This is a genomic window from Dyella japonica DSM 16301 (genome assembly GCF_001010355.1).
GTDB classification, from domain to species: domain Bacteria; phylum Pseudomonadota; class Gammaproteobacteria; order Xanthomonadales; family Rhodanobacteraceae; genus Dyella; species Dyella japonica.
Window position 1 is genome coordinate 1 of the sequence record NZ_JPLA01000009.1, and the last position, 110867, is coordinate 110867.

Below are 110867 nucleotides of genomic sequence, written 5' to 3' on the forward strand. Positions count from 1 at the left end.
CCTCCACCCCAACCACCTCCACCATCGCCCCCGCCGGCAAATCCGGCCCGCTCACCAACCACAGACCGTCACCCACCTTCGCCTTGCCCCGCCCATGCACAATCGGCTCAACCAGCACATAACGCTGGCCGATTTTCTGCTCACCGCGACGATTGAGCAGCGCATCGCCGGGCTCGTCGCGCATCAGGCGCGGACGCAAGCCGTACCAGTACGCGGCGCATGACAGAAAGGCGAGCACCACGAACACCACCGCCTGCGCCAGCATCGACAAATCCGGCGCCACCAGCACCACCACGCCGGTGATGCCGGCGGCAATGCCGATCCACAACATGAAATAGCCGGGCAGGATCACCTCGATGGCGATCAGCACCAGCGCAAGAATCCACCACAGGTAATGAAGGGCAATCTGTTCCATCGTCGTCGCGCCCCCGGTCTCAGCTTATTGACGGCGGCGTGCGGCGGACCGTGGTGCTGGCCTGCTGCTGGCTGAGCGAATCCTTGGCCAGTTCGGCAATGCCGGCGAGCGAGCCGAGGATACCGGTGGATTCCATGGGCAACAGCAGCATCTTCTGGTTGGGCGAGTTGGCCATTTCCTTCAGCGCTTCGACGTACTTGGTGGCGACGAAGTAGTTCAGCGCGTTGACGTTGCCGTTGGCAATCGCCTCGGACACCATCGCAGTCGCCTTTGCTTCGGCTTCGGCGGAGCGCTCGCGGGCTTCGGCGGCGCGGAAAGCGGCTTCCTTCTCGCCTTCGGCGGCCAGGATCACCGACTGCTTCTCACCTTCGGCCTTGAGGATGGCCGCCTGGCGGAAACCTTCCGCATCGAGAATATTCGCGCGCTTCTCGCGCTCGGCCTTCATCTGGCGGGCCATCGAATCGACCAGGTCGCGCGGCGGCGCGATGTCCTTGATCTCGATGCGGTTGACCTTGACGCCCCAGGGATGGGTGGCTTCGTCAACCACCTTGAGCAGCTTGGCGTTGATGGCGTCGCGCTGGCTGAGCGATTCATCCAGATCCATTGAACCGAGCACGGTGCGGATATTGGTCATGATCAAGGCCAGTGCAGCCTGCTCCAGATTGGCCACTTCATAGGCGGCCTTGGACGCATCCAGCACCTGGTAGAACACCACGCCGTCCACGCGCACCACGGCGTTGTCCTTGGTGATGACGTCCTGCGAGGGTACGTCCAGCACCTGCTCCATCATGTTCATCTTGCGCCCGATGTTGTAGATGAAGGGCGCCAGGAAATGCAGGCCGGGGGAAAGCGTGCGGGTGTAGCGACCGAAGCGCTCCACCGTCCATTCGTAACCCTGCGGCACGATGCGCACCAGCTTGGCGAGCACGATGACCGCGACCACGATGATCACTAAAGCAAACAGCTGTCCCATTGCCACATCCCCGTTCCATGAAGGTTGCCCCCGAGTATAGGCGAGCGCACAGACCCGCGATGAGGGGTTCAGCGCGGCCCCAGCGGCAGGAGCAGGCTGACCCGCAGACCGCCCTCTTCCCGGTTGGCCAGCGCAATGCGGCCGCCATGGGCTTCGGCGATCTCACGTGCCAGGGCCAGGCCCAGGCCCGTGCCTGAACGCTTGGTCGAATAGAACGGCAACAACGCCTGCGCCAGCACCGTTTCGCTCATGCCGGGGCCGCGATCGGCCACTTCGATGCGCACGTCGCGGCCGATGATGCCTAGCGACAGCGTGACCTCGTCATCGGCGCTGCCGGACTCGTGCGCGTTCTTGACCAGGTTGATCAGCACCTGCTCGATCTGCGCGGCGTCAAACCAGCCGAGTTGTTCGGGCACCGAGCCTTTGAGCTGGAACTTGCAGTGCAGCGACAGGCCATCGAGGAACGGCTTCCAGTCGATCGCCACCGGCTGCGGCGCGGGCAGCTTGGCGAAGCTGGCGTAGCCTGCGATGAATCCGTGCAGATGCCGCGCGCGTTCGCCGATAGTGGCGAATACGCCCGGCAGACGCGCGGTGTCGCCGCGGCGCGCCAGTTCCGCACCCGAATGGGCCAGCGAGGAAATCGGCGCCAGCGAATTGTTGAGCTCGTGGCTGATCACGCGTATCACGCGCTTCCACGTCGCCACTTCCTGGCGCGACAACTCGCGCGTCATGCGGCGAAACAGCTGCAGGCGATGCGGCCGTCCATGCAGGCGGAAGCTCCGTTGCGACAGATGGAAGGTCTCTTCGCCGCCATCCATTTCGACCGTGAGCAGCGCATCCTCGCCGCCTTCCACGGCGCGCCGCAGCGCCTCGGGGCTGTCGCTGATCAGCTCGGCGAAGCTCAGGCCATGCAGGGTGCGGCCTTCGTTGAACAGATGACGCGCGGCGATATTGGCGTAGGTGACGCGGTTGCTCGCATCGGTGAGCACCAGCGCCACCGGCGTGTTTTGCACCACGGTATCGAGCAGCAATTCGCGCTGGGCGAGGTTCTGCCGCTGCTCGCGCAAGGTCTGGCCCAGCGCGTTGTGCATGCGGATGAGTTCGCCCAGCTCGTCGCGGCGCGTGGCGGCGATGGAAAAGCTGAAGTCGCCATCACGGTAGCTGGCCACGGCGCCTTCGAGCGCGCGCAGCAGCTTGGTGATCGGCGACATCACGCGATGGCCCAGCCACAGCGACAGCGGCAGCAGGAACGCGAGCGAGACGAGGATGCCGCCATAGAAACCAAAGCGCGCTGGTGCACCCAGGTCGATGCCCAGATCGTGCCGCATCCACACCAGGATCTGCGGCAGCGGCCATTGGGTGACGCCGGCATAGATGAGTGCGCCGGTCAGGCCCGCAAAGCCCAGCAGCACCACCATGCGCGACTCGAGCGAACGCAAGCCCAGCCGCATCAAAGGTCTCCTCCGTGAGCCATCGTCATCAGTGGCATCCCGCACCCGGCCCCATCGGCACGCAGTTTACGTGCGGCCCGTGGCCGTTGTTGATGATCACCCGGATCGGCGTCTGATCGGGCGGTGCCTTGTCCTTGGCGGGGTTGGCGCTGAAGTTGAAGCGTTGCGCGTCGTTGGCGGCGCTGCTCAAGGTGTCGCGATAGCCGTCTGCCGCCGTGCTTGCTGGCGCGGGAGGCATCGGGGGCAAGGTGAGATTGGGGGTTTTGGCGGGCGCGCTGCCCTGGGCCCAGGCCGCGGCGTTCAGGCAGCACAAGCCGATGACGAGTAGCAGGGTGCGGTGTCGCATGGCGGACTCCTTCTGCACGGGCCACATCATCCTCGGGCTTTGGCGCGTGGGCAATCGCGACTTCCCCACCGTCGTAGGAGCGCACCCTGTGCGCGACCGTCCCGTCACGGTTTGCCAGTTCGATACGGTGGTCGCGCACAGGGTGCGCTCCTACAAGTGAGTCGCCTGGGCCGGCGGGCATCACGCCTGGGCCAAGCCGTAACGTTCCATGCGGCGATACAACGCCTGCCGTGACAGACCCAGGGTCTGGGCCGCACGGCTGACCACGCCACCGGCCTTGTCGAGCGCCGCTTCCACCGACTCACGGCTGGGTTCGTCCAGGTTGCGCGCGCCGGCCACGGCCATCTGCGGCAGGTTGAGCTGTTCGGGGGTGATGCGGCCGTCGCTCACCAGCAGCGCGGCGCGTTCGATGGCGTTCTTCAGTTCACGCACGTTGCCCGGCCACGGATAGCTCAGCATCGAATCGCGCGCGGCGTCGGTCAGTTCGGCGCGGCCACCGAGGAAGAATTCGGCCAGCGGCAGGATGTCGTCGACGCGATCGGCCAGCGGCGGCAGGTTCACTTCGATCACGTTGAGGCGGTAGTACAGGTCTTCGCGGAACGTGCCCGCGCGGATCATCGCCTTGAGGTCGGCATTGGTGGCGCTCAAGACGCGCACCTTCACCTGGCGCGTGCGGCCCGAACCCAGGCGCTCGAACTGGCCGGTTTCCAGCACGCGCAGCAGCTTCACCTGGCCCGACAGCGGCAGGTTGCCGATTTCGTCGAGGAACAGCGTGCCGCCGTCGGCCATCTCGAAGCGGCCTTCGCGCGCCTTGTTGGCGCCGGTATAGGCACCCGCATCGGCACCGAACAATTCCGCTTCGATCAATTCACCCGGCAGCGCGCCGCAGTTGACCGCGATGAATTGGCCGCGCTTGACCGCCGAGTTGGCGTGCACGATGGCGGCGATGCGTTCCTTGCCGGCGCCGTTGGGGCCGGTGATGAGCACGGGTACGTCGGAGCGAGCCACCTGGCAGGCCAGGTCCAGCGTGCGTGCCATGGCTTCGGAGGCGAACACGATGCCGTCGAGGTCGTAGCGGCGCTGCAGGTCTTCACGGCGCTTGCGGCGCTCGTTGCGGGCGCGCGTGACTTCGCGGGTGGACTCGGACAGCTCCAGCAGGTTTTCCACCGTGGCGAGCAGCTTGGCGTCGTCCCACGGCTTGGCGAGATAGTCCGCCGCCCCGGCCTTGACCAGTTCCACCGCGGTTTCCAGGTGGGTCCAGGCGGTCAGCAGGATCACCGGCATATCGGTGTGGCGCTGGCGCAGCTCGCGGAACAGCGCGATGCCCTCCTCGCCCGAGGTGGTATCGGCGGTGAAATTCATGTCCTGGATCACCACGTCCACCCGCTCGGTCTCGAGCATGGCCAAGCCTTGCTCGGGCGTGAGCGCGATCAGCGGGCGGATCTCATGCAGGGAGAGCGCCAGGGACAGCGCCTCACCCACGGCCGGGTTGTCGTCGATGATCAGTACGGTTCGCATTCGTCGCTTGCACATGTAGACGTGGATGCATCTCCACGCCAAAAGGTTGACAGGTTCGGCCGAATTCGTCGCCGGTGAGTTCTTAAAATGACCGTCATCCCAGCGAAGGCTGGGATCCAGTGCCTGTCCAAGGCGCTGAAGGCGCTGGATTCCAGCTTTCGCTGGAATGACGGTTCCATAGGACTAACGACTTAGTTGTTGACCGGATGCACCGGCGCCTTGCCCGCCTTCACCGCGGCAATCCAGGCATCGGTACGCGCTTCGAGCACGTCCAGCGGCAGCGCGCCGCCGCCCAGCACCTCGTCGTGGAACGAGCGGATGTCGAACTTGTCGCCCAGCTCCTTCTTGGCGCGCGCACGCAGCTCGAGGATCTTCAGCTGGCCCATCTTGTATGCCAGCGCCTGACCCGGCCAGGTGATGTAGCGGTCGGTCTCGGCCTGCACATCCGGCTCATCCTCGCTGGAATGGGCATGGAAGAAGTCGACCATCTGCTGACGCGACCAGTGCTTGTAGTGCACGCCCGTGTCGAGCACTAGGCGGTCGGCGCGCAGCAGTTCATCGGAGAGATGGCCGTAGTAGGACAGCGGGTCCTTGTAGAAGCCCACTTCCTTGCCGAGCTGCTCGGCGTACAGTGCCCAGCCTTCGATATAGGCGGTATAGCCCGCCTGCTGGCGGAACGGCGGCAGCTTGGGCAGGGTCTGCGCGATCGAGATCTGCATGTGATGGCCCGGAATGCCTTCGTGATAGGCAGTGGACTCGATGCTCAGCACGCTGCGGTTCTGGTAGTCGCCGGTGTTGACGAAGATCTGGCCCGGACGCGAGCCATCCGGCGTGCCCTGGTGATATTCGGCCGCAGCGGCTTCCTTCTCGCGAAAGGCTTCCACCGGCACCACTTCCACCTTGGTCTTGGGCAGCAGGCCAAACAGCTTGGGCAGCTCCGGCTGCATGCCAGCCAGGTAGTTGCGGTAACGGTTGAGGATGTCCTCGCGCGAGGTCGCATGCACCTTCGGGTTGGTCTTGAGCGATTCGCGGAAGCTGGGCAGATCCTTGAAGCCCTGCTGCTTGGCGATCTCGGTCATCTCGCCTTCGATGCGCTTGACCTCGGACAGGCCGATCTCGTGGATGCGCTCCGGGCTTTCCTTGGTGGTGGTCATCTGCTCCACCTGGAACGCATAGATGGCCGCGCCATTGGGCAGCTGCCACACGCCCGGCTCGCTGCGGCCGTGCGGGGCGTAGTCATTCTTCACGAAGGCGCCAAGCTTCTGGTAAGCCGGGCGCACCTGCTGGTCGATCGCCGCCAGGATGGCATCGTGCAGGCGCTTCTGGTCAGCCGCGGAAACCGTCTTGGGGAAGTGCTTCAGCGGTTCGGCAAACACGCTGTCCATGCCGGCCGGCTTGCCGATGCTGTCAATCTGCGTGACGACTTTTTCGAGCAGGTATTTGGGCGGCATCATGCCGTCCTTCAGGCCCTGCTGCGCCACGGCGGTGACCTGGTCGAACAGGGCCGGCACGGCCTTCAGGCGCGCGAGGTAGTCGTCGTATTCCTTGGTGTTGTCGAACGGGATCGAGCTGATGAAGCCGGCCAGCTGCAGGTGCGCGCCGCTCATCTGGTCCAGCGGCATCTCGTCGAGCTTCAGCTGATGCGACTTGAGCGCATCCTGCAGCTGGCGAACCATCAGCTGCTGGTTGAGCTTGTCGTCGGCGGAGAAGCCGGTGGTGTCGATCGCCTGGAAGCGCTTGAGGAAGTCCTGGGCCTTGGCCACTTCGGCTTGCTGGTGCGCCAGCGAAACGTCGCTCCAGCGGTCGTTGTAGCGCAGGTCGCCGAGGATGGTGGCGAACTCCGGGGAGTTCTCCAGATTGTGCTGCCACTGCTCGGCCAGCAGATCGTTCAACGCCTTTTCGCGCGTGGAGACATCCGCCGGGGCGGCCTGCACGGTGGCGGCGCAGGCCGCAGACAGTGCCAGGCTGACCAGGAGCATGCGTGGTCCAATCTTCATGGGTACATCCTCGGGTTGAGATAAGGCCTATTCTGCACACCGCGGGCCGGGCTGCCCGTGCCGAACTGCACGGCAATCCGTTCAGATAGCCCGCGTGGCCACCACCGGGGGCACCTCGGCTGCCCGCCTGGCCGGCGCCAGCACGGCCAGTTGCCCCAGCAGCAGCACCGCCGCGCCGCCGATGGGCAGGTAATTCCACGGCAGGCGCGGCAGTTCGTAATAGTGCATCAGCAGCCCGTTGGCCACATAAGCCAGGGCCATGCCGACCAGCACGCCACCGCCGGCGATCAGCAGGTTCTCCAGCATGAAATAACGCAACACCTGCGAACGCCGCGCACCCAGCGCCCGCTGGATGCCGATCTGGCGCGTGCGCCGCTGCACCCAGAAGCCGGTGAGGCCCATGATGCCGATGGCGGTGACGAGGATCACGGCAATGGTGACGCCGGCAAACAGCCACAGGGCGGCGCGCTGACTCTTGAGCGCCTCGTGACGGGTCTGGGCATAGGTGGCAATGCGCACCTGCGCGTCTTCGCCCATTTCCGCCCCAAACTGGCGTTTGACGGTCTCGCTGATGCCGTGCATCGCCACGTCCCGCATGGCCGGATCGATGCGGACCGCATAGCTCAACAGCGCCGTGTCACCGATGCGCTTGGCGGCCAGCAGCGTATTGTCTCCGCGGCCATCAGTGGCCAGGGTCAGCTGATTGCGCAACAGGTGACGCACAACGCCCACCACGAAGTATCCATGTTCGGGATCGTCGGTGACCGAGAGGTTCTTACCCACCGCCGACTGCCCGTCGAACAACTGCCGTTCCAGCGACTGCGTGATGATCACCGGCTCGGGCGATGAAGGCTTGTCCACGTCGGAAGATTGCTGGGTGATCCCAAAATCACGGTATTCCGAGGGCAGGAAATCGCGACCTTCGACCAATTGCAGACCAAGGGTCTTCACCAGGCCTTCGCCGAAATAGCCGTTGACGCCGACGGTCACGCCCTTGGGCGATTTTAAGTTGTAGTCGACCATCACCATGCCGATCATGGGCAGACCCAGCGCGCTCGACGCGGAGCGCACGCCGGGCGTATGGGCCAGCGCCAGTTGTCCGGCGTGCGCCTCGGCGGCGCTGAAGGTATGCGTCCGCGAGAAGATCTGGTCCACCAGCACCAGTTCGTCTTCAGCTAGGCCGCTTGGCGCCACCATGGGTTGCACGCGCTGCCACACCAGGAACAGCACATTGCAGAGAATGGCGCAGGCCAACGCGACCTGCAGCATCACCAACGTCGGCATGAGTGCGTGACGCTGCAACATCTTGAACATGATCCGAAGTGACATGTCGCCCCCCTAGGCGCTCTTGACCTGCAGTCCCGGCTCGACGCGTGAAGCGCGCCACGCCGGCAGCCATCCGGTTAGCAGGCCCACCGCCAGTGCGAGCGCAAACAAGGCGCCAAACATGCTCGGATCGAGCCGCGCCAGATCGGTGAAGCCATTGTCTTGCAGACGCAGCGTCCACAGCCCAAACAAGGTCAGCGGCCACGCCAGCAGGCCACCGAGCAGACAGATCAACGACGCCTCGAACACGTGCTGCTGGAAGATGGCCACGCGAGGTGCGCCAAGTGCACGGCGTATGCCGATCTCCCCACCGCGACGCAGAAAGCGCGCCGCCAGCAGGCCGGCCACGTTCGCCATGCACAGCAGCAGGAACGATCCGGCAAGCCACGCATTCAAGCGCACGTTGTCAGGCACCACGTTCTGTTTGCTCAACCAGGCGCCCACGCCAGTGAGTTCCGAGCGCGGCGGCTTGCCGAAACCAGCCAGGGCCTTCTGGTTGGCAGCGTAGTGCTGCAGATAGTCGCCAAACGCATCGACCTGCGCTTTCGACGGCAGGTCGACCCAATAGCTCACCGCAGCACAATGCGCGGCGTCGGTGCCGAACATGGTCCGCTTCTTCGGCGCGTCTTCATCGCAACCGTCGTTGCCTGCCAGGTCCACACCGGCATCGAGCAACGCGCCCAGCGGCACAAACGCGAGGTCGCGCCGGCTGCCGCTGAAACTCATGGCTGACAAGTCATAGAAGTGTGGTTGTGGCGAGAACGGCGCGCTCACACCGATCACCTGGAACTCATGGCTGCCAATCTTCAGCTCACGTCCCACGGCCTGAATGCTGCCAAACAGTTCCTGGGCCAGGGCCTCGTCGATGACCACTACCGGCGCACGCGCCGCGTCTTCCGCCGCCGTCCAGCTGCGACCGCTGCGCAAGCCCACGCCGAGCATTGGCTGGAACTCGGCCGTCGTAGCCAACAGGTAAGCGTGCTTCACATGAGGATGCACCGCATCGTTGGCCGTCATCTCGGTATAGACGCTGGTCATCGCGGCCTGCCAAGTGGCCCGGTGCTCGTGCAGCATCTCCTGGGCATCGTCCAACTTGATGCGATGGTAGTTGCTGGGATTGATGCCATTGAGCGACTGAATGGCCAGGGGCTTGGCCCTCACCGTATCCACCCACGCCAGATACAGGTGCCCGCTGCGGCCAGGCAAAGGATCGGCCGTGAGCTGGTGCAGCAAGGCCAGTGTCGTCATCGTGGCAGCCAATCCCATGGCCACCGTGAGCACGGCAAGTATCGTGCTGCGTGGAAATCGCTTGAGTCCGTGCCACGCCAACATCAGGTTGTAACGCATCCGTTCCCGCCCTGTTGCTCGAGCCGCCGCCTTGTCGCAGCGTTCACGGCACGCTGCGCCCCTGTGACATCGGCCGGCGCGGCGCCGGCCATGTCGCCCCTGCACGACATCACACCGATCGCGCCGCCACCATCGGCGGTACCTGCGAAGCGCGCAGGGCCGGCGCCAATACGGCCAACTGCCCCAGTCCCCACAGCACCAACGCTCCCACCGGCAGGTAGTACACCGGCAGGCGCGGCACTTCGTAGAACTTCATCAACACCAGGTTGAGCGCGAAGGTCAGCACCATGCCAATGGCGATGCCCACCGTCACGATCAGGAAATTCTCTGCCTGGAAATAGTGCAGGATGTCGCCGCGCGTAGCGCCGATGGCGCGGCGTATGCCGATCTGCTTGCGGCGTTGCTGCACCCAGAAACTGGCCAGGCCCACGATGCCCAGCGCCGTCACCAGCAGCAGCGCGACGATGACGCCGGCGAGCGTGCCCACCATGATCCGGGTCTGGCGGAAGAAGTCCGTGCGCAGCTCAGGCACGGTGCGGCTTTGCTGCAAGTCGAGGACCGCCTCAGGGGCCGCCTTCTGCGCGGCGGCGCGCGCTTCACGCAGCACGCGCGCAAGATCGGCGGGATTAGCACGCAACGCATAGACACCATTGAGCGACCCGCCTGGGTTCACCGGCACGAACACGGACCACTCGCCCGCACTGTCGCCATGACCACCACCCGGATCGGGCGGCGCCAGGTGCGCCATCACGCCGACCACGCGGAAGTGGTACTGGTCCGAGAAGAACTCCTTGCCCAGCGGGTCCTGTCCCGGCCACAAGCGCTCGGCGAACGCGCGTGTGATCCACACCGAGGCGTTCTGCGGCAGCCACAGTTCGGCGGTCTGGAAGTCCTCCGGCTGAAACGCGCGTCCGGCGACCAGCTGCAGGCCCAGCGTCTCCACCGCGCCAGGACCGCCCGCGTAGAAATGCGGCACGGCGATGAAATGTTCGTGGTCGAGGTTGATGCCGGCATAGCCCGCGGGTTGCGCGAACGGCACGGCATTGACCACCGCCACCGACTGCACGCCAGGCACGGCGCGCAGCGCGGTGGTCACCCTGGCATTGAGGTCGGCGCCCTTGCATCCGTCGCAGCCGAGGTTGATCACCGCCAGCGAGGATTCGGTCACCCCGCTCTCGATATGCAGCGCCCGCAGCTGTCCCACGATAAGAAAGCAGGCATTGCACAGCACCGCGCAGGCGAGCGCGATTTCCAGCGCGATCAGCGCCGTGGCGAGGCGATGACGGCGCAAGGCAGAGAGGATGGGAGCAAATTGCGTCATGGCGGGCCTCACAATGACTTCAGTTGCCATGCCGGCACCACGCGGCATGCACGCACGGCAGGGAGAGCACCTGCCAGCAGGCTGGCGCCGATCGCGGCGACGAAGGTGAGCAGGAACATCGGCACATCCAGGCGCGCGAGATCTGCATAGGCCACCGGTTGTTGCCGGATAAACCACAGCCCCGCCATCGTCAGCAGCCAACCGCACACGCCGCCGATCAAACCAATCAGCCCCGACTCCACCATGTACTGCGCGAACACCGCGGCGCGGCTGGCGCCCAGTGCGCGCCGCAAACCGATTTCGCCGCTGCGGCGCAGGAATTTCGCCAGCAACAAGCCGATCATGTTGACCAGGCAGATGGCCAGAAATGCCACCGCCAGCCAGGCCTGCAGTCGCACATTGCTGGGCAACACGCCGTTGAAATCCAGCCAACCCATCAGGCTGCGCATACGCGTATTGCCCGAATGCGTAAAGCGACCAATCGCCTGCTGTTGCGCCGCGTAATCCGCCACGAAGCGCCGATACGCGGCGACCCGGTTGGCATCGTTGATTTGCACCCAAAACGCGACCCACACACAAGGAGAATCCTGCAGATGTCCCGGATGGGGCGGCATCTGCCAGCAGGTGAACTGCTGGAAATTGCCGTCGTTGACGTCCAGCCCGGTGAAGAATGGCGTGATCACATCTTCCGGCTTGGCGTAGAAGTCACTGGTATCGCCCGCGGCGAAGCGGCCACCGCGCACGGCGTAGAACTGGGGCGACGGCCGCCAGGGCTTGAGCACGCCAACGATGCGCACATCGCTATTGCGCAGGCGCAGGACGCGCCCCACGCTGTTCTCGCCGGCAAACAGCTTCTGGTTGAGGTCGTCGGTGATCACCGCCACTCGCGCGCGGGACGCATCGTCCTGCTCACTCCAGGGCCCGCCATAACGGAACGGCACGTTGAACATGCTGAAGAAGTCCGCCGTGGCCGACAGCATCGGCATCATCACGGCGGGCTTGCCGGCATCGGCCGTGTTCAGGCGCACCTGGCTCTGCACCAGCATCACCTGTCGATCGGCACGCTTGGCGCTCCACAGGTCGAGCGCCGACCGGTAGTCCAGCATGTCCAGCGGTTCGCTGCTGTCCTTGTTCTTCGGATCGGCATCCACCTGTGGATAGAAGATCGCCTGGCTGCGCCCCGGCAAGGGATCGCCGGACAGCAGATGCACCACCGTCAGCGTGGTCATGCTGGCGCCGATACCCACCGCGATGGCCAACACCATCAGCGCGGTGAGTACCTTGTTGCGGCCCAGGCTGCGCAGCGCAAGATCGAGGTAGTAGCCGAACATTCCCTTGTCCCTCCGTGGCTCAAACCGAACGTGTCGCCACCACCGGCGGCACGGCCGCTGCACGCATGGCGGGCCCCAGCACGGCCAGCTGCCCGATGGTCCACAGCAGCAAGGCGCCCACCGGGAAATAGATCGCCGGCAGTCGCGGCAGCTCGTAGTGGACCATCAACAGCAGGTTGATGCCGTAGGCCAGCACCATGCCCACGCCGATGCCGATGGTGGCCAGCAGGAAGTTCTCGGTCTGGAAGTAGTGCAGGATGTTTCTGCGCGTGGCACCCAGCGCACGCCGCACGCCGATCTGCCGGCGACGCTGCGCCACCCAGAAGCTGCCCAGGCCGACGATGCCCAGTGCGGTAACCACCAGCAGCGCCGTACACACCGCCACCAGCAGCCCCGTCATCGCGCGGTCGTTCTGGAAGAAATCCTCGCGCATGTTCGACAGCAGGTGCTGCTTGAGCACGATGCGGTGCGGGTTGATCTCTTTGAGCTTGGCCACCGCGGCCTTGAGCACGCGCTCGCGGTTCTTCGGATCATCCACGCGCACGATGTATTCGTTGTTGGCCACGCGTATCGGCAACACCATCGAGTAGCTTGCCGCCGAATCGTCCCAGATCGAGGGCCGGATCAGCTCCTTCACCACGCCCACCACGGTGAATCCGAAGTCGGACATGTAGACCTGCTTGCCCAGCGCCGACTGTCCCGGCCACAGGCGATGGGCCAGCTTTTCCGTGATCACCGTGACGTGCGGAATGCCCTTGGCATCCTTCGCTGCGGCCGCGCTGACCACCTGGTCCATGTCCATATAGTCATCGGCGTGCAGCTCGCGCCCTGCAATCAGCTGGGTGCCCAGCGTCTGGGTCACGTTCTCGCCGAAGTAATCCGTGGCATTGAGCGTGGCGAGGCGTTGCTTGGGATCGAGCTTAATGCTGCCGTTGGACGATGAATTGCCGAACGGCACCTGGTTGACCGAGGCCACCGACACCACACCAGGCACCTGTTGCAGCGCCGCCAGGTCTTCAGCGCGGCGCGCCTTGTCATCCTTGGTCACGCCGATATTGGTGAGCGCGATATGCAGCAGATGTTGCTCATCCACACCGCTCTGCATATGGATGCGATCGATGCGCTGGTTGATGATGAACACCGCATTGCAGACGATGGCGCAGGTCAGCGCGATCTCCACGATCACCAGGAAGGCGGTGGTCTTGTGACGGCGCAACGTGGAGAGAATCGGAAGAATGTCCATGGTCACTGGCTCTTCAGTTGCAGTGCGGGAGTGATCTGGCAGGCGCGCCATGCCGGCAGCAGGCCGGCAAGCAAGGTGGCGCCGACCGCCAGCAGGAACGTCACCAACAACATGCCCATGCTCATATGCGCGAGCGCCGCGTAGCTGGACGGCTGCTTGCGCACCAGCCACAGGCCAAAGAAGGCCAACAGCAGGCCGACCATGCCGCCGGCAAGGCCGATGACGCCGGACTCGATCAACAGCTGGGCGAACACTTCGCGCTTCGACGCGCCCAGCGCGCGGCGCACACCGAGCTCGCCGGACTTGCGCAGGAACTTCGCCAGCATCAGGCCCACCGTGTTGACCAGGCACACCAGCAGGAAGCCCAGCGCCAGCCAGGTCTGCAGGCGCACGTCGCCGGGCACCACTTTGTTGATGTCCAGCCATTCCATCAGGCTGGGCAGCTGCGCGTTCGGCGGACGCTGGAAGCGGCCGAGCGTCTTCTGCTCCTGCGAGTAGTGCACCAGATAGTCGCGATAGGCGGCGACCTTGTCCGTACCGTTGATCTGCACCCAGAACTGCAGCCATACGCAGGGCGAGGTCTCGGCGTGATCGTCGTCGCCGCCACCGGTGCCCCAGCAATCGGTGGAACCGCTGTGTTCGAAGTGGACGTCGCGCGCGGTGGTCAGCGGCACGAACACGTCTTCCACCGAGCCGTAACTCTCCATGTTCAGGTCATAGAAGCGCGGCGTCGGCCGCCAGCTGTCCAGCACGCCGATCACCTGGAACGCGCTGTCCTTCATGCGCAGCGTCTGGCCGACGCTGTTCTTGCCGCCGAACAGCTTCTCGTTGAGCGTGCGGCTGATCACCACCACACGCGCCTTGGCGTTGTCCTCGGACTCGCTCCACGGACGACCGTACAGGAACGGCAGCTTGAACATCGGGAAGAAGTCGCTGCTGGTATAGCGCGCGTCGCTGAAGAACGGGTCGATATTGGCCTGCGCCGGCTGCACCGGCACCGCACCGCCGGTCATCAGGGCCTGACGATCGGCGCGCTTGGCGTGCAGCAGGTTCATGCCGTCGGTCCAGGTCACCTGTTCCGGCGGACGCTTGCCTTCCTCGTAGCCGTCCATATCGCGCGGATCGACCTGCGGATAGAACAGCGTGGCGCTGGTGCCCGGCAGCGGATCGCCCGACAGCACATGCAGCACCGTGAGCGTGGTCATGCTTGCCCCGATGCCCAGGGCAATGGCCACCACCATCAGTGCGGTGAGAATCTTGTTGCGCCTGAGGCTGCGTAGCGCCAGGTCAAGGTAATAGCCGAACATGTGGTTTCCCCTCCTTAGCACCATCCACGCGATCACACCGATCGCGTGGCCTCCACCGGCGGCACGCGCGACGCGCGAAGCGCCGGCGCCAGCACCGCACCCTGCCCCAGCAACAGCAACATCGCCACGCCTGCCATCAGGTACACCATCGACAGGTGATGCATTTCAAAACGCGTGACCATCCACAGATTGATCGCAATGGCCAGCACTGCCCCGAACAGCACGCCGCCCACGCTGATCAGCAGGTTCTCGGTCATGAAGTAATTGAGGATGTCGCGCCGCGTCGCTCCCAGTGCGCGCCGCACGCCGATCTGCTTGCGGCGCTGGCCCACCCAGAAACTGGTGAGGCCCACGATGCCCGCCGCGGTCACAGCCAGCAGCACCGCGCAGATCACACCCATCAGGATGGCCATGCCGCGATCGCTCTCGTAGGCGCGCGAGCGCACGTCGCTGAAGCTGAGCACGCCATCGTCCTCGTTGATCACGCGGCGCGGGTTGTGCGCGAACAGCGCCTTGACCGCAGCCGGCATGGCCGTCTCCAGCTGCCCCGGCCGGGCGCGCACGATGTAGAACGCACCCAGCGACACATTCAGCCGCTCGGGGATGATCACCGAGCGATAGGCGAATTCGGAAGCCCAATGCTCCACGCTTTGCGCCTGCAGCAGTTCGACTTCGCCGATCACGGTCGCGGGACCGCCGATCAGGTAGATGGTCTTGCCGACCGCCGTCTCGCCCGGGAAGAGTTTTTCAGCCAGCGCCTTGGTGATGATGACCACCGGCGGCGCGAGCTTGTAGCGCAGATCCATGTGGCCAATTTCCTCGGCCCGGAAATTGCGCCCGGCGATCAGCTTGAGATCCAGCGTGTCGAGGAAGTTCTCGTCGGCGAAATAGATGGTGGCGCCGGAGCTGTCCTGCACCTGGTCGGGCTTGAGCCTGATGGCGTCATCCCAGCCGTCGCCGCGCAGCGGATAGGAGTTGCTGGGCGTCACGTTCTGCACGCCGGGCAGCTGGCGCAGCACCTGCAGATCCTCCCGCATCTGCGCGTCGGCCTGATCGGGGGCGGGCGCGCCCACCCACTCGCTCTTGATCACGAAGATATTGGCTTCGTCGATGCCGCTGGGTTCGGACAGATGCGCGACGCGCTGCTGGATGATGAACAGCGCATTGCACACGATCGCCAACGTGAGCGCGATCTGCGCCGCGATCAGGAAGGTGCCGGCCTTGTGTCGGCGCAGCGCGGAAAGGATCGGTTTGATCTGCATGGCTCGCCTCTCCCCTCAGTTGGACTTGAGCTGCCAGGCCGGCTGCACTTGCGCCGCCCGCCAGGTGGGATAGAACGCTGCAACCACGGTCGCCAGGATGGCCACCAGCAGGGTCAACAGCATCAGCGATACGTCCAGATGCGCCAGCCGCGCGATCTGCGGCTCGAACACCATACCCAAGCCCAGCATGCCGATCGCGGTGAACATCAAGCCCAACGCACCTCCCGCCAATCCAACCATCGCTGCCTCGGCCAGGAACTGGCGGTAGATGTCGCCGCGCGACGCACCCAATGCGCGACGCACACCGATCTCTGGTGCTCGGCGCATGAATTTGGCGAGCAGCAAACCAATCGTGTTGACCAGACAGATCAGCAGGAAGCCGAACGCCAGCGTCATCGAGATGCGGCTTTCCGGCGGCACCGCGCGCTGGTAGTCCAGCCATTCACGCACGTCGCGCAGCCGGTTGTTGGGCGCCCAGTTGAAACGCCCCGCTTCGCGCTGTTCACGCGCATAGCCGTCCAGGAACTGCCGATAGGCCTGCACCTGCGCGGCGTTGTCCAGTTCGACCCAGGGGTTGATCCACACGCATTCGCCCTGCAGCCAGCTATCCCAGGTATCGCCGCGCTTGCCGTCGCTGCCGCAGTTGTTGTTGCCGCGGGTATCGATGTGCTGCGCGATGGCGTAGGTGAAGGGGATATAGATCTGCGCGGGGTCAGCATAGGCGTTGCCGCTGAAGGTATCGAAGAAGCGCGGCTTGGGATCCCACTTGTTGGTGACGCCCACGATGCGGTACTGCTTGTCGTCCAGCACCAGCCGCTGGCCCACACTGTTGCTGCCGCCAAACAACTTCTGGTTGAGCTCGCGGCTGATCACGATGACCGGCTCGCGCGCTTCGTCCTCGGTGTCGCTCCAGCCGCTGCCGAACAGGAACGGTACGTCGAACATGCTGAAGAAGTCGCCGTAAGTCGCATAGCCGGGCGCCTTGAACGGCATGCGGTGCGGGTCATCCGGCATCACCGAAAGGCCGACCGGATAGAGCATGGTCTGACGCACCGCCTTGTGCGCCCGCATCAGGGCCACGGCGTCGACATAGTTGAGCGCCGAGGGCGGCTCGCCGTGGCGGTTGTACTGCGGCCCGCGGTTGTCGATCAGCGGCACGAACAACTGCGACGACTTCTGCGGGATCGGATCGCCCGATACCGCACGGAACACGGCAAAGGTCACCATCGACGCCGCCACGCCAAAGCCGATCGACATGATCATCAAAGTCGTCAGCAAGACGTTGCGCCGAAGGCTCGCCGCGCCCAGTCGCAAGTTGTGCACAAACATGCCGCTCATCGTTACCTCAAGTTTCCCAACAGGTCATGCCATCCTTGGTCTTGCTACACCACGCGCCGGTCAGACCGAGCGCGTGGCTTCCACCGGCGACACCCGCGAGGCGCGCATGGCCGGCGCCAGCGTGGCGCCCTGCCCCAGCAACAGCAGCGTCACCACGCCCACCACCACATAGACGATCGACAAGCGTGCCATCTCGAACTGCGTCACCAGCCACAGGTTCATGCCGACCGCGAGCAAGGCGCCAATCAGGACGCCGGCAATGCCGATCAGCAGGTTCTCGGTGAGGAAGTAGCTGAGGATGTCGTGCTTGGTCGCGCCCAGCGCGCGCCGTACGCCGATCTGTTTGCGACGCTGGCCGACCCAGAAGCTGGTCAGGCCGACGATGCCCGCCGCCGTGATACCCAGCAGCACCAGGCACACCACGCCCATCAGGATGGCCATGCCGCGGTCGCCCTTGTACGCATACTCACGCACCTGGGCGAAGCTGCGCACGCCACGCTCGGAAGGAATCACGCGCATGCGGTTGGTCTTCACCAGCGCCGCCGGCGCCGCCTTCAGCACATCGGCCAGCTGGCCGGGCTTGGTGCGGATCAGGTAGTTGGTGAATGCGCTGGTGAGCTGCACCGGCTGGATCAGCGAGTTCTCGTAGAACGAATCGGACCACGTGCCATTCCACGGCACCTGCAGGCGCTCCACGATGCCCACGATGGTGCTGGGCGACTTGGAGTCACCGATGTAGATCACCTTGCCCAGCGCCGAACCCTCCGGATACATCTTCTCGGCCAGCGCCTTGCTGACGATGATCACAGCCGGATCGGGCACGGCCTGCGGATCGGCTTCCACGATCTCGTCCGCGCGGAAGTTGCGCCCCGCGATGAGCTTGAGCGCCATGGTCGGCAAGGTGTGCTCGTCGCCGAAGTACTGCGTGGTGTGCCCCTTGGAGTTCTTTGCATCCGGATCGGTGCGCACGCCGGTAGACCAACCGCCGCCGCGCAGTGGATAGGAGTTCAAGGCCACGACGTCCTGCACGCCCGGAAGCTGGCGCAGCGCGACCAGGTCCGCCTTCACCAGAGGACCGGCCTTGGTTTCCTCGGTACCGACAAAGCGCGTCTGGATCGCCATCAGGTCGCTTTCCACCATGCCGGTGGGACGCTGCACGCGATCGAGTCGCTGGTGGATGATGAAGATCGCATTGCAGACGATCGCCAAAGTCAGGGCGATCTGCATGGCGATGAGGACGGTGCCTGCCTTGTGGCGCTTGAGCGCGGCGAGTATGGGCTTGATCTGCAGCATGGTCGTCGCCTCAGTTGGATTTCAGCTGCCACGCCGGCTGCACTTGCGCAGCACGCCACGTGGGATAGAAGGCCGCCAGCACCGTCGCCAGGATCGCCAGCAACATGGTGAGCAGGACCAGCGATGCGTCGAGCGTGGCCAACTTGGCGATGTCCGGTTCGAACACCAGCGAGATGCCCATCACGCCCAGCCCCGTGAGCACCAGGCCCACGACGCCACCGGCCAGGCCAATCGCGGCCGCTTCGATCAGGAATTGCAGGTAGATCTCTTTGCGCGTTGCACCCAGTGCACGGCGCACGCCGATTTCCGAGGCGCGCTTCATGAACTTGGCGAGCAGCAGACCAACCGTGTTCACCAGGCAGATCAGCAGGAAGCCCAGCGACACCAGCAGCGAGACCTTGGCCTCCTGCGGCACCACCTTCTGGTAGTCGAGCCATTCCGTCACATTGCGCAGGCGCGTATTGGGCGCCCAGTGGAAGCGGCCGGAACGCTGCTGCTCGGCGGCATAGCCGTTGAGGTACTGGCGATAGGCATCCGCCTGCGCCGTCGTCGGCAGTTCCGCCCAGAAGCCCAGCCACACACACTCGGACTTGATCCACGCATCCCAACCCTTGCCCGGATCCTTGCTGCAGTTGTTGTTGCCGTTGGTGGTCGTCTGCACTTCCACGGCACGCGTGAAAGGAATGAACACCTCGATCGGATCATCGAAGCCATTGGTGTTGATGACGTCGTAGAACACCGGCTCGGGGTTCCACTTGGCCGACACACCGACGATGCGGTAATCGCGACCGTTGAGGTTGATGTTCTTGCCTACGCTGTTGGCGCCGTCAAACAGCTTGTCGTTGAGCGCCTTGCCGATCACGGCCACTGCGGCATGCGAGGCATCTTCGTCGGCCGTCCAGCCATGGCCATAGAGGAAGGGAATGTCGAACATCGGGAACGCGTCGGCATACCAGGCGTAACTGGTTTCGCGGAACGGCAGCATGGACGGATCCGCCGGCACGATCGACATCGCTGCCGGGAACAAGGCCGTCTGCCGCGTCGCCCGCTTGTCGCGCATCAGGTTGATGGCGTCGGTATACGTGATCGCGTTGGGCGGCTCGCCCTTGTTGTCCTGCTGCGCTTCCGGGCCCCAGTTGTCGATCTGCGGCACATACAGCTGCGAAGACTTCTGCGGGATCGGGTTATTGGAGGTCGCGCGGAACACCGAGTAGGTGGTCATCGACGCGGCCACGCCGCAGCCGATCGCCAACACCATCAGCAGGGTCAACAGCGGGTTTTTGCGGAGGCTGCGCAAGCCAAGCTGGAGGTAGTAGGCGAACATGATCGTCCTTTACAAGGGCTTCAAGCCGCCTCCCGCCGAAGCGGGAGGCATCGGTGACCGGTTATCAGGCCGGAGCGTTGTTGCGCGCGGCGTGCACGGCGTGGTGGAAGCGCGGGTCTTCCGCCAGGTCGACCACCTGGCCGTCGATGATGTGCACGTTGCGCTGCGCGCGGGCAGCCAGCTCCGGATCGTGCGTCACCATCACGATCGTCGCGCCTTCGCGATGGATCTCTTCCAGCAGCTCCATCACGCCACGCGCCATCTGCGTGTCGAGGTTGCCGGTCGGTTCGTCCGCCAGCAGCAGTCGCGGCGAGCCGGCGAGCGCACGCGCAATGGCGACGCGCTGCTGCTGACCGCCGGAGAGTTCGGCCGGATAGTGCTTGGCACGCGAGGCAAGACCCACACGCTCGAGGGCATCCATGATGCGCTCCTTGCGTTCGGCCGCCTTCATGCCGCGATAGCGCAACGGCACTTCCACGTTGTCAAACACGTTGAGGTCGGGAATCAGGTTGAACGCCTGGAAGATGAAGCCGATCTTCTCGTTGCGGATGCGCGAGCGCTCGTTGTCGTTGAGGTTGCTCACTTCCACGCCGTCGAGGTGGTACTGGCCACCCGTGAAGGTCTCCAGCAGGCCGGCGATGGTGAGGAAGGTGGTCTTGCCCGAACCGGACGGACCGGTCACGGCCACGAACTCGCCTTCGTTCACGTTGATGTTGAAGTCGCGCAGCGCATAGGTCTCCACCACTTCGGTGCGGTAGACCTTGGACAGATGAGTCATCTTGAGCATGGTGTTGTCCTTCGAGTGGTGGTGATTAGTTGGAGGTTGCTTAATTAGAGATGGCGACACGCTGGGCGCCCTTGAAGCTGTCGGTACCGGAGATCACGATGTTGTCGCCTTCCTTGAGGCCATCGAGGATTTCCACCTTGTCGATGCTGCTGGCACCCACGCGGATGGGATGCTTTTCCGCCACGCCGTCGCGCACGAGGTAGGCATAGCTGCCACCCGATTCGTCGACGAAGGAACCGCGCTGCACGGTGAGCACGTTGTCGCGCTTGTCCAGCAGGATGCGCACGGACAGGCGCTGGTTCTGGCGCAGCTGCTTGGGCGTCTGGCCGTCGAAGCGCAGGCGGGCCGCAACTTCGCCGTTGACCACTTCCGGCGAAATGGCGCTGACCAGGCCCTTCCAGGTGGCGCCGTTGCCGCTGATCTCGCCGGTCATGCCGATGCCCAGGTCACGCGCGAAACTTTCCGGCACCTTCATTTCCACTTCGAGCGCGGACAGATCGATCACGCTGACCAGCTGGGCGTCCTTGGCCACCGTGGCGCGCTCGGCAATGAACAGCTGACCGACCTGGCCATCGACTGGCGACTTCACGTTGAGGTCGTCCACCTGGCGCTGCAGATCCTTCACCAGCAGCAGCTGGCGATCGTGCGCGAGCTTCTTGGACTGGATGTCGAAGTTGAGGCTGTCGGTATTGGTGGCCAGATCGGCCTTGGCATGCTCGAGCGTGATGCGCATCTTCTCGAGCGTGTCCTTGGACTTGTCCACGTCCATGCTGGGCACCGCGCCCAGCGTGAACGCCTTCTGATAGCGGGCGAGGTCGCGTTCGGCGCCCTGCTTGTCGATGCTGGCGTTGTCGAAAGCCTTCTGCAGTTCGCCACGCGTCTTGCGCGCGTCGATCTGCGCACGCAGGTAATCGACCTGCATGGCATCGGCGGCGCTCATTTCCTGTGCGAGCTTGTTGGTCAGTTCGGGGCTGTCGACGACGGCGAGCACCTGGCCCTTTTTCACCGCATCGCCCGCGTGCACCTTGAGCGTGACCGCACCGCCATAGGTGGCGTAGAGCGTGGGGCTGACTGCCGCCACCACCTTGCCCTCGGCGGCGATGTCGCGGACGAACGGACCGCGCTCGACCGTGGCGAACGCGAGGCGCGAGCTGCTGACCGAGGCATCGGCCGAGAACAGGCGGCCAATGCGCGGGCCGAACAAGGCGAGCAAGGCCAGCACGGCCACGCCGATGCCGATCAGCAGCATCCGGCGCTTGGGATTGGATTTGACCTCGACCAGTCGGTCTTGTGCGGAGGTATCGCGAATCATCGATGGGTCCCTGGCCGCTGACAATGCGGCCCCTGACCCTACTCAGCAATCCGCGTGCCAAGCCTCAAGCGTCGATTTATTCGCTATTTTTCAGTGGGTTGAGAACATGGACCGAGGGCGGACAGCTGTCCGCGGACACCTGCACGGACAAGCGGACAAGCGTCCGCGGACGGCATTCGCGGCGCGACCCTAGTCGAACGCCGGCGCCAGCGAGACCGCCGCCGCCCTCGCCACGTCGCGGGCGATGCCCCGCCCCAGCGAGGAAAGTTGCCCCAGCGGCAAGGTATCGAGCACGTCCAGCGAGGCCATCCGCGTGGTGCGGAAGCGCAGCAGCTGCGCGATCGCGGCCTTGCACGCCACCTCGCCCGGACAAACCGGCGCGGCCGGCAGCGGCGTACCGCCGGCAAGCAAGGCGTCCCAGGCGAGATAGTCGGTGTCCGGCAACAGATGCAGGCGGGCGCAGAACGCGCCGGACGCATCGAAGCAGTCGATCCATTCGCGCGGGCCGTCGGCGCCGATCATGCTCGACGCGCGCAGTTCTTCTGTCTGCAGCAACGGCGCCAGATCCAGCCGCGTCACCAGCCAGCCCGGGGCCAGCTCACGCGCGGGGCGCGAGGAGGCGCAGGCCGGCAGGTAGAGCACGCCGCCCAGCAGCGGCAGGCGCGCGGCGAGCGTGGTGCCGTCGATCCGCACCGAGCTGCGGCTGATGGTCCATGCCGCCGTATCGGCACTGGAGCGAACCGTCGCGAACGCATGTGCAAGCCAGCCAAACATCGTCAGTACTCCTTGGCAGGAAGGGACCTGGCTGGCGTCCGGGGAGAACCGCGTGGCTGGTGGTCTTGGGGAGGTGTCCCGGCCATGGCCGGTTGAAGGCGTCCTTGCCCATGAAGCTCCATCGGGGGACGGCATGCCCGCCTCGGCCCGCGCCGGAGCACGGGCCGAGGCGAACCTCACTTGGTAAGGATCAGCTTGTCGTTGCGGGTCAGGCGCAGGTGGTATTCGCTGCCCTGGTGCTGGATCACCAGTTCACGCTCGCCTTTGAGCAGCATCTGGCTGGAAACGCGACGGGTGGCGGCATCGGACGAGGGCGCCGAAGGCTTCAGGCTGAGCAGGCGGAACGGGCGCGCCAGGGCGTCGGCACCCTGGGGAAGGGACAAAACCGTCGTGGACATGGTGGAGCTCCGCAGGAGAGTGGTGACACCTTAGATGATAATAATTCTCATTTCAGTGTCAACACCCTGTTTTATCGGCGGTCTATTGCCCTACGCGCTCCTTGGCCAGCCGCTCGTCCAGGCTGCGGGTCCCCAGCTGCGCGTAGGCTCGGCAGGCGGCGGGGTCCACCAGCGGATCGGGCGTCCCGGGCTTGCGGCGCGCGACGCGTTCGAGGAAATCGATCTGGTCGGGGTGCGGCACCATCAGGATCTCGCAGGGCAAGCCGGCGATCACGGCCAGGCCGCGCCGGTAGTTGCTCACCCGTTCCGGATGGGCCGCATCGCTGTAACGGAAATTGCCTGCCGTGAGCGCGCTGATGCTGTCGGCATACACCATGTCGAGGCAGCGCTTGCCCTCGCACGACTGCCAGGTCCAGGTGGTGCTGCCGGGAGTGTGCCCAGGCGTGTAGTGGGCCGTCACGGTCACATCGCCCAGGCGGACGACGCCGTTGTCAGCAACGACACCCACCGAGCTCACCGGCGGATACGTCGGCGCATCGCCGTACTGCGGATCGTCGGGATAGTGGCCACCCAGCCGCAACTCCTTCGCACCCACCTCGCTTGCCATCACCTGCGCACCACTATCGTGCGCTATCGCGGCAATGCCGCCGGCGTGATCCGAATGCGCGTGCGAATTGAGGATGCGCTTCACATCGTGCAGCTGAAAACCCAGCGCCTTGATGTTGGCCTCCACCATCGGCGCGTTCTGCGGCAAGGTGCCATCGATCAGCACCAGGCCGTCCGACGATGCGATCAGGATGGCCGTGAGCCCGCGCGTGCCGACGTAATAGGTGTTGCCGTAGATGCGAAACGGCTGCTGCGGCTGCGTCCAGGCCGCCTTGTCGGCGTGCGCGACGGTGACTGCGGCGAACGCGAGGCAGCTGCCAATCGCGATGCGGGAGAGTTTCATGGGCCAACATCCGTGATGGAAAGTCGGGGCAGGATGTCGCGCTTTTGCGAATGCGCCGGGCGTTCGTCAGGCGACGCGAAGGCCAGTTGTGGCAATGCGCGGGCAATAGCTGTTCACTGTGGGAGCGCACCCTGTGCGCGACAAGCCTACGGAGCGTTACTCCCACGCGTGGCGTGTCGCGCACAGGGTGCGCTCCCACAAAATGAGGCCTCACATCACGCAACGGCCGCGGCAATGTGCTTCAACACATCCCCATCGAGCTTAGGCAACAAGGCGAGCGCACCAAGATTCTGCTCCAGCTGCTCCAGCTTGCTCGCCCCCAGCATCACCGTGGAGACATGCGGATTGGCCAGGCACCAGGCGATCGCCAGCTGCGCCATGGAGACGCCGAGCTCATCGGCGATCGGCGCCAGGCGTCGTACCTTGTCGAGCCGCGAGCCATCGTTCTCAAGCACCGCTTCACGCAGCCACTCATAGCCCGGCTGCGCCAGGCGCGATTCGGCAGGCACGCCATGGTTGTACTTGCCACTCAACAGACCCGAGGCCAACGGCGACCAGATGGTGGTACCCATGCCGTAGGTGTCGTATAGCGGCGCGTATTCCTGCTCCACGCGTTCGCGGTGCAGCAGGTTGTACTGCGGCTGCTCCATGGTCGGCGCAAACATGTGGTGATCACGCGCCACGCGATGGGCTTCGATGATGGCCTCTGCCGGCCATTCGCTGGTGCCCCAGTAGAGCACCTTGCCCTGGCGTATCAGCGTGTCCATCGCTGCCACGGTTTCGACGATCGGTGTGTCCGGATCGGGGCGATGGCAGAAGTAGAGATCCAGATGATCGACGCGCAAACGCTGCAACGCCTGATGGCAGGCTTCGATCACATGCTTGCGCGACAGGCCGCGCTGGGTCGGCAGCGGATTGTCGACCGCACCGAAATACACCTTGCTCGACACGCAATAACTGTCGCGGGGAAAGCGCAGATCGGCGAGCACATCGCCCATCAGCGTCTCGGCGACGCCATGGTTGTAGACCTCGGCGTTGTCGAAAAAATTGATGCCGTGATCGTGGGCCATCGCGAGCAGATCGCGCGCCAGCGAACGCCCCACCTGGGTGCCAAAGGTGACCCACGCGCCGAAGGAAAGCGCGGAAAGCTGCAGGCCGGATGTGCCAAGGCGACGGTATTGCATGGGAGCGCTCCGCTTGATGGGGATGGAACAGCATGCCAACAGCGCGCGTCATTCGTCCATCGCCGCGCTTTACACGTGGCACCGACACGGTGCTCCCTACACTGCCGGTTTCGCCACTCGCCACCCTTCCCGATCGGAGCGACGTCATGTCAACCATGCAAGGCTGGGCTGTCCAGGAAGCGGGCAAGCCGCTGGTGCTTGCCCAGTTCGATCTTGGCCCGCTCGGGCCCGAAGAAGTGGAAGTGGCAGTGGATTATTGCGGCGTGTGCCACTCGGATCTCTCCATGATCAGCAACGAGTGGGGCATGTCGCGCTTTCCCTTTGTGCCCGGCCACGAAGTGGTCGGACGCATCACCGCGCTTGGCGCGCAGGCCAAAGGCCTGAAGGTGGGACAGCGCGTGGGCATCGGTTGGACGGCAGGCAGCTGCATGCACTGCCACCAATGCCTGTCGGGGCACCAAAACCTGTTTCCCGAGTTGCAGCCGACCATCGGTGCTCATCACGGCGGCTTTGCCGATAAGGTGCGTGCCCACTGGGCCTGGACCATCCCCCTGCCCGACGGCATCGACCTGCCCAGCGCGGGCCCGCTGTTGTGCGGCGGCATCACGGTGCTCAAACCGTTTCTGTCCTACCGCATCAGCCCGACCGCGCGCGTCGGCGTGGTCGGCATCGGCGGCCTGGGCCATATGGCGGTGAAGTTCGCCCGCGCCTGGGGCTGCGAAGTCACGGCCTTCACCTCCAATCCCTCGAAGGCCGACGAGGCGCGCAGCTTCGGCGCGCACCATGTCGTGTCCAGCCGCGACGCCAATGCGATGGCAGGCATCGCCGGCTCGCTGGATCTGCTGCTGGTGACGGTGAACGTATCGCTGGACTGGGCAGCGCTGATTGCTACGCTGGCGCCGCGCGGCCGCATGCATGTGGTGGGCGCGGTGCTTGAGCCCATACCCGTCTCGGCGTTTGCGCTGATCATGACGGAGCGCGAGATTTCCGGTTCGCCCACCGGAGCACCGGTGGATATCGCCACCTTGCTCGATTACGCCACGCGCCACGACATACGTCCGCAGGTGGAGATGTTCCCCATGGCGGAGGTCAATGCCGCGCTCAAGCACCTCGAAGAGGGCAAGGCGCGCTACCGCATCGTGCTCCAGGCCTAGCTGCCTGTAGCCGCCTCGACGGCCGCCGGATCGGGCGACCGTCGATATGCATGCTCCGCTTACGGAAGCAAATGGACGTCTACACGGCTCTCGATGCCCTGGTCGGCCTCGGGACGCCACAGCGTGCTCTTGAGCGGATCGCCCAGGCCCCACGCCTTCAACTCGCTGATCAGCGCCTCGTTGTCGCCGTCCTTGCGGACGTAGAAGTCCAGGTGGCGGAAATCGTCGCAGGCGGTATCGCAGTGGTAGCTGGAAAAACCTAGCGCCTCAATCTGGCCGTACTCGTTGAGAATCACCGCGGCCGCACTGCCGCCGCATTCACGCGCCGGGCAGGCGGTGAACAGGAAACGCTTATCGGCCAGCACCTGCACCGACGGCGAGGAGCCTCCCAGCGCCGACAAGGCCTGCTCGCTCACCGAGCGGCTACCGCGGAAATAGTTGACCTTGCTGTCGCCGGCGAAATGACCCAGCGCCGTCACGAAGCCGCTTGCCCGCGAGAGCTGGTTGGCATTGGCGCAGGTGGACGGATCAATCGTTCGGCAAGGGCCCGCCGGTGCCGCGGTGGCGGCAAACACAGAACAAGGCACGACGGACAACAGCAGCATGAAACACACAATGCGCATGAGCTTGCACATGACACCCTCCCCTTAGAGTGAATCCCCTAACCCGTATCAGGCCGCATCCCTTCCGGCTCCGGCCATCATCCCGGAGGCGTGCGCCGCAGCCGGCGCCTGATGTAGAACCCGCGTCCGCAGTTTCAGGAATGGACGCTCCACCGAGTAGTGAAGCAACGCTCCAACCCCCAACACCGCTGACGCGTAAGCCGCAAAAGTCAGCAGGCCATGACCGTCCAGTTGCTCCCCCACCGCGGATTCCACCAGATGGAACACCGCCTTGTGCGACAGATACAGACTGTACGACACCGCCGCCAACCAGCCGGCACCCGGTACGCGAAGGCGCGCAAGCACGCCTGACGTTTGAGCGCCGGCCAACACCAGCAAGCCCAGTCCGAAGGAAAGCAACGGATATCCCACCACGGTGGGAATGAAGCCGGTCCGATCGCGGAACAGCATGATCGCACCGCCGACTACCGCTACCCCTGCGAGCAGAAAGCCGTTGGCATGTCGTCCCCATCGGGACCAGAGGACGGGCCGGTAGACCCTGGCCGTAGCCAGCATCACGCCCATCAAGAGGCCTTCCAGACGGGACCACGTGGGATAGTAAATGCGCTCCAGGAAGGTTTTTCCATAGGAATTTTGGTCAAGCCCGGCCAGCGGCGCCAGTTCCCGGACCCACATCACGCCACGCACTGCCATCCCCGCCAGCACTACCGCCGTGCATACCAGCACGAACCGACGCATGGACGGACGCCGCGCCAGCCACCATGCCAGTAGTGGAAACAGCAGGTAGAAATGCTCCTCCACGCACAGCGACCATACGTGCGAGAACGCCAGGTGGTCCTTGGCGTCGATCAGCAGGTTGACCGTAAAGGTGAGGAACTGCCACAGCGGCTGCAGCTCCCCCTGCTCGCGCACGGACGGCCAAATGAAGTACGCCGCCAGCACCACCAGGTAGGCCGGCAGGATGCGAAAGGCGCGGCGCTGGTAGAAGTCCGCGAACTCAAAACTCCGCCCCTCTGCCAGCGGCTTGAGCACCTGCGACCCGATCAGAAAGCCGCTGAGCACGAAGAACAGGTCCACGCCCATCCAGCCGTTCTGCTCGATCCCGCCGAAGTGTCCCCAGCCGCCGATGATGTAGGAGTGGAAAATCATCACCCACACGATCGCCATCGCGCGCAGCACATCCAGACCGGGCAATCGATTCACGTCATCCCCCTTGGCATCCATGCGGCATCCGACGCGAACGCATCGAACGGAGTCGCGGTCGCGAAATATATCGCGACGCCCGGGCGGGACGCTGTTGGGTTTGTGGCAAAAGCGGGGCTGGCCTCGCCACTGACCTTGCTCCCGCGGCGACCTGACCATGTAGGAGCGCACCCTGTGCGCGACCAGCCAACGGAGCGGTACATCCCAGCCCCGCGGTCGCGCACAAGTGCGCTCCTACAAGGGTGCGCAGGCGTTGGGTTGTGGATGAAAGCTTGCGAGATGCTATTTGTAGGAGCGCACTTGTGCGCGACCAGCCGACGGAGCGGTACACCCCAGCGTGGCGGTCGCGCACAGGGTGCGCTCCTACAGAGAGGGGGGCGCACGTTGTCGGTCACAGATATGAGGTTCGGGCCGCCATTTGTGGGAGCGCACCCTGTGCGCGACAAACCTACGGAGCGGAACATCCCAGCGTGGCGGTCGCGCACAGGGTGCGCTCCCACAGGCAAGCGCTAGATGCCAACCATCGCCCCAGCGACCCCATGAGCCACCTGCAACGCCCACCGCGGACTCCCGCACACCCGCCCATCCACCGCCATGCTAGCCTCCGATTTTCACCCCGCTGGCGACCTCCATGCTCACCGTCCACCATCTCAACAACTCCCGTTCCCAGCGCGTGCTCTGGCTGCTGGAGGAGCTGGATGTGCCGTATGAGCTGCGCAAATACCAGCGCGATCCCAAGACCATGCTGGCGCCGCCGGAATTGAGGGCGATTCATCCGTTGGGGAAATCGCCGGTGATCGAGGACGACGGGCAGATCGTGGCGGAGTCGGGGGCCATCATCGAATACCTGGTGGACCGCTACGACACCGGCCGACTGGCGCCGCTGCCCGATATGCCTGAGCGCCTGCGCTTTACCTATTGGCTGCACTATGCCGAAGGCTCGGCCATGCCGCCGCTGCTGCTGAAGCTGGTGGCGTCGCGTATTGCCACGGCGCCCATGCCGTTCTTTGCCAAGCCCATCGCGCGACAGATTGCCAACAAGCTGCAGTCCACCTTTGTCGATCCGCAGCTGGCGTTGCATTTGAATTACGTCAACAACGAGCTGGCGCAGACCGGCTGGTTTGTCGGCAGTGAGTTCAGCGCGGCGGACATCCAGATGAGCTTTCCGATGGAAGCGGCCATGGCGCGCAGCGGGCTTCGAGCCAAGCTTCCGCATATCGCCGCTTTTGTGAAACGCGTGCAGCAACGTCCGGCGTATCGACGTGCGCTGGAGCGCGGTGGTCCCTACACGCTGGGCTGATCGCGTGGTTCAAAGAGTGCGCTCTTGCGTGGGCCAGCCGGGGGTCTGCGTTCGGGCGGGTTGGTGATGGACCCTGCCCAGGCGCACGGCTGTGCCTGCAAGAGCGCATTCCTTGCGCCACGTCGTCGCCAGCGGTGCTGCGACGAAATCAGGAAGGTTTGCAACCGGTGCCGCAGGTGCATGGTTGCTGCCCGCTCACCCGACCTGCGGCCGCCCGGCTGCAAGCCTTCCTGATCTCATCGAGCTATCGGCACGCCGACGCGATGGTTGGTCGTATCGAGAACGTCGATGCCACCAATCCGCTTACATCGTGAGTTCCTACCAACGCAGTCGACGGTTGTCTCGCGTTCGCGCAGGGGCGAACAGGCGGCGCTGGCTCAGGCATATCAGCAGATAAAGCGACGACAGGGCGAGGCCACGCCATACGGCCGCGTCGTCGCCAGGCCGCAAGATCAGCTCAACGATGGATAGCGCGAACAACAGGGCCGACAGCACCATGCCGGTGGTTCGCCATCCGATAGCGCGGGAGCGGTTTGTGTGTGTCGCCATGCCGATATTGTCGTCAGGCGTTTCGTAAAGAATCGATATCGTGCGCCGGCCGACGGCATATAAATCGCGTAAAGAATGCGACCGCGCCATGCGTTGGTGATTCAACGCAGCGAGGCGCCGCTTTGCCTGCAGCGCACGATCTCTTGCGATGGGTTCTTGCGATTTGGACGTCCATCGTTTCGGCGCGCTCGGCGAGGGTTAGACAGCCGGGCTTCATGCTCGCGAAAGTCATCTGTCAGTTACAGGCGCATGCAGTTAAAACGCCGTGTAAGGCGACAAGTAGACGCAAGCAAGCGAAAGGTATTCGCAGCTCTCGCGGAGTAACAGGAACACAGCTCTCCCTGTTCCTGCATCCGAAGGCGCGTCGTGAAACTCCCCATCCTGATGTATCACAACATTGCGTCGGTGCCCGACGGCATCAACGTCTACCGCAGTCTGTACGTCTCGCCCACCAAGTTCTCGCGACAGATGGCCATGCTGCGAGCGCTGGGCTATCGCGGCCTATCGATGTCCGAGGCCATGCCTTACCTGCGCGGCGAGCGCACGGGCAGGGTGGCCGTGCTGACGCTCGACGATGGCTACGTCGACAATCTCGAATCCGCGCTGGACACGCTGCGTCGCTACGGTTTCACCGCGACGTGCTACGCGGTGAGCGGCTATATCGGCCGGTACAACGCCTGGGACGAGCACAAGCTAGGTGTCCGCAAGGCGTTGATGTCCGTCGACCAGCTGCGGGCCTGGCATGCGGGTGGCATGGAGGTGGGCGCGCACTCACGCACGCATGTGCGTCTGAGCCAGTGTACGGATCAACAACAGCGCGACGAAATCCACGGCAGCAAGGCCGAGCTGGAGGATCGCCTCGGCGTAGGCGTCACGCAGTTCTGCTACCCCTACGGCGACTACGACGAGCGAGCCGTCGACGCCACGCGCGACGCGGGTTACGCCGCGGCGACCACCACTGATCGCGGCCGCGCGAGCACCGGCGCCAGCACCGATCTGTGGCGGCTGCCGCGCATCCAGGTGGCGCGTCATCACCTGCTGCCCCAGGTGGCGGCCAAGGTCCTCACCGGCTATGAGGATCGTCGCGCATGAAGCTGCTCTTTGTGGGTACCAATCCCGAGAACACGGGAGCCGCCACGCATTTCGTGGCATTGGCGCGTGCGCTGTCGCAGGCCGGGCATTCGGTGGAAAGCATCGTGTCCCGTCATGGCCTGATCGGTGCGGGCATGCAATCGGCGCGTATTCCGACATTTCCAAGCACGTTTCGAAATGCGTTCGACCTGCGCGGCTATGCCACCGTGCTTCGTCGCATCGCGCAGTTCGCGCCGGACTGGCTGGTCGGCAACTTCGGCAAGGAATACTGGCCCTTGATTGCCTGCGGTCGCCTGACCGGTACGCCGGTGGCCTTGTTCCGCCATCGCAATCCGCGCATGAGCAAAGTCTCCGAGTATGGCGTACCTCGACTGGCGCAGCGCTTCATCGCGGTGTCGGATTACGCCAGGAATGCCTACCTCGCGCGCGGCGTGCCGCCGGAGCTCGTGCAGATTTCCTATAACCCGGTGGACACCAATCTCTACCGTCCCGACCCGCAACGGCAAGCGCAGGTGCGCCGCGAATTTGGCCTACCCGAAGAAGCCATCGTGATGGGTTATGCGGGGCGCATGCATGGCGGCAAGGGTGTTGCACAACTCATGCAGGCGGCCAATGCCGCGATGGCCAGCGAGCCACGCCTGCATGTGCTGTGGGTGGGCAATGGTCCGGAGGAGCACGTGCTGCACGGCATGGCCGAGCAGGGCGGGGCGGCGACGCGGCATCACTTCACTGGTTGGGTGGACGACACCGCGCGTTATTGCCCAGCGTTCTCTTTCCTCGCTTTTCCCTCGGTGGAACCAGAGACGTTTGGCCGCGTGGCCATCGAGGCAGAGTCATGCGGCGTGCCGGTGCTGGGCAGCCGCATCGGCGGCATACCGGAAACCATGGAGGATGGCGTCACCGGGTTGCTGATCGAGCCTGGCGATGTCGCTGCCTGGCGGGATGCGATCGTGACCATGTGCGATCCCGAGCTGTCTCGCCGCATGGGCGTCGCCGCGCGGGTCCATGTGATGGAATGTTTCAGCAATGTGGCGGTCGCACGAGATTTCGAATGGCTGCTGCGATTTGGTAGCGCACCGGTGCCGCATCTGCATCACATCACCACTTGAGCAGGCTCAAGAACTTACGTCCATGTGGTCATGGCAAATGCTCATAAACGAGGCTTGCTGCGCTGTCATCCCGCTGTCATAAACCGTCTACACTCTGAGGTGATAGCGCCGGCGGGGTGGCCGCGCGCGTCCGTCGTTTCCGAACGCTCAAGTGGGGAGAGACACATGCGCAGCAAGCTGGCAGTTGCCCTGGCCCTCGCCGTCTGCGCTACCGGCGCGCAGGCCGATGGCAACAGCAATAACAACAGCTTCAACGACATCTTCACCAACGGCCACGTCGACGGCGAGTTGCGCCTGTACGACTTCAATCGCCTGTACGACACACCGGCCACGCCCGATGCGCATGCGCTCTCGCTGGCTGCATTGATCAACGCGCAGACCGGCGCGTTCTGGGGCGGCTTCAGTGTCGGCGGTTCGTTCGTGACGGCCAATATGCTGGGCACCAAGGACGACAACCCCGCCAAGGTTGACACCTCGTTGATGGGCCCCAACAGCTCGCTGGGTGCCTGGAGCCAGGCCTATCTGCAATTCAAGCGCGACTGGTTTCTGTTCCGCGGCGGTTATCAGTATCTCAACACGCCGTGGATGGGCGGCAACGATTCGCGCGTGATTCCATCCTCGTACAACGCGGCGCTGGCGGAATTCACGCCGGTGAAAGACTGGAACATCTTCGCCATCCGCACCTTCAGCTGGAAGAGCCGCACCTCCAACGGCATGTACGACGACAACCTGTACTACCCGTCGAAGTACAACGGCGATTCCATGTACGGCAACAACGGCGCGTTGCCGCTCACTGCGCCTGAAGCCAATGGCACCTGGGCCGCGGGCACCAACTACACCAGCGGTGGATTCAAGGGGGAGGCCTGGTACTACAACTTCCTTCGCTTTGCTCGCATGGGCTATATCAACGGCAGCTATACGTTCACCACCGGCACGCCGTTCAATCCCTTCATCGCGGTGCAGGCGCTCGAAGAGAACAGCAGTAGCAGCGACAACATCTTCGTGCAGACCCACACCAAACTGGTCGGGGTGGCGGGTGATCGGGTGAAGGCCGAGTCGTGGGGCGCCGATATCGGTACGTCGATCTATGACGGCCGCATCGACTTCGCCTACAACAAACTCGAAAGCGAATCGGGTGCGGTCGGCAACGGCGCGCTCATCTCGCCGTATACGGTGAACTACGGCACCGATCCGCTATTCACCACCTCGATGATCCGCGGCCTGGTGGAAATCGGCCCGGGGCATGCGTGGAAGGGCCGTGCGCAATACAACTTCTTCGACAAGAAGCTGCAGCTGGTGGCGGCCTATGCGAAGTACGACTCGGTCGAGCGTGGCACCAGCCACGACTTGTACTTCGACATCATCTACAACATGGACAGCGTGCTCAAAGGTCTGCAATTGCGCGACCGCTGGGAGCGTTCGGTGGGCGGCACCGGGAACCTCAATCCAGGCAATGAGTCGTTCACGTACAACCGCGTGATGATCTCGTACAAGTTCTGATCGACCTGCGATGGCGGCGAGCGGCCGCCATCGCCATTCCATTCGGCATCGATCGCGCATTCACGCCGCCGCGACAAAAAAGTGCTTGACTGTCGATTAACCAAGTGGTTAATTGACGACCATGGCCAATACCCAAGACAGCTTGTCGCTCACCTTCAGCGCGTTGGCTGACCCGACGCGACGCGCCATCCTGACCCGCCTGGCCAGGAGCGACGCCACCGTCGGTGAGCTGGGCGAACCCTTCGACATGTCCGCGCCGGCCATATCCAAGCACCTGCGTGTGCTGGAGGGCGCTGGCCTGATCGCGCGGGAAGTGGATGCCCGCTGGCGTATCTGCCGTCTCCGGGCGGAGCCCATGCATGACGCGCACGATTGGCTGGAGGCCTATCGTCGTCATTGGGAAGACAACCTGGATCGACTGGTCGAGTTTGTCGAACAGACCCATCGCGCCGATGCGAAAAAGCCTGGCAAAGGCGCCCCACGTGTACCGAGGAAAAAGCCATGAGCACCCAAGCTGCAACGTTCGAGCTGGAAATGACCCGCTTCATCCGCGCGCCGCGGGAGAAAGTATTCGACGCTTTCACTGACGAGGCCGCGCTGGCGGCGTGGCATTGCCCCCGCGGCCTGCATGTGGGCGAAGTCGCGACCGATGCGCGGGTGGGCGGGCGCTACCGCGTCACCATGGTCAAGCGGGACGGCACCGTGCACGGCTCCAGCGGCACCTACCAGGCGATCGAGCGGCCCTCGTTCCTCGCCTATACCTGGGCCTGGGACGGCGAAGGCGACATCGCTGCGCGCACCACGCTGATCGAGGTCACGCTGACCGAGAAGGATGGCGGTACGCAGCTGCACATGCGCCACACCGGTTTCCCCGATGCAGCCATTCGCGACGACCACAATCAAGGTTGGACGTCCGTCTTCAACCGCCTGGTCGACTATCTCGATCCGGACGGTCCGGCAGGTTGCGTGGTGTTGGTGGGTAGTCCGATCAGCCCCTATGTGCGGGCCCTGCGCATGGCGCTGGCCGAGAAGGGTGTGGCGTACACGCTCAGGTCGGTCGCGCCGCATTCGCCCGAGGCCGATGCGATCCATCCGTTCGGCCGCATCCCGGCGATGTATGACGGCCCGCTGCAGTTCTACGAGACACGCGCCATCCTGCGCTACATCGACGAAGCCTTCGATGGACCGGATCTGCTGCCCACCAGCGGCGTCACCTCACGCGCCAGGGCGGAGCAGTGGTACAGCGTGCTGGATGACTACGGTTACGACGCCATCGTCACGCGCTACATCCTGCAGTACATGTTCCCGAAGGGCAGCGAGCCGGATCGCGCCATCATCGATGCCGCGCTACCCGATATCGACCGCGTCCTGGCCACGCTGGATGCAGGCTACGGCAAGCGCGACTTCCTGGTCGGCAACGCGCCGTGCATCGCGGACTATCTCGCTGCACCGCTGCTTTATTCGCTGGCGCAGACGCCGGAAGGTCCGGGCCTGTTGGCGAAGTACCACAACGTGCAACGGGCCATGCAGGTGATTCAGGCGCGGCCGAGCTTCGCCGCGGCGGAGGCTGCCGTCGAGAGCGATCGTGCCGCCGCCAACGTCACGCCGTTGCGCAAGGCCAGCGCGGCGTAACCAATGGTGAGTGAGAGGCCTGGAGCAGCGCTGCCGTGGCGTTGCTCCGGGCCGGTCTGCCTTCAGGCGTTGGATGGTGCGCCAACGGCTTCGCTCGCCGCCACCGCCAGCCCCGACACCACGCCCAGCGACGGATCGCCGTGCACCAGCGGCACCTCGGGGAAACACGCCTGTACACGCGCTTTCACTTGCGGCGAGCGCGACGTGCCGCCGGTAAGGAACACGCTGGCGGGCAGGGCAGCCAAATCATCGCGCACCGTCGTGAGCGTGCGTTCGAGCTGGATGAGGAAGGGTTCGATGGCCGCATCCAGATCGCTTCGCGTGGTGTCCACGGCGAGGCCGTGTTCGATGAAATCCAGTGGCGCGCGATACGTGATATCGCCGCTCAACATGATCTTGGTGCGTTCGGCCGTCTGGTTGAGGCGCGTGGTGGCGCCCAGTTCCTGCAGTGCGCGCAGACGAGGGCCGTAAGGCGCGGCGACCAGTCGATAGTTCTGTTTGCGGAACTCGCGCTGCTTGGGCAGGTTGTGCACGCTGGCTGCTTCCACGAACTGGTGCTGCGGGATGCGCACGATGTCCTTGCCCATCAGCGGCATGAAGCTGTGCAGACTCACGCCGACGTCCAGATCGGTGCCGCCCTTGGGCAGGCCCCAGTTGCGCGCGATGAAGGGCGACACGTTGCCGCCGAGCTCCGCATGCGTCACGTCGGTGGTGCCGCCGCCGATGTCCACGATCAGCGCGTGCTGCCGGTCGTCGAGGCTCTTGTGGTAATGCATCGCCGCCGCCGCGGGCTCTTCCAGGAAACTCACTTCGTCGAAGCCGGCTGCCGCCGCCGCTTCACGCAGGATCTCCATGGCTTGTTCCGAGCCGGCCGCGCCCATCGAGCTGCGGAATTCCACCGGACGTCCGATCACCGCACCGCGCACCGCTTCACCAAACTGGCGGCTGGCGGTGAGGCGAATGTGCTCGAGAATATGCGTGGCGATGTGCACGATCACCTTGCGCACCTGGGGATCCAGTCGATAGCCGAACATCGACTTGGGCGATTCGATCAGGTTGCCACCGCCGCTTTCCAGATAGCCTTCCACTGCATCTTCGCCGAACAGCGCGTGCTGGAAGCTGGCGACCGAGGCGGTGGCGGCGCGCGCCTGTTCTTCCATCCACTGGCGTCGCACCACGCGCAAGGCATCGCGGCGCAGGTCGGCATCCGAACGGGCGACCTCGTTGCCTGCTGCCGCCAGTCGGCGCAGATCGAGTCGGGCCGAGCGCATATGCGCGTCCATCTGCGCTTCCAGCTCGGGCGTGAGCTCGAAGTCGTTCGGATCCGGCACCAGTTCGGGGAAATAGACGGCCGTGCGGAACTGCTCGGCCTCGCCGAAGCGCACCAGCGTGAGTTCGCCGCCGATGATGGCCGCGGCTGCCGAATAGCTGGTGCCGAAGTCGATGCCGATGTGCATGAAAAAGCCGCGCGCGTTTGGGCAATCAACCATTATCTCAGGTCTGGCGTTCGCGTGCCGACGTGGTGAGTCTCATGCCAGCTGCGAGCGTGGCTGGATGGGGCGGTACCCCGGCAGCGCCGCGGCGATCGCACATGCCCAACCCCCGGGTATAAGCATGTGCGATGTCGCGGCCGGGCGTCAGTGCGCCTTGCGGCGTGCTGATCGTGGAACGGGCTCATGGGCTTGATCGTCGACTCGATCGGATCTTCGGCCTGAGCGGGCATCTGCTGAAGCGGGGTGCACAGTGCGCCCATCACGGCAAAGGCGCCATTCCCCATGTGGCACAGGGCGGGTGTCGTAGGGATGGGACTACCGGCGACTCATGATGGCTGAGCGCCGCCAGGCGGCCTGGGGCGAACCCATCGGGACGGGGCGTGGCCGGCGGCAGGCCCGCTTGAGAACGTCCGGGGCAAACACCACATTGGACGTCATGTGCGTAGGGGAGTTTTGGGCGCCCGCGCTGGGATCCGCCATCGCGAAATGGCGGGGGCGAGGAGAGGGCGATATGGGGTCTCTGAGTCGCCCACAGGCCGACCCCACCACGCACCACTGTCACCTATGGGAAGGACCAACACATGAGCACGAAAACCGAAACGGCGATCCTGGCTGGCGGCTGCTTCTGGGGTATGCAGGATTTGCTGCGGCGTTACCCGGGCGTGTTGTCCACGCGCGTGGGCTATTCCGGCGGCGATGTGCCCAACGCCACGTATCGCAATCACGGCACGCACGCCGAAGCGCTCGAGATCGTGTTTGATCCCAGTGTGATCACCTATCGCCAGATCCTGGAGTTCTTCTTCCAGATCCACGACCCCAGCACCAGGAACCGCCAGGGCAACGACGTGGGCATGAGCTATCGTTCGGCGATTTTCTATCTCAGCGATGAGCAGAAGAAAGTCGCGGAAGACACCATCGCCGATGTCGATGCCTCGGGTCTGTGGCCCGGCAAGGTGGTCACCGAAGTCACGCCGGCGGGCCCGTTCTGGGAAGCCGAGCCGGAGCACCAGGACTATCTGGAGCGCATTCCCAACGGCTACACCTGCCACTTCCCGCGAGCGGAGTGGACGCTGCCGAGGCGTGCGCAGTAATCGTTGAAGCTTGAAAAGGGCGGTCCATGTGACCGCCTTTTGTTTGCGAGGTGTACTCGCGACCCCATGTTGCGAAAGCCAAACCACGTGGCGGTGATGCAGCCTTCACGAGCCCGGTCGCATGCTGGTGCGAGCGGTCGGGCGCACGCGCCTCGCAGCGTAATCGCCAACCGGGGGCTGCCGCGACTGAGTGGGCTCGTCGTCTGGCGCATCGGCCAGGCGGCCCGGAGGTTTGCCATGAACACCATGCAGCATTCGATCAGGCGGACGTTGGCAGTGGCCTTGGCGGGCATCGTGGCCTGCAGTGCGAGTGCCCATGCCATGGCATCGCCCGAGGACACCACCAGCCCGGTGATCGCCATCAACAAGGCGGCCGAGACCACGCCGATCAAGACCAACGCCATCCGTGGTTCCATCAGCGAACTGGACGGCTCCGGCGGCAACATCGTCGTGCTTACGGGCAAAGATGGCGCCTTCATGGTGGACGCCGGCATCGCCCTTTCCAAAGACCGCTTGCTGCCTGCCTTGCATCAGCTGGGCGTGGACAAGGTCAAATACCTCGTCAATACCCATTGGCATTGGGATCACACGGACGGCAATCCCTGGGTGCATGAGTTGGGCGCCACGGTGATTTCGACGCCCAACACGGCGAAATACGTGTCGCAGACCACGCGCGTAGACGACTGGAACTACACGTTTCCCGCGCTGGCGGCGGGCGGTCGACCCACCGAGCTGCTCAGCAAGGAGCGCACTTACCAGATCGACGGCGAGACCGTGCTGGTCAAGCCGATCGCGCCGGCGCATACCGATGGCGACATCGTGGTGTACTTCAAGCAGGCGGATGTGCTGGTGCTGGGCGATACGTTCTGGAACGGCATCTATCCCTTCATCGACAATGCGCACGGCGGGAGCATCGATGGCGCGATAGCTGCCGCCAACGAGGCGTTGGCCATGTGCACGGATCACACCATCGTGGTGCCGGGGCACGGGCCCATCGGCAACCGCGCGCAACTGATGGCCTTCAGGGACATGCTGGTGGGCGTGCGCAACAACGTCGCTGCGCTCAAGCATCAGGGCAAATCGCTGGATCAGGTTTTGGCGGCCAAGCCAAGTGCGCAGTACGATCCACAGTGGGGCCAGTTCGTCATCGGTCCGGCGTTTTTCGATCGCCTGGTTTTCCAGGGACTGGATCGTCCGGGCGCTCACTCGCCGGGCCAATGATGGCCTGCCGCTAGCCCTGTCCGGGCCAGAGGATGGCCTGGGCAACCACCACGTGTTCGCCATTGAAGGTGGCCGCGGGCGATCCATACAACGCATAGCCCTGGGCCAGCGCTTCGGAAACTCGCTGGCAGAACGCGGCGTCATCCTTGCCGGTGAGCAGGCGGTAGCGCGGCAGGCCATCGGGTGGTGCTGTGGACATGCGAATCCTCCTCAAGGTTGAAAGCTTGCCGTTGCGAGTCGTCAGTGTACGCAGTGCCTGGATCAGTCTGCCCTGTCCACTTAAGTAAAAACTCGTAGGTACCAACCGTAGTTCTCCGCATGTACTTCTCGCAGGCCCCACAGGACAGTACCCGTCATGCGACGGAAGACGGAGAGCGCCTTGCGATATTCCATACTCTCGTTGGCGCTGGCACTGTTCTGCGTCACCGCCCATGCGCAATCGGCGCCCGACGAGGCGGCTGGCAATGATGCATCCGAGTTGGCCAAGAAATTGTCCAACCCGGTGGCCTCGCTGATCAGTGCGCCGTTCCAGTTCAACTACGACAGCAAGATCGGGCCCGATGAACGCGGTCATCGACTGACCATGAATATCCAGCCGGTGGTGCCGATCTCCATCAGCGACGACTGGAACCTGATCTCGCGCACGATCCTGCCGGTCACCAGCCAGGCGGATATTTCGCCGGGTTCGGGAAGCCAGTCGGGCATAGGCGATATCACGCAAAGCCTGTTCTTCTCGCCCAAGGCGCCCACGGCAGGCGGCATCATCTGGGGTGCCGGCCCGGCGTTTCTGTTGCCCACGGCCACGGATGATCTGCTGGGCGCGAAGAAGTGGGGGCTAGGGCCGACCTTGGTGGTGCTCAAGCAGTCCCACGGCCTCACCTATGGTTTTCTGACGAACCAGATCTGGTCGATTGCCAGCGTGAAAAACAATCGCGACCGCGCTCCATTGAGCAGCCTGTTCTTCCAACCGTTCCTGTCCTACACCACGCCCACGGCCTGGACCTATGGCGTGAATGCCGAATCCACTTATGACTGGCACGCGCACCAGGCCGCCGTGCCGCTGAATTTCACCGTGGCCAAGCTGACCAGACTGGGCAAGTTGCCGGTGAGCTTTACCGGCGGCGTGCGCTACTGGGCGGCCAGCAGCGCGACCAGTCCGCACGGCTGGGGCTATCGCGCGGTGGTGACCTTGCTGTTTCCCAAGTAACGCCGGGCAGCTCAGCGTCCGACGCCTGCGAGGTATTGCGCGTCGGTGACCGGTTCCATCCAGTCGACCACCTTGCCATCCAGCGCTTCCTGCACGGCGATATGCGTCATCGAGGTGGTGGCCGTGGCGCCATGCCAGTGACGGTGGCCCGGTGGGCAGACGATGATGTCGCCCGCGTTGATCTCCACGATCGGGCCGTCTTCGCACTGCGTCCAGCCTTTGCCTGCGGTGACGATCAGGATCTGCCCCAGCGGATGGGTGTGCCAGTTGCTGCGCGCGCCTGGCTCGAACGTGACGCAAGCGCCTGCCAGGCTGGCCTTGCCCGCACCCTTGAACGGCGAGTCGATGCGCACGTTGCCGGTGAAGTAATCCGCCGGCCCCTTGGCCGAGGGCTGCGAACCATTGCGAATGATATCCATGCTGAGATCCGGTTGACGAGTGGATGGTGAGGATTCAGTCCGCTGTGTTTTCGTTGATCACGCGCAGGGCGTTGAGGGTGCGCGGATAACCGATGAAGGGCAGCAGCTGGGTGATCGTGTCGATCAGGGTGCGGCGGTCATTGCCGGCGGCGAGATTGCCTGCGACATGACCGGCCAATTGCGGCTCGCAGCCCCCAAGTGCCGCCAGCATCGACAGGGTCAGCAGTTCGCGGGTGCCGATGTCCAGGCCGTTACGCGTCACGTGGTCGCCGAAGCAGTGGCCGGACAACAGATGCTGGAAATGCAGCTGGTCTTTTGGTGCGTTGGCGATCATCTGATCGATACGGCTGCCGAACAGCGCACGCTGGATGTCCAGCCCTTTCTCGACGCGGTTCTGAGTGGTCGTCGTGGCTTGTGCGGGCAGCGGCAGCGACACGCCGTGCTCTTCCAGAACCGCGTTGGTGACGTGCAGGAAGTCGAACACGCGTGCCATGCCCACATAGGGCACGGCTTGATAGACGATCTCCCTGGCCTCCACCGGTGACACGCCCACATTGAGCGCGCCGCTCAGCATGGCGCGGAATTCGCTGATGCCGTTGCAGGCAATGATGGCGGCAAGCTGCACCATCAGGCGTGTGCGCACATCCAGTTCGGAGTCGCGCAGTACCTCATCGAAGGCCCAGTTGTCGAAGATCTCGATCAGTTCGGGGTCCGTCACCTTCAAGGTGGAAATGTGCCGGGGAAACAGCGCGTCGTGGTTGCGCTGGGCGGTTGCGGAAATAGCCATGGGAGAAGTCCTGTGTGACGGAGACGGCTGCTCAGGCAGCATTACTTGCCGACACGTGCCGCCAGGTGTGCCGGGTAGCGGTCGCCTTGCACCTGGATCTGCGCGAGGGCATCGTTGATCTGCTGCAGATCGCCGTCGGTGAGCGTGATGGCAGCGGCGCCGAGGTTCTCCTTCAGGCGATGCAGCTTGGTGGTGCCCGGAATCGGCACGATCCACGGCTGCTGCTTGAGCAGCCAGGCCAGCGCGATCTGTGCCGGCGTGGCCTGCTTGCCGGCCGCGATCCGACCCAGCAAGTCCACCAAGGCCTGATTCGCCTGGCGTGCCTCGGGCGAGAAGCGCGGCACGATATTGCGGAAATCGTCCTTGGCGAAGGTGGTGCTCGCGTCGATCTTTCCGGTGAGAAAGCCTTTGCCCAGCGGACTGAACGGTACGAAGCCGATGCCCAGCGCTTCGCAGGTCGGCAACACGTCGGCCTCCGGCTCGCGCCACCACAGCGAGTACTCGCTTTGCAGCGCAGCCACCGGTTGCACGGCATGCGCGCGGCGGATCGATGCCACGCCGGCTTCGGACAGACCGAAATGCTTGACCTTGCCTTCGGCGATCAAGTCCTTGACGGTACCCGCCACATCTTCCATCGGCACCGACGGGTCCACGCGGTGCTGGTAGAACAGATCGATGCGGTCCGTCCTCAATCGCTTGAGCGACGCTTCGGCCACTTCGCGGATGCGCGCCGGACGGCTGTCCACGCCCTTGGTGGCATCGCCCTGCTGGAAGCCGAACTTGGTGGCGATCACCACCTGGTCGCGGAACGACGCCAGCGCCTCGCCGACCAGTGCTTCGTTGGTGAACGGGCCGTACGCCTCGGCGGTATCGAAGAAGGTCACGCCGCTCTCATAGGCCTGGCGGAGCAGGGCGATGGCGTCCTGCTTGGCCAGCGCCTCGCCGTAAGCGAAGTTCAGGCCCATGCAGCCAAAGCCCAATGCGGAAACCTTCAGGCCGCTGTGTCCCAGGGTGCGGGTTTGCATCTCGTCATCTCCAGCGCAATTCGAATGACCATGAGTGTGCGGGCTGCCGCAGCTGCTGATAAGCCGCCATAAAGTGAATGGACTTATGATTAGTGCTCATGAATGACGTCCGGAGCCCAGCATGCCTCGCGAGAACTACAACGACCTCACGGCGTTTCTGGCGGTAGCGCGCGAGGGCAGTTTCACCAAGGCCGCCGCGCAACTGGGCGTGACGCAGTCGGCGCTGAGCCACGGCATACGGGGTCTGGAAGCGAGGTTGGGCATACGCCTGTTTCATCGCACCACGCGCAGCGTGTCGACCACGGAAGCGGGCGAACGCTTGCGCGAACGGCTGGCGCCGCAGTTCGAGGAGATCGATCACGCGCTGGAGGCCCTGGGCGACTTGCGCGATCGGCCCAGCGGCACGGTGCGCATCACCTGTGGTGCGCATGGCATCGACACGGTGTTGTGGCCGCGGTTGTCGAAGCTGCTCGCAAACTATCCGGACATCCGTATCGAGCTGATTGCCGATAGCCGGCTGCGCGATATCGTGGCCGAGCGCTTCGATGCCGGGGTCCGCCTGGGCGAGCAGATCGCCAAGGACATGGTGGCGGTCCGCATCGGACCGGACATGCGCATGGCGGCGGTGGCCTCACCCGGATATCTCAGCCAGCGCAAGGCAATACGCACGCCCAAGGACCTGGCCGATCATCGCTGCATCAATCTGCGCTTCCTGACCCATGGTGGGCTGTATGCGTGGGAGTTTGAAAAGCGCGGCCGCGAAGTGCGTGTGCACGTGGATGGCCAGCTTGTCTTCAACGAGACCAGGCACGCGCTGCGGGCGGCACTGGATGGCTTCGGCCTGGCCTACATGCCCGAAGACCTGGTGTTGAATGACATCGCCAAGGGCCGGCTGGTGCGCGTGCTCGAGGATTGGTGCCCGCCGTTTCCCGGCTACCACCTTTATTACCCCAGTCGCCGTCGCGCGTCGCAGGCATTCCAGCTGGTGGTGGATGCGTTGCGCTACCGCTGAACGAGCGCGAATTCAGCGCAGCTCTTCGCCGAACACGATGCGGTGGCCATCAGGCGTGACGATGGCGAACTCGCGCATGCCCAGGGCTTGTCGTCCAGCGCATGCCAGATCGATACCTGCTTGGCGAGCAGCTCCCGATAGAGGGCCGCGGCATCGCTCACATGGAGATAAGCGAACCAGGAGTGATCCTGGCATTGCGAGATGGGCAGTGCGTCCGGGCAATCGCCGATGCGCAGCCGGCAGGCACCGCGTTGCAGGAAGGACCAGCCATCGACGCGCAGGCTTTCCTCAAAGCCAAGCTGGTCGATATAGAAACGTCGCGAGGTTTCCAGATCGTTCACGGCCAATACGAATGTCGATGCGATGATTTCCGGCATGGCACGCTCCTGCTTGCTGGATTGCGCGATGGCGCGATGTCTTCGCCGCGATGGCGTTGGACCGACGCCGTACAGCACGCAGCGAGCGTAGCGCGTGAGCACCTGTTCGTGGTGCTTCACGCGCTCCTTGGGGTGACTCAGAGATGGTCGGCGTCGATCACGGCCTTGGCGAATGCCTCGGGTGCTTCCTGCGGCAGGTTGTGGCCGATGCCACCGTTGACCAGGCGATATTCGTACTTGCCGGTGAACCGCTTGGCGTAAGCACTCGGGTCCGGATGCGGTGCTCCGTTGGCATCGCCTTCCAGCGTGATGGTGGGCACGCCAATGGAGGGCAGCGCGGCGAGCTTCTTTTCGATCGCGTCGTACTGCGGCTCGCCTTCGGCCAGGCCTAGGCGCCAGCGGTAGTTGTGGATGGCCACGGCCACCTGGTCGGGGTTGTCGAGCGCGCTGGCGGAGCGCGCGAACGTGGCGTCATCGAACGCCCATTGCGGCGAGGCCAGTTCCCAGATCAGCCGGGCGAAATCGTGCGTGTACTTGGCGTAGCCGGCTTCACCGCGTTCGGTGGCGAAGTAGTACTGATACCACCACTGCAGTTCGGCCTTGGGCGGCAGCGGCGCGCGATTGAGTTCCTGGCTGCCGATCAGATATCCGCTGACAGAAACCAGCGCCTTGCATCGTGCCGGCCACAGCGCGGCCAGGATGTCTGCAGTGCGTGCGCCCCAGTCAAAACCGGCGACGACGGCCTGGTCGATCTTGAGCGCATCCAGCAGCGCAATGGCATCGACGGCGAGCGCGGCCTGTTGGCCGTTGCGCTTGGTGTCCGCCGAAAGAAAATGCGTGTCGCCGTAGCCGCGCAGGTAGGGAATGATCACCCGGTAACCGGCAGCGGCGAGGATGGGCGCCACGTCGACGAAGCTGTAGATGTCATACGGCCAGCCATGCAGGAGCAGCACGGGCTTGCCGCTGGCCGGGCCATCTTCCGCATAAGCCACGTCCAGGACACCTGCCTTCACATGCTTGAGCGGCTTGAACGAGGTATGGCCGCCCGCGGTGCTGTGCTTGACGGTGGCGGCGGCCGGTTTGGCCGTCTGCGCGCTTGCCAGCGACGCCAGGCCGAACGGCGCGATCGCCAGGCCCATGGCCGCCGCTCCAAGGAAAGTCCGGCGCTGCTGGTTGATCTGATCCGACATGAAACATCTCCCTGCGGGTTGGTGTGCCGCTATAGAAGACCATGCCGCTGTGTCTGTTCTGTGTGGAGAAGCGGGGGAATTGAAAGTTCGTGTACCAGCCATGCCCGTCGATACATTCGGATACAAATCGTCGCGCTGGTGATCTATCGCGACCAGTCAAGCCCGATGACCCACGGGACGTCGTGACGCGGAGGGCGACTTCATTCGTCCGATGCGTGGGTGAAGCGCTGCCTGGCTCGTCTCGAGGTCGGGCAAACAATTACCGCTTGGATACGGCAGCGCTCCAGCCAACAGCGCGCACTGAATCGAGCAGGTTGGCTCGATCCAGCGCAGATGCCATTCACCGCATCTGATACGGATGGAAGATGTGATCCTTGGCGGACACCTTCACGTGACAGGTGTGGCCGCAATCGGAAACGCCGGTGGGATCGGCGGAGAAGGTGCTGGTGGTGGCGTCGAAATCGAACAGCGCGTAGCCCCAGCCGGCGCTCTTGGGGAATCGCTTGCTGTCTTTCTCGATCACGAAAGCCTGGGTGAACACGTCCGGTACGTCGACGGCGAATGGGGCTTCGGTGCTCTTCTTGAACTTCCATTGCAGCTTGGCGATCTTGGAACCCTCGGGGAAGGGTTTGCCATTGCCGGGGATGCCCGACTTGTAGGCCTGGATCATGATCGGGTTGGCGACGATCACCTTGAGTACTTCGTCGGTACGCGCGGAGGAGACCACGGACCAGTCTTCATAGCCCTTGAAATCAGCGAAGGCGACGCCGCTGGGCGACACCAGCGAGTATTTGTCCTTGATGCTGACGCCGGCTTTGGCCTTGTCCTGCGCATACAGGGCCGTTCCACCCAGCGCTACCAGCAGTACGGCGGTGGTCGCAATGGCGAGCTTGCTTGTGCGCTTCATGGCTACTCCTCGCATGGTTGTCGTGGACACGCGTGGCCTGCGGACGTGAGTCCATCGGTCCGATCACAAATCATCGCGTTGCGTAAATCCATCAGACGAAGGTGTCGATGCCGGGCCATCAAGGTCCCGGCATGTTTCATCATCGAGACGCCCCGGCGTCTGCTCGACGCCAACTTCACGTGAGCCCCGGCGACCCACGCTCGGTCATGGTGGGCGCGGCAGCGGAAGTCGGCGTGAAGACTGCCGCCAGGCGACGACGTGGTTGGAAGCGTTTTCTAAACTTCCGGGTAACCGCGCCGATAAGACGTGAGCGCGGAGTGATGGGCTCCGTATCCCGGAGCGAACATGTTGGTACTGGTCGGTGCAGTGGTGGTGCTTGTGTGCGTGCTTGGCGGCTTTGTGCTGTCGCACGGCCAGATCCTTGCTCTATGGCAGCCGTATGAGCTGTTGATCATCGGTGGCGGCGCGCTGGGTGCGTTTCTTTCGGCCAATCCGTCCAAGGTGGTCAAGGCGGCCTTGCGTGATATCGGCGGATTGCTGAAGGGGCCCAAGTACAACAAGCAGGATTATGTCGATCTGCTGTCGATGCTCTATGAGCTGTTCAGCCTGATCCGCAAGGAGGGCCTGCTTGGCGTGGAGGAGCATATCGAGGACCCGCAGGCCAGCTCGCTGTTCTCCGCCTATCCGCGCCTGCAGCGCGAGCATCATCTGATCGAGTTCACCACCGACTGCCTGCGCCTGATGGTGGGCGGCAGCATGAATCCGCATGAGCTGGAACAGTTGCTGGAAGTGGAGCTGGAAACCCATCATCACGAAGCGGTGGCGCCCGCGCTGGCGGTGACCAAGCTGGCCGATGCGCTGCCGGGCTTTGGCATCGTGGCGGCGGTGCTCGGCATTGTCACCACCATGGGCCAGCTCGATGGCGACACCTCGCGCATCGGCATGCATATCGCCGGTGCGCTGGTCGGCACCTTCCTCGGCATCCTGCTGTGCTACGGCTTCATCGGCCCGTTGGGCGCGGCAATGGAAAACCGGGTGCAGGAGGATGGCCGCGCGTTCGAGTGCGTGAAGATCGCGCTGCTGGCCAATCTGCGCGGCTACAACCCGAAGGTGGCGGTGGAGTTTGCGCGCAAGTCGCTGTCGACCAACACCCGCCCGCGCTTCCAGGATCTGGAGGATCACCTCAAGTCGCCGCGCGCCAAGGCGGCCACGTGAGCGAGCAGGGCGAAGCACCGCTGATCGTCATACGCCGCAAGAAGCGGCACGGGCACGGCCATCATGGCGGTGCCTGGAAAGTTGCCTATGCGGATTTTGTCACCGCGATGATGGCGTTCTTCCTGGTCATGTGGCTGATCGGCGCGGGTACGCGCGAGCAGCGCGCGGCCATCTCCGAATACTTCAAGAACCCCAGCATGATGCAGGGCACGGCCACCATGGCGCCGCCGGGCCAGATGGGTCCGGGCGGCGCCAGCACCAGCATGATCAAGGCCGGTGGTGCGCTGGATCTGCCGCATGGGCCCGGCAAGGATCGCCAGGGCGCGGCGGCCGCCAGCACCGATCCCAAGGAAATCGAAAAGGAAGCGCGCAGGCAGGAACGCGCGCGGCTGGAAGAGTTGATGCAGCAGCTGCAGGCGGCGATCGAGAAGAGCCAGGCGCTGGCGCCGTTCAAGGATCAGCTGCTGCTCGACATCACGCCCGAAGGCCTGCGCGTGCAGATCGTGGACAAGCAGAACCGCCCGATGTTCGACCTGGGCAGCGCGCAACTGCGGCCGTACACCACCACGATCCTGCAGGAGCTGGCCGGCTTCATCAATCGTGTGCCCAATCGCATCAGTCTCTCCGGCCACACTGATGACGCGCCGTACAGCAGCGATCATCAGTACAGCAACTGGGAGCTCTCCGCCGATCGCGCCAACGCGGCGCGACGCGCCTTGCTCTCCGGCGGACTCACCGAGGACAAGATTGCGCGAGTGGTCGGACTGGCTGCCTCGGTGCCGTTCGATCGCGTGAACCCGGGCGATCCGATCAACCGGCGCATCAGCATCATCGTGATGAACCGACAGGCCGAGGCCACGTCGCTCTCGCAGGAAAGCGCCAGCGCCGACCACGACGCGCCTGCGCTGCTGCCTGCGATCGCGTCGATCGTGCCGGCGAAACCGGCCATCGTCGTCGTATCGGGGGCGGGCGCCGCCGATGCCGCCGAGGTTCACGTCGACTCGCCGTAAGGCGCGAGGCGCCTAGTCGCTGGCCAATCGATCGATCACCAGATCGAGCAGGGCGCGCAGACGCGCGAGCCGACGCAGATCGCGGTGGTAGCCGATCCAGGTGTCGCGCGTGGGCGGCTCCTCCTTCATCGACAGGCGTTCGATGCCTGGCGTGGCGTCGCCCAGCGGTCGCGGCAACACGGCCACGCCGGCGCCGCTGGCGCACAGGCGCGCGTGCACGTCGCGCGCGTTGCTGCGGAAGGTGACGCTGGCGTTGGGAAATTGTGCGCGCAGCCAGCTGACGTCGGGCATCTCGCCGAATGCCTGGTCCATGGTGATCAAGGACGCGCCCCTGCCATCGCCGACTTTCGGTTTGCGCGCACCCTTGCGCTGGTAGACGCCGTAGTGCATGCGCAACAGTTTTCGCGAGACCACGTCGGGCTCGTCGAACGGCCGGATGCGAAAGGCGAGGTCCGCTTCGCGGCGGGCCAGGCTGAGCAGGCGGGTGTCGGTGAGCAGTTCCACCGTGACGCGCGGATGTTGCTGCGCGAACTCGGCGAGCACGGGGGCCAGCACCTGCGCGCCGAACCAGTCTGACGAGGTGATGCGCAGCAGGCCATCGAGTTCCTGCTGCTGCCCGGCCAGTTCGCGCTGGAAGCCGAGCACTTCCTGTTCCATGCGCTCGGCGTGCTGGCATACCAGCGAACCTTCTTCGGTAAGCACGAAACCATCGCGGGTGCGCTGGAACAGGGTCTGGCCGATCGCCGCTTCCAGGGCGCGCAGGCGCCGGCCCATGGTGGGCTGGGTTTGTCCCAGCGTTCGCGCCGCCGCGCCCAGGGTGCCTTCGCGGGCGATGGCGAGGAAAATGCGCAGATCGCTCCATTCCATCGTGGTGCTCCCCACTCGTTGTGGAAGTCATGCAGATTTGCATGAGCAGCATGCGATTTATTTGGTTTTCATGCAATTTGGACTGGCGTAGCTTGGTTTCATCCGAACTACGAGGCCTTGGCCATGAACGCGAATCCGTCAATGCAAGCCGCCGTGCTGGAGCAGTACGGCGATACCTTCCGCCGCACCGCCATCGCGCGGCCCAGCCCCGGCGAGGGGCAGGTGCTGGTGCGCATCCTCGCCAGCGCGGTCAATCCGCTGGATCTGAAGATCCGCACCGGCAAGGCCGAACATGCGCGGCACCCGCTGCCAGCCATCCTGGGTATCGACATGGCGGGCGTGGTGGAGAGTGTCGGGCCTGGCGTCAGCGCGTTTCGCGCCGGCGATGAGGTGTACGGCATGACGGGCGGTGTCGGCGGCGTGCAGGGTTCGCTCGCGGAGTACGCCGCGGTGGATGCGCGTCTGCTGGCACCCAAGCCATCCCACTTCAGCATGCGCGAGGCGGCGTCGCTGCCGTTGGCCTTCATCACCGCATGGGAGGGTCTGGTGGATCGCGCCCAGCTGAAGGCCGGGCAGCGTGTGCTGGTGCAGGGCGCCGGCGGCGTGGGCCACGCGGTCATCCAGTTGGCGCGCGCATTCGGTGCCAGCGTGGCCGCGGTCGACTCGGCGTCGAAAGCTGCGCAGATCCGTGCCTGGGGCGCGACCGCCATCGAGCGCGGCACGCCGGTGGAAGACTATGTGGCCGAGCATGCGCAGGGTCGCGGCTTCGATCTGGTCTACGACACCGTGGGCGGCGAGGGTCTGGATGCCTCGTTCCGCGCCGTCAAACGCTTTGGCCATGTGGTGAGCGCGCTCGGTTGGGGCACGCATGCGCTGGCGCCGCTGTCGTTCCGCCCCGGTACGTACTCGGGCGTGTTCACCCTGTTGCCGCTGCTGACCGGCGAAGGGCGCGAACATCACGGCGAGATCCTGCGCGAGATCACGCGACTGGCGGAGGCGGGGCAGATCGCGCCGTTCGTCGATGCGCGGCACTTCAACTTGGACGCGGTCGCCGACGCCCACGCACTGATCGAGCGACGCGAAGCGCGCGGCAAGGTGGTGATCGACGTCGCCGCCTGAAACAAAAACGGCCGGCGAGTGCCGGCCGTTCCTGGAAGGGCGGGAGGGGATTACTCCTCGCCGTCTTCCTCGTCTTCTTCTTCCTCGCCTTCGTCCTCGAAGGTTTCGAGTTCTTCGACGCGCAGGAAATTCGGCGCCGCGTCGGCAAAGCTCACCTGCTTGCCGTTGGCCAGCATCGGGCGAACATCACGCCGGGTGCTGCCGTTGCGCACCGACTCCACCAGCGCAAAGCACACCAGCGCCTCGGCGCTCTCGTCGCCGTCTTCGTCAAACACGGCAACCCAACCCGTGGCGGGCATGATCTGGAGGATGTTTTCTTGTGAGGACATGACACTTCCGGTTTGGGGAAACGCTGAAGCTTGCCGGGTGCCCGGCGGGACTGCAAGCGACGATTTCGTGACCGCTCAAGCGCCTGCTTCCGTGCCAGTGCGCCGATGGCAAAGCGCCCCATTCGCCTCGGTGCAGCGGCCTCCATGGCGCTGTCATACTGGCCGGCTACCGTACGGCCTGCGGCATCGGAGCGGCCGTGGCTGCGGCCTCGGCCATCTGGCGAAGGCAGTAGCAAGGGTGCCGTCGACGACGAAGACGCGACAGCTTTCCTTGCGAACAGCTGTCGGCTGGCTACGCGCGAACGGCCATGGGGAGCCGTTTTGCTGTAGCGTCCGGCGAGGGCCGGGACGTCGCTGGGGTGAGGCTCGACGACCGACGCCGGTGTGAGCCTTTTCTGTTTGTCATATGTCTCTTGGCGTGCGCAGCGTCACAGAATTGCCCTACTATCACGCGATGACAAATCCTGCGACTCAGCCCCCTATGGAAGGACAACGTGGCAGCCTGGCCTGCGTAGGCCTGGGCATGACCCTGGGCTCGCACCTGACACCCCTGGCGCGCAGTCATATCGCGCAGGCGGACGTGGTGTTCGCGGGACTTTCCGACGGCATCGTGGAAATGTGGCTGCAGCGCATGCATCCGGACGTGCGCAGCCTTCAGTCCTACTACCAGGAAGGCAAGTCGCGCCTGACCACCTACCGCCAGTGGGTCGACCTGATGATGGCCGAAGTGCGTGCCGGCAAGCGTGTCTGCGGCGTGTTCTACGGGCATCCCGGCATCTTTGCGTGGTCGCCGCACAAGGCCATCGAAGCGGCGCGCGCCGAAGGCTACGCGGCCCATATGGAGCCGGGCATTTCCGCCGAGGACTGCCTGTACGCCGATCTGGGCATCGACCCGGGCCGGTACGGTTGCCAGCATTACGAAGCCAGCCAGCTGCTGCTGTTCGAGCGCCGCATCGATCCGACCTGCTACCTGGTGCTGTGGCAGGTGGGCCTGGTGGGAGATCGTTCGCTGGCGCGCTTCCAGACCGGTTCGGCCTATCGCCAGGTGCTGGTGGAACTGCTCAGCGAGCACTATCCGCTGGACCATGAAGTGATCATCTATCGCGCAGCGACCTTGCCGATCCAGCAGCCGGGCATACGGCGCGTCGCCTTGCGTGAGCTGCCGCATATCGAATTACCGGCCGAGGAAACCGTGGTGCTGCCGCCCGCGGAAAAACTGAAGCCGAACCTGGCCATCCAGGCACGCCTGGCTGCGCTGGACGAATTGGAAAAGGCCGGCATGCCGGCCTGACGGGATAGAGTAGTCGCATGCCACGCGGGAAGGGCGCGGGGTGCGATGACAGGGTGCTGGCGGGTGCTGCGTGCCGTGGGACGCAGAATCCGACGGGAAGTTGCAAGACCATCATCGGAACAAAACCGGGGGAAACGTATGACAGACACGATGGATTGGCTGGAGGCCATTGGCCAGGACGCTACGCTGCGTCACGCCTCGGCCGACGCATTGAATAGCACGCTTGAGGCGGCGGACGCGTCCGAAGCGCTCATGGCCGCCGTGGCATCCGGCGACAGCGCCTGGCTGAGCCAGGAGTTCGGGCACCGCGACATGTTCGTGAACCAGGCCTCGCAAACCTTTCCCGAGGGCGACGAGCCCGAGCGCAAGGACGATGACGAGGAAGACCAGCAGGGCATCCCCAAACCGCAAAGCGTCCCCTCGCCCAAAGGCTAGGCGACCGGGATGCTGCACCGGCGGCGCAGAAGTTGGCCATGGCTCGCTTTAGCGGGCCTGGCCTTTTGCGCATTGATCGAGGTGGCGCATGCCTCGACGACGATTGCCGATCCGGGGGCATTCCTGGAGCAGACCGAGCGGGTGCGCACGACCGACCACCCGCGATTTGTCCTCATGCTGGCGCAGATGCGCAATGAGGCTCCGCAGATGTCCGCGGGGCAGCAGTGGTATCTGCGTTATCTGGAGGCCTGGCAGACGGCTTTCGAGGGCGACGCTGGCAAGGCCAACATGATGTTGCGCGACGTGATGGAACACTCCGGCGACATCACTCTGAAAGCCAAGGCCTCTGCCTTGCTCATGCACAACCTGGGTCTGAACAACCACTACGAAGAGGCCTTTACGCTGGCCAATCAGCTGGTCTCCGAGTTGCCCGATATCACCGACAAGCTGGCCCGTTTCACCGTGCTCGCCAACTTGTCGCAGCTGATGACGGCCGCAAAGCAGAGCGACCTGGGCTTCAAGTATGCGAGCCTGATGGAGGAGACGCTGCCCCCGGGCGAAAGCTTGTGCAATCCGCTAGCCCTGGAGATTGGCGCGCTTTACGAGAGCAAACAGCTCACCTCGTCCAGCCCGACCCTGCAGCAGGGGATAGACACCTGTCTTGCCGCCGGGCAACCGGTGTTTGCCAACACCTTGAGGCTGGTCAAGGGCGATCTCTACCTCAGCGAAGGGCAGTCCGCCAAGGTGCTCGATCTGGTCAATCGCATGTTGCCCAGCATCAATGCCAACCGCTATTACGCCCATGTACGGGCCGCACAGGTACAGCTGGCACTCGCATCCGAAAAATTGAATGACGACAACAGCGCGCGCAAAGCGGCGCTTACCGTGCTGAACATCAGCGGCCCGGATGAAATTAGCGATGCCCTGAAGGACGCCTATGGCGTGCTTTACCGCATCGAGCGCAAGCACGGCAATATCGCCTCCACGCTTTCCTACTATGAGCGCTTCGTGGCCCAGGACAAGGGCTACATCGACGGCATCAGCGCAAGGACCTTGGCCTATGCCGCCGTGCAGCAGCACACGCTGGCGCAAAAGCTGGAAACGGAACGGCTGAGCAAGCAGAACAGCATCCTGCGCCTGCAGCAGGCGCTGGACACCAAGGCGGTCGAGACCAGCCGGCTGTACATCACCCTGCTGCTGGTCGTGCTGGTGTCCATCGTGTTCTGGCTGCTGCGCATCAAGCGCTCGCAGCTGCGCTTCAAGATGCTTTCCTATCACGACGGCCTTACCGGCATCTTCAATCACCAGCATTTCGTCAGCGAAGCGGAGCGTGTGCTGCGTGTGCTGGACAAGCGTCATGGTGGCGCCTGCCTGATCTCGATCGACCTGGATCATTTCAAGCAGATCAACGACACCCACGGCCACGCGACCGGTGACGTGGTGCTCAAGCACACCGTCGCGCTATGCAAGCGCCAGCTGCGGCCGACCGATCTGTTTGGCCGTCTGGGCGGCGAAGAGTTCGGCATCCTGTTGCCCGACTGCTCGCAGGAGCAGGGCATGGCGATTGCTGACCGCATCCGCACGGCGATCGAGGCGACGCCGGTGTCCAGCGATGGCGGGCTGGTGGCCTTCTCCGCCAGCATCGGCCTGGCCTCCACCGACAGCTGCGGCTACGAGCTGCAACGCCTGCGCAAAGAGGCGGATGCAGCGCTCTATCGCGCCAAGCGCACGGGACGCAATCGCGTGATGACCGATACGGAAAGCGACGGCCTGGTCAGCGTCTGACCTCGTCTGCTAGCCGCTCGCCGCAGTGGCTGGCGTTGGCGCATTCTCGAGAAACGTCGCCGACGGCACGAAGAACAGCGAGCCGGTCACGGCCTTGCTGAAGTCGAGCAGGCGATCGTAGTTGCCCGGTGGCTGGCCCACGAACATATTGGTCAGCATCCGTTCGATGCGCGCAGGGGAGCGGGCATAGCCGATGAAATAGGTGCCGAACTCGCCCTTGCCGACCTCGCCGAAGGGCATGTTGTCCCGCACGATTTCCAGCGCCTCGCCGTTCTCCTCGATGCTGGTGAGCACGTTGTGCGCGTAGGGTGCTTTGGCCGTGTCGTCCAGTTCGATGTCCGAGAGCTTCCTGCGGCCGATGATGGTCTCCTGCCGCTCGACCGGCAGCGCGTTCCACGCCGTCATGTCATGCAGATACTTCTGCACGATCACATAGCTGCCACCGGTGAAGGCGGGGTCTTCGTCGCCGATGATGGTGGCGTCGATCGCGCCCTGGTCGACCGGGTTTTCCGTGCCGTCGACGAAGCCCAGCAGATCGCGCTCGTCGAAATACTTGAAGCCGTGCACTTCGTCCACGACGGTCGCCACCTCGCCGATGCGGCACAGGATCTGCGTGGCCAATTCGAAGCACAGATCCATATGGGTGGCGCGGATATGAAAAAGCATGTCGCCCGGCGTGGACACCGCATGGTGCACGCCCTTGATCTCCTGGAAGGGATGAAGGCTTGCCGGCCGCGGCTGGCCGAACAGCCGGTCCCAGGCGTCGGAGCCGAAACCCATCACGCAGGACAGACGTCGATCCGGCTTGCGAAAGCCGATGGCGCGCAGCAGCGAAGCCATATCGCCGCACAGCGCCCGCACGGCGTCGCCGCTGCGTGCGTCCGGCTGCAGCATCACCACGAGAAAGATGGCGGCATGCGTGAGCCGCGCGGTAACCGGTTGCGTCACGATGGAAGTCACCCTTCGCTCCTTGTCGTTGTGGTCTGGAGGCTAGCGCCTGGTCGGGCGATGGCGCCCATCCGAAGCAAACGCCATCGCTTCTTTCGCGTTGGCAGGAAGATGTTCGGCCATTTCGGCGTGCAGAAATTCGACCATGCGCCGCACCCGTGGCGGTTGAAACACGTTGGGATGATAGATCGCATGGATGGGCGCCGGCGCAGACCATGCCGGCGCATGCACGAGCTGCAGGCGGCCCGCGCGCACATCGGCGGTCACCGCCCATAGTTGCCGATAGGCGAAGCCATGGCCGAGCACGGCCCAGCGCCGGATCACTTCGCTATCCGTGCATTCGTGGTATCGGCGCACGCGGACGAGGTGTTCGCCAAGACGCCACTCATGGCGCGGACCGGCCTTGGTGGTGAGCACCAGGGTTGGCAGCTCGGCCAGGTCGTCCGGGTGGGCAGGCATGCCATGGCGTTCGATGCAGGCCGGGGCAGCGCATACCACGCGCCAGCTGTCGGCCAGATGGCGGGCCACCATGTCGCTGTTTTCCAGCGCGCCGACGCGGATGGCCACGTCGATATCGTCCGGCACGAAGCGCGACAGCGAATCGGACAGGGTCAGCACGATGCGCACGTCCGGGTGCAGGCGCATGAAGCGATCGAGCATGTCCACCAGCAGGTTGCGCCCCAGATCGGACGGCGCCGATATGCGCAGCGTCCCGCTGACGCGGTCAGTGCCGCTGCGCACCGCGCGTTCGGCGTCCTGCATGGTCTCGATGGCCATGCGGCAGGAGGCGATGTAGATGCGCCCCTCATCGGTGAGGCGCAATTGCCGCGTGGTGCGCTCGAACAGCCGCGCTCCCAGCATCGCCTCGACGCGTTGGACACAGGCGGAGGCGGCGGCGGGAGAAAGCCCCGCCCGGCGGCCGGCGGCGGACAGGCTATGGAGGTCGGCCGCGTCGACCAGCAGTTGCATGTCGCTCAGGCGGTTCATCCGATCCAGTCCTGCTGCAGGGACAGGATCGATCATCTTCAAATGTCCTTTGAAGGTCAATAAAGATACGGACCCATTATCAAAATCAGGCGGACGGGGGACGATCCGGGTCACCCCCATACCCCAGGTGCCGCCATGTCACACGCCAAACGCCCCCTGCTGATCGCCTGCCTCGCCCTGGCGATCGCCTCGCCGTTCGCGGCTGCCGCCCAGGAGGCCATGCCGCAGCACGCGGACACGATGGCCGTGCCCAAGCAACTGGTCGGCGCCTGGACGCTGGTACGTTGCGACAACGTCTACCCGGATGGCCATCGGGTGGAACTGTACGGGCCGCATCCGGAGGGCATGTGGCTGATCAATGCACAGGGCGACTACATGATGCAGATCGTGCGGGCCAAACGCATGCCGTTCGCGGCGAACGACAAATCCAAGGGCACGGCGGACGAGTACCGCGCCGCATCGATGGACAGCAACGCCCACTACGGCCACGTGAGCGGTGATGCCAACGCGATGCACAGCGTGATCGCGCATGCCTCATTCCCGAACTGGGACGGCCGGAGCGGCGACTCGAAATACACCATCAACGGCGACGAGCTGACCTATACCGTGGCCAAGCCATCCAGCGGCGCCGCCGAAGGTGCCCATGGCGAGGTGGTGTGGCGGCGCGTGCATGACTGAGCACGCCGTTCGATAACCTTGAGGCTTACGCCGCCGGATTGGCCGCTTTAGGCACCGCTGCCTTGCCTTCGATCAACATCCAGGCGCTGATCGCGCTAAGCAAGGCCAGTCCCGCAGAAATCAGCATCACCCAGCGGAAGCCGGCGACAAAGGACACGTCCACGGCGTGCTTGAGCGCCGCCGTGGTCGCTGGCGGATAGCCGTTGGGCAGCACGATGCCGGCGAGTTTCTGGCGTTGCGCCACGACGGCGTCAACCAGTTCCGCCGGCGCGTGCAGACTGGCCAGTTCGTCGTTGAGCGTCGCATTGAAAACCAGCGTCAGCACGAAGCCGAACAGCGCTACCGCTAGCAGGGCGGCAGTACGCGACACCGCATTGTTGATACCCGATGCGGTGCCCGCGCGATCCTTGCCCACGGCGTTCATCACCGTCGTGGTCAAGGGCGCCACCGTGATGCTCATGCCCAGCCCGAGCACGCAGACGGCCGGGAAGAAACTCGTCCAGTAGTCGCCCTGGACGGAAGGCAGCGCAAACATGGCGAAACCCACGGCAGCCACGCAAGGTCCCGTCACCAGTGGAAGCTTGGAGCCAAAGCGGTCCACCAAGGTCCCCGCCCAGCGCGACAACAGGAACATGATCGCGATAAACGGCAGCAAGGCCGCGCCCGCCACCGTAGCGCTGTAGCCCTGCACCTGGATCAGGTTCAGTGGCAGAAAGAACAGGCTGCCGCCCAAGGAGGCATACAGCAGCAGCGTGAGCAGGTTGGCGCCGGCAAAATCACGCTCGCGGAATAGCGCCATCGGCAGCATGGGCGATGCCGACGCTGCCTCCACGCGCTTGAACAGCAGCAGCGCGAGGATGCCAACCACCAGCGACATCCAGATCGGCGCCGCCGTCCATCCGCGCATCGGTGCCTCGATAAAGGCGAACACCAGGCCGGCCAGGCCGATCGTCACCAGGCTGGCGCCGCGCACATCGATGGGACCCACCTCCAGGCCGCCCTTGCTCTCCGGCACTTTCGTTGCGCAGATCGCCAACAGGATGACGCCCAGCGGCGCATTGACCAGGAAGGCCCATATCCAGGAATAGTGATCGACCAGAAAGCCGCCGATCACTGGCCCGATCGCCGCCGTGATGCCACTGAAAGCCGACCACGTGCCGATGGCGGCGCCGCGTTCGGATTGCGGAAAGCTCGCGCTGATCAAGGCCAGGCTGCCAGGCACCAGCAGGGCCGCGCCGATGCCCTGCACAGCGCGCGCGGCGATCAACGGAGCGACCGCGTTCGACAGCGAACAGGCCACCGAGGCCAGCGTAAACAGCGCCGTGCCAAGCATGAAGATGCGCTTGCGCCCGAAGCGATCGCCCAGCACGCCGCCCACCAGCAGCAACGCGGCGAGAAACAGCGCATAGGACTCCATCACCCATTGCGCATCGGCCGTCGTCGCGCCCAGGTCCCGCTGGATAGCCGGGAGCGCAACATTGACCACGGTGCCGTCGATGAAGGCGAGGCTGGAGCCGACGATCGCGGCCACCAGCGTCCAGTGCCGCGATGGCGCCGAACAAGGCCGTGCCGGCGCACCGTTGAGGATGATGCCGTCGTCGCAGGGAGGCTTTCCGATCTGGCTCATCGTACCCACCGGAATTTTGATTCGACGGAGCTTACTCCGCTGCCGGTGCCGTCGCGTTGGCAGCACTTGAATGGCAGGCCACGCGAGTGCACGCTGCCCGCTGTTTGAAGAGACGCGCGTCGCGTGCACTCTTCACTCAGGCGTCACGGCGCGACTTGGTGCCGGTGTGGCACACATGCCATCGCGGGAGGCCGATGATGGAAACGCAAAGCATTCGGACGGCGATCGATCAACACTGGTCCGCATCGGCCGCAGGCGATCTCGACGCCGAGCACGCCATTTATCACGACGACGCCGTGTGTGAGTACCCGCAATCGGGCGAAGTGATCCACGGTCGGCGCAACCTGCAGGCACTGCGTGGCCATCATCCCGGCAAGCCATCGGGATTCAAGGTGCGGCGCATCGTGGGCGCGGGCAATCTGTGGGTGAGCGAGTACGAGATCAACTATCAGGGCAAGCGCGCTTTCACCGTGAGCATCATGGAGTTCCGCGACGGCAAAGTGGCGCATGAGGTCCAGTACTTTGCCGATCCGTTCGATGCGCCGGCGTGGCGTGCGCAGTGGGTGGAACGGGAGAGGTGATCGCTCGCATCGATGCGTGTCGATTCCTGAGACGCTCGTTCGTCATGCTTGGGAACACGTGTCCGATCCCGGGCGCGGTTCCATGGATGGTCCAGGGCTATCGCCATCATCGGTGGCGATGGCCTGACCAGGCTCACCGTCCCCACGCAGCAGGAGCAGCCACATGCAGTTCATTCCCTATCTCGATTTCGATGGCCAGGCGCGCGAGGCATTCGATTTCTACGCCAAGGCCTTCAACGGCAAGATCACCATGCGCATGACCTACGGCGAGTCGCCGATGGCCGCGCAAATGCCACCGGAAACGCACGGCCGCGTGATGCATTCGCAGTTGGAAACACCTCACAGCATCCTGATGGGTGCGGACGGTCCGCCGCACACCACGCGCTCGACGGGTTGCGTCAATATCAGCGTCGACGATCCAGCCGAAGCCGAGCGCGTGTTCCAGGCCTTGTCCGAAGGCGGTGAAGTAGGCATGCCCATCGGTGAAACCTTCTGGGCCCATCGCTTCGGCATGCTCACCGATCGCTACGGCAAAGCCTGGATGGTCAATTGCCTGAAGACGCCCGGCCAATAAAGCCACGTCACGGGCCGCCGGCGCAGCGGCCCGTGACGGCATCATCAGCTGCCGTAATCGAGCTTGGGATACCAGTTGCCGCCGCGTCCTTCGGGCACGCAGTCGAGAATCGTCCAGATCGGCATCAGGTCGGGCGCACCGCGCGGGTCCTGGCCGGGGTCGGCGGTTTCGCCCCCCATTTCGCCGGCCCAGAACAGGCGGATATGGCCGTCGCGCCGGGTGAATACGCAGAACGCGGGAATATCGCTGCCGTCGTCGGCGATGGCGCCGTAGTCGCGGCTGAAGTGCCCGTTGGCGTCCGAGTACAGCGGCAGATCCCGCCAGCCGCGTTCCTGCTTGAAGGCGAGCAGGCGTTCGATCGGCGAGCGGGCGATCACGGCCAGCGCCACGCGTTGCTGGATGTCGCGCGCTTCGCCATTCCATGCGCCCAGCAGCGAAGTGCACATCGGGCAGGGGCGCTCGCGCTGCGGGCCGAACATATAGCTGTAGGTCACCAGGGTCTGCTTGTCGCCAAACAGTCCTGCGAAATCGACCGGGCCTTGCTCGCCCACGAACTGGTAGTCGCCCTGTACGTCCGGACCGGGCGGCAGGGCGCGGCGTTGCTCGGCCACACGCTCGATATGGCGGCGCAGTTCGATTTCTTCAGCGAGCAAGGCATCGCGGGCATGGCGGTAGGCCGCGCTTTCGCGGGCGAAGGTCACGCCGTTGCGCTTGACCAGTTCGGCAACGGGGACCAGGGCAGGGACGGCAGTCATGGCGGATAACCTCGGGCAGGCAGCGAAGGGCGGGCGCAACGCATCCCTGGCCGGGGACGGCGAAGGCTGCGTCTATCTCCATGACGTACGGGCCCGGGCCAGATCGACATCACCCGGAGGCCGGAGACAAAAACGGCCGTGTGATGCAAGTGGCCACTTTCACCCTGTTGTCACAGTCGCCCAGTGCCGTAGGCTGGGGGCTCGTTCAATGCTGCTGCCAGGACGTCGCCGCCATGGATCACCGGATTGTGTCGTTGCCTGCTTTCACGGTCGTCGGGCTGGAACACATCGCCCGCAGCCCCAACGGGATCGGGCCCTTGTGGGAACGCTTCCTGCCGCGGGAGCACGAGCTGGGGCAGCGCACGGAGCCTGGCGTGTCCTACGGCGTATGCGCGCCGCTGCCCGACGGCATGCTGCGCTACGTGGCAGGCCTGCCGGTGGCCGATGACGCGGCCGTGCCCGAAGGCATGGTGAAGTTCCAGGTGCCGGCGCAGAAGTACGGGGTGTTCACCCATCGCGGCGTGGCTACGCGCATCGGCGAAAGTTTCCAGACCATTCACACCCGCCTGCTGCCCAAGCTGGGCCTCAAGGCGCATGCCGGCGTGGAATTCGAACGCTACGACGAGCGGTTCGTCGCGCCGGACGATCCGGGCTCCGAGACGGATCTGTACATCCCCGTGGAATAAACGCTCAGGCGGCCAGCTGGCTGCGCGGAAACGACGCGAAGGCCTCGTTGAGCGTGGCGCTGATCAGGCGGGCCAGCTCGGCGTAGCGGTCGGCGCGCGGTGTGCGGGCGCGCTTGGGGGCATCTTCCAGAAGGTCGACCCAACCCTGGGTGGTGGCATCAGCTCCGTTGGCGAACAGGCAGGCGCGCGGTGCATCGAGAAACACGCGCATTTCCACCCGCATGCAGGCAGTCAGCGGCATCGAGCCATCGGGTTCGATCAGGATCGACAGCGTGCGGTTGCCGCGGCGGCGCAGCATGCGCAGGCACTCTTCGAGTTCGATCACCACGTGGTGGCCTTCGGGCAACTGCAGCTCGCCGTAGAACACGGCTTCCATCTCGGCGACGGCCTTGCGCACTTCATTCTCGATGCGGCCCAGGAAGCCCACGCGCAGCTCGTGCCGCGTGTAGTGGATGGGCATGGTGGAGACCTGCACCTCGTTCTTGCGCACCAGGGTTGAATGGTTGATGCGCGTGAAGCTCAGGCCCGCCGCCTCGTAGCTTTGCTTGGCGTTGGCGCCGCTGATGCCGGCGAAGGCCGCCCAGGCGGCTTTGAGATACGGGATGTTGGGCGCGGTCTGCAGCATACGTGTCCCGCCAAGGGAGGAGGTTGAGGTCACGCCGTTGCCCGGGTGACACGAGGTTTATCGGCGCCAGTTCGCCAAACTTCAGTGACCTGGCGGTCCGGGGGGATCCGGCCTGGTCGGCGAGGTGAGCGCCAAGTCACTTTCCGGCGCCTGCCCATGACCACTCGTGGCAAGACGCGCCGCAGGGGGCATGACCTTTGTCCTAGAGGGTTGTCCACGGCCACAAGGTATAAGTGCCATGACAGCATCGAACCTCGTCGCGGCGAGAGAGCGCCGCGTACTTATCTGTGCCACCGCTGGGGAGAGAAACGCATGACCCGTTTGACGCTACGGCCGTTGTTGACGGCCTGCCTGCTGGCCTGCATGGGCAGCACCCTGGCCGCCGATGGCCCTGGCCACGCAGACACCGGCCTGTTGGGCTTCACCAGCCAAGGCGCCGCGGCCCAGAAGAGTCTGGAGCAGCGCTTCGATGCCTTGCTCGATCCGGCCGACCAGCGCGAGTGGCTCAAGCAGATGTCCTCGGCGCCTAATCAGGTGGGTTCGCCGCACGACAAGGCCAATGCGGAATTCATGCTGGCCAAGTTCAAGGAGTGGGGCTGGGACGCCCACATCGAAACCTTCAACGTGCTCTATCCCACGCCCAAGAAGGTGGCGCTGGAACTGAAGGGCCCGCACCCTTACACCGCCAAGCTGCACGAGCCGGCGGTGGCGGGCGATGCCACCTCCGGCATCAAGGACGGTGTGCTGCCGCCTTACAACGTGTACGGCGGCGACGGCGATGTGAGCGCGCCGCTGGTCTATGTGAACTACGGCATGCCCGACGATTACAAGGACCTCGCCCGTCGCGGCATCGACGTGCGCGGCAAGATCGTCATCGCGCGCTACGGCGCCGGCTGGCGCGGCCTCAAGCCCAAGCTGGCGCAGGAACACGGCGCCGTGGGCTGCCTGATCTATTCCGATCCGCATGAAGACGGCTATGCGGCAGGCGACACCTATCCGCAGGGCGGCTGGCGTCCGGAAGATGGCGTGCAGCGCGGCTCGGTCGCCGACATGCAGCAGTATCCCGGCGATCCGCTCACCCCCGGCATCGGATCGACCGACAGTGCCAAGCGTCTGTCGCTGAGCGAAGCGAAGACCATCCTCAAGATTCCGGTGCTGCCGATTTCCTATGCCGACGCCACGCCGCTGCTCAAATCGCTGAGCGGCCCGGTGGCGCCGGGCGGATGGCGCGGCTCGCTGCCGATCACGTATCACATGGGGCCGAGTACGGCGCCGGTGCATTTGACGGTGCAGTCCGATTGGGGCCAGAAGCCCGTGTACGACGTCATCGCGACGCTCAAGGGTTCCACCGAACCCGATCGCTGGATCGTGCGCGGCAATCATCACGATGGCTGGGTGTTCGGCGCCTGGGATCCGCTGGCAGGCAATGTCGCCCTGCTGGCCGAAGCCAAGGCCATCGGCGCGCTGTACAAGCAGGGCTGGCGCCCGCAGCGCACCCTGGTCTATGCGAGCTGGGATGGTGAAGAAGCCGGCCTGCTCGGTTCCACCGAATGGGCGGAAACGCATGCCGAGGAGTTGCAGCAGAAGGCCGTGCTGTACCTCAACTCCGATACCAACAGTCGCGGCTTTCTCGATGCCGGCGGCAGCCATTCCTACCAGCATCTGGTCAACGAGGTCGCTGCAGGGGTGAGCGATCCGGAGACCAAGGGCAGCGTGCTCGAGCGCATGCGCGCGCACATGATGGTCAGTGGCGCCGCCAAGGACGCCAAGCCCGAAGCCAAGGAAGCCGCCAAGCTCGCCGCGGCCGGCGGCGACTTGCCGATCAGTGCGCTCGGCTCGGGTTCCGACTACAGCGCCTTCCTCGAACACCTGGGCATCGCCTCGCTCGACCTGGGCTTCAGCGGCGAAGAGGACAACGAGGGCGTCTATCACTCGGCGTACGACTCCTTCGATCACTACGTGCGCTTCGGCGATCCGGATTTCCAGTACGGCGTGGCGCTGTCCAAGGTCGCCGGTCATATCGTGCTGCGCACCGCCGACGCCACCGTGTTGCCGATGCGCTTCGACGACTTCAGCGACACGCTCAATCGCTATGTCGAACAGTTGCACCAACTGGTCGCCGATATGCGCAAGGACACCGAGCAGCAACATCAACTGCTCGACAAGCACGCCTACGCACTGGTATCCGATCCCACCCGCCCGCTGCTGGCGCCCGAGCGCGACAGCGATGTGCCCGAGATCAAGCTCGCACCGCTGGACGATGCGGCGCGCAAACTGCGAAAGAGCGCGCAGGCATTTGAAGCCGCCTACAGCCAACGCGAAGCGGCTGGCTTCAACCTGCCCGCTGCCCAACAGCAGCAGGTCAATGCGCTGATGGGACAGATGGAGCAGTCGCTGACCAGCGCGGCCGGTTTGCCGGCGCGTCCCTGGTTCCGCCACATGATCTACGCGCCGGGCATGCTGACCGGCTATGGCGTGAAGACGGTGCCGGGCGTGCGCGAGGCGATCGAGGGGCGTCGCTGGGAGGAGGCCAACCAGTATGCCCAGACCACGGCCAAGACGCTGGATGGCTATCGCCAACAGCTGGACAAGATCACCGCGATGCTGAAGAAGTCGTAACCCTCCCCATGTAGGAGCGCACCCTGTGCGCGACCACCCGGCAATGCGGCCACCCTCTGGGTGGCGGTCGCGCACAGGGTGCGCTCCTACAAGGATGGAGCGGCAGCTGCGGCATCCAGATAGCCAATCTTCTTGTGCTTGGGCAGCTGCTTGATTTCCCATTCCGCACGCGACGCCGCCGCTCGATTTTCATAGGCACGCGAACCGATCAGGCGCAGGGGAGGGTGCGAACGCGTATAGCGCGCGCCCTTGCCGCTTACATGCGCCTGGTAGCGCGCCTCAAGATCGTTGGTGATGCCAGCGTAGTAGCTGCCGTCGCGGCATTCGATCAGATAGAGGCACCATGCGTACGTGTCGGTTGCGTCGGGCATCTTTTGAATCGGGCGTAGGGTGGTACTAGTGTGCCATCCCCACCTCTGTAGGAGCGCACTTGTGCGCGACCACACGCTGCCGGTGCCGCTGGAAGATGTGACGCTGCGGTCGCGCACAAGTGCGCTCCTACAGGCGTGTCGCTTAGTCAGGCCGCCAATTCGCGTCGGGCGAACAAGGCGATGATCCAGCCGAACAGCAGCATGGCCGCCAGGTTGGCCACGAAGCTGAAGACGCTGAAGTGCGGCACCTTGTGCAAGGCCGACAAGGGCACGACCACGTAATTCATCACCGCGAAGATCACCACGCCGTAGGCCACGCCCCAAACAGGCCACTGCCGTGTAGCGGCCACGCGTCGACCCACCAGCAACACGAACACGGCGGCGATGATCAAGGACATGGCCCACTGCAACAGCATGCCCAATGCCGCCTCGGTCGGACCGCCCGCGAGAGCACCTTTGCCGAGCAGGCCGGCGGCGATGTATTTGAGGATCACCACGGGGCTGTAGCCACTGATGAGCGAGGCGGCGCCGATATCCAGCGTACCGGCGACCAGGCCACCCCAGAGGATGGCAGCGAGCAGGGAAGGACGCGAGCGAGTCATGCTGTTCTCCGTGGCGTCGGGCGGTGCCACTGTAATCGCATACGGGGCGGCGGGCGACATGACTCTTCGCAGGGTGGCCGGCCACCACCGGCCCGCGGAAATCGTTAGCATCGGCGCATGTTGTTTTCCGATGCCACCGCAGGACCTGCCCAGACCCAGGTTGCCGATTTGCGCGAGTACCCGGAGTGGCACTGCGGGCGCGAGCGATACGGCGTCTGGATCGTTCCAGTGCTTGATCCTGAGCTGCTCGAATACATCAGGGTCGCCCGTGACCATCTGGCCGACTTGCTGCATCCCAGCCCGCGTCGACAGCCGCACCTGACCGTGTTCGTCTGCGGCTTTCATGGCGAGGGAGGGCGGGACGACGACTTTCCGTTGGAACGCCTGGAACAGCAGGTGGCGTTGCTGAAGGCAGGCGCGGGTCCGGCCTGCAGCATGCCGCTGGCAGGACTGGACAGCTTTGCCAGCGCCGCCTTCATTCCCGTCGGCGATCCCATGGGGCGGCTGGCTCAGTGGCGGAATGTCTTGGGTGCATGCAGCAGCGAGATCAGGCAGGCACCTTATGTCGCGCACATCACGTTGGGTTTGTATCGGCGCTGCATATCCGCGGCAGAGCTTCGTCAGCGACTGGGAGAGGTCCAAGCACCACCGCCATCACTAAGCGCAAGCGAGCTTCAGTACGTCACCTACGATGCCCGCGATCAGTTGGGGCGATTGGATAGCGTTCGACGCGTCATGCTGGACGCCGCAGCGGAACCAGCTCCCAGCGCGAGCTAAAAAAGCGCGACACGACGGTGATCGTGCCGCGCTTGTTGGATGGAAAAGCAGCATCAGCCGTGCGCGGTCGAAGTGGCACCAGCCGGTGCGCTCTTGCTCGCCTTGCCGCCCTTGTGCGGACCAGTGCCCTTCGGGCCGCCATGAGGATTGCGATACATCGCATCGGCGATCTGTTTCTGCTCGGGCGAGAGCGCGCTATACAGATCGCTGAAGGCCGAGGACAGCTTCTTCATATTGTCCGCATGCGTCTCGGTGAGATCGGCATAGGACTTCATCGCATCGGCGGCGCTCATGGTCGGCAGCTTCTGCGCGCGTTCGCGAAACGCTTCATCGGCCTTGCGTGCGTTGTCGCGCATGGTCTGCGCGAAGGCATCCCATGGCTTGGCCTGCTGGTCGGTGATCTTCAGCTGGGCATGCAGGTCGGCAATGCGCTGCTCGACCGCGTCAGCGTGTTTCTGGCCATGGTCCTGCGCACCCGGCGGCGTGGCTGTGGGCAATTTCTGCGCGGCAGGCGCGGTGGCAGGCGTGGACTGTTGCGCCCATGCCGGCGCGGTCGCCAACGCCAGGGACACCAGCGCCGGCAAGGTCAAACTGCGAAGAGTGGTTTTCATCGTCGGTATTCCCTATGCAGTGAGGGGCGGCAGCGCGCTAGTAGCCATCGTTGTAATAGACGACGCCCGGCGGCGGCGGAGGGGGCGGCGAGGTGTAAACCACCGTCGGCGGCGGCTGCGGCGTGTTGGCGTTGGAAATGGCCACGCCCGCAGCGACGCCGAGCAGGGCGCCAGCGACTACGGCACCGCCGTTGTCGTAATGGTCGTAATGGTCGTGGTGATAGTCGTAGTGGTTGTCGTAATGACCGTGATAGTCATGGTGCTCATAGTGCGGTGGCGGGCCATGGTGATGCTGCGCCAGCACCGGCAACGGCAGCGCCAGCCAGGCCACGGCAAGCGCGGCAGCGGCGAGCTTGTGATGTAGTGCGATGGACGAGTGCTGTTTCATCAACGTTCCCTCCGGCCGTGCGGCGGTGGTGTCGCACGAGAGGAAGCGTAGGTCTGGCCATGTGCACGCCAGCACAATACTGCGCCGCATTTTCATACGACTTTGGCAACGGTTTGCTTTTGTCGCAGCCGCGTGACATTTGCGTTGTCACAGCGGAGGCGAGGACACCGCAGCGTCCTCGCCGGCGTAGACGCTAGCGGGTGGCGACGAAGTCGATCTGCTGCAGGCCTGCGCGCTTGGCCGCGGAGATCACGCTGGCCACGGCCTGGTAGGGCGCACCATCGGCTGGATCCAGCTGCAGCCGCGGCGGTTCACCCTGATGTGCGGCGATGGTCAGTTGCGATGACAGCATGGCGGCATCCACGGGGACATCGTTCCAGTACGTCGAGCCATCCGCGTGGATCGACAAGCGCACGGCTTCGGACGTCACGGCGCGGTCGGTGCGACCTGGCTGCGGCAGGTCGAGTTTCAGTTTGTGGGTGAGTACGGGCGAGGTGATCATGGTGATCACCAGCAAGACCAGCAGCACGTCCACCAAGGGCGTCACGTTGATCTGGGCGAGCGGTGCATCGGAAACACGTGCAGAGAAAGCCATACTTCCTCCTTACAGCGTGAGTGGCATCGATGTGGGACGCCGGACCTGGGGATGGACCGGCGCGACCAGATTACTCCTGCTGGCCCGGTGCTTTGCAAGTAGGGCGGCCGTGTGCGCTATCGTGTGCTGCTTGCCCCACGCCGTACCTGCATGAACCGCTCTTCTTCCCCCGATCGCCAGCCTGATCTGCTGGGCGGCCACACGCCACCGCAAGTCCACCGCCTGTTCTTCGCCCTGATGCCGGACGATGCCGTGGCTCAACGCATCGAGGCGGCTGCCTCGCGCGTGGCTGCCGCGCAGCACCTGCATGCGCGCATGATCCGCGCCTCGCGCTATCACGCCACCCTGCATTTTCTTGGTGATCACCCGCTGTTGCGCGAGGACATCGCCAAGGCAGCAATGGCGGCTGCTGCCAAGGTGCAGGCGCGGCCTTTCGAGCTGGTGCTGGATTCGGCAGCGGCTTTCCATGGCCGCGAACCACCCTGCGTGCTGCGCTGCTCGCAGGTACCCGACGGCCTGCAGCGACTGTGGAATGACCTGCAGCAGACACTGTCGCTGGCTGGCCTGGGGCGACACCTGTCGCGCCAGTTCACGCCCCATGTGACCTTTGCCAATAGCCGGGGCCGACTGCCGGAGCCGATGGCGATCGAGCCGATCCGCTGGCGCGTGGAAGGTTTTTCCCTGCTGCATAGCATCGTCGGTGGCGGCGACTATCGGATCCTGGACGCCTGGCGCTTCCAGGCGCCATAGCCTGCAGGGTCATGGCGCGCCGCAGGATGCCGTGCGGCGGCGTAACACGACATACTCACGGCTCCTTCCGACGCCGGTGAGTTGCCCATGTTCAAACCCTTGCTCGCTACCGTGCTGACCTGTTCGGTCGCGCTTCCCGCCCTGGCCGCCGCGCCGAACGCCAACCAGGCGCAGGCGCGTGACATCTTCAGTCACCTCATCGCGTTCAAGACGGAGATCGGGCAGGGGCAGGTGCCGGTGATGGCGAACTACCTCGCCGACCAGTTCCGCGCGGCCGGTTTCCCCGATGCGGACATCCATATCATCCCGCACGGCGAGACCGCGGCCATGGTGGTGCGCTACCGCGGCAACGGCACCGGCGGCAAGCCGATCGCGCTGATGGCGCACATGGACGTGGTCACCGCCAAGCCGGAAGACTGGCAGCGCGACCCGTTCAAGCTGATCGAAGAGAACGGCTACTTCTACGGACGCGGCACCGAAGACATCAAGAGCGGCGTCACCGTGCTCGCAGCCAACTTCATCCAGTTGAAGAAGGCCGGCTTCGTGCCCACCCGCGACCTCATCATCGTCTACACGGGCGACGAGGAGACCTCGCAGGACACCATGGACGACCTGGTGAAGAACCATCGCGACCTGGTTGACGCGGAATTCGCGCTCAATACCGACGCCGGTGGCGGCGAGCTGGGCGAAGACGGCAAGCCGCTGGTATTCGGCCTGCAGACCGCTGAAAAAGCCTATGCGGATTTCGAACTCACCACGCGCAATGCGGGCGGCCACAGTTCGCTGCCGCGCGCCGACAATGCCATCTATGAGCTGGCGGACGCGCTGAAGAAAGTGCAGGGCTATCAGTTCCCGGTGATGTGGAACGACACCACCATCGCCTCGTTCAAGGCGCTCGGTGCGACCACGCCAGGCAAAGTGGGGCAGGCCATGCGCGACTTCGCCAAGGATCCGCATGACGCCAACGCGGCGAGCGTGCTGGCCGCCGACCCGGCGGAAGTGGGCAAGACGCGCACCACCTGCGTCGCCACCATGCTGCGCGGCGGTCATGCGGACAACGCCCTGCCGCAATCGGCGACCGCCAATATCAACTGCCGCATCTTCCCCGGCGTATCCATCGAGACGGTGCGCAAGACGCTGGCCGATCAGGTGGGTCCGAAGGTGGAGGTCAACCTGATCGGCAAGGCGATTTCCAGCGATGCCTCGCCGCTGCGGCCTGACGTGGTCGCGGCCGTGACCAAGGCGGTGCATGCAATTCGTCCGGGCGTGGCGATCACGCCGGTGCAGGAGTCGGGCGCCACCGACGGCATCTACTTCCGAGCGGCGGGCATCCCGACCTATGGCGTGAACGGCATGTTCATGAAGAACAGCGACGCGTTCGCGCATGGCCTCAACGAGCGCGTGCCGGTGAAGTCGTTCTATGACGATGTGACCTACTGGCATGTACTGCTGACCACCCTGGCGGGTCCGGCCAACAGCAAATAACGCGACCGGGGACCGTGCCGAAACTCCTGCTGCGGTTTATGCTGAGGGGGCGCAAACTAGCGCCCCCAATGCCCAAACTGAAAACGGAGTTCGTCATGCGTCCGACCGTCCTTGCAGTGCTGGTAGCTCTTGCTTTCCCTGTCACCGCGGCGCTGGCGACCCCGCCGGCGCCAGCCGAGGTCCCCTCGTACGTCACCGCCGCGGTCAACGATCCCGCGCGCAAGGACGATACCGTCAACGATGAGCGCCGCAAGATCGCCGATCTGATGGCCTTTGCCGAGGTCAAGCCGGGCCAGTCGGTGGTGGACCTGATCCCAGGCAGCGGCTACTTCACACGCGTGTTCAGCGGCATCGTGGGCCCCCAGGGCAAGGTGTTCGCCGTGTGGCCGAACGAATACGGCAAAGAGGCGCAGTCGGACGTGCAGGCCTCCAAGGCGCTGGTGGCCAATCCGCACTACGCCAACGTCGGCGTGCTGATGGTGCCGGCCAATCAGTTCAAGACGCCCGGCAAGGTTGATCTTGTCTTCACGTCGCAGAACTACCACGACTACCCGGACAAGTTCATGGGCAGCGTCGATCCGGTGACCTTCGACAAGCAGGTGTTCGATTCGCTCAAGCCCGGCGGCCTGTTCGTGGTGATCGACCACGTGGCCGAAAGCGGTTCGGGCATGCGCGACACCGACACGCTGCATCGCATCGACCCGGCCATCGTGAAGAAGCAGGTCGAGTCCGTGGGCTTTGTGTTCGACGGCGAAAGCGACGTGCTGCGCAATCCCAAAGACCCACACAACATCAAGGTATTCGACAAGGCGATACGTGGTCATACCGACCAGTTCGTCTATCGTTTCCGCAAGCCCGGATAATCGTTTGACTGAAGCACAGAACACCACGGTGACGGAGGGTGCAGGCGCACCCTCCGACGATCCACCACCCACCCCGCCGCAACGCCCCGACGACGAAGACTGCTGCGGCCAGGGCTGCGTGCCCTGCATCTTCGATTTCTACGACGAAGCCATGGGCAAATACCGCGAGGCGCTGGCGGCGTGGAAAGAGCGGCATCCGCTGCATTCGCCCGATTGATTGCCGCGCCGCTGTGAGGCTGTGTTGTGGGAGCGCACCCTGTGCGCGACTGCCTCAGTCTTGGTCATCCGCCTCGCGACCATCGGCGAGTGAGGATGCCGATAGGTTGCTGTCGCGCACAGGGTGCGCTCCCACAAGGTGGCGGCTTTTCACGGTGCCGGTGCCGGCATGAACTTGAACGACGGCGTCTCCACAAACTGCGCCGACACCTCACCCGCATACACGCGCCCATTCGCCACGGTGAGCTTTTTCACCGGTGCGCCAGGTTTCAGATCGAGCTTGTGCAGATCCACCCAGAACGTGTTGGGCGTGGTGGCCGAATCGAAGTAATAGGTGAGGTTCTTCTGGTCGGCGACGGTGTGCCAGATGGTTGACGACAAATTGGGCTGGTCCGGCGTGGAGATGCCAAGTGGCACGCTCACCGCGCGTTGCACGCTCAACACTTCGGCCACGGCCTGAAACTGGTAGTCCTGGTTCGGCACGCCCTTGATGTAATTCGGATCGGGTTTCTTGGGCACCGCATCGAGCAGAAACGATGCGCGCGCAAACCGGTCCGCCGCGCGGTTGGTGCCCGGCAGGAATTTCAATCCGCCGATGCCTTCCCAGTATTCGTACAAGGCCAGCTGCTTGTCGTAGATCGGCGAATTGGTCATTACTTTGTACTGGCGCCCGTGATGGATCACCAGCTTGCCTTCGATGTACTCGAAGATGGCCGAGTCACCAGTGGCATCGGAGATCGACATGTGGATGGTGAGCGGTTTGCCGTTCGGCAGGGGCGGGGCGATGATCTGGAACGGTTCTTTCGCCAGCACCTTCACGGCGTCGTCCACACTGGCGAAATTGTCGAGGATGTATTGGCCCCACAAGCTGATCGAGAGGTGCGGGCGCTTGGCGCTCGGCTTGCCGAAGTCGGTCTCGGCCAGGTACAGCGCATTCATCACCAGGCCTTTCTCATTCATGCCATCGACGCTGCCGATGTCGTAGCCGGCCGTGATGACACTGCCGTACCGCGAAGTCCACTTCGGCGAATTCGGACCCGCATTGCCGTCGCGCTGGATGCCGGCGGGGAAGATCCACAGGTTGGAACCCATGTCTTCGGACCAGTCCATGTTGCGACCGGTGATCACGGTGTTGTCCTGCCCGACGTAGAGCGTGCGGGTGCAGCCGTAAGACGAAAGCGTGGCGAACGACGCGCACAGCGCGACGGCCAGGGCGATGAGGTGGCGGCGCATGGTAACTCCCCGACGGTTGGAACCGGCTGCGCGCAAAAGACCATGGATGCCATGAAAAACCCGTGTAGCGCCCCCGGGGAGCGACATCTGTGGGAGCGCACCCTGTGCGCGACAAGCCTACGGAGCGATACACCCAGGCGTGACAGTCGCGCACAGGGTGCGCTCCCACAGGTGGGGCTTTACACTGGGCGTCTGCTTTTCAGGACCATCCGATGCCTTTCCCGTCGTTGCGAACCCTTGCCTGCGGGCTGCTGTTGTTGAGCGCCCCCGCCGCCTTCGCCCAGACGCCGCACACCGTGCAGCTCCAGGACCTCACCTGGACCGAAATCCGCGACCAGGTGCAGGCCGGCAAGACCACCATCATCATTCCGATCGGCGGCACCGAGCAGAGCGGCCCGTATATCGCTGTGGGCAAGCACAACGCACGTGCCGCCTTCCTCTCGCAGAAGATCGCCGAACATCTGGGCAACGCGCTGGTGGCGCCGGTGGTGAGCTACGTGCCCGAGGGCGGCACCGCGCCGCCCAGTTCGCATATGCGTTTCCCCGGCACCATCACCATGCCGGACGCCGTGTTCGAGCAGATGCTGGAAGCGGCGGCGCAAAGCTTTGCCGTGCATGGTTTCCGCAACATCGTCCTGCTGGGCGACCACGGCGGCTACCAGAAGGATCTGGAGCGCGTCGCGGCCAAGTTGAACAAGAGCTGGGGCGGCAAGGCGCGCGTCATCGTGCCGCCGGAGTACTACGCCACCTCGTCGGAGGGCTTCAACCAGATCCTTCGCCAGCACGGCATCAAGGATGACGAGATCGGCACGCATGCGGGCCTGGCCGATACCTCGCTGCAGCTGGCCGTGGACCCGCAGATGGTGCGTCTGGGCAAGCTGCAGGACGGCCCCAAGCTGGGCGCCGCCGATGGCGTATACGGCGGCGACCCGCGCCGCTCCGCGGCTGACCTCGGTCAGCTGGGCGTGAATGCTATTGTGGTAAATACCGTCAATGCCTTGCGTCGCGACACGCAAGCGCACTGACCTCCCCGAATCACCCGACCGAAGTTGTGAGCCATGGCCATCGCTAAATCCCTGCGTCACTCCCGTCTGTTCCGCCTCGCACCGTTGGCGCTTGCCGCTGCGTGCCTGGGCGGCACCGCCCTGGCGGCCTCGTCCGTCACCACCGTGCCCGGCATGCCGCCGGTGGTGAACGCCGCCAACATGTACAGCGAGGCCGGGCTCAACCACCTGAGCGCCGCCGTGAAGAACGACCCGGCGCGCATCTACGTGCCCAACCTGCGTTCGAACGACGTCTACGTGATCGATCCGACCACCTACAAGGTGGTGGACAAGTTCAAGGTGGGCGAGGGCCCGCAGCACGTGGTGCCGTCGTGGGATATGCGCACGCTGTGGGTCACCAATAATGCCGAGCGCAAGAAGACCGGCAGCCTCACGCCGATCGACGCGGCCACCGGCAAGCCGGGCATCGCCGTGCCGGTGGATGACCCGTACAACATGTACTTCACGCCGGACGGCAAGGAAGCGATCGTCGTTGCCGAAGCGTTTGCGCGCCTGGATTTCCGCGATGCTCACAGCATGAAGGAACACTCCAGCCTCAGCGCGCCGGACTGCAAGGGCATCAACCACGCCGACTTCGCCATCGACGGCAGCTATGCCATTTTCACCTGCGAGTTCACCGGCAAGCTGGTGAAGATCGACATGGTCAACCGCAAGGTGCTCGGTTACCTCGATCTGTCCAAGAAGGGCATGCCGCAGGACATCCGCTCGTCCCCGGACGGCAAGACCTTCTACGTCGCCGACATGATGGCCGATGGCGTGTACCTGATCGACGGCGCCAGCTTCAAGCAGATCGGTTTCATCAAGACCGGCGTGGGCACGCATGGCCTGTACCCGAGCCGCGACGGCACCAAGCTGTATGTCGCCAACCGCGGCTCCAACAAGGTGCACGGTCCGCGCGGCGGCAAGGGCAGCGTGTCGGTGATCGACTTCGCCACGCAGAAGGTGGTGGCCAACTGGCCGGTCCCCGGCGGCGGCAGCCCGGATATGGGCAACGTGAGCGCCGACGGCAAGACGCTGTGGCTGTCCGGCCGTTTCGATGACGAGGTCTACGCGATCGACACCACCACCGGCCAGATGCGCAAGATCAAGGTGGGCCAGGAGCCGCACGGTCTGGCCGTATGGCCGCAGCCGGGTCGCTACTCGCTGGGCCACACGGGCATCGTGCGCTGAGCAAGAGCGCACCGGCATCGACGTCCGATCCAGCTGCCGTCGTTCAACGGCAGCTGGAGTCGATGGACCTCACGGACGTCGATGTCACGTTCCGCGACTATTCCGAGTCGTTGTTGACCGTTCCGGCCTGAAAAAAAGTCAGGTCCATGCAAGCACTTGCGTGAAACACTGCAAGCTCCCTGTTGTCATCCTGCTGTTATCGCCTTTTCTGAACGCCACTGCTAAATTGTGACGTAGAGCACATTTTGGCATGCGATTCAGGGAGTGGGCATGAAGGGGAAGCAGTGGCTCGAGCGGCTGATGTGCCGTGTGTTCAAGCATCAATGGGCGAGACCGGAACCCGGCCGCCGCGAATGTGAGCGTTGCGGTCGCGTCGAGGAGCGCAACTGGCGGGTCGGCTGAGGGAGTCGGTCTGCATCACTGGCAATTGGGGCCAACGTCCCCACATCGGGGCTTCCCGCATGAGGAAGCCCCATGATTCCGTTCTCCGTCCTCGATCTGGCACCGGTCACCGAAGGCAGCGACACCACCCAGGCCTTTGCCAACACGCTGGATCTGGCCCGCCGCGCCGAGGCGCTTGGCTATCACCGCTATTGGCTGGCCGAGCACCACAACATGCCTGGCATCGCCAGCGCGGCCACCGCCGTGCTGATCGGGCACGTGGCCGGTGGGACCTCGAGCATACGGGTGGGCGCCGGCGGCATCATGTTGCCCAATCATGCACCGCTGCAGGTGGCCGAGCAGTTCGGCACGCTGGCGTCGCTGTATCCGGGGCGCATCGATCTGGGACTGGGGCGTGCACCCGGTACCGACCACGCCACGGCACGGGCGCTGCGCCGCTACTTCGATAGCGCCGAGCAATTCCCGCAGGACGTGGCCGAACTGCTGGCCTATTTCGAGCCGGCAACACCAAACCAGCCCGTGCGCGCCGTGCCCGGCGCCGGCATCGACGTGCCGGTGTGGCTGCTGGGCTCCAGCCTGTTCAGTGCCCGCCTGTCGGCCGCGATGGGTCTGCCGTTCGCGTTTGCCTCGCACTTTGCGCCGGACGCGATGGACGAAGCACTGGCCCTGTATCGCCGCGATTTCCGTCCCTCGGCGCGCCTGGCTGCGCCGTACGCCATGCTCGGCGTCAATATCGTCGCGGCGGAAAGCGACGCACAAGCGAAGCGCTTGTTCACCACCCAGCAGCAGAGCTTCGTCAATCTGCGTCGCGGCAGGCCCGGCCTGATACCGCCGCCGATCGACAATATCGAAGACTTCTGGACGCCTACCGAAAAGTTCGGCGTCGAGCATGCGCTTGCCTGTGCCGTAATCGGCAGCGCCGAGACGGTGAAGCAGGGCATCGAGTCGTTTGTCGAGCGCCATCGTCCCGACGAACTGATGATCACCGCCAACGTGTTCGATCACGAGGCGCGCTGTCGTTCGTACGCGATCGTGGCTGAGGTACGGCAGCGTCTGTTGGGCTGACGAAGGCGCCGGTCAGGCCGGCGCAAAGCTCCTGCGCAGATCCTGCTGGCAACGCGCCAGCAGCTGCGGCGGAAAGGCGGCCACCGGGTCTTCGCTGTAACCGGTCTCGCTGTCGAGCAGGCCTTGTTCGGCGAGGAGCTGGTTCATGGCCAGTCGCTGGGATACGTAGAGCACGCGACTCATCGGCAGCATCAGCGCCGCGTGGCCGTGCTCGCGATGCTCCACCAGCGCTTCCTGCACGGGCGGCGGCAGATCCCAGTGCTGGCCTGCCTGCACGGTGAGTTCGGCGGCGAGCTGCACGCAGCCATCGATGAAGGCGGTGGAGCTGGCGGGCAGCTCGGCGTTCTGCAGTTCCTTGTCTAGCATGCGCGCCACCGCGCCCAGGCCGCTATAGCCGACCAGGGCCACCAGATAGGCTTCGAAAGCGTCGCACTGGCCCTTGCTGAGATACACCGCCGCGTGCGCGCAGCGCTCGGCGTGATCCCACAGACGCTGGCCCACGATCTGCCCGTTGGCGCCGGCGCTGGCCATCAGGATGGGCTTCATCACATAGGACGTCACCACGTGGCGCAAGCCGATCTGGCCCAGCAGTACGACGGCGTGCTGCAGGCTGCCGACCGGATGGGCGGTGCGATAGGTGACGCTGCCGGTGACGCGCATGACTTCGCCCACCAGCACCGGATCGCGTTTGATCAGGTCGGCGAGCTGGGCGCCGCTGAGCTTGTCGTTCTTCATCGCACGCATCAGCTGCGGCAGCACGGTGGGCATGCGCGGCAGGCTGCGTACGTCGAAGCGGCCGTTCTCGCACTGGTCCTTCAGGCGCTGGAGAATGGCCTGTTCGCGCGGCTTGTTGGCGCCGTCGCCGGCGTTGACCGGCAGGTTGAGGATGAAACGGAAGAAGCGCTCGGCCAGTTCGTCGCCCGAAACCAGGCCGTGGGGCAGGGTGGTTTCCACCAGGAGCTCCGGCTCGGGCGCAGCCGGACGCGACGCTGCTGGTTCTGCCGCGCGCTCACGCCCGAATACCCGCCACCAGTTCCCCATCATCGTGCTGCCAGCTCCCCTGTGTGGCCCCCGCTACGCTGGGTGTATCGGCAGCTGGCGGAAAAAATGTAGTGCGACTGTGCCGCGCTGCGACGCTCTGCTCAGTTATCGGCAGCAGGGGGCAAATGCTTGATCCATGCCGCCGCCCCGAGTCCGGCGCGGCGGCCGCTGGCGAAGCAGGCGGTGAGCAGGTAGCCGCCGGTAGGCGCCTCCCAGTCGAGCATTTCGCCGGCGCAGAACACGCCGGGCAGGGCGGCGAGCATCAGCTGCGGGTCCAGCGCTTCCAGCCGCACGCCACCACCGCTGCTGATGGCTTCTTCGATGGGGCGCGCACGCAGCAGTCGCAGCGGCAGGCGCTTGATGGTGCGGGCCAGCGTGTCGATATCGTGGAACTGCTCGCGGTCGAGCACCTCGTGCAGCAGGGCGGCCTTGACGCCGGTAAGCCCCGTGTGGCGTCGCAGGTGGTCGCTCATGGAGTGCTTGCCGCGCGGCTTGGCCAGATCGGCGCGCAGGCGTTCGAACGTGCGATCGGGCGATAGATCCAGTTCGATAGTGGTCGGGCCGTGCGCGGCGATGGCGTCGCGGATCAGAGTGGAATAGGCGTAGATCAGGCTGCCTTCGATGCCGCTGGCGGTGATCACGCATTCGCCCTGGCGCGCGTGTTCGCGGCCATGCTCGTCGCGCAGGTGGATCACCACCGGCTTCAGCGGCGCGCCGGCATGACGGCCAGCGATATGTTCGCTCCAGCCGATGTCGAAGCCGCAGTTGGACGGCACCAGCGGTGATACGTCGACGCCGCGCTCAAGCAGCGGCGCCTGCCAGGCACCATCTGAACCCAGCTCCGGCCAACTGCCGCCGCCCATGGCGAGCACCACTGCATCGGCGCGCACCGCGTGTTCGCCGTCGGGCGTGGCGAAGCGGAGCAAGCCGTCATCCGTCCAGCCCAGCCATCGATGATGCACATGAAAGCGCACGCCATCCTCACGCAGCCGACGTACCCAGCCGCGCAACAGCGGCGCGGCCTTGAGGTCGCTGGGGAACACACGGCCGGACGTGCCAACAAAGGTTTCCACGCCCAGCTGGCGGGCCCAGGCGCGCAAGTCGTCGGCATCGAAGTCCTGCAGCCATGCGCCCACTTCTTGTGCACGCTGGCCGTAACGCTGCACGAAATCCGGCTTGGCTTCGCCATGCGTGAGGTTCATGCCGCCCTTGCCGGCGATGAGGAACTTGCGTCCCACCGAACCCTTGGCATCGAACACATCCACCGCCACGCCCGCTGCATGCGCAGCCTCGGCCGCCATCAGGCCGGCAGGGCCTCCGCCGATGATGGCGAGGCGAACGTGGGTAGGCGTGCTGGACATGGCGTCGCGGTTGGCGGGTGGCCGGGCATTGTACAGCCACACAAGTTCCACCCCTGTGGGAGCGCACCCTGTGCGCGACTGGCCTCGCCTCAGGGCAAGATTGAGTCGCGCACTGGGTGCGCTCCCACAAAAGACGTCATGCGCTTAGCTGTTCGGGCCTAACAACGGCCGCAGCAGATCCAACGGCAACGGAAACACGATGGTCGAAGCCTTGCCGCTATTGGACATGTCCGACATGGTCTGCATGTAGCGCAGCTGCAGCGCCTGCGGTTGCTGCGAAAGCATGGCGGCGGCATCGCGCAGTTTTTCGGCCGCCTGCAATTCACCCTCGGCGTGGATCACCTTGGCGCGGCGTTCGCGCTCCGCCTCCGCCTGGCGGGCGATCGCACGCACCATGGTCTCGTTGAGATCCACATCCTTGATCTCGACATTGCTGACCTTGATGCCCCAGGGATCGGTGGCTTCGTCGAGCACCTGCTGCAGGCTGTGATTGATCGAGTCGCGCTGCGAGAGGATGTCGTCCAGCTCGTGCTGGCCAAGCACCGAGCGCAGCCGTGTCTGCGCCAGCTGGCTGGTGGCCTGGAAGAAATCCGCCACCTGCAGCATCGCCTTGTCCGGTTCCACCACGCGGAAATACACCACCGCGTTGACGCGCACCGAGACGTTGTCGCGGGAGATCACGTCCTGCGGCGGCACATCCATCACGGTGACGCGCAGATCCACCCGCATCATGCGCTGGACGATGGGCACCAGGATCACCAGTCCCGGCCCCTTGGTGCCGGTGTAGCGGCCCAGCGTGAGCACCACGCCACGCTGGTATTCGGGCAGCACCTTGATCGACAGGAACAGCAGGGCCACCACCCAGATCACGATCACGCCGACAAAGCCAAACATGAGCCTCTCCTTTGTTGCTGATGTCAGGCACGGGTGATGCGCAACAGCAAGCCGTCGCGTCCCACCACGCGGATACGTGAGCCGGCCGGCAGCGGCGCGTCGCCATGCACGCGCCACTGCTCGCCGCCGATGCGGGCCCAGCCATCGCCGGCCGCGTCGAGCGGCTGGGTCAATTCGCCGATGCTGAGCAACATCCGTTCATCGCCGTTGAAGGCTCGCGTGTGGCGCGCCCGCGCGACCAGACGCAGCAGCAGCGAGAGCACCACCACGCCCGCCAGCGCCATGCCGGCGATCACGCCCATGTTCACCGCATAGCCCGGCACACCGGCATCGAACAGCATGATCGAGCCGATCACGAAGGCGAGCACGCCGCCGATACCGATGGCGCCCACCGAAGGCATCAAGGCTTCCGCCAGCACCAGGCACACGCCCAGCAGCATCAGCGCAAGTCCGGCGTAGTTCACCGGCAGCAGTTGCAAGGCGTACAAGCCGACCAGCAGGCAGATGGCTCCGGCCACGCCCGGCAACAACACGCCCGGATGGAAGGCTTCCAGCACCAGTCCGTAGATGCCGGCAAGCAGCAGCAGATAGGCGATGGTGGGGTGGGTGACCAAGCCCAGCAGATGCGTGCGCCAGTTCGGCGCGTAGTCGCGCAAGGGCAGGCCGGCAAGATGCAGGGTCACATCCTGGTTGTCGACGCGCACACGGCGACCTTCCAGGCGCGCGAGAAGCGATGAAGCATCGGGCGCCACCAGATCCACCACATGCTTCTGTAGGGCTTCGTCGGCGGTGAGCGTTGCCGCGCCTTGCACGGCCTTGGTCGCCCAGTCGGCATTACGGCCATTGAGCTGCGCCAGCGATCGGATGAAGGCGATGGCGTCGTTGATCACCTTGTTGGATTCCGCATCGGCGCCCGCCGGCGCGGCAGTTTCGGGCGCGGACGCCGCCGGCGCAGGCAGCGGAAGCGTGCCGCCGCCGCCCAGCGACACCGGCGTGGCAGCGCCAAGATGCGTGCCAGGCGCCATCGCGGCGATCGGACAGGCGTAGAGGATATAGGTGCCCGCCGATGCGGCGCGTGCACCGCCGGGTGCAACGTAACCAATCACCGGCAGATGGGAGGCAAGAATGCTGGCGACGATCTGCCTCATCGAATCGGACAGGCCCCCGGGTGTGTCGAGCTGCATCAGCACGGCGGTCGCGCCATCGCGCGTGGCGTGCTCAAGCGAGGTATCGACATATTCCGCTGCGGCCGGGCCGATCGGGCCGTTGAGCTCGATGCGCGCCACGAAACCGTCGGAACGCGTCAAGCCACCGGTGGCATCACCGGCAAGCGTGGTTGAGGCCAGCATCGCGGCACATAGCACACTGGCCGCTGTCTTCAGCCATGGTGTCACGCACGGTCTCCCGTTTGGCGATATCACACTGCGCCAGCGGGTGTTGTCTCGGTGTGAGGTAAGCGGGAGGTTTTGCTTGGCCCGCTGGGTCAGCTAAACGCGGGCTGCCCGTCCTGGTTCAACAGGCCGTGTTCCACCAGCCACTGGCGCGCATTGGCGGCATCCTCGCCGAACCAGGCCTGGGCCGAGCCGAGGCGGAAGGTGTAGCCCCATGCGTTCATGTCGTCCATCAGGCGTTCGCGGCCGACGCCGGGAAGTTCGTCGGCCAGCACGATCTGCAGATAGCAGGTGGCGTCTTCTTCGGCGACCGAGTCGGTGGCGTCGGTGTGCACTTCGTTGCGGCGTTCGGGCGGCAACACGATCAGGTGACCGGCTTCATGCAGCAGCGAATGCACCGGGGTGTCGTCACGTGCGTAAACCGTCGTGCCGATGATGCCGGCTTCCTCATCGCCCCAGAAGCTGCCGGGAATGGGCGTGCCGGCATCCACACGCTGCAAGGCGAGTCCGTAACGGGCAAGCAGCCGCGCAGGCGCCTCGAAGCCGATCTCGGCTAGGCGCATCACGCTGGCTTCGTCAGGAGGAGAGTGGGGAGCTGACATGGGGAAAGGGTCGCCGTGGATCGACGGCGACGCACATCGCGATGTGCGTGGCGCGGCCGTGCCGCGCCACGACCTCAGATGGACTTGGCTGGCGTGTTCTCGGGCAGCGCCACGGAGAGCTCGAGGATCTCGTGTCCGCTGTCGCGCTCGACATTGATGTTGATGGCTTCGAGGTCGACGTGGACGTATTTCTTGATCACTTCGAGCAGCTCGTTGCGCAGCAACGGCAGGTAGTCGGGGGCGCCACGGGTGGAGCGCTCCTGAGCCACGATGATGCGAAGACGCTCCTTGGCGAGTCCAGCGGTGGGTTCCGGCTTGCGCTTCAGGAAATCAAGAATACCCATGCCGATCAGCCTCCGAATACGCGCTGGAAGAAGCCCTTCTTCGGCACCTCGAGGAAGCGCAGGGCACGTTCTTCACCAAGGATGCGGGCAACCGTGTCGCTGTAAGCCTGGCCGGCGAAGGAGTTGTCGTCCAGGATCACCGGCACGCCGGCGTTGGAAGCGGCCAGTACGTTTTCCGATTCGGGAATCACGCCCACCACGTTGATGCCGAGGATTTCCTCGACGTCCTTCACGCTGAGCATTTCGCCCACGGCCACGCGGGCCGGGTTGTAGCGCGTCAGCAGGAGGTGCTGCTTGATCGCGCCGTCGCCGCGTTCGGCACGGCGCGTCTTGCTGGCGAGCAGGCCCAGGATGCGGTCCGAATCGCGCACCGAGGACACTTCCGGGTTCACCACCACGACCGCGTGATCGGCGAAATACATCGCCAGGTGCGCACCCTTTTCGATGCCGGCGGGCGAGTCGCAGACGACGTAATCGAAGCCTTCCTTGCCCAGGTCTTCGAGCACCTTCTCGACGCCTTCCTGGGTCAGCGCGTCCTTGTCGCGCGTCTGGCTGGCGGCGAGCACGTAAAGGGTCTCGTAGCGCTTGTCCTTGATCAGCGCCTGCTTGAGCGTGGCTTCGCCGTGCACGACGTTGACGAAGTCGTACACCACGCGCCGCTCGCAGCCCATGATGAGGTCGAGGTTGCGCAGGCCGACGTCGAAATCGATCACCGCGACTTTCTTGCCGGCCATGGCGAGGCCCGTGGCAAGCGAGGCACTGGTCGTGGTTTTGCCCACGCCACCCTTGCCCGAGGTGACAACGATAATCTCAGCAGTCAAGGCTCATCTCCGCATGGTTCTTTGTAATTGTCATGACTGATCGTCAAAGCTTGGCGATCAGCAGTTTTTCGCCTTCGAGCCAGCATCGCACAGACTGGCCTTCGAGGTCTTTTGGAATTTGTTCAAACACGCGGTAGTGACCGGCGATGGCCACCAGCTCCGCGCGGAAGTCTGAAATGTATATGCGCGCTTTCTCATCGCCCTGTGCGCCGGCCATCGCACGACCGCGCAAGCTGCCGTAGATATGGATGCTGCCGTCGGCAATCACCTCGGCAGCATTGGCGATGGCGCCGGTGACGACCAGGTCGCGATCGCGCGCATACACCTGCTGGCCCGAGCGCACCGTGCCTTCGTAGTGCTGGGCGCCGGCGTTGGTGAGCGGCGCAGCGGGCTCGGCTTCCTGTCGCACAGGCTCCGCGCGACGCACGGGTTCCGCAGCGGCGGCGGGTGGCGCCGGTGGCGCGATGCTGCCGCCGTCGGCGGGCTCATACGCGGCGCGGAATTTGGCGATCAGCGGCAAGCCCATGCGCTGCGACAGCGCGTCGACTTCGCTGGTGCCGTAGGCCAGGCCCACCGGCAGCATGCCGGCGCTGCGCACGGCTTCGAGCAGCGCGTCGACCGTGCCGTCGTCGGGCAGGTTCATCAGGTGACTTAAGTCCAGCACCACGGCGGCACGGGCGAACAGCTGCGGCGCGGCGCGGACGCGGCGTTCCAGCTCTTCGCACAGCGCGGCGGCGTCCACGCGCTTGATGCGTACGTTGGCGATGCCGACCTGGCCGAAGCGCAGGTCACAGGCGTCTTGTTGATCCATCTTTGCATTCACTGGCGGCGCTCTCCCGCGAGGCGGCGCCGGGTGGTATCGGGGGAGGAGGACGGGTGCTGGCGTTCGGCCAGCCACGGCACATCGGGAAGGCCGTCGTGGTCCAGATAGGTTTCTCGCACGAAGGCGTAGCTGGGCAGGTCCTTGGCGAGCAGGCTCACCTGGGGGCCGTCGCTGCCCATGCGTTGCTGTCCGACTTCCTGGAAGCCGTAGGTGCCGTGGAACAGCACCACCACGTCGTCGCGGGGCTCCAGGAACACTTCGCAGGTCAGCAGCGGCACGCGCACTTCCGCATAGCTGGTAACGTCGCAATAGAAAATGCGACCCAGGCCGTGACGGCGGTAGGCGTTGGCGATGACGATGCGGTCGATATAGGCAAACTGCGGGTAATGCTCAGCGAACCAGCGGTAGTTGGGGCTGTCATAGTCCCGACCTTCGCGGAAGGCGACCAGGAAACCGGCAAGATGGCCATCGATTTCGGCCACCCGGAAATAGTCCGCATGGTCGTAGAAATAGCGCAGTTGTGCGGTGTCCAGGGCGAGGATGGTGCGGCCGGCGGCGTTGTTGAGCGCCAGTACGGCATCCAGGTCGTGCTCTCGCACGTCGCGGATGGCAAGGGCCATTCGTTGCTCCGCTGTGTGTGGTTCGAAGAGTAAGACCGTTGGTTCGGCCCCGCGTGACGCCGGCATTATGACATGCGCCACGCGGCCGCACATAACACGGCGCACCATGTAAAACCTTTGTAAAGCGCCAACACTCGTGCCTTCTGGCAGGGGTGGAGCAATGACTTCTCACGCATTGCACCAAGTCCGCGGGTAGCGAATGATGCGCATATGGCCTGGTCAAATATTAATCACATCCGGCTGCTCCGGTACGCTGGTCTGTTTACGTACCTGTGCGTCGCGCTGCCGCTGCTCTCCGGTCCTGGCGGGCTGGCGGAGGTCAGTGCGTGGTGGAGCAACCCGAACATCACGGGCTGGATTCTTTCCTACCTGATCTTCGGCGTGACCTATCTGCTGCTGACCCGACGCTCGGGCATGACGCGCCAGACCGGCTACCCCTCCGTCGTCCAGCTGCTGGGGCTGGTGGTGCTGACCGGTTCGGCGGTGGCCATGGGCTGGTTCAGCCAGAGCGGCCTGTCGGCCATGCTGATGCTGGTGATCGCGGTGGTGCTGCCCTGGCAGCTCCCGGTGGGTGCGGGACTGGCCTGGATGCTGCTGCAGAACCTGATGCTGATTCCGATCATCGCCAGTTATATGGGCTGGACCATCGTCACCGCCTTCCTGCAGGTGTGCATGTACCTGGGCATCTCGGCCCTGGTGTTCTTCACCTCGATGATCGCCAGCCTGCAGGCCGAAGAGCGCGAAGTGCAGCGGCGGCTCAATTCCGAACTGCGCGCCACCCGCGCCTTGCTGGCCGAGTCGACCCGCATTGCCGAGCGCATGCGCATCGCCCGCGACCTGCACGATCTGGTGGGCCACCATCTGACGGCGCTCAGCCTGAATCTGGAAGTGGCCAGCCACCTGGTCAACGCGCAGGCCGCCGAACACGTGCAGAAGGCGCAGGTCACCGCCAAGCACCTGCTGTCGGACGTGCGCGAGGTGGTGAGCGAGCTGCGCCAGGACGACGCGATCGACCTCACTGTCGCCCTGCGCAGCCTGACCGAGGGCGTGCCCGGCCTGACCGTCCACATGGAAACGCCGCCGCGCTTCAGCGTGGAAGATCCCCGCCGCGCCCAGGTGCTGCTGCGTTGCGCCCAGGAAATCATCACCAACACCGCGCGCCATGCCGGCGCGCGCAACCTGTGGCTGCGCTTTGACTACGTCAACGCCAACTTGCTGGAGCTCTACGCGCGCGACGACGGCCGCGGCGCGACCAACTTCCGCCCGGGCAACGGCTTGTCGGGCATGCGCGAGCGGCTGGTCGAGTTCGAGGGCAGCGTGATGGTCGATCCGGCGCTGCTGCAGGGGTTTGCGCTCACCGTGCGCCTGCCGCTGGGCGAACTGCCGGAACTCGCGCACACCCCGTCACGGTTCGAGCCGCCCGCGCTGGGCATGCTGTAGCCTTGCTGGGTTGTCGTGTAAAAATGAGTGGCTTGGATAGCCGCATCGTTCTCTCCGTTGGCCGCGGGCATCGCACGCCGGCCACCTACGTTTCGAGGATCCGCGATGATTTCCGTCTGTCTCGTTGACGACCAGAACCTGGTACGCCAGGGTGTCCGATCACTGCTGGACCTGGCGGAGGACATCCGCGTGGTGGCCGAATGCGCCGATGGCGCACAGGCCGTGCAAGACATCCCGCGGATCAGGCCCGACGTGGTGCTGCTGGACCTGCGCATGCCCAACATGAGCGGCCTGGAAGTGCTGCAGGCGCTGTCCGCCCGCAATGAATTGCCGCCCACCATCATCCTCACCACCTTCGATGACGACCAGCTGGTGCTGCAGGGCCTCAAGGCCGGCGCACGCGGTTATCTGCTGAAAGACGTCTCGCTGGAACAGCTGGTGGAGGCCGTCCGCACCGTGGCCGCCGGCGGTTCGCTAGTGGCGCCCATGGTCACCCAGCGCCTGCTGGCCGGCGTGGGCCGCATGCAGAACCAGTTCACCAGCCTGGAACAGCCCGACCCGCTGACCGAACGCGAGACGGAAATCCTGCGCCTGCTGTCGGGTGGCTACAGCAACAAGGAAATCGCCAACTCCCTGAAAGTAGCGGAGGGAACGGTCAAAAACCACGTTTCCAACATACTTTCCAAGCTGGGCGTGCGCGACCGCACCCGGGCCGTGCTCAAGGCGCTGGAGCTGGGCATCGTCTGAAGCCTCGGAGCCTTGCCGGACGCCATTCGCAGGCGTCTGGAGGCCCCGTGTCAGGCAGTCTTTACGGCTGGACGCCGGAGCAAGTAGTATCGGAAACTTCGGCGCTGGCCGACCCCCGTTCAGGCAGTGATTCTTCGGGAATCTCCCGTGGCGGGCCGGTCTCCGGCGACTGCCCTTGTGCCGTGTACCAGAAGAGACGTGCGGAGAATCCTGGAATGATGCGTGTTCTTGAGTTTATTGTTGCCCTAATCATCGTCATCGTAGTGGCGGTGGTGGTGGGCGTGGTGATGCCTGGCAGCGGCCATGTCGAACGGTCGTTGGTCGTTGGCAAGGACATGCGTCAGGTCTATGACGTGCTCAACAATTTCCGCCGCTTCCCGGAGTATTCCGTGCAGCGCGAGTACGACCGCAACATCAAGTTTGATTTCTCGGGCAAGGCTTATGGCCCGGGCGCCGAAATCAGCTGGGCCAGCGATGACGGCAAGGTCGGCAACGGCAAGTTCACCATCGCTTCCGCCGACCCGAGCTTCGACAAGGTCGACTCGACCGCCAAGAAGTCCACCATCGTGTGGAACGTCGACAACGACTGGCGCGGCAACGACAAGCACTTCACGCTAGACCTGGAGCGCAACGGCAGCCGCGGTCAGCTGACCAAGGTGACCTGGTCGTACGACGTCGACTACGGCTTTAACCTGATCAACCGCTATTCCAATCTGTACATTCACGGCGACCCGGATGCCTTCATCCAGTTCAGCCTGAACAACCTGCAGAACGTGCTGGCGGCGGTCCAGAACGTGGACTACACCAAGCTGATCCCGTACATCGAGCAGACCCAGCCCACGCCGGTGCTGATGGTGTCCTCCTCGATCGAGCGCAAGGGTGGCCTCGAGGCCCTCAATGACGCGACCGACAAGGCGATTGGCCAGATCCAGGCCGCCGCCAAGAAGCTGGGCGTGACCACCACCGGTCCGCGCATCATCTACACCACCAACTACGGCGACCAGAACTACTCGTTCGACGTGGCCATGCCGATCAGTGCGACCAGCCTGAACGTTGCCGGCCAGACCGTCGAGCTGGTGGCCGCCAAGGCGCCGGACCTCAATGCCGCCGTGGCCAGCTCCAGCGCCGATGCGAGCAGCACCGCCGGTGACACGGCTCCGGGTGGTCATGACCGCTTCGGCCGCCTGATCGTCGACAACGATGTGCGCGCTTATCTCGCCTTCGGTGGCCCGGCCCTCAAGGCCGTGTGGAACGGTACCGCCGCCGGCGTGCCGCAGACCCGCGACCTGATGAAGGCCTATGCCCAGACCCACGGCTACAAGTTCGACGAAGTGACCAATCGCTTCTACGACATCGAAGCCAAGCCGGAAGTGAAGCAGGGCGACCAGGTCACGCAGTACGCCGAGTTCGACGTGTACCTGCCGCTGAGCTGGGCTCCGGACCAGACCCCGGAACAGGCTGCGGGCATCAAGCCGCCGTCGCTCGACGACACCGGCAGCGACCAGGCTCCGGCCTCGTCCAGCACCGCCGCTCCGGCCGCCGCTGCCAGCGCCGGCAAGTAAGTCGCCCCGGCGGCAAGCTTAGAAAAGGCCCTTCTTCGGAAGGGCCTTTTCATTTTCGGGCCCTGCGTGGGTCGGGCCGGGCGAACTTTCGGTTACAGTGCGGGTCGATCCCGCAGCCATGCGCGCAGCACTGCACGCCACTGACTCCACAGGACATGATCGAAACCGAACTGCTCACTCGACGCTATGGCGCCCTTACGGCGGTGGACTCGCTGAGTTTCCGCGCCGAACCGGGCCAGGTGCTCGGGCTGCTAGGCCCCAACGGCGCCGGCAAGACCACCGCCATGCGCATGATCGCGGGCTTCCTCGAGCCCAGCTCGGGCACGGCCCGCGTGTGCGGCTACGACGTGCGCAAGGAGCCGCTGAAGGCCAAGCGCGCGCTGGGCTATCTGCCGGAAGGCGCGCCGAGCTATGGCGAGCTGACCGTGCGCGAATTCCTCTCCTTCATCATCCGCATGCGCGGCCTGCAGCGCGACGAGGGCTCGCGCCGCTTCGATCGCGTGGTTGGCGGGCTGCAGCTGGAGAGCGTGCTCGACCAGTGCATCGATACCTTGTCCAAGGGCCTCAAGCGCCGCGTGGGCCTGGCCCAGGCGATCGTGCACAACCCGCAGGTGCTGATGCTCGACGAGCCCACCGATGGTCTGGATCCCAATCAGAAGCATACCGTGCGCCAGCTGATCGACCAGATGGCACGCGACCGTACCATCCTCATCTCCACGCATTTGCTGGAAGAGGTGCACGCCTTGTGCAATCGCGTGGTGATCATCGCCAACGGCCGCCTGATGGTGGACGCCACGCCGGCCGAACTCGAATCGCGTTCGCGCTATCACGGCGCGGTGTCCTTCAGCGCGCCGGGCAGCGGCGTGTCGCAGGAGATGCTGGGGCGGTTGCCGCAGGTGTCGTCGATCGAGGTCGATCCGATGGACGGGCGCATCACGGTGTTTCCGCGTCCGGGCGAACGCATCCTGGAGCCGGTGGAAACGCTGCTGCGTCAGCAGGGGCTCGAAGTGTCGGAGATCCAGCTCGAACGCGGCCGACTGGATGAAGTGTTCCGCCAGATCACCACCGGCGCGGAGAACCGCGAATGAGTCCGATCGCAGCGGTGACACGCCGTGAGCTGCGCAGCTATTTCGTGACGCCGGTGGCGTACGTGTTCCTGGTGATCTTCCTGGTGCTGTCGGGCATCCTCACGTTTTACGCGGGCGATTTCTACGAGCGCAACCAGGCCGACCTGCAGCCGTTCTTCGTGATGCATCCGTGGCTCTATCTGGTGCTGGTGCCTGCGGTGTCGATGCGCATGTGGGCCGAAGAAGCCAAGGGCGGCACGCTGGAATTGCTGATGAGCCTGCCCTTGACGCTGGCACAGGCGATGTTCGGCAAGTTCCTCGCCGCGTGGCTGTTCATTGGCCTGGCGCTGGTCTTGACCCTGCCGATCTGGATCACCGTCAATTATCTCGGCTCACCTGACAACGGCGTGATCCTTGCCGGCTACATCGGCAGCTGGCTGATGGCCGGTGCGTTTCTCGCCATCGGTGCCTGTCTTTCTGCGGTGACGCAGAGCCAGGTGGTGGCCTTCGTGCTGACCCTGGTGGTGTGCTTTCTGCTGATCCTGGTGGGGCAGCCGCAGGTGATGGAGTTTTTCCAGGGCGCGCTGCCGCGCAAGCTGGTGAACGGCCTCGCGCACCTGAGCATGGTGCGCCACTTCGAAGCGATCTCGCGCGGCGTGCTCGACCTGCGTGACCTGTTGTACTTCGTGGCCAGCATGGCGGCCTGGCTCACCGCCGGCGTACTCACGCTCGACCTGAAAAGGACGCCATGAGCATGCGGCGCATCCATTTCAGTCGTCGCGCCGTGCTTGCCGCGGCCCTGGTGCTGCTGGCGATCGTGTTCGTGACCTTCGTGCTGGCCAGCAGCCGCTGGCGCATGGGCCGCATCGATCTCACTTCGGACAAGCTCTACACGCTGACGCCCGGCACCGTGCATATCGTGGATGGGCTGCATGCGCCGTTGCGCCTGACCCTGTATTTCTCCAGCCATGCCACGCGCGACCTGCCGCAGCTGCGCAGCTATGAGCAGCGCGTGGCCGAGATGCTGCAGGAAATGGTGGCGCGCGCGCATGGCCGCCTGCGTCTGCAGATCGTCGATCCCGTGCCGTACTCCGATGACGAGGCCAGCGCGGAAGGCTATGGCCTGTCGCCCATCAACGGCGGCACCAACGGCGAGCGCGTGTTCTTCGGCCTGGTGGGCAGCACGTTGCCATCCAATGGCGATGCCGATGGCGAGGACCACCTGCCCAAGAAGGTGCAGTCGATTGCATTGTTCGATCCGTCGCGCGAAACCTTCCTCGAATACGACATCGCCAAGCTGCTGTACGAGCTGGACCAGCCATCCAAGCCGCATATCGGCGTGATCAGCAGCCTTCCGGTGAATGGCAACCCGGTGATCGGCGAGGAGCCGTGGGCGGTGATGCGCCAGCTGGGCCAGCAGTTCGACGTGAAGTCGTTCGATCCGGGCAAGCTCACCCACATCGATGCCGACATCAAGGCGCTGCTGGTGATCCATCCCAAGCACCTGCCGGCCGATGCGCTGTATGCGATCGACCAGTACGTGCTCAACGGCGGTCATCTGGTGGTGTTCGTCGACCCGGTGGCCGAGATGGACAACACGCCCTTCATCGACAGCAGCGGCGTCACCGACGATCACAACTCCAATCTGTCGCGCCTGTTCGACGCCTGGGGCGTGCAGTACGACCCGCAAAAAGTGGTGCTCGACCGCTCCCGCGCGCTGCGCATCGAGCTGGCCGACAACACGTCCATGAGCCATCCGGCGATGCTCGGCCTGGGCCAGCAGGAGCTCAATCACGATGACGTGACCACGGCCAGCCTGCAGCGCATCAATGTGTCCAGCGTGGGTTATTTCGACCTGGCGCCGGGAACCACCTCGCGCCTGCAGCCGCTGATGCAGTCGACCACCGATGCCGAAGTGGTGTCGAGCGAACGCGTGCGCGAGTCGCTCAATAATCCCGCCGGACTGCTCGACAACTACAAACCTGACAACCTGCACTATGTGATCGCCGCGCGCGTGCGCGGCCAGTTTCCCAGCGCGTTTCCAGAGCGTGCCGGCGAGAAGGGTCACGTGCCGGTCGTTGGCAATGCGGAAGTGATCCTGGTGGCCGACACCGACCTGTTGAGCGATCGCCTGTGGGTGTCGTACGCGCAAAGCCTGCTCGGCCAGCCGCAGTTGAGCGCGATCGCCAACAACGGCGACCTGATCACCAATATCGCCGACAACCTCAGTGGCTCCTCGGCGCTGCTTTCCATCCATGGCCGGGTCAGTTCGCAGCGGCCCTTCACCCGCGTGCTCGCCCTGCAGAGCGCGGCCGACCAGAAGTACCTGGCCAAGAAGCAGGAGCTGCAGCGCGAGCTGGCCGTCACGCGTACGCGCCTGAGCGAACTGCAGCCGGCCAAGGCGGCAGGGCGGGGCGACACCGCCACGCCCGAGCAGCGTGCGGAGATCGAGCAATTCCTGCAGCGCCAGCTGGCCATCAACAAGGAATTGCGCGATGTGCAGCACCAGTTCAACGCCGAGATCGACGCGCTCGGCCTGCGCCTGAAATTCATCAACATCGTGCTGATCCCGGCGCTGGTGACGATGATCGGCCTGCTCTACGGCTGGCGCCGCTCGCGGCGCAGCAGGCGGCGCGCATGAAGGCGACCGCCAGTGCTGAAGTGTCGCAGCCGCTTGCCGTGGCTGCGATCGAGGCGGCGCGTATGATGGCTGGTCGCCACTGATACGGTCCGGTACGTTCGATGATCGCTAGCGTGCTCAAGTGGATCGTGCCCTGGGAGTTCTCCTGGGTGTTTCTGCTCGGCTTTCTCGCCTGCTGCGTGCTGTATGTGCGCGGCAGCCGCCGCCTGAAGGTGAGCTTCGGCCGCCGCCTGTCGTTCTGGACGGGCATGGCGCTGATCTATGTGTCGCTGCACACCTATCTGGATTATTTCTTCGAGCATGAGTTCTTCATGCATCGCATCCAGCAGATCCTGCTGCACCATCTGGCGCCCTTGCTGATCATTGCCTCGTATCCCGGCACCGTGCTGCACAAGGGGATGCCGTTCGCATGGCGCCTGCGACTGCTGCATCCGGTCCGGCGTTCGGCGCCGTGGCGCATGGCGAGCGCGGTGTGGTGCAACCCGGCGGTGGCCACGGTGCTGTTCGTCGCGTTCATCCTGATCTGGCTGATCCCGTCGATGCAGACGCTCGCCATGCTCGATTGGCGCATCTACCGCTTCATGAACTGGTCGATGCTGGCCAGCGGCTTCACCTACTGGTGGCTGGTGCTCGACCATCGCCCGCGTCCGCCGGGCCGCATGACGCCCGGCATCCGCGTGCTGTCGCCGGGCATCACCATGACGCCGCAGATCCTGGCCGGCGCCATCGTCACGTTCTCCAAGGCCGATCTTTATCCGATCTTCGAAATCTGCGGCCGCGCCTTCACCTTCAACGTGCTCACGGCGCAGTTGGTGGGCGGGGTGATCATGTGGGTGCCGGCGGCGCTGATCGAATCCATCGGCGGCCTGCTGGCCATGCGCCAGTGGTTGCGGCTATCGCGCAGTGGGCGTATTCGGCGCAAGCCGTGGCCGACGAGACGGTCGGCTGCAACAGCCCAACAGTAGCAGTCACCGTGGGAGCGCACCCTGTGCGCGACGCGGGCTTGCGATGCCTCCATCCGATCGGCTACCGGACCCGTCGCGCACAGGGTGCGCTCCCACAGGTGGTGGGGTGGGCTTTATCCACCGGTGGCGTTGGCAGGCCGCGCAATAAAGTCAGCATCCAGCGTACTGCCATCCCCAAAGCTGAGCGTCACCTTGACATTGTCGCCAACCTTCACCGGTGCCGCGGCCTTCATCAGCATCAGGTGATAACCGCCGGGAGACAGCTCGGCCTTGCTGTGCGCAGGGATGGCAAGCTCATCGACCATCGCCATGCGGTTGACGCCGCCGGCGCCGCTGCTCTGGTGCAGCATGGCTTCTCCGTAACTCGCACTATGCGCACCACGCAGGCTCGCTGCCTGGTCACCGGTGTTCTCAAGCGTGACGTAGGCGCCGGCAGGAAGATCGCCGGGAAGCACGCGGATCCAGGCGCCGGTGATGCGAATGTGCTCGGCCTCGGTGGCATGCGCGCCGGTGGCCATCAGCAGGCCGGCGACGAGCAGGGGCAGGGCGATACGACGACTCATGACGATGATCCCGGGCTCAGCAGCAGATGCAGGTCGTGCACCATCTCGTCCTGCGTGTTGTTGGGCGTGGACAGCAGGCGCGCCTTGCCCTGGCTGTCGAACAGATAGATGGCCGAACTGTGGGTCACTTCGTACTGGCCGTCGGAACGATCAGGCTCGCGCGTGAAGGCCGAGCGATAGCGTTTGCTCAGCGCTTCGATCTCGCGCGGCGTGCCGGTCAAGCCGACCGCACGCGGATCGAATGCGTTGACGTAGGCGTGCATGATCTCGGGAGTATCGCGTGCAGGGTCGACACTGACAAACAGGATGCGCGCACCATCGGCCAAGGGCCCCAGGCGCTGCATCACCACGTGCAACTGGGCCAGCGTCAGCGGGCAAACATCGGGGCAGTGCGTGTAGCCGAAATACAGCAGCACCACCTTGCCGCGATAGTCCTGGCCAGCGACCTTCTTGCCGTGGTCGTCGACCAGCTGAAAGGCCAGATCCGGCATATGGCCGGTGACATTGGTGAGCCGCCATTCGATGTTGTCGTCGCGATGGCAGCCGGCCAGCAGGCAGGTGCCGAAGGCCAGCATCAGCAGCATCAGCCACCGGCGGGTGCGACAACGCTTCGTGCGAGAATCGATAGGCATCATCCAGCCAGCATACGACACTGGCCGCCCGCCTGGACGGCGGCCATCTGAGGAGCCATGCGCATGCGACAAACTGCCTACGCGACAGGCGTGCTGGTCGGCCTGGCCGGCGCCAGCGCCGTGATCCTCGGCGCGTTCGGTGCGCATGCCTTGCGCGACGTGCTCGATGCCCGCGGCAGCGAGCTTTGGCATACGGCGGTGAGCTACCACTTCTGGCATGCGCTGGCGCTCGCCTTCGCGGTGATGGCGGCTTCGGGGCGCGCACGCCGTGTCGCCATCACCGCGTTCGCCATCGGCATCGTGGTGTTCTCCGGCAGCCTTTACGCGCTGGCGCTGGGCGCGCCTCGCTGGTTCGGCGCGATCACGCCGCTGGGCGGCGTGGCCTTTATCGTGGGCTGGATCGCGCTTGGCGTCGCGCTGGCCGCTCGCACCCGTCGCGACGATGCCTGAGGACGCTCAGGCGCGTTCCACCCGCGCCGCGTAGCAGCCCGGTCGCGCCATGTGGATGTGCAGATAGGCGACCGTCGGATCGGCAAACAGGCGCTCGATCAGCGGCTCCAGCGCGGTGCCCTGGGCCACGTCGGCATCGCGCAGCATGCCTTGCTCGTCGAAGCCGCGCACGGAGAGCAGCCGGCGACGCAATTGGTCGGGCACTTCATCGATGCGGTCGTATTGCTGTTCGCCTTCGCGGATGTAGATCGCGTGGGTCGAACGGAATGGCGAGTTGGCGGGCTGGTGTTCGTAGTTGAGCAGGATCAGCGGCTGCCCAGGCTCGGCGTCGGTCAGGCTGATGCGGCACGGATAACCATGCGGCTGATCGGCCACCACGCGCATGGCCTGACGCTGCGCCAGCGCTTCGTCGGAGAGCGAGAACAGTTCGGCAAACGGTTCGGCGGGCAGGCCGGAAAGACGGAAATGCATGACGGGGCTCCTGGGATTCGACGGTTCCCAGCGTCGCGCGATCAAGCTTTTCCGGCCATCCGATTCTTGCGCTCAGCGGCTCAGTCGACGCGAAACACCTGCACGCCCTCGCACTCGGGGCAACGGTAGCTTTGCAGTTCGATGCGCTGTTCCTGCGACCATCGCTGCGCTTCGGCGGGCAGGGGATCGTAGCGTTCCATCGCCACGCTTTCGCCGGTATTGGAGCAGGTGTCGCACAGCACCGGGCCGTCAGGCAGCAGGCGATAGGTTTGGCTCTCGGCCATGGCGGTTCTCCGGACGTCACTGAAGCAACGAAGCTAGCGCCGGTGCCGTGCAGGCCGCGTCGAAGCGGGATAAACGTCGCGGGCGTTCACGCCTCAATCGGTGTCGTCGTCCTGCACGGGTTCGGCTGCCTCGCGCTTGAGGCGCCCCTGCTTGCGCAAGGCCTCGCGCAGTACGAATTCGATCTGCGCATTGACGCTGCGCAGATCGTCGTCGGCCCAGCGCTGCATGGCTTCGAGCACCGCAGCACTGATACGTAGCGGATAGGCTTTTTTCTCACCCGCCATAGAGCGTGCCGGCATTCACCACCGGTTGGGTGGACCGATCGCCGCACAACACCACCAGCAGGTTGCTGACCATGGCGGCCTTGCGCTCTTCGTCCAGCTCCACCACGCCTTGTACCTTCAGCTTGTCCAGCGCCATCGCCACCATGCCCACGGCGCCTTCCACGATGCGTTCGCGCGCTGCCACGATGGCATTGGCCTGCTGGCGCTGCAGCATGGCCTGAGCGATTTCCTGCGCGTAGGCGAGGTGGCTGATGCGCGCTTCGATCACATGCACACCGGCCTTTTCCAGCCGCGCCTGGATTTCGTCGCGCAGGTGGTTGTTGATGACCTCGCCATGGCTGCGCAGCGACGGCTTGCCATCGTCGTGCGCGTCATAAGGGTAGTTCTGGGCCATCTGGCGCAAGGCCGACTCGCTCTGGATGGTTACGAAGTTCTCATAGTCGTCCACGCAGAACACCGCTTCGGCCGTGTCGATCACTTCCCACACCACCACGGCGGCAATTTCGATCGGATTGCCGTCGCTGTCGTTGACCTTGAGCTTGCTGCTCTCGAAGTTGCGCACGCGCAGCGAGACGCGGCGACGGCTGCAGAACGGGTTGGTCCAGCGCAGGCCTTCCTCGCGCACGGTGCCGTGGTACTTGCCGAACAACTGCAGTACCTGGCCTTCATTCGGCGCCACCTGGAAGAAACCCTTGGCCATGAAACCGGCCAGCAGGTGGATGGCGATGCCCAGGCCGATCGCGACGACGACCGGCGCCTCGTGCACCAGTCCGTAGCCTTCCAGCGCCAGGCCGACGGCGCCGAGGAGTAGGACGAAGAAGACCGTGGGGATGCCGGCGGTCGAAAAGCCTTGCTGTTCGTTCATGGGGGTTCCTCCCTGGGTACGGAAAGTAGATATCAAAATGATATCTGGTGCAAGGAGGAGGTTAGTCCCGAGTGGCGACCGTGCCGCTCGTAAGGGCCGCGGTCTGCTCAGGCACGGTGCCGATCTGGGCGATCCGCATCTGCCCGAACAGGTTGGCAAGGTTGAAGAAGTGCCAGGGATCGCCGTCGCCGCTGTCCAGCGCGATATGGGTGCTGTCGAAGTGCCCCAGGGCGGCGTCGAAGCTCTGCCAGCGTCCATGCACCCAGGCCTGCACCCAGGCGTGCGGCACGAATACGCGCGAGCTGTCGGCGTAGTGGTCGGCGTAGACCATGCCGGTCACCACGCGGGCGGGGATATGTTCCGCGCGCGCCAGCGCCGCCAGCAGCACGGCGTGTTCCTTGCAGTCGCCCGCGCGCTCCTGCACCACCTCCATGGCGGAGGCGTAGCCGATGTCACGGCTGTGGGGCGGGATATAGGCGCTGACGAAATCGCGCAGCTGGATCATCTTCTGCAGATCGTCCTCGGCCCCGATCACCGCCTGCGCCGCCAGCTGGCGGATCGGCGGCGCGTCGGACTGGACCCAGGCATTGGGCTCCGTGTCCGCCGGCACCGGTGCCGGTTGGCCGCCGGCCACGGGATTGCCCACATCCACCAGCCAGTTGCCGTGACCCAGCGACGTGACGCGCTGTTCATCCGTGCTGATCAGGGGCTGGGCATCGCCGTCCGAGACATGGATGACGTAGCGCAGAAAGCCCGCGCGCATGGTCGAGGACAGTCCTTGCGGTGAATCCACCATGGACGCTCGCAGCATGTCGATGTCCTGCACCGGCGCGAGCGCGCAGGCCTCGCTGCAGGCAAGCATGTCCAGCGGATGGCCGAGCATTTCCAGCGAACCCTTGCGGGTCTCGCCGCGTGCATTGACCCATAGGTCCATGCGTTGCACGCCACGCGGCGTCTGCAGCACTTCGCGCTGGTGGTTCAGCAGCTCGGTGCCGTCGGGTAGCGCCACGCGTTCGTTGCCCAGCACTTCGATGTCCACCGAGGCCACGTCCTGGCTTGCCGGATCGAACAGGTTCAACGCGTAGTGCCCTGGATGACTGGCCGCCGCTGCCATGGCTTGCCGCTGTCCGTCGCTGAGCAGGGCGCCCGTGGGCCAGGCCAGGGTCGACTGGCTGGCCAGGCCCGCCACGGTGGTGGTGATGGCATAGCGGCCATCGGCCTGGCGCTGGCCGTCGACGATGCTGTCCGAGCTGGACAGCGTGCTGCGCGAATAAAACCCCAGCGGCTGGCTGTCGAGCGTCTCCAGGCTGCGGGTCAGCACCGCCATCGGAACGGTGCGCCCGGCGCGATTGATCTGGATCTGCAGATCCTGCGTGGTGGTGACGACCTTGCCGTCGTTGACGCGATCGATCCGCAGATGGCCGATGCGACGCCCGGCCAGCATCACCGTCATCCACGTCGTGTTGCTCGCGGGCGCGCTCTCCATCGCCCCGCCGGCGGCGACAGGGGGAGAGCTCAGCGCGAGCGCCATCGATAGCGCGGCAAGCCAGTAGCGCATAGGTCGCTCCGTGGGGACGGTGCAACTACAGTCAATGCCGGTCCGCGTGTTTCGTCAATGGAATTTGCGTGATGACGAAGCTGTCGTGCGCGATCGTCCAACCCGCCGTCTACAATGGCGCTTTGCCACCTCCGCGGAGACACCGATGAAGCCCTTTGGCACGCCTTATTCCGATCATGCACTGCGGGTGTTGCTGCTGGGGTCGGGCGAACTGGGCAAGGAGGTGGCGATCGAATTGCAGCGCTACGCGGTCGAGGTGATCGCCGTGGATCGCTACGCCCACGCGCCGGCGATGCAGGTGGCGCATCGCAGCCACGTCATCGACATGCTGGACGGCGCCGCACTGCGCGCGCTGATCGAACAGGAAAAGCCCGATCTCGTGGTGCCGGAGATCGAAGCCATCCACACCGCCACGCTGATGGAGCTGGAAAAGGAAGGCCTGCACGTCATTCCCACCGCGCGCGCCGCCTGGCTCACCATGGACCGCGAAGGCATCCGCCGCCTCGCCGCCGAGGAACTGAAGCTGCCGACCTCGCGCTACCGGTTTTGTGACACCGAAGCGGACTACCAGGATGCGGTGGCCAGCATCGGCCTGCCGTTCGTGATCAAGCCGGTGATGAGTTCCTCCGGCAAGGGCCAGAGCGTGGTGCGCCAGCCTGGCGAGTTGCAGCACGCCTGGGATTACGCGCAATCGGGCGGCCGCGCCGGCAAGGGGCGCGTGATCGTCGAGGGCTTCGTCGATTTCGACTATGAAATCACCTTGCTCACCGTGCGCCACCGCGACGGCGTGAGCTTCTGCGCGCCCATCGGCCATCGCCAGGAAGACGGCGACTATCGCGAATCCTGGCAGCCGCAGCCGATGAGCGCGGCCGCGCTGGAAGAAGCGCAGCGACAGGCGGCGGCGATCACCGGCGCGCTGGGCGGCTGGGGCGTGTTCGGCGTGGAGTTCTTCGTGAAGGGCGACAGCGTCATTTTCTCGGAGGTGAGTCCGCGCCCGCACGACACCGGCCTGGTGACGCTGATATCGCAAGACCTTTCGGAGTTTGCCCTGCATGCGCGCGCCATCCTCGGGCTGCCGATTCCGGTCATTGGCCAGCTCGGACCGTCGGCCTCCTGCGCCGTGCTGGTGGAAGGCGAGGGCGAGGCGCCGCAGTACCACGGCCTGGCCGATGCCCTGCAGGAGCCCGATACGCAGCTGCGCATCTTCGGCAAGCCGGCCGTGAAGGGTCGTCGCCGCATGGCGGTGACGCTGGCGCGCGACGAGGACGTGGAGGCGGCGAAGGCCAAGGCGATCCGCGCGGCCAGGAGCATCCGCGTCACGCTTTGATGCGCTCAGGCATGGCGTGAAAGGAATACGCTTGTATCGTTGATCGAGTGGCGGATGCCAGGGGAATCGTCCCCGGCCCCCCTGGATGATCCACAAGACGCCGAACTTAGGGAGACATTGATGCAACCGACAGGCTTCGCCCATTGGCTGGTGGTGATGGTGGAAACCTTCGCCGCACTGTTTCTGGTGCTGCTGGCGCTGCTGGTCGTGGTGATCGCGGTGGTCTGGCTGGTGGACCGCAACCAGACCAGCAACTCGGTGCTGCGCAACTTCCCGGTGATCGGCCACTTCCGTTACTGGTTCCTGCACCTGGGCGAGTTTTTCCGCCAATACCTGTATTCCAGCGACCGCGAGGAATTGCCGTTCAACCGTGCGCAGCGCACCTGGGTGTATCGCGCGGCCAAGAACGTGGACAACACCAACAGCTTCGGTTCCACCCGCGACCTGCGCGGCGAGGGCGTGCCGTTTTTCGTCAATGCGCCGTTTCCCGCGCTGGGCGAAAAACACGTCGATCCGCTGCCGGTGACGCTGGGCCCGTATTCGCGCGAGCCGTATTCGCACGCACCGTTCTTCAATATTTCGGCGATGAGTTTCGGTGCGTTGTCGGCGCCGGCGGTGCGCGCGCTGTCGCGCGGCGCGAAAAAGGCCGGCATCTGGATGGACACTGGCGAGGGCGGTCTGGCGCCGTATCACCTGGAAGGCGGCTGCGACATCATCTTCGAGATCGGCACGGCCAAATACGGCGTGCGCACGCCCGATGGCAAACTCGACGACAACAAGTTGTTGGCGATCTGCGCGCACCCGCAGGTGAAGATGGTCAGCATCAAGCTTGGCCAGGGCGCCAAGCCCGGCATGGGCGGGTTGCTGCCGGCCGCGAAGGTGACGCCTGAAATCGCCGCGATTCGCGGCATTCCGGTGGGGCAGGATTCGCAGAGCCCCAACCGTCATCTGGACATCGGCAACGTGCAGGAGCTGATGGACGCGATCCATCACATCCGCGAACTCACCGGCAAACCGGTCGGCTTCAAGGCGGTGTTTGGTGGCGTGGAATGGATTGCTGATCTATGCGATGAAATCAGCAAGCGCGGCATCGAAAGCGCGCCGGACTTCATCATCGTCGACGGTTCGGAAGGCGGCACCGGCGCGGCGCCGCAGACCCTGATGGAAGGCGTGGGCCTGCCATTGCATGAGGCCTTGCCTGCGCTGGTCGACCTGCTGGTGGTGCGGGGCGTGCGCGAACGCATCAAGGTGATCTGCTCGGGCAAGTGCATCACGGCGTACGACGTGGCGTGGGCGCTGTCGATGGGTGCCGACTTCGTCAATTCGGCGCGTGGTTTCATGCTGTCGCTGGGCTGCATCCAGTCGCTGCAGTGCAACCGCAACACGTGTCCCACCGGCGTCACCACGCAGAATCCGAAGTTGCAGCGTGGCCTGGTCGTCGCCGACAAGAGCGAACGCGTGGCGAACTACGCCACCAACCTGATGCACGAGGTCGGCATCATCGCGCACAGTTGTGGCGTCGACGAGCCGCGGCAGCTCAATCGCACGCATTGCCGCGTGGTGGGGGATGACGGTATCTCGGTGCCGTTGGTGAAGTTGTATCCGTATCCGGTGGTGCCGCATGGAACGGCGCGGGCCTGACCGCGACTGACTTCACTTGTGGGAGCGCACCCTGTGCGCGACGGCCACGCTGTGGTGCATCGCTCCGTCAGGTTGTCGCGCACAGGGTGCACTCCCACAGGAAAGCGGCGACAACCAGCCTCAACCTTCCTGCATCTCCGTCCAGCCTTCACTGGTGCGTATCTGCATCGGGCGGAATTTGCGCTTGTAGTCCATCTTCGGATGGCCGGCGATCCAGAAACCGAGATAGATCCACGGCAGGCCACGGCGCTTGGCCAGTGCGACCTGCTGCAGGATCGCGAAGGTGCCCAGGCCGCGCGCCGTTTCTTCCGGTTCGTAGAACGTGTAGACGGCTGACAGCCCTTGCTGGCACACGTCCGTCACCGCCACGCCGAGCAGACGCGAGCCCTGGCGGAATTCCAGGAACATGGTCGGGCTCCACGGCGCGGTGAGGAAGCGACGGAAATCGCTGGCGTCCGCTTCGTCCATGCCTCCGCCGGGATGCCGCTGGCGCAGATAGCGCTCGTACAGCGCGTGGCGTTCGGCGTTGTAGCCGGCCATCGATTCGACGACCTGCAGATCCTCGTTGCGCTTGAGGCAACGGCGCTGGCTGCGGTCCGGCGTGAAGCGTTCCACGTCGATGCGGCAGGGCGTGCAGGCGCGGCAACTGGTGCAGTAGGGGTAGTAGAGGTGTCCGCCCGCGCGACGGAAGCCACGCTCCAGCGCCGGACCATAAAGCTGGTCCAGCTGCGGCGCGGCCGGATCGATCACCAGGTTCTGTGCCGTGCGCTCGGCAAAGTAGCCGCAGGCGTGCGGCAGGGTTTGGAAGAGGCGGACACGGTCAGAGCGCATGACCTGATTCTATGTCCGGTCCACGTCACTGTGTCAGTAGGGGAAATCTGATATGGCGATCGGCTGAGACAAAAGGGGGTCAGATGACACCCATGTAACGCAGCATCAGGACCACAAAAGCCCCCGCCACGGCCAACATGACAATGCGGCGTACCCGGTTGGCCATGCCCTGGCGCTTCATGTCCGGCGTGGCGTTGCGGGCCAGCGCCAGCTCCTCGCCGTGGCGCACCACCGGCTCGATGCCCAGCTCTTTCAGCAGGGCGCGGGCGCGGGTGTAGTCGTCCGCCCGGGTCACCCAGACCTGGGCCCAGTTGTCCCGGTTCTCCTGGCGCTGGGTGTAGCTGAAGCGCTGGTAGGTGCCGCGGTTGTAGTTCGAGCGGTTCTCGATGGTGCACTCGATGCCTTGCTCCTTGAGGAGTTTGGCAACCCGATCGATGTTTTCCTGACGGGGCGAGGTATAGAGCTGACGCATAAGGAAACCTTGGTTCGCCGGACGGGCAGGGACGGTCTGATCTGGCCGCGGGGATCGGCCAGACCGATATTACTACGGTGACCCGCTCCCTCAGCCGCGCAGGCGGATCAGGCCTTCCTGGGCGGTCGAGGCGACCAGTTCGCCGTCGCGGGTAAAGATCTGGCCACGGGCGAGACCGCGGGCACCCTGGGCGGTCGGGCTGTCGAACGAGTACAGAAGCCACTCGTCCACCCGGAACGGGCGGTGGAACCACAGCGCATGGTCCAGGCTCGCCATCTGCACGTTGTGCGTGTAGTACGAGATGCCGTGCGGCAGAGTGGCCGTGCCGATCAGGTTGAAGTCCGAGGCGTAGGCCAGCAGCGAGCGCTGCAGCATCGGCGAATCGCTGACCGGCGCGGTCAGGCGGAACCAGATGTGCTGGATCGGCGGTCGCTTGGTCGGGTGCAGCTTGTCCTGCGGCCAGACATGGCGGAATTCGAACGGCGCATCCACTCCAAGCCAGCGCTGCAGCTTCTCCGGCAGCTTGGCCAGCTGTTCGGGCGGCACCGCCTGCATCGGCTCGATGTCTTCGGGCATGGGCACCTCGGGCATCGAGGACTGATGCTCGAAGCCGCTCTCCGGCACCTGGAAGGAAATCGAGCCGTTGAGGATGGGCTGGCCGTGCTGGATCGCCACCACCCGGCGGGAGGAGAACGTGCCGCCGTCGCGCGTGCGCTCCACGTTGTAGACGATCGGCGCCTTGATGTCGCCAGCACGCAGGAAGTAAGCGTGCAGCGAATGGGCTTCGCGATCCGCATCCACGGTGCGCTGGGCGGCGGACAGCGCCTGGCCCAGCACCTGGCCGCCGAAGACGAAATGCGTACCGATGTCCCGGCTCTGGCCGCGGAACAGGTTGTCCTCCAGACGCTCGAGTTCGAGCAGGTCGACGAGTTCGCGGACGTGGTTTTCCGTCATGGAGAGCAGGCTCGGTATAGGTGGCCGGGAATTATAGCGACGCGCCGACCCTCTCGGTCGGGAAGGGCTGGCAGACGGGCGGATAGCCCCGACGGTATTCATCGCTCCAGGACCAAGGGGGCGCTTATGGAACAGTTTTCAGACTGGGAACGGGGATGCCTGCTGGACGTGCCAGGCATTGGTCTGGCGGTGGTTTCCCGCCTCGAGCAGATCGGCATCTGCACGCTGGACCAGCTGGCGGACGCCGAGGTGGACGATGTGCTCCTGCAGATCAGCACCCTGCTGGGCGCCGCCTGTTGGCGCACCAGTCCGCAGGCGCGCGTCGCGGTGATGCTGGCGGTGGCGCTGGCCCGTCATTCGGCTCCGCTGGCGTCTAGCCGTTAGCCGGGGTCCACCGGGTCAGTCCACTGTCTGCCAGCACCTCGGCCCAAGGAAACATCGGACCCGGATCGAGCTTGCGCGGCACGTCCAGGGTCGGGTCGTCGGTGGCCGGCAGCCGCGCCGTGTCCAGCTGCTCGTGGCCGGCGATCAGGCTCAGATGCGGGAAGTCCTGCCGCAGCTGGGCCAGCAGGGCGCGCAGAGCGGCGACCTGGGCCGGCGGGTAGGGCTCGGTCATGGTCTGGCGGCTCGAATCCCACCAGTCCGGGTAGCGCCCCAGGTTGACCAGCTCGATGCCGATCGTATGGGGGTTGTAGCCGCGCACGTGGTGGGCCACGCGGGTGGCCGGCACATAGCGGTAAATACTGCCGTCCCGGTCGATGTAGTAATGCCCGCTGGCGCCCGCGCCGCTGTCATAGAGCACCCGCTCGCCGTACTCGCGGGCCGTGGCCAGGTCCGGCAGCTCGGTGCAATGGATGACCACCATGTCTACCGAATCGGGGGAGCGCTCGGGGAGCAGGGCGACGTACGGCAGGGGCTGATCAATGATGGTCAGAGGCATGGCCGGCAGTCTAACGACGGTGGCCCGGGACGTCGCCTGTTACGATGCGCGGCTTGAAGATTGCAGTTGTGGAGACCGCGATGCGCGGCCAGATCATTCTTTCGCACGGCTCGGATTCCGGTCCGGACGCCACCAAGGTCAGCGTGCTGGCCGCCTTCGCCGAGTCCCTGGGCTGGAAAACCCAGCGCCCGGACTATCGCAGCGACGATCTGCCGGGCTATGCCGGCTCGGTGGCTCCGCGCGTGGAGCGCCTGCTGGCGGCCATCGATACGCTGGATGCGCCGCCGATCCTGGTTGGTTCCAGCATGGGTTCGTTCGTGTCTGGCCTGGCGTCGCTGCAGCGTCCCGTGGCTGGCCTGTTCCTGCTGGCCACGCCCAGCGAGATCCCGGGCTACCGCCAGGCCTTCGACCTGGCCGAAGGCGTGCCCACTTTGCTCTACCACGGCTGGCGCGATGACGTTTGCCCGCCGGAAGGGGTGATCAGCTTCTCCGCCCGCCGCCGACTGCCGCTGATCGTGGTCGATGACGACCACCGCCTGAGCGACAGCATCGATCGCATCGTCGACCAGTTCGGCCTGTTCCTTACTTCTTTGGCGGCCGCATGAGCGCTTTCTTTGCCACCTGCCCCAAGGGCCTCGAATACCTGCTGCGCGACGAACTGGTGGCGCTGGGTGCCGAGGACGTGCGCGAGGCGCTGGCCGGCGTGCATTTTGCCGGCAACCTGGAAACGGCTTACCGCGCCTGCCTGTGGTCGCGCCTGGCCAGCCGTGTGCTGATGCCTTTGGCCGACTTCGATGCCGCCACCGACGATGCGCTTTACGCAGGCGTGCAGGCGATCGACTGGTCGCAGCATCTCGCCTCGCACGCCACCCTGGCGGTCGATGCGAATTCCGCGCAGAGCAAGCTGACCCATAGCCAGTTCATCGCCCAGCGCGTGAAAGACGCGGTGGTCGATCAGTTCCGCCAGCGCGATGGTTCGCGTCCCGGCGTGGACACCGACGAACCGGACGTGCGCATCAACCTGCGCCTGCGCCGCGATCGCGCCACGCTGTCGCTCGACCTGGCCGGCTCGCCGCTGCATCGCCGCGGCTGGCGCGAAGTGCAGGGCGAGGCGCCGCTGAAGGAAAACCTCGCCGCCGCGATGCTGTTGCGCGCGCGTTGGCCAGAGATCTATGCCGAAGGCGGCGCGCTGCTCGACCCCATGTGTGGATCGGGCACGTTGCTGGTGGAAGGCGCCTGGATGGCTGCCGACGTGGCGCCAGGCCTGCACCGCGAGTACTACGGCTTCCTCGGCTGGGCCCAGCACGACATCGCCGTATGGCGCAGCCTGCTCGAGGAAGCGCGCCAGCGTGCCGAGACCGGCCTGCGCGCACTGCGCCCCTGCTTCTTCGGCAGCGATGCGGATTCGCGCATGGTGCAGACGGCCAAGCGCAATGCGCAGGAGGCCGGCGTCGCCGGCTTCCTCACCCTGGACAAGCACGACGCCACCCATGTGTCGCCGCCGCCGGGTTATACGCGCGGACTGGTGATCACCAACCCGCCGTACGGCGAGCGCCTGGGCGACCGCGTGGAAATGCCGCGCCTTTACCGTGCGCTGGGCGAAACCCTGCGCGAACGCTTTGCCGGCTGGCGCGCTGCGGTGCTGGCGGGCGATGCGGAACTGGGCCAGGCGATCCCGTTGCGCGCCGAGAAGAAATACGCGCTCTACAACGGCGCCCTGGAAACGCAGCTGCTGGTGTTCGAACTGCATGCACGCAGCGAAGTCCAGCGTGAAGCCAAGCCGCTCTCCGAAGGCGCGCAGATGCTGCGCAATCGCCTGGAGAAGAACCTGCGCCATCTGCGCAAGCGGCTGGAACGCGAGGGCATCCATTGCTGGCGCGCCTATGACCAGGACCTGCCCGAGTACGCGGCGGCCATCGACGTCTACAGCCGCGAAGGCGCCGAGCCATGGCTGCATGTCCAGGAATACCGCGCGCCCGCCGAGATCCCCGTCGAAACGGCGCGCCATCGCCTGCGTGAGATCGTGCGCGTGGCCGGTGAAGTGCTGGGCGTCCCGCGCGACCGTATCGCGCTGAAGACGCGCGAGCGCGGCAAGGGCGGTTCCAAGTACGGCCAGTTCGACCAGCGTGGCGAGTTCATCGAGGTGGCCGAAGGCGGCCTGCGCTTCCTGGCCAACCTCACCGACTACCTGGACACCGGCCTGTTCATCGATCACCGCCTGGTGCGCGGGAAGATCCGCGAGCTGGCCTCGGGCCGGCGCTTCCTCAACCTGTTTGCCTATACCGCCACGGCCAGCGTCTACGCCGCGGCGGGCGAGGCTCGCGACACCACCAGCGTGGATCTGTCGGCCACCTACCTGGACTGGGCGTCGCGCAATCTTGCGCTCAACGGATTCACCGGCGGCAAGCATCGCCTGATGCAGGCGGATGCGATGACCTTCCTGAAGCAGGACAAGGAACGTTACGGGCTGATCTATGTCGACCCGCCGACCTTCTCCAACTCCAAGCGGGCGGAAGACTTCGACGTCCAGCGCGATCATGCCGAGCTGTTGCTGGCGTGCGCGGAGCGTCTGTCCAGCGACGGCGTGATCGTGTTTTCGAACAACTTCCGCCGCTTCAAGCTGAACCAGGAGGCGCTGGCTGAACGGTTCATCATCGAGGACTGGAGTGCGCCCAGCATCCCGTTCGATTTCACCCGCCGCTCGGATATCCACGGCTGCTGGCTGCTGCGCCTGCATCCGCAGGAATCGCCCTGGGGCGAGAGTGTGAACCACGTCCGCAACAAGGCCAGGCGTTAAGCAATTTCACGGTTTCTACTCAGTCCGGATTCAGCGCAAAAGTCACAGCATTGATCCCGGCAAAGAGCGATAGAAGGCAACGTCCAATCCTTCTGTCGGAATCAAGCCTCCCTTGGGAGACAAACTCATGAATAAGACGAAGATTTCCACCATCAAGCGCGTTGCAGTGGCCGCGGCCATGATCGTTGGCTGTGCCGCCGTTGCCCCGGCGTTCGCGGGCCACGTCAGCTTGAACGTGGGCATCGGTCTGCCGGCCGTGGGCGTGGGTTACTACGCTCCGGCCCCGGTGGTCTACGCGCCGCCTCCGCCGGTTTATTACGCGCCGGCCCCGGCGCCGGTCGTCTATGGCGGTCCCGTCTACGGTGGCCCGGTGGTTTACCCGGCCGTAGGGGTGGTGGTGGGTGGCCATGGCGGCTACTACCATCATGGCGGTTACTACAACCGCGGCTACTACAATCGCGGCGGCTACCGTTACTACGGTCACTGATCGCGCAGGCGTTCGTTGATACGGAAGAAACCCGGCCTGGTGCCGGGTTTCTTTTTTGTTGCAACGGCGATACCAAAGGACCATCGCAGGTGCGCACTTTTCAACGTTTCGCCATCTTCACATCACACCGTTTGAACGTTCGGTCCGGCATCGTTTGCGTATGTCACGGCGCACTGATCGCGGTATGAGTCTTCATCCAATCTCTGGCATGTCCGACGGCCCCGCGACCGCCTCCCGGAGGCCCCGATGACCTTGGCGCATTCGGCCGCGCAAGCCGAGGCGCTGACGCTGCGATTCCGGAGAATCCGCTCCCGCAGCATGGCCTTGTGCGCGACGCTCACTCCCGAAGACATGATGGTGCAGTCGATGCCGGACGCCAGCCCGGCAAAGTGGCATCTTGCGCATACCACCTGGTTCTTCGAACGCTTCGTGCTCGAGCGCGATCCGAACTACCGCTCGCCGCATCCGGAGTGGAACTACCTGTTCAACTCCTACTACCAGAGCGTCGGCCCGATGCACGCGCGGCCGCATCGCGGTCTGCTTTCGCGGCCGGGCGTGGCGCAGATTCGCGACTATCGCGAACGGGTGGACGAGGCGATCGGCGACTGGCTGTCGCGCGAGGTGGACGCCACCACCATGGGCATCATCGAATTGGGGCTGGAGCACGAACAGCAGCACCAGGAGCTGTTGCTCACCGACATCAAGCATGCGTTCTTCATCAACCCGCTGCTGCCGGCCTATACCGCGCCGCTGAGCTCGTCATCGGCGTCGACCTCCGTGCCCATGAGCTTCGTGACGGGGCGCGAGGGCATCGTGGAGATCGGTCACCAGGGCGGCGGCTTCGCGTTCGACAACGAATCACCACGGCACCGCAGCCTGCTGCAGCCGCACGCGCTGGCGAACCGGCCGGTGAGCAATGCCGAGTACGCGGCGTTCGTGCATGACGGCGGTTATGAGGAGCCCTCGCTGTGGTTGTCCGAAGGATGGGACACCATCCGCCGCGAAACATGGCAGCGGCCGTTCTACTGGCAGGAAGACCTCGCCAGCGAATTCACCCTGGCCGGCGTGCAGCCGATCGATCCGAATGCACCGGTGAGCCATATCAGCTACTTCGAGGCCGACGCCTTTGCGCGCTGGGCCGGCATGCGCCTGCCCACGGAAGCGGAGTGGGAGAGCGCGGCTGCGACGCTGCCGGTGCAGGGCAACCTACTTGATACCAAGACCTTCCATCCCCAAGCAGCGAAGGCTGGCGACGGACTGCTGCAGATGTTTGGCGACGTCTGGGAATGGACGGCGTCACCTTACGTCAGCTATCCCGGCTTCCGGCCCCTGGCTGGCGCGCTGGGCGAGTACAACGGCAAATTCATGAACGGACAGTGGGTGCTGCGCGGCGGCTCCTGCGCGACGCCCCGCGAACATCTGCGTGCGACGTACCGGAATTTCTTTCCTCCCCATGCCCGCTGGCAGTTCATGGGGATACGCTTGGGACAAGACCGATGAGTGTGCAAGCCTGTGAAATTCGCGACGATGACCGCCGCCCGCCGGTCGACGACCTGCTCGGCATCGTGCAGCGTGGTCTGCGCGCGCGGCCCAAGCGTTTGCCGTCGTGGTTGTTCTACGACGAACGTGGCTCGCAGCTGTTTGAAGAGATCTGCGAGCAACCCGAGTATTACCTGACGCGCGCCGAGATCGCGCTGATGGATGCGCACGCGGGCGATATCGCCGACGTGCTGGGCGAGGACGTGCGCCTGGTCGAATACGGCAGCGGCAACGCGATCAAGACGCGCATGCTGCTCGAGCATCTGCACGCGCCCGTGTCCTATGTGCCGGTGGAGATTTCCGCCGAGCCGCTGCGCAACAGCACCCAGGCCTTGAACGAGCGCTTCCCGGGCGTGCCGGTGCAGGCCTTGCATGCGGACTTTACGCGTCCACTGCGTTTGCCGATCCCGCCGCGCGCGCCGCGCCGCACGGTGATCTACTTCCCCGGTTCCACCATCGGCAATTTCGAAGCCCGCGACGCCGCCGAGTTGCTGCGCAAGATGCGCGGCGAGATGGGCGACAACGGCGGCATCCTGATCGGCGCCGACCTGAAGAAGGACACCGCCACCATCGAGGCGGCGTACAACGACAAGGCCGGCGTCACCGCGGAGTTCACCCTCAACCTGCTGATGCGCTTGAACCGCGAGCTGGGCAGCGATTTCGATCTGTCCGCGTTTCGTCATCGCGCGCATTACAACGCGATGGCCGGACGCATCGAAACCTTCATCGTCAGCAGCAAGGACCAGAAGGTGCGCGTGGGCAAGCAGCAGGTGGCTTTCACCGCGGAAGAGGCGATGCAGGTGGAATACAGCTGCAAGTACTCGCCCGAGGATTTCGCCGCGCTGGCCGGCAAGGCGGGGCTCGCCATTGCCCATGAGTGGACCGACCCGCAGGGCATGTTCGCCGTCTACTACCTCGTACGCTCCGGCGCCCGCGTGGCCTGAGCGAATGAGCGCGCTTGCGCACTAGCGCGCTCGCTTGGATCCCTAGGGGCTGAACACCAGCACCAGGAACACCACGAACATCGACAGGTGCACCGCACCCTCGAGCATGGTGGTACGCCAGCCCGAGAAGGTCAGCGTGCTCAGCACCAGGGTGGAGGCGAGCAGCACGATGCTCGCCGGCGGCAGGCCGAGCACCACCGGCTTGCCCGTGAACAGCCCGATGGCGAGCACGGCCGGCACCGTAAGGCCGACTGTCGACGCTGCGCCGCCAAGACACAGGTTGATCGCGCGCGTGAGCTGATCACGGCGAATGGCGATGAGCGCGGAGATGCCTTCCGGGGTGAACACCAGCATGGCGATGATGACGCCGCCCAGCGCATGCGGCGCACCCGTTGCCTCAATGCCGAAATCGAGCACCTTGGCGAGGCTCTTGGAGAGAATCACGATGGGCAGGATGTTGACCAGCAGCATCACCAGATGCAGCGCCATCTCGCCCTTGCGCGCGCGGCGCGGCGGCGCGGGAGGTTCTTCCGGCACGTTCGCATCGGTGTCCGAGCGAGGCGCCACGAAGTAGCCCTGGTGACGTCCCGTCTGCAGCCACAGGAACAGACCGTAGAGGCCGATGGTGAGGATGGAGAAGCTCACCGCCTGCACCGGCGTCAGCGAGCCATCCGGGGTCGAGGCGGTGAAGCTGGGCAGTACCAGGGCGATCATCGCCAGCGGAATGATCACCGCCAGGAAGGCCGAGGCGCCATGCAGGTTGTACGCCTGCTCGTGATGACGCATGCCGCCGAAGAGCAGACCTATCCCGACCACGCCGTTCAACACGATCATCAGCACGGCATACATGGTGTCGCGCGCGAGCGTGGCGGTATCGCCGGCACCGAGCATCACCGCCGAGATCAGCACCACCTCAATCAAGACGATGGACAGCGTGAGCACCAGCGTGCCCACCGGTTCGCCCAGCAGGCCGGCCAGTTCCTCCGCCTCGTGCACCACGCCGAACGAGCCCCATACGATCACCACGAACAGCCACGCGAACAGCGAGAGGCCGATGGCATGGTTGCTCAGGTGCTGCATCCAGTCCGAACCAAAGATCAGGAACATCGCCACGGTGGCCCAGGCGATGGCGGGGCGCAGGAACATCTTCGGTTGCAACAGCGGTTGACTTTCGGACAGGGTCGAGTCGAGTGTCATGATGGCTCCGGCTCAGTGTGCATCGCTCAGTATGCCGCCATAGCTGGCAGGATCGACATCGGCGATGGATTGCGAAAACGTCCAGCGATGCCCGCCGATGTCTTCGAGCGAATATTGGCGTTCGCCATAAGGGTAGTCGGTGGGCGGCCGCAGCACACGCGCACCGTTGGCCGTGGCTTGCGCATGATGCGCGTCGACATTGGCCACGTGAACCATCACACCGTGCGAGTGATCGACGACGTGCCCGCCATCGGCGCGTTCGGTGACCACGATGCAGGTGCCCCCGTAGATCAGCTGCACGCGGTGATCGCCGATGCGCAGGCGTTCGCGAAAGCCGAGCGCGCTGCATAACCAGGCGGCGGCTGCGAGGACATCCGGATAGGCCAGCTCGGGAATGATGACGCCCGGCGGCATGGAGCGGTTGGTGATCATGGAAACCTTCCTGGTCGCTATGCACGAACAAGCTTGCCACGATGCGTCACCCGGCGTGCTCAGCCGGTG

The 110867-nt window shown here is 64.8% G+C and carries 115 protein-coding genes (1 of these 115 running past the window's edge); 46 read left to right on the forward strand and 69 right to left on the reverse strand.

Annotated elements, in window-relative coordinates; all coding sequences use genetic code 11:
• The 22 genes from Y882_RS03510 to Y882_RS03615 form a co-directional block, all read right to left on the reverse strand.
• A partial coding sequence (locus Y882_RS03510; protein ID WP_046970503.1) for an NfeD family protein occupies positions 1-415 on the reverse strand: 415 nt, incomplete at its 3' end.
• A 19-nt stretch (positions 416-434) separates the two neighbouring features.
• Positions 435-1388, reverse strand: a complete 954-nt coding sequence (locus Y882_RS03515; protein WP_046970504.1) for an SPFH domain-containing protein — start codon at positions 1386-1388, stop codon at positions 435-437.
• 68 nt (positions 1389-1456) lie between these two features.
• Positions 1457-2839 (reverse strand): sensor histidine kinase, encoded by a 1383-nt coding sequence (locus Y882_RS03520; RefSeq protein WP_046970505.1) that lies wholly within the window; start codon positions 2837-2839, stop codon positions 1457-1459.
• Positions 2840-2867: 28 nt separating this feature from the next.
• Positions 2868-3185, reverse strand: coding sequence for a hypothetical protein (locus tag Y882_RS03525; protein ID WP_046970506.1), 318 nt, complete (start codon positions 3183-3185; stop codon positions 2868-2870).
• Between the two features lie 180 nt (positions 3186-3365).
• Positions 3366-4703: a sigma-54-dependent transcriptional regulator gene (locus tag Y882_RS03530; protein ID WP_046970507.1), complete on the reverse strand. Its 1338-nt coding sequence runs from the start codon at positions 4701-4703 to the stop codon at positions 3366-3368.
• A gap of 191 nt (positions 4704-4894) precedes the next feature.
• Positions 4895-6700, reverse strand: coding sequence for a DUF885 domain-containing protein (locus Y882_RS03535; protein ID WP_052949652.1), 1806 nt, complete (start codon positions 6698-6700; stop codon positions 4895-4897).
• Between the two features lie 81 nt (positions 6701-6781).
• Positions 6782-8029, reverse strand: a complete 1248-nt coding sequence (locus tag Y882_RS03540) for an ABC transporter permease (protein ID WP_046970508.1) — start codon at positions 8027-8029, stop codon at positions 6782-6784.
• 9 nt (positions 8030-8038) lie between these two features.
• Positions 8039-9373: an ABC transporter permease gene (locus Y882_RS03545; RefSeq protein ID WP_046970509.1), complete on the reverse strand. Its 1335-nt coding sequence runs from the start codon at positions 9371-9373 to the stop codon at positions 8039-8041.
• 109 nt (positions 9374-9482) lie between these two features.
• Entirely contained in the window at positions 9483-10694 is a 1212-nt protein-coding gene (locus Y882_RS03550; protein WP_046970510.1) for an ABC transporter permease, read from the reverse strand.
• Positions 10695-10702: 8 nt separating this feature from the next.
• The gene (locus Y882_RS03555) at positions 10703-12025 is read right to left on the reverse strand and encodes an ABC transporter permease (RefSeq protein WP_046970511.1); all 1323 of its coding nucleotides are present in this window, start codon (positions 12023-12025) and stop codon (positions 10703-10705) included.
• Positions 12026-12044: 19 nt separating this feature from the next.
• A complete protein-coding gene (locus Y882_RS03560; RefSeq protein ID WP_046970512.1) occupies positions 12045-13268 on the reverse strand; it encodes an ABC transporter permease in 1224 nt (407 codons plus the stop codon).
• A 2-nt stretch (positions 13269-13270) separates the two neighbouring features.
• Positions 13271-14575: an ABC transporter permease gene (locus tag Y882_RS03565; RefSeq protein WP_046970513.1), complete on the reverse strand. Its 1305-nt coding sequence runs from the start codon at positions 14573-14575 to the stop codon at positions 13271-13273.
• 32 nt (positions 14576-14607) lie between these two features.
• The gene (locus tag Y882_RS03570; protein WP_046970514.1) at positions 14608-15837 is read right to left on the reverse strand and encodes an ABC transporter permease; all 1230 of its coding nucleotides are present in this window, start codon (positions 15835-15837) and stop codon (positions 14608-14610) included.
• 15 nt (positions 15838-15852) lie between these two features.
• Entirely contained in the window at positions 15853-17166 is a 1314-nt protein-coding gene (locus tag Y882_RS03575; protein WP_046970613.1) for an ABC transporter permease, read from the reverse strand.
• Positions 17167-17235: 69 nt separating this feature from the next.
• A complete protein-coding gene (locus Y882_RS03580) occupies positions 17236-18468 on the reverse strand; it encodes an ABC transporter permease (RefSeq protein WP_046970515.1) in 1233 nt (410 codons plus the stop codon).
• A 10-nt stretch (positions 18469-18478) separates the two neighbouring features.
• Entirely contained in the window at positions 18479-19792 is a 1314-nt protein-coding gene (locus Y882_RS03585) for an ABC transporter permease (protein WP_046970516.1), read from the reverse strand.
• A 64-nt stretch (positions 19793-19856) separates the two neighbouring features.
• Positions 19857-20579 carry an ABC transporter ATP-binding protein gene (locus Y882_RS03590; RefSeq protein ID WP_046970517.1) on the reverse strand — a complete coding sequence of 241 codons (723 nt, stop codon included), beginning with the start codon at positions 20577-20579 and terminating at the stop codon, positions 19857-19859.
• Between the two features lie 40 nt (positions 20580-20619).
• Positions 20620-21891 carry an efflux RND transporter periplasmic adaptor subunit gene (locus tag Y882_RS03595; protein WP_046970518.1) on the reverse strand — a complete coding sequence of 424 codons (1272 nt, stop codon included), beginning with the start codon at positions 21889-21891 and terminating at the stop codon, positions 20620-20622.
• Positions 21892-22080: 189 nt separating this feature from the next.
• On the reverse strand, positions 22081-22665 hold the full coding sequence (locus Y882_RS03600; RefSeq protein WP_046970519.1) for a hypothetical protein: 585 nt from the start codon (positions 22663-22665) through the stop codon (positions 22081-22083).
• A 176-nt stretch (positions 22666-22841) separates the two neighbouring features.
• A complete protein-coding gene (hemP, locus tag Y882_RS03605) occupies positions 22842-23063 on the reverse strand; it encodes a hemin uptake protein HemP (protein WP_046970520.1) in 222 nt (73 codons plus the stop codon).
• Between the two features lie 82 nt (positions 23064-23145).
• Entirely contained in the window at positions 23146-24012 is an 867-nt protein-coding gene (gene bla / locus Y882_RS03610) for a subclass B3 metallo-beta-lactamase (protein ID WP_046970521.1), read from the reverse strand.
• Positions 24013-24227: 215 nt separating this feature from the next.
• Positions 24228-25196 (reverse strand): potassium channel beta subunit family protein, encoded by a 969-nt coding sequence (locus Y882_RS03615; protein ID WP_046970522.1) that lies wholly within the window; start codon positions 25194-25196, stop codon positions 24228-24230.
• A 146-nt stretch (positions 25197-25342) separates the two neighbouring features.
• Here Y882_RS03615 and ahr point away from each other — a divergent pair, with 146 nt between their 5' ends.
• Positions 25343-26350 carry an NADPH-dependent aldehyde reductase Ahr gene (ahr, locus tag Y882_RS03620; RefSeq protein WP_046970523.1) on the forward strand — a complete coding sequence of 336 codons (1008 nt, stop codon included), beginning with the start codon at positions 25343-25345 and terminating at the stop codon, positions 26348-26350.
• A 59-nt stretch (positions 26351-26409) separates the two neighbouring features.
• Here ahr and Y882_RS03625 read toward each other — a convergent pair whose 3' ends face one another.
• Together Y882_RS03625 and Y882_RS03630 are read right to left on the reverse strand one after the other, a co-directional pair.
• Entirely contained in the window at positions 26410-26985 is a 576-nt protein-coding gene (locus tag Y882_RS03625; protein WP_046970524.1) for a hypothetical protein, read from the reverse strand.
• A gap of 36 nt (positions 26986-27021) precedes the next feature.
• The gene (locus Y882_RS03630) at positions 27022-28197 is read right to left on the reverse strand and encodes an acyltransferase family protein (RefSeq protein WP_046970525.1); all 1176 of its coding nucleotides are present in this window, start codon (positions 28195-28197) and stop codon (positions 27022-27024) included.
• A gap of 610 nt (positions 28198-28807) precedes the next feature.
• Between Y882_RS03630 and Y882_RS03635 the strand changes: the two genes are divergently transcribed.
• Positions 28808-29476 (forward strand): glutathione S-transferase family protein, encoded by a 669-nt coding sequence (locus Y882_RS03635; protein WP_046970526.1) that lies wholly within the window; start codon positions 28808-28810, stop codon positions 29474-29476.
• A 318-nt stretch (positions 29477-29794) separates the two neighbouring features.
• Here Y882_RS03635 and Y882_RS03640 read toward each other — a convergent pair whose 3' ends face one another.
• Positions 29795-30025 (reverse strand): hypothetical protein, encoded by a 231-nt coding sequence (locus Y882_RS03640; protein ID WP_156171315.1) that lies wholly within the window; start codon positions 30023-30025, stop codon positions 29795-29797.
• 384 nt (positions 30026-30409) lie between these two features.
• On the opposite strand from Y882_RS03640, the gene Y882_RS03645 reads away from it, so the two are divergent.
• From Y882_RS03645 to Y882_RS03665, 5 genes are all read left to right on the forward strand, one after another.
• Positions 30410-31117: a polysaccharide deacetylase family protein gene (locus Y882_RS03645; RefSeq protein ID WP_046970528.1), complete on the forward strand. Its 708-nt coding sequence runs from the start codon at positions 30410-30412 to the stop codon at positions 31115-31117.
• Positions 31114-32226 (forward strand): glycosyltransferase family 4 protein, encoded by a 1113-nt coding sequence (locus Y882_RS03650; protein ID WP_046970529.1) that lies wholly within the window; start codon positions 31114-31116, stop codon positions 32224-32226. The genes Y882_RS03645 and Y882_RS03650 overlap by 4 nt, the downstream gene beginning before the upstream one ends.
• A 165-nt stretch (positions 32227-32391) precedes the next feature.
• Positions 32392-33726: a hypothetical protein gene (locus Y882_RS03655; RefSeq protein WP_046970530.1), complete on the forward strand. Its 1335-nt coding sequence runs from the start codon at positions 32392-32394 to the stop codon at positions 33724-33726.
• Positions 33727-33847: 121 nt separating this feature from the next.
• Positions 33848-34231 (forward strand): ArsR/SmtB family transcription factor, encoded by a 384-nt coding sequence (locus Y882_RS03660; RefSeq protein WP_046970531.1) that lies wholly within the window; start codon positions 33848-33850, stop codon positions 34229-34231.
• Entirely contained in the window at positions 34228-35358 is a 1131-nt protein-coding gene (locus Y882_RS03665; RefSeq protein WP_046970532.1) for an SRPBCC domain-containing protein, read from the forward strand. Before Y882_RS03660 ends, Y882_RS03665 begins: the two co-directional genes overlap by 4 nt.
• 62 nt (positions 35359-35420) lie before the next feature.
• Here Y882_RS03665 and Y882_RS03670 read toward each other — a convergent pair whose 3' ends face one another.
• Positions 35421-36815 carry an Hsp70 family protein gene (locus tag Y882_RS03670; RefSeq protein ID WP_046970533.1) on the reverse strand — a complete coding sequence of 465 codons (1395 nt, stop codon included), beginning with the start codon at positions 36813-36815 and terminating at the stop codon, positions 35421-35423.
• Positions 36816-37432: 617 nt separating this feature from the next.
• Between Y882_RS03670 and msrA the strand changes: the two genes are divergently transcribed.
• Complete coding sequence (gene msrA / locus Y882_RS03675) at positions 37433-37942, forward strand: peptide-methionine (S)-S-oxide reductase MsrA (RefSeq protein WP_046970534.1); 510 nt, start codon at positions 37433-37435, stop codon at positions 37940-37942.
• Positions 37943-38179: 237 nt separating this feature from the next.
• Complete coding sequence (locus Y882_RS03680) at positions 38180-39163, forward strand: MBL fold metallo-hydrolase (protein WP_046970535.1); 984 nt, start codon at positions 38180-38182, stop codon at positions 39161-39163.
• Positions 39164-39173: 10 nt separating this feature from the next.
• On the opposite strand, the gene Y882_RS03685 is transcribed toward Y882_RS03680, so the two are convergent.
• Positions 39174-39362 carry a DUF1737 domain-containing protein gene (locus Y882_RS03685; RefSeq protein WP_046970536.1) on the reverse strand — a complete coding sequence of 63 codons (189 nt, stop codon included), beginning with the start codon at positions 39360-39362 and terminating at the stop codon, positions 39174-39176.
• Between the two features lie 180 nt (positions 39363-39542).
• Between Y882_RS03685 and Y882_RS03690 the strand changes: the two genes are divergently transcribed.
• The gene (locus Y882_RS03690) at positions 39543-40370 is read left to right on the forward strand and encodes a transporter (protein WP_244466203.1); all 828 of its coding nucleotides are present in this window, start codon (positions 39543-39545) and stop codon (positions 40368-40370) included.
• 11 nt (positions 40371-40381) lie between these two features.
• On the opposite strand, the gene Y882_RS03695 is transcribed toward Y882_RS03690, so the two are convergent.
• Genes Y882_RS03695 through Y882_RS03705 form a run of 3 tightly spaced genes read right to left on the reverse strand, consistent with a single transcriptional unit; the run spans position 40382 to position 42601 of the window.
• Complete coding sequence (locus tag Y882_RS03695) at positions 40382-40789, reverse strand: (R)-mandelonitrile lyase (RefSeq protein WP_046970537.1); 408 nt, start codon at positions 40787-40789, stop codon at positions 40382-40384.
• 34 nt (positions 40790-40823) lie between these two features.
• Positions 40824-41576 carry a carboxymuconolactone decarboxylase family protein gene (locus Y882_RS03700; protein WP_046970538.1) on the reverse strand — a complete coding sequence of 251 codons (753 nt, stop codon included), beginning with the start codon at positions 41574-41576 and terminating at the stop codon, positions 40824-40826.
• A gap of 41 nt (positions 41577-41617) precedes the next feature.
• Positions 41618-42601, reverse strand: coding sequence for an aldo/keto reductase (locus Y882_RS03705; RefSeq protein WP_046970539.1), 984 nt, complete (start codon positions 42599-42601; stop codon positions 41618-41620).
• A gap of 121 nt (positions 42602-42722) precedes the next feature.
• Here Y882_RS03705 and Y882_RS03710 point away from each other — a divergent pair, with 121 nt between their 5' ends.
• Positions 42723-43613, forward strand: coding sequence for a LysR family transcriptional regulator (locus Y882_RS03710; protein ID WP_046970540.1), 891 nt, complete (start codon positions 42723-42725; stop codon positions 43611-43613).
• Here the strand turns inward: Y882_RS03710 and Y882_RS03715 are convergent.
• From Y882_RS03715 to Y882_RS03725, 3 genes are all read right to left on the reverse strand, one after another.
• Entirely contained in the window at positions 43604-44110 is a 507-nt protein-coding gene (locus Y882_RS03715) for a VOC family protein (protein WP_052949657.1), read from the reverse strand. The genes Y882_RS03710 and Y882_RS03715 overlap by 10 nt on opposite strands.
• Before the next feature lie 17 nt (positions 44111-44127).
• On the reverse strand, positions 44128-45180 hold the full coding sequence (locus tag Y882_RS03720) for an alpha/beta fold hydrolase (RefSeq protein WP_046970541.1): 1053 nt from the start codon (positions 45178-45180) through the stop codon (positions 44128-44130).
• A gap of 340 nt (positions 45181-45520) precedes the next feature.
• Complete coding sequence (locus tag Y882_RS03725; protein ID WP_052949659.1) at positions 45521-46087, reverse strand: cytochrome P460 family protein; 567 nt, start codon at positions 46085-46087, stop codon at positions 45521-45523.
• A 345-nt stretch (positions 46088-46432) separates the two neighbouring features.
• On the opposite strand from Y882_RS03725, the gene motA reads away from it, so the two are divergent.
• Positions 46433-47302, forward strand: coding sequence for a flagellar motor stator protein MotA (gene motA, locus Y882_RS03730; RefSeq protein WP_046970543.1), 870 nt, complete (start codon positions 46433-46435; stop codon positions 47300-47302).
• On the forward strand, positions 47299-48312 hold the full coding sequence (gene motB, locus Y882_RS03735) for a flagellar motor protein MotB (protein ID WP_046970544.1): 1014 nt from the start codon (positions 47299-47301) through the stop codon (positions 48310-48312). Before motA ends, motB begins: the two co-directional genes overlap by 4 nt.
• 12 nt (positions 48313-48324) lie before the next feature.
• On the opposite strand, the gene Y882_RS03740 is transcribed toward motB, so the two are convergent.
• Positions 48325-49179 (reverse strand): LysR family transcriptional regulator, encoded by an 855-nt coding sequence (locus tag Y882_RS03740; RefSeq protein WP_046970545.1) that lies wholly within the window; start codon positions 49177-49179, stop codon positions 48325-48327.
• Positions 49180-49302: 123 nt separating this feature from the next.
• Between Y882_RS03740 and Y882_RS03745 the strand changes: the two genes are divergently transcribed.
• Positions 49303-50298 carry a zinc-dependent alcohol dehydrogenase family protein gene (locus tag Y882_RS03745; RefSeq protein WP_046970546.1) on the forward strand — a complete coding sequence of 332 codons (996 nt, stop codon included), beginning with the start codon at positions 49303-49305 and terminating at the stop codon, positions 50296-50298.
• A 50-nt stretch (positions 50299-50348) separates the two neighbouring features.
• Here the strand turns inward: Y882_RS03745 and Y882_RS03750 are convergent, their stop codons facing one another.
• Positions 50349-50627 carry a hypothetical protein gene (locus Y882_RS03750; RefSeq protein WP_046970547.1) on the reverse strand — a complete coding sequence of 93 codons (279 nt, stop codon included), beginning with the start codon at positions 50625-50627 and terminating at the stop codon, positions 50349-50351.
• 481 nt (positions 50628-51108) lie between these two features.
• On the opposite strand from Y882_RS03750, the gene Y882_RS03755 reads away from it, so the two are divergent.
• The 3 genes from Y882_RS03755 to Y882_RS03765 all read left to right on the forward strand — a co-directional run bounded on the left by Y882_RS03755 (position 51109) and on the right by Y882_RS03765 (position 54138).
• Positions 51109-51918 (forward strand): SAM-dependent methyltransferase, encoded by an 810-nt coding sequence (locus Y882_RS03755; RefSeq protein ID WP_046970548.1) that lies wholly within the window; start codon positions 51109-51111, stop codon positions 51916-51918.
• 138 nt (positions 51919-52056) lie between these two features.
• Positions 52057-52353: a hypothetical protein gene (locus tag Y882_RS03760; RefSeq protein WP_046970549.1), complete on the forward strand. Its 297-nt coding sequence runs from the start codon at positions 52057-52059 to the stop codon at positions 52351-52353.
• Between the two features lie 81 nt (positions 52354-52434).
• Positions 52435-54138 (forward strand): tetratricopeptide repeat-containing diguanylate cyclase, encoded by a 1704-nt coding sequence (locus Y882_RS03765; RefSeq protein WP_244466205.1) that lies wholly within the window; start codon positions 52435-52437, stop codon positions 54136-54138.
• A 9-nt stretch (positions 54139-54147) separates the two neighbouring features.
• Here Y882_RS03765 and Y882_RS03770 read toward each other — a convergent pair whose 3' ends face one another.
• Together Y882_RS03770 and Y882_RS03775 are read right to left on the reverse strand one after the other, a co-directional pair.
• A complete protein-coding gene (locus tag Y882_RS03770; RefSeq protein WP_046970551.1) occupies positions 54148-55098 on the reverse strand; it encodes a Dyp-type peroxidase in 951 nt (316 codons plus the stop codon).
• Between the two features lie 30 nt (positions 55099-55128).
• A complete protein-coding gene (locus tag Y882_RS03775; protein WP_211259110.1) occupies positions 55129-56109 on the reverse strand; it encodes a LysR family transcriptional regulator in 981 nt (326 codons plus the stop codon).
• Between the two features lie 99 nt (positions 56110-56208).
• Between Y882_RS03775 and Y882_RS03780 the strand changes: the two genes are divergently transcribed.
• Positions 56209-56751: a lipocalin-like domain-containing protein gene (locus Y882_RS03780; protein WP_052949663.1), complete on the forward strand. Its 543-nt coding sequence runs from the start codon at positions 56209-56211 to the stop codon at positions 56749-56751.
• A gap of 25 nt (positions 56752-56776) precedes the next feature.
• Here the strand turns inward: Y882_RS03780 and Y882_RS03785 are convergent, their stop codons facing one another.
• The gene (locus Y882_RS03785) at positions 56777-58378 is read right to left on the reverse strand and encodes an MFS transporter (RefSeq protein WP_046970552.1); all 1602 of its coding nucleotides are present in this window, start codon (positions 58376-58378) and stop codon (positions 56777-56779) included.
• A 194-nt stretch (positions 58379-58572) separates the two neighbouring features.
• Between Y882_RS03785 and Y882_RS03790 the strand changes: the two genes are divergently transcribed.
• Both Y882_RS03790 and Y882_RS03795 read left to right on the forward strand, forming a co-directional pair.
• Positions 58573-58959, forward strand: a complete 387-nt coding sequence (locus Y882_RS03790) for a nuclear transport factor 2 family protein (RefSeq protein ID WP_211259111.1) — start codon at positions 58573-58575, stop codon at positions 58957-58959.
• A gap of 163 nt (positions 58960-59122) precedes the next feature.
• Complete coding sequence (locus Y882_RS03795) at positions 59123-59533, forward strand: VOC family protein (RefSeq protein WP_046970553.1); 411 nt, start codon at positions 59123-59125, stop codon at positions 59531-59533.
• Positions 59534-59577: 44 nt separating this feature from the next.
• Here the strand turns inward: Y882_RS03795 and Y882_RS03800 are convergent, their stop codons facing one another.
• Entirely contained in the window at positions 59578-60288 is a 711-nt protein-coding gene (locus Y882_RS03800) for a DUF899 family protein (RefSeq protein WP_046970554.1), read from the reverse strand.
• 233 nt (positions 60289-60521) lie between these two features.
• Between Y882_RS03800 and Y882_RS03805 the strand changes: the two genes are divergently transcribed.
• The gene (locus tag Y882_RS03805; RefSeq protein WP_046970555.1) at positions 60522-60974 is read left to right on the forward strand and encodes a GyrI-like domain-containing protein; all 453 of its coding nucleotides are present in this window, start codon (positions 60522-60524) and stop codon (positions 60972-60974) included.
• Positions 60975-60978: 4 nt separating this feature from the next.
• Here the strand turns inward: Y882_RS03805 and Y882_RS03810 are convergent, their stop codons facing one another.
• Positions 60979-61599: a hypothetical protein gene (locus Y882_RS03810; RefSeq protein WP_046970556.1), complete on the reverse strand. Its 621-nt coding sequence runs from the start codon at positions 61597-61599 to the stop codon at positions 60979-60981.
• Positions 61600-61911: 312 nt separating this feature from the next.
• Between Y882_RS03810 and Y882_RS03815 the strand changes: the two genes are divergently transcribed.
• Positions 61912-64218, forward strand: a complete 2307-nt coding sequence (locus Y882_RS03815; RefSeq protein WP_046970557.1) for a transferrin receptor-like dimerization domain-containing protein — start codon at positions 61912-61914, stop codon at positions 64216-64218.
• A gap of 86 nt (positions 64219-64304) precedes the next feature.
• On the opposite strand, the gene Y882_RS03820 is transcribed toward Y882_RS03815, so the two are convergent.
• Together Y882_RS03820 and Y882_RS03825 are read right to left on the reverse strand one after the other, a co-directional pair.
• Entirely contained in the window at positions 64305-64589 is a 285-nt protein-coding gene (locus Y882_RS03820) for a GIY-YIG nuclease family protein (protein WP_046970558.1), read from the reverse strand.
• A gap of 146 nt (positions 64590-64735) precedes the next feature.
• Positions 64736-65191 (reverse strand): hypothetical protein, encoded by a 456-nt coding sequence (locus Y882_RS03825; RefSeq protein ID WP_046970559.1) that lies wholly within the window; start codon positions 65189-65191, stop codon positions 64736-64738.
• Between the two features lie 117 nt (positions 65192-65308).
• Here Y882_RS03825 and Y882_RS03830 point away from each other — a divergent pair, with 117 nt between their 5' ends.
• Positions 65309-65968 (forward strand): 2'-5' RNA ligase family protein, encoded by a 660-nt coding sequence (locus Y882_RS03830; protein ID WP_052949665.1) that lies wholly within the window; start codon positions 65309-65311, stop codon positions 65966-65968.
• Positions 65969-66021: 53 nt separating this feature from the next.
• Here Y882_RS03830 and Y882_RS03835 read toward each other — a convergent pair whose 3' ends face one another.
• The 3 genes from Y882_RS03835 to Y882_RS03845 all read right to left on the reverse strand — a co-directional run bounded on the left by Y882_RS03835 (position 66022) and on the right by Y882_RS03845 (position 67562).
• Positions 66022-66579 (reverse strand): Spy/CpxP family protein refolding chaperone, encoded by a 558-nt coding sequence (locus tag Y882_RS03835; RefSeq protein ID WP_046970560.1) that lies wholly within the window; start codon positions 66577-66579, stop codon positions 66022-66024.
• A 37-nt stretch (positions 66580-66616) separates the two neighbouring features.
• Positions 66617-66967 carry a hypothetical protein gene (locus Y882_RS03840; protein WP_046970561.1) on the reverse strand — a complete coding sequence of 117 codons (351 nt, stop codon included), beginning with the start codon at positions 66965-66967 and terminating at the stop codon, positions 66617-66619.
• A gap of 193 nt (positions 66968-67160) precedes the next feature.
• Positions 67161-67562 carry an ExbD/TolR family protein gene (locus Y882_RS03845; protein WP_046970562.1) on the reverse strand — a complete coding sequence of 134 codons (402 nt, stop codon included), beginning with the start codon at positions 67560-67562 and terminating at the stop codon, positions 67161-67163.
• Between the two features lie 150 nt (positions 67563-67712).
• On the opposite strand from Y882_RS03845, the gene thpR reads away from it, so the two are divergent.
• The 4 genes from thpR to Y882_RS03865 all read left to right on the forward strand — a co-directional run bounded on the left by thpR (position 67713) and on the right by Y882_RS03865 (position 70877).
• On the forward strand, positions 67713-68312 hold the full coding sequence (gene thpR, locus Y882_RS03850) for an RNA 2',3'-cyclic phosphodiesterase (protein ID WP_046970563.1): 600 nt from the start codon (positions 67713-67715) through the stop codon (positions 68310-68312).
• Between the two features lie 87 nt (positions 68313-68399).
• Positions 68400-69797, forward strand: coding sequence for a M20/M25/M40 family metallo-hydrolase (locus Y882_RS03855; RefSeq protein WP_046970564.1), 1398 nt, complete (start codon positions 68400-68402; stop codon positions 69795-69797).
• 95 nt (positions 69798-69892) lie between these two features.
• Positions 69893-70660, forward strand: coding sequence for a class I SAM-dependent methyltransferase (locus Y882_RS03860; RefSeq protein WP_046970565.1), 768 nt, complete (start codon positions 69893-69895; stop codon positions 70658-70660).
• Between the two features lie 4 nt (positions 70661-70664).
• Positions 70665-70877 (forward strand): oxidoreductase-like domain-containing protein, encoded by a 213-nt coding sequence (locus Y882_RS03865; RefSeq protein ID WP_244466207.1) that lies wholly within the window; start codon positions 70665-70667, stop codon positions 70875-70877.
• 149 nt (positions 70878-71026) lie between these two features.
• Here Y882_RS03865 and Y882_RS03870 read toward each other — a convergent pair whose 3' ends face one another.
• The gene (locus tag Y882_RS03870; RefSeq protein WP_046970566.1) at positions 71027-72109 is read right to left on the reverse strand and encodes a linear amide C-N hydrolase; all 1083 of its coding nucleotides are present in this window, start codon (positions 72107-72109) and stop codon (positions 71027-71029) included.
• 212 nt (positions 72110-72321) lie between these two features.
• On the opposite strand from Y882_RS03870, the gene Y882_RS03875 reads away from it, so the two are divergent.
• The 3 genes from Y882_RS03875 to Y882_RS03885 all read left to right on the forward strand — a co-directional run bounded on the left by Y882_RS03875 (position 72322) and on the right by Y882_RS03885 (position 75810).
• The gene (locus tag Y882_RS03875; protein WP_046970567.1) at positions 72322-73134 is read left to right on the forward strand and encodes a creatininase family protein; all 813 of its coding nucleotides are present in this window, start codon (positions 72322-72324) and stop codon (positions 73132-73134) included.
• 33 nt (positions 73135-73167) lie between these two features.
• Positions 73168-74343 carry a YncE family protein gene (locus tag Y882_RS03880; RefSeq protein WP_046970568.1) on the forward strand — a complete coding sequence of 392 codons (1176 nt, stop codon included), beginning with the start codon at positions 73168-73170 and terminating at the stop codon, positions 74341-74343.
• Positions 74344-74817: 474 nt separating this feature from the next.
• The gene (locus tag Y882_RS03885; RefSeq protein WP_046970569.1) at positions 74818-75810 is read left to right on the forward strand and encodes an LLM class flavin-dependent oxidoreductase; all 993 of its coding nucleotides are present in this window, start codon (positions 74818-74820) and stop codon (positions 75808-75810) included.
• Between the two features lie 12 nt (positions 75811-75822).
• Here Y882_RS03885 and Y882_RS03890 read toward each other — a convergent pair whose 3' ends face one another.
• The 9 genes from Y882_RS03890 to Y882_RS03930 all read right to left on the reverse strand — a co-directional run bounded on the left by Y882_RS03890 (position 75823) and on the right by Y882_RS03930 (position 83707).
• Positions 75823-76764, reverse strand: coding sequence for an HDOD domain-containing protein (locus tag Y882_RS03890; protein WP_244466209.1), 942 nt, complete (start codon positions 76762-76764; stop codon positions 75823-75825).
• A gap of 188 nt (positions 76765-76952) precedes the next feature.
• The gene (locus Y882_RS03895) at positions 76953-78212 is read right to left on the reverse strand and encodes a TIGR03862 family flavoprotein (RefSeq protein WP_046970621.1); all 1260 of its coding nucleotides are present in this window, start codon (positions 78210-78212) and stop codon (positions 76953-76955) included.
• Between the two features lie 144 nt (positions 78213-78356).
• Positions 78357-79106 (reverse strand): slipin family protein, encoded by a 750-nt coding sequence (locus tag Y882_RS03900; RefSeq protein WP_046970570.1) that lies wholly within the window; start codon positions 79104-79106, stop codon positions 78357-78359.
• 23 nt (positions 79107-79129) lie between these two features.
• On the reverse strand, positions 79130-80500 hold the full coding sequence (locus Y882_RS03905; RefSeq protein WP_244466211.1) for an NfeD family protein: 1371 nt from the start codon (positions 80498-80500) through the stop codon (positions 79130-79132).
• 89 nt (positions 80501-80589) lie between these two features.
• A complete protein-coding gene (locus Y882_RS03910; RefSeq protein WP_244466212.1) occupies positions 80590-81060 on the reverse strand; it encodes a hypothetical protein in 471 nt (156 codons plus the stop codon).
• A gap of 113 nt (positions 81061-81173) precedes the next feature.
• Complete coding sequence (gene minE / locus Y882_RS03915) at positions 81174-81443, reverse strand: cell division topological specificity factor MinE (protein WP_046970573.1); 270 nt, start codon at positions 81441-81443, stop codon at positions 81174-81176.
• 5 nt (positions 81444-81448) lie between these two features.
• A complete protein-coding gene (gene minD / locus Y882_RS03920) occupies positions 81449-82264 on the reverse strand; it encodes a septum site-determining protein MinD (RefSeq protein ID WP_046970574.1) in 816 nt (271 codons plus the stop codon).
• A 43-nt stretch (positions 82265-82307) separates the two neighbouring features.
• Positions 82308-83075 carry a septum site-determining protein MinC gene (gene minC / locus Y882_RS03925; protein WP_425479401.1) on the reverse strand — a complete coding sequence of 256 codons (768 nt, stop codon included), beginning with the start codon at positions 83073-83075 and terminating at the stop codon, positions 82308-82310.
• Between the two features lie 8 nt (positions 83076-83083).
• Positions 83084-83707 carry a GNAT family N-acetyltransferase gene (locus Y882_RS03930; protein ID WP_046970576.1) on the reverse strand — a complete coding sequence of 208 codons (624 nt, stop codon included), beginning with the start codon at positions 83705-83707 and terminating at the stop codon, positions 83084-83086.
• Between the two features lie 210 nt (positions 83708-83917).
• Between Y882_RS03930 and Y882_RS03935 the strand changes: the two genes are divergently transcribed.
• The 7 genes from Y882_RS03935 (at position 83918) to Y882_RS03965 (ending at position 92129) form a co-directional block, all read left to right on the forward strand.
• Positions 83918-85147 carry a sensor histidine kinase gene (locus Y882_RS03935; RefSeq protein WP_046970577.1) on the forward strand — a complete coding sequence of 410 codons (1230 nt, stop codon included), beginning with the start codon at positions 83918-83920 and terminating at the stop codon, positions 85145-85147.
• 105 nt (positions 85148-85252) lie between these two features.
• The gene (locus tag Y882_RS03940; protein WP_046970578.1) at positions 85253-85894 is read left to right on the forward strand and encodes a response regulator; all 642 of its coding nucleotides are present in this window, start codon (positions 85253-85255) and stop codon (positions 85892-85894) included.
• A gap of 215 nt (positions 85895-86109) precedes the next feature.
• Positions 86110-87456: an SRPBCC family protein gene (locus tag Y882_RS03945; protein ID WP_046970579.1), complete on the forward strand. Its 1347-nt coding sequence runs from the start codon at positions 86110-86112 to the stop codon at positions 87454-87456.
• 155 nt (positions 87457-87611) lie between these two features.
• Positions 87612-88544 (forward strand): ABC transporter ATP-binding protein, encoded by a 933-nt coding sequence (locus Y882_RS03950; RefSeq protein WP_046970580.1) that lies wholly within the window; start codon positions 87612-87614, stop codon positions 88542-88544.
• On the forward strand, positions 88541-89275 hold the full coding sequence (locus Y882_RS03955; RefSeq protein ID WP_046970581.1) for an ABC transporter permease subunit: 735 nt from the start codon (positions 88541-88543) through the stop codon (positions 89273-89275). Before Y882_RS03950 ends, Y882_RS03955 begins: the two co-directional genes overlap by 4 nt.
• Entirely contained in the window at positions 89272-91164 is a 1893-nt protein-coding gene (locus Y882_RS03960) for a GldG family protein (RefSeq protein WP_046970582.1), read from the forward strand. Before Y882_RS03955 ends, Y882_RS03960 begins: the two co-directional genes overlap by 4 nt.
• A 101-nt stretch (positions 91165-91265) precedes the next feature.
• A complete protein-coding gene (locus Y882_RS03965; protein ID WP_046970583.1) occupies positions 91266-92129 on the forward strand; it encodes a cytochrome c oxidase assembly protein in 864 nt (287 codons plus the stop codon).
• A 113-nt stretch (positions 92130-92242) separates the two neighbouring features.
• Here the strand turns inward: Y882_RS03965 and Y882_RS03970 are convergent, their stop codons facing one another.
• A complete protein-coding gene (locus tag Y882_RS03970; RefSeq protein WP_046970584.1) occupies positions 92243-92692 on the reverse strand; it encodes a copper chaperone PCu(A)C in 450 nt (149 codons plus the stop codon).
• Positions 92689-93276, reverse strand: a complete 588-nt coding sequence (locus tag Y882_RS03975; protein ID WP_046970585.1) for an SCO family protein — start codon at positions 93274-93276, stop codon at positions 92689-92691. The genes Y882_RS03970 and Y882_RS03975 overlap by 4 nt, the downstream gene beginning before the upstream one ends.
• A gap of 111 nt (positions 93277-93387) precedes the next feature.
• Here Y882_RS03975 and Y882_RS03980 point away from each other — a divergent pair, with 111 nt between their 5' ends.
• Positions 93388-93774 carry a DUF423 domain-containing protein gene (locus Y882_RS03980; protein ID WP_046970586.1) on the forward strand — a complete coding sequence of 129 codons (387 nt, stop codon included), beginning with the start codon at positions 93388-93390 and terminating at the stop codon, positions 93772-93774.
• Between the two features lie 6 nt (positions 93775-93780).
• Here the strand turns inward: Y882_RS03980 and Y882_RS03985 are convergent, their stop codons facing one another.
• From Y882_RS03985 to Y882_RS04005, 5 genes are all read right to left on the reverse strand, one after another.
• Positions 93781-94245: a DUF1203 domain-containing protein gene (locus tag Y882_RS03985; protein WP_046970587.1), complete on the reverse strand. Its 465-nt coding sequence runs from the start codon at positions 94243-94245 to the stop codon at positions 93781-93783.
• 80 nt (positions 94246-94325) lie between these two features.
• Positions 94326-94529 (reverse strand): hypothetical protein, encoded by a 204-nt coding sequence (locus Y882_RS03990; RefSeq protein ID WP_046970588.1) that lies wholly within the window; start codon positions 94527-94529, stop codon positions 94326-94328.
• Between the two features lie 93 nt (positions 94530-94622).
• Complete coding sequence (locus tag Y882_RS03995; protein WP_046970589.1) at positions 94623-94814, reverse strand: type II toxin-antitoxin system antitoxin; 192 nt, start codon at positions 94812-94814, stop codon at positions 94623-94625.
• Entirely contained in the window at positions 94804-95679 is an 876-nt protein-coding gene (locus Y882_RS04000; RefSeq protein WP_046970590.1) for an SPFH domain-containing protein, read from the reverse strand. The genes Y882_RS03995 and Y882_RS04000 overlap by 11 nt, the downstream gene beginning before the upstream one ends.
• Positions 95680-95740: 61 nt before the next feature.
• Positions 95741-97237 carry a transglutaminase-like domain-containing protein gene (locus Y882_RS04005; RefSeq protein ID WP_046970591.1) on the reverse strand — a complete coding sequence of 499 codons (1497 nt, stop codon included), beginning with the start codon at positions 97235-97237 and terminating at the stop codon, positions 95741-95743.
• 145 nt (positions 97238-97382) lie between these two features.
• On the opposite strand from Y882_RS04005, the gene purT reads away from it, so the two are divergent.
• Together purT and Y882_RS04015 are read left to right on the forward strand one after the other, a co-directional pair.
• The gene (gene purT / locus Y882_RS04010) at positions 97383-98564 is read left to right on the forward strand and encodes a formate-dependent phosphoribosylglycinamide formyltransferase (RefSeq protein ID WP_046970592.1); all 1182 of its coding nucleotides are present in this window, start codon (positions 97383-97385) and stop codon (positions 98562-98564) included.
• 120 nt (positions 98565-98684) lie between these two features.
• Positions 98685-100205: an FMN-binding glutamate synthase family protein gene (locus Y882_RS04015; protein ID WP_046970593.1), complete on the forward strand. Its 1521-nt coding sequence runs from the start codon at positions 98685-98687 to the stop codon at positions 100203-100205.
• A 120-nt stretch (positions 100206-100325) separates the two neighbouring features.
• Here Y882_RS04015 and Y882_RS04020 read toward each other — a convergent pair whose 3' ends face one another.
• From Y882_RS04020 to tesB, 3 genes are all read right to left on the reverse strand, one after another.
• The gene (locus tag Y882_RS04020; RefSeq protein ID WP_046970594.1) at positions 100326-101036 is read right to left on the reverse strand and encodes an arginyltransferase; all 711 of its coding nucleotides are present in this window, start codon (positions 101034-101036) and stop codon (positions 100326-100328) included.
• 79 nt (positions 101037-101115) lie between these two features.
• A complete protein-coding gene (locus Y882_RS04025; RefSeq protein WP_046970595.1) occupies positions 101116-101508 on the reverse strand; it encodes a putative signal transducing protein in 393 nt (130 codons plus the stop codon).
• Between the two features lie 90 nt (positions 101509-101598).
• Complete coding sequence (gene tesB / locus Y882_RS04030; RefSeq protein ID WP_046970596.1) at positions 101599-102462, reverse strand: acyl-CoA thioesterase II; 864 nt, start codon at positions 102460-102462, stop codon at positions 101599-101601.
• A 126-nt stretch (positions 102463-102588) separates the two neighbouring features.
• Between tesB and Y882_RS04035 the strand changes: the two genes are divergently transcribed.
• Complete coding sequence (locus Y882_RS04035) at positions 102589-102846, forward strand: helix-hairpin-helix domain-containing protein (protein ID WP_046970597.1); 258 nt, start codon at positions 102589-102591, stop codon at positions 102844-102846.
• Here Y882_RS04035 and Y882_RS04040 read toward each other — a convergent pair.
• Positions 102836-103402, reverse strand: coding sequence for an N-acetylmuramoyl-L-alanine amidase (locus Y882_RS04040; protein ID WP_046970598.1), 567 nt, complete (start codon positions 103400-103402; stop codon positions 102836-102838). The two genes, Y882_RS04035 and Y882_RS04040, sit on opposite strands and share 11 nt — an antisense overlap.
• An 80-nt stretch (positions 103403-103482) precedes the next feature.
• Here Y882_RS04040 and Y882_RS04045 point away from each other — a divergent pair, with 80 nt between their 5' ends.
• The 5 genes from Y882_RS04045 to egtD all read left to right on the forward strand — a co-directional run bounded on the left by Y882_RS04045 (position 103483) and on the right by egtD (position 109169).
• Complete coding sequence (locus Y882_RS04045; RefSeq protein ID WP_046970599.1) at positions 103483-104007, forward strand: alpha/beta hydrolase; 525 nt, start codon at positions 103483-103485, stop codon at positions 104005-104007.
• Positions 104004-106199: a bifunctional 23S rRNA (guanine(2069)-N(7))-methyltransferase RlmK/23S rRNA (guanine(2445)-N(2))-methyltransferase RlmL gene (gene rlmKL, locus Y882_RS04050; RefSeq protein WP_046970600.1), complete on the forward strand. Its 2196-nt coding sequence runs from the start codon at positions 104004-104006 to the stop codon at positions 106197-106199. Before Y882_RS04045 ends, rlmKL begins: the two co-directional genes overlap by 4 nt.
• 127 nt (positions 106200-106326) lie before the next feature.
• Complete coding sequence (locus Y882_RS04055; protein WP_046970601.1) at positions 106327-106686, forward strand: hypothetical protein; 360 nt, start codon at positions 106327-106329, stop codon at positions 106684-106686.
• A gap of 246 nt (positions 106687-106932) precedes the next feature.
• Positions 106933-108186 carry an ergothioneine biosynthesis protein EgtB gene (egtB, locus tag Y882_RS04060; protein ID WP_046970602.1) on the forward strand — a complete coding sequence of 418 codons (1254 nt, stop codon included), beginning with the start codon at positions 106933-106935 and terminating at the stop codon, positions 108184-108186.
• Positions 108183-109169 carry an L-histidine N(alpha)-methyltransferase gene (egtD, locus tag Y882_RS04065; RefSeq protein WP_046970603.1) on the forward strand — a complete coding sequence of 329 codons (987 nt, stop codon included), beginning with the start codon at positions 108183-108185 and terminating at the stop codon, positions 109167-109169. The genes egtB and egtD overlap by 4 nt, the downstream gene beginning before the upstream one ends.
• A 42-nt stretch (positions 109170-109211) precedes the next feature.
• On the opposite strand, the gene Y882_RS04070 is transcribed toward egtD, so the two are convergent.
• The 3 genes in view from Y882_RS04070 to Y882_RS04080 are tightly spaced (at most 59 nt apart) and all read right to left on the reverse strand, a layout consistent with a single transcriptional unit that may run on beyond the window.
• Positions 109212-110366: a calcium:cation antiporter gene (locus Y882_RS04070; RefSeq protein WP_082120911.1), complete on the reverse strand. Its 1155-nt coding sequence runs from the start codon at positions 110364-110366 to the stop codon at positions 109212-109214.
• 12 nt (positions 110367-110378) lie between these two features.
• Positions 110379-110798 carry a VOC family protein gene (locus tag Y882_RS04075; RefSeq protein WP_046970604.1) on the reverse strand — a complete coding sequence of 140 codons (420 nt, stop codon included), beginning with the start codon at positions 110796-110798 and terminating at the stop codon, positions 110379-110381.
• 59 nt (positions 110799-110857) lie between these two features.
• Positions 110858-110867: the final stretch of a LysR family transcriptional regulator gene (locus Y882_RS04080; RefSeq protein WP_046970605.1), read on the reverse strand. It continues 908 nt past the right edge of the window; 10 of the gene's 918 nt are visible here — the last part of the coding sequence; its start codon lies beyond the right edge, outside the window; its stop codon occupies positions 110858-110860.

What these genes read in the sequence shown, in the direction of transcription:
- Y882_RS03975 (WP_046970585.1), bottom strand. Translation starts at nt 93,276, where the DNA reads ATGCTGCTGATGCTGGCCTTCGGCACCTGCCTGCTGGCCGGCTGCCAT.
- Y882_RS03685 (WP_046970536.1), bottom strand. Translation starts at nt 39,362, where the DNA reads ATGTCCACAGCACCACCCGATGGCCTGCCGCGCTACCGCCTGCTCACC.
- rlmKL (WP_046970600.1), top strand. Translation starts at nt 104,004, where the DNA reads ATGAGCGCTTTCTTTGCCACCTGCCCCAAGGGCCTCGAATACCTGCTG.
- Y882_RS03805 (WP_046970555.1), top strand. Translation starts at nt 60,522, where the DNA reads ATGGATCACCGGATTGTGTCGTTGCCTGCTTTCACGGTCGTCGGGCTG.
- Y882_RS03960 (WP_046970582.1), top strand. Translation starts at nt 89,272, where the DNA reads ATGAGCATGCGGCGCATCCATTTCAGTCGTCGCGCCGTGCTTGCCGCG.
- Y882_RS03845 (WP_046970562.1), bottom strand. Translation starts at nt 67,562, where the DNA reads ATGGCTTTCTCTGCACGTGTTTCCGATGCACCGCTCGCCCAGATCAAC.
- Y882_RS03990 (WP_046970588.1), bottom strand. Translation starts at nt 94,529, where the DNA reads ATGGCCGAGAGCCAAACCTATCGCCTGCTGCCTGACGGCCCGGTGCTG.
- Y882_RS03885 (WP_046970569.1), top strand. Translation starts at nt 74,818, where the DNA reads ATGATTCCGTTCTCCGTCCTCGATCTGGCACCGGTCACCGAAGGCAGC.
- Y882_RS03895 (WP_046970621.1), bottom strand. Translation starts at nt 78,212, where the DNA reads ATGTCCAGCACGCCTACCCACGTTCGCCTCGCCATCATCGGCGGAGGC.
- hemP (WP_046970520.1), bottom strand. Translation starts at nt 23,063, where the DNA reads ATGTCCACGACGGTTTTGTCCCTTCCCCAGGGTGCCGACGCCCTGGCG.
- Y882_RS03515 (WP_046970504.1), bottom strand. Translation starts at nt 1,388, where the DNA reads ATGGGACAGCTGTTTGCTTTAGTGATCATCGTGGTCGCGGTCATCGTG.
- Y882_RS03825 (WP_046970559.1), bottom strand. Translation starts at nt 65,191, where the DNA reads ATGACTCGCTCGCGTCCTTCCCTGCTCGCTGCCATCCTCTGGGGTGGC.
- egtB (WP_046970602.1), top strand. Translation starts at nt 106,933, where the DNA reads ATGACCTTGGCGCATTCGGCCGCGCAAGCCGAGGCGCTGACGCTGCGA.
- Y882_RS04005 (WP_046970591.1), bottom strand. Translation starts at nt 97,237, where the DNA reads ATGCGCTACTGGCTTGCCGCGCTATCGATGGCGCTCGCGCTGAGCTCT.
- Y882_RS04025 (WP_046970595.1), bottom strand. Translation starts at nt 101,508, where the DNA reads ATGCGTCAGCTCTATACCTCGCCCCGTCAGGAAAACATCGATCGGGTT.
- Y882_RS03555 (WP_046970511.1), bottom strand. Translation starts at nt 12,025, where the DNA reads ATGTTCGGCTACTACCTCGATCTTGCGCTGCGCAGCCTGGGCCGCAAC.
- Y882_RS03835 (WP_046970560.1), bottom strand. Translation starts at nt 66,579, where the DNA reads ATGAAAACCACTCTTCGCAGTTTGACCTTGCCGGCGCTGGTGTCCCTG.
- Y882_RS03985 (WP_046970587.1), bottom strand. Translation starts at nt 94,245, where the DNA reads ATGCATTTCCGTCTTTCCGGCCTGCCCGCCGAACCGTTTGCCGAACTG.
- Y882_RS04070 (WP_082120911.1), bottom strand. Translation starts at nt 110,366, where the DNA reads ATGACACTCGACTCGACCCTGTCCGAAAGTCAACCGCTGTTGCAACCG.
- Y882_RS03880 (WP_046970568.1), top strand. Translation starts at nt 73,168, where the DNA reads ATGGCCATCGCTAAATCCCTGCGTCACTCCCGTCTGTTCCGCCTCGCA.
- Y882_RS03940 (WP_046970578.1), top strand. Translation starts at nt 85,253, where the DNA reads ATGATTTCCGTCTGTCTCGTTGACGACCAGAACCTGGTACGCCAGGGT.
- Y882_RS03935 (WP_046970577.1), top strand. Translation starts at nt 83,918, where the DNA reads ATGGCCTGGTCAAATATTAATCACATCCGGCTGCTCCGGTACGCTGGT.
- Y882_RS04020 (WP_046970594.1), bottom strand. Translation starts at nt 101,036, where the DNA reads ATGCGCTCTGACCGTGTCCGCCTCTTCCAAACCCTGCCGCACGCCTGC.
- Y882_RS03875 (WP_046970567.1), top strand. Translation starts at nt 72,322, where the DNA reads ATGCCTTTCCCGTCGTTGCGAACCCTTGCCTGCGGGCTGCTGTTGTTG.
- Y882_RS03755 (WP_046970548.1), top strand. Translation starts at nt 51,109, where the DNA reads ATGGAAGGACAACGTGGCAGCCTGGCCTGCGTAGGCCTGGGCATGACC.
- minC (WP_425479401.1), bottom strand. Translation starts at nt 83,075, where the DNA reads ATGGATCAACAAGACGCCTGTGACCTGCGCTTCGGCCAGGTCGGCATC.
- Y882_RS03650 (WP_046970529.1), top strand. Translation starts at nt 31,114, where the DNA reads ATGAAGCTGCTCTTTGTGGGTACCAATCCCGAGAACACGGGAGCCGCC.
- msrA (WP_046970534.1), top strand. Translation starts at nt 37,433, where the DNA reads ATGAGCACGAAAACCGAAACGGCGATCCTGGCTGGCGGCTGCTTCTGG.
- Y882_RS03560 (WP_046970512.1), bottom strand. Translation starts at nt 13,268, where the DNA reads ATGGACATTCTTCCGATTCTCTCCACGTTGCGCCGTCACAAGACCACC.
- Y882_RS03860 (WP_046970565.1), top strand. Translation starts at nt 69,893, where the DNA reads ATGCGTCCGACCGTCCTTGCAGTGCTGGTAGCTCTTGCTTTCCCTGTC.
- Y882_RS03595 (WP_046970518.1), bottom strand. Translation starts at nt 21,891, where the DNA reads ATGATTCGCGATACCTCCGCACAAGACCGACTGGTCGAGGTCAAATCC.
- Y882_RS03525 (WP_046970506.1), bottom strand. Translation starts at nt 3,185, where the DNA reads ATGCGACACCGCACCCTGCTACTCGTCATCGGCTTGTGCTGCCTGAAC.
- Y882_RS03565 (WP_046970513.1), bottom strand. Translation starts at nt 14,575, where the DNA reads ATGTTCGGCTATTACCTTGACCTGGCGCTACGCAGCCTCAGGCGCAAC.
- Y882_RS03590 (WP_046970517.1), bottom strand. Translation starts at nt 20,579, where the DNA reads ATGCTCAAGATGACTCATCTGTCCAAGGTCTACCGCACCGAAGTGGTG.
- Y882_RS03680 (WP_046970535.1), top strand. Translation starts at nt 38,180, where the DNA reads ATGAACACCATGCAGCATTCGATCAGGCGGACGTTGGCAGTGGCCTTG.
- Y882_RS03720 (WP_046970541.1), bottom strand. Translation starts at nt 45,180, where the DNA reads ATGTCGGATCAGATCAACCAGCAGCGCCGGACTTTCCTTGGAGCGGCG.
- Y882_RS03660 (WP_046970531.1), top strand. Translation starts at nt 33,848, where the DNA reads ATGGCCAATACCCAAGACAGCTTGTCGCTCACCTTCAGCGCGTTGGCT.
- Y882_RS04015 (WP_046970593.1), top strand. Translation starts at nt 98,685, where the DNA reads ATGCAACCGACAGGCTTCGCCCATTGGCTGGTGGTGATGGTGGAAACC.
- Y882_RS03695 (WP_046970537.1), bottom strand. Translation starts at nt 40,789, where the DNA reads ATGGATATCATTCGCAATGGTTCGCAGCCCTCGGCCAAGGGGCCGGCG.
- Y882_RS03630 (WP_046970525.1), bottom strand. Translation starts at nt 28,197, where the DNA reads ATGGATGCCAAGGGGGATGACGTGAATCGATTGCCCGGTCTGGATGTG.
- Y882_RS03760 (WP_046970549.1), top strand. Translation starts at nt 52,057, where the DNA reads ATGACAGACACGATGGATTGGCTGGAGGCCATTGGCCAGGACGCTACG.
- Y882_RS04075 (WP_046970604.1), bottom strand. Translation starts at nt 110,798, where the DNA reads ATGATCACCAACCGCTCCATGCCGCCGGGCGTCATCATTCCCGAGCTG.
- Y882_RS03790 (WP_211259111.1), top strand. Translation starts at nt 58,573, where the DNA reads ATGATGGAAACGCAAAGCATTCGGACGGCGATCGATCAACACTGGTCC.
- Y882_RS03615 (WP_046970522.1), bottom strand. Translation starts at nt 25,196, where the DNA reads ATGCAATACCGTCGCCTTGGCACATCCGGCCTGCAGCTTTCCGCGCTT.
- Y882_RS04000 (WP_046970590.1), bottom strand. Translation starts at nt 95,679, where the DNA reads ATGAACGAACAGCAAGGCTTTTCGACCGCCGGCATCCCCACGGTCTTC.
- Y882_RS03795 (WP_046970553.1), top strand. Translation starts at nt 59,123, where the DNA reads ATGCAGTTCATTCCCTATCTCGATTTCGATGGCCAGGCGCGCGAGGCA.
- purT (WP_046970592.1), top strand. Translation starts at nt 97,383, where the DNA reads ATGAAGCCCTTTGGCACGCCTTATTCCGATCATGCACTGCGGGTGTTG.
- Y882_RS03900 (WP_046970570.1), bottom strand. Translation starts at nt 79,106, where the DNA reads ATGTTTGGCTTTGTCGGCGTGATCGTGATCTGGGTGGTGGCCCTGCTG.
- Y882_RS04045 (WP_046970599.1), top strand. Translation starts at nt 103,483, where the DNA reads ATGCGCGGCCAGATCATTCTTTCGCACGGCTCGGATTCCGGTCCGGAC.
- Y882_RS03870 (WP_046970566.1), bottom strand. Translation starts at nt 72,109, where the DNA reads ATGCGCCGCCACCTCATCGCCCTGGCCGTCGCGCTGTGCGCGTCGTTC.
- Y882_RS03800 (WP_046970554.1), bottom strand. Translation starts at nt 60,288, where the DNA reads ATGACTGCCGTCCCTGCCCTGGTCCCCGTTGCCGAACTGGTCAAGCGC.
- Y882_RS03745 (WP_046970546.1), top strand. Translation starts at nt 49,303, where the DNA reads ATGAACGCGAATCCGTCAATGCAAGCCGCCGTGCTGGAGCAGTACGGC.
- Y882_RS04035 (WP_046970597.1), top strand. Translation starts at nt 102,589, where the DNA reads ATGGAACAGTTTTCAGACTGGGAACGGGGATGCCTGCTGGACGTGCCA.
- Y882_RS03840 (WP_046970561.1), bottom strand. Translation starts at nt 66,967, where the DNA reads ATGAAACAGCACTCGTCCATCGCACTACATCACAAGCTCGCCGCTGCC.
- Y882_RS03705 (WP_046970539.1), bottom strand. Translation starts at nt 42,601, where the DNA reads ATGCAAACCCGCACCCTGGGACACAGCGGCCTGAAGGTTTCCGCATTG.
- Y882_RS03600 (WP_046970519.1), bottom strand. Translation starts at nt 22,665, where the DNA reads ATGTTTGGCTGGCTTGCACATGCGTTCGCGACGGTTCGCTCCAGTGCC.
- Y882_RS03820 (WP_046970558.1), bottom strand. Translation starts at nt 64,589, where the DNA reads ATGCCCGACGCAACCGACACGTACGCATGGTGCCTCTATCTGATCGAA.
- Y882_RS03540 (WP_046970508.1), bottom strand. Translation starts at nt 8,029, where the DNA reads ATGTCACTTCGGATCATGTTCAAGATGTTGCAGCGTCACGCACTCATG.
- Y882_RS03945 (WP_046970579.1), top strand. Translation starts at nt 86,110, where the DNA reads ATGATGCGTGTTCTTGAGTTTATTGTTGCCCTAATCATCGTCATCGTA.
- Y882_RS04040 (WP_046970598.1), bottom strand. Translation starts at nt 103,402, where the DNA reads ATGCCTCTGACCATCATTGATCAGCCCCTGCCGTACGTCGCCCTGCTC.
- Y882_RS03635 (WP_046970526.1), top strand. Translation starts at nt 28,808, where the DNA reads ATGCTCACCGTCCACCATCTCAACAACTCCCGTTCCCAGCGCGTGCTC.
- Y882_RS03585 (WP_046970516.1), bottom strand. Translation starts at nt 19,792, where the DNA reads ATGTTCGCCTACTACCTCCAGCTTGGCTTGCGCAGCCTCCGCAAAAAC.
- motA (WP_046970543.1), top strand. Translation starts at nt 46,433, where the DNA reads ATGTTGGTACTGGTCGGTGCAGTGGTGGTGCTTGTGTGCGTGCTTGGC.
- Y882_RS03740 (WP_046970545.1), bottom strand. Translation starts at nt 49,179, where the DNA reads ATGGAATGGAGCGATCTGCGCATTTTCCTCGCCATCGCCCGCGAAGGC.
- Y882_RS03570 (WP_046970514.1), bottom strand. Translation starts at nt 15,837, where the DNA reads ATGCAGATCAAACCGATCCTTTCCGCGCTGCGCCGACACAAGGCCGGC.
- Y882_RS03955 (WP_046970581.1), top strand. Translation starts at nt 88,541, where the DNA reads ATGAGTCCGATCGCAGCGGTGACACGCCGTGAGCTGCGCAGCTATTTC.
- Y882_RS04055 (WP_046970601.1), top strand. Translation starts at nt 106,327, where the DNA reads ATGAATAAGACGAAGATTTCCACCATCAAGCGCGTTGCAGTGGCCGCG.
- Y882_RS03775 (WP_211259110.1), bottom strand. Translation starts at nt 56,109, where the DNA reads ATGATCGATCCTGTCCCTGCAGCAGGACTGGATCGGATGAACCGCCTG.
- Y882_RS03700 (WP_046970538.1), bottom strand. Translation starts at nt 41,576, where the DNA reads ATGGCTATTTCCGCAACCGCCCAGCGCAACCACGACGCGCTGTTTCCC.
- Y882_RS03645 (WP_046970528.1), top strand. Translation starts at nt 30,410, where the DNA reads ATGTATCACAACATTGCGTCGGTGCCCGACGGCATCAACGTCTACCGC.
- tesB (WP_046970596.1), bottom strand. Translation starts at nt 102,462, where the DNA reads ATGACGGAAAACCACGTCCGCGAACTCGTCGACCTGCTCGAACTCGAG.
- Y882_RS03575 (WP_046970613.1), bottom strand. Translation starts at nt 17,166, where the DNA reads ATGTTTGTGCACAACTTGCGACTGGGCGCGGCGAGCCTTCGGCGCAAC.
- minE (WP_046970573.1), bottom strand. Translation starts at nt 81,443, where the DNA reads ATGGGTATTCTTGATTTCCTGAAGCGCAAGCCGGAACCCACCGCTGGA.
- Y882_RS03830 (WP_052949665.1), top strand. Translation starts at nt 65,309, where the DNA reads ATGTTGTTTTCCGATGCCACCGCAGGACCTGCCCAGACCCAGGTTGCC.
- Y882_RS03625 (WP_046970524.1), bottom strand. Translation starts at nt 26,985, where the DNA reads ATGTGCAAGCTCATGCGCATTGTGTGTTTCATGCTGCTGTTGTCCGTC.
- Y882_RS03930 (WP_046970576.1), bottom strand. Translation starts at nt 83,707, where the DNA reads ATGGCCCTTGCCATCCGCGACGTGCGAGAGCACGACCTGGATGCCGTA.
- Y882_RS03995 (WP_046970589.1), bottom strand. Translation starts at nt 94,814, where the DNA reads ATGGCGGGTGAGAAAAAAGCCTATCCGCTACGTATCAGTGCTGCGGTG.
- Y882_RS03710 (WP_046970540.1), top strand. Translation starts at nt 42,723, where the DNA reads ATGCCTCGCGAGAACTACAACGACCTCACGGCGTTTCTGGCGGTAGCG.
- Y882_RS03785 (WP_046970552.1), bottom strand. Translation starts at nt 58,378, where the DNA reads ATGAGCCAGATCGGAAAGCCTCCCTGCGACGACGGCATCATCCTCAAC.
- Y882_RS03520 (WP_046970505.1), bottom strand. Translation starts at nt 2,839, where the DNA reads ATGCGGCTGGGCTTGCGTTCGCTCGAGTCGCGCATGGTGGTGCTGCTG.
- Y882_RS03665 (WP_046970532.1), top strand. Translation starts at nt 34,228, where the DNA reads ATGAGCACCCAAGCTGCAACGTTCGAGCTGGAAATGACCCGCTTCATC.
- Y882_RS03640 (WP_156171315.1), bottom strand. Translation starts at nt 30,025, where the DNA reads ATGGCGACACACACAAACCGCTCCCGCGCTATCGGATGGCGAACCACC.
- Y882_RS03780 (WP_052949663.1), top strand. Translation starts at nt 56,209, where the DNA reads ATGTCACACGCCAAACGCCCCCTGCTGATCGCCTGCCTCGCCCTGGCG.
- Y882_RS03655 (WP_046970530.1), top strand. Translation starts at nt 32,392, where the DNA reads ATGCGCAGCAAGCTGGCAGTTGCCCTGGCCCTCGCCGTCTGCGCTACC.
- Y882_RS03530 (WP_046970507.1), bottom strand. Translation starts at nt 4,703, where the DNA reads ATGCGAACCGTACTGATCATCGACGACAACCCGGCCGTGGGTGAGGCG.
- bla (WP_046970521.1), bottom strand. Translation starts at nt 24,012, where the DNA reads ATGAAACTCTCCCGCATCGCGATTGGCAGCTGCCTCGCGTTCGCCGCA.
- Y882_RS03810 (WP_046970556.1), bottom strand. Translation starts at nt 61,599, where the DNA reads ATGCTGCAGACCGCGCCCAACATCCCGTATCTCAAAGCCGCCTGGGCG.
- Y882_RS03535 (WP_052949652.1), bottom strand. Translation starts at nt 6,700, where the DNA reads ATGAAGATTGGACCACGCATGCTCCTGGTCAGCCTGGCACTGTCTGCG.
- Y882_RS03750 (WP_046970547.1), bottom strand. Translation starts at nt 50,627, where the DNA reads ATGTCCTCACAAGAAAACATCCTCCAGATCATGCCCGCCACGGGTTGG.
- thpR (WP_046970563.1), top strand. Translation starts at nt 67,713, where the DNA reads ATGAACCGCTCTTCTTCCCCCGATCGCCAGCCTGATCTGCTGGGCGGC.
- egtD (WP_046970603.1), top strand. Translation starts at nt 108,183, where the DNA reads ATGAGTGTGCAAGCCTGTGAAATTCGCGACGATGACCGCCGCCCGCCG.
- Y882_RS03950 (WP_046970580.1), top strand. Translation starts at nt 87,612, where the DNA reads ATGATCGAAACCGAACTGCTCACTCGACGCTATGGCGCCCTTACGGCG.
- ahr (WP_046970523.1), top strand. Translation starts at nt 25,343, where the DNA reads ATGTCAACCATGCAAGGCTGGGCTGTCCAGGAAGCGGGCAAGCCGCTG.
- Y882_RS03580 (WP_046970515.1), bottom strand. Translation starts at nt 18,468, where the DNA reads ATGCTGCAGATCAAGCCCATACTCGCCGCGCTCAAGCGCCACAAGGCA.
- Y882_RS03670 (WP_046970533.1), bottom strand. Translation starts at nt 36,815, where the DNA reads ATGCACATCGGCATCGACTTCGGCACCAGCTATTCGGCAGCCGCGGCC.
- Y882_RS03815 (WP_046970557.1), top strand. Translation starts at nt 61,912, where the DNA reads ATGACCCGTTTGACGCTACGGCCGTTGTTGACGGCCTGCCTGCTGGCC.
- Y882_RS03725 (WP_052949659.1), bottom strand. Translation starts at nt 46,087, where the DNA reads ATGAAGCGCACAAGCAAGCTCGCCATTGCGACCACCGCCGTACTGCTG.
- Y882_RS03550 (WP_046970510.1), bottom strand. Translation starts at nt 10,694, where the DNA reads ATGACGCAATTTGCTCCCATCCTCTCTGCCTTGCGCCGTCATCGCCTC.
- Y882_RS03545 (WP_046970509.1), bottom strand. Translation starts at nt 9,373, where the DNA reads ATGCGTTACAACCTGATGTTGGCGTGGCACGGACTCAAGCGATTTCCA.
- Y882_RS03965 (WP_046970583.1), top strand. Translation starts at nt 91,266, where the DNA reads ATGATCGCTAGCGTGCTCAAGTGGATCGTGCCCTGGGAGTTCTCCTGG.
- Y882_RS03855 (WP_046970564.1), top strand. Translation starts at nt 68,400, where the DNA reads ATGTTCAAACCCTTGCTCGCTACCGTGCTGACCTGTTCGGTCGCGCTT.
- Y882_RS03910 (WP_244466212.1), bottom strand. Translation starts at nt 81,060, where the DNA reads ATGCGCCTAGCCGAGATCGGCTTCGAGGCGCCTGCGCGGCTGCTTGCC.
- Y882_RS03980 (WP_046970586.1), top strand. Translation starts at nt 93,388, where the DNA reads ATGCGACAAACTGCCTACGCGACAGGCGTGCTGGTCGGCCTGGCCGGC.
- Y882_RS03970 (WP_046970584.1), bottom strand. Translation starts at nt 92,692, where the DNA reads ATGAGTCGTCGTATCGCCCTGCCCCTGCTCGTCGCCGGCCTGCTGATG.